Origin of the sequence: Cellvibrio fibrivorans (assembly GCF_031457055.1) — a bacterium.
Taxonomy (GTDB): domain Bacteria; phylum Pseudomonadota; class Gammaproteobacteria; order Pseudomonadales; family Cellvibrionaceae; genus Cellvibrio; species Cellvibrio fibrivorans.
In genome coordinates this window covers 288357-403699 of the sequence record NZ_JAVDVX010000004.1, presented here as the reverse complement: position 1 = coordinate 403699, position 115343 = coordinate 288357, and the positions used below count along the sequence as shown (strand labels likewise).

General features: G+C 47.9%; 92 protein-coding genes and 1 tRNA gene (2 of these 93 cut by a window edge). 52 read left to right on the top strand and 41 right to left on the bottom strand.

Annotated features, from left to right (window positions below):
* On the bottom strand, positions 1–475 hold the 5' portion of the coding sequence (locus J2X05_RS13000) for a TetR/AcrR family transcriptional regulator (protein ID WP_310073102.1). The gene continues 176 nt to the left of window position 1, outside the view; only the first 475 of its 651 coding nucleotides appear in the window; the start codon lies at positions 473–475; its stop codon lies beyond the left edge, outside the window.
* Positions 476–793: 318 nt separating this feature from the next.
* Between J2X05_RS13000 and J2X05_RS12995 the strand changes: the two genes are divergently transcribed.
* The 4 genes from J2X05_RS12995 (at position 794) to trxC (ending at position 7439) form a co-directional block, all read left to right on the top strand.
* Positions 794–1972: an efflux RND transporter periplasmic adaptor subunit gene (locus J2X05_RS12995; RefSeq protein ID WP_310073099.1), complete on the top strand. Its 1179-nt coding sequence runs from the start codon at positions 794–796 to the stop codon at positions 1970–1972.
* A 165-nt stretch (positions 1973–2137) separates the two neighbouring features.
* Complete coding sequence (locus J2X05_RS12990) at positions 2138–5392, top strand: efflux RND transporter permease subunit (RefSeq protein ID WP_310073097.1); 3255 nt, start codon at positions 2138–2140, stop codon at positions 5390–5392.
* Positions 5389–6834 (top strand): efflux transporter outer membrane subunit, encoded by a 1446-nt coding sequence (locus J2X05_RS12985; RefSeq protein WP_310073095.1) that lies wholly within the window; start codon positions 5389–5391, stop codon positions 6832–6834. The genes J2X05_RS12990 and J2X05_RS12985 overlap by 4 nt, the downstream gene beginning before the upstream one ends.
* Before the next feature lie 164 nt (positions 6835–6998).
* Complete coding sequence (trxC, locus tag J2X05_RS12980; RefSeq protein WP_310073093.1) at positions 6999–7439, top strand: thioredoxin TrxC; 441 nt, start codon at positions 6999–7001, stop codon at positions 7437–7439.
* Positions 7440–7606: 167 nt separating this feature from the next.
* On the opposite strand, the gene J2X05_RS12975 is transcribed toward trxC, so the two are convergent.
* Positions 7607–8245 (bottom strand): Crp/Fnr family transcriptional regulator, encoded by a 639-nt coding sequence (locus J2X05_RS12975; RefSeq protein ID WP_310073091.1) that lies wholly within the window; start codon positions 8243–8245, stop codon positions 7607–7609.
* 251 nt (positions 8246–8496) lie between these two features.
* Between J2X05_RS12975 and J2X05_RS12970 the strand changes: the two genes are divergently transcribed.
* The 7 genes from J2X05_RS12970 to J2X05_RS12940 all read left to right on the top strand — a co-directional run bounded on the left by J2X05_RS12970 (position 8497) and on the right by J2X05_RS12940 (position 22243).
* Entirely contained in the window at positions 8497–10707 is a 2211-nt protein-coding gene (locus J2X05_RS12970) for a tetratricopeptide repeat protein (protein WP_310073089.1), read from the top strand.
* A gap of 30 nt (positions 10708–10737) precedes the next feature.
* A complete protein-coding gene (locus J2X05_RS12965; RefSeq protein WP_310073087.1) occupies positions 10738–11169 on the top strand; it encodes a hypothetical protein in 432 nt (143 codons plus the stop codon).
* 1244 nt (positions 11170–12413) lie between these two features.
* Complete coding sequence (locus J2X05_RS12960) at positions 12414–13553, top strand: HlyD family secretion protein (RefSeq protein WP_310073085.1); 1140 nt, start codon at positions 12414–12416, stop codon at positions 13551–13553.
* 18 nt (positions 13554–13571) lie between these two features.
* A complete protein-coding gene (locus tag J2X05_RS12955; protein WP_310073083.1) occupies positions 13572–16298 on the top strand; it encodes an ATP-binding cassette domain-containing protein in 2727 nt (908 codons plus the stop codon).
* Positions 16291–18366, top strand: a complete 2076-nt coding sequence (locus tag J2X05_RS12950; RefSeq protein ID WP_310073081.1) for an ATP-binding cassette domain-containing protein — start codon at positions 16291–16293, stop codon at positions 18364–18366. The genes J2X05_RS12955 and J2X05_RS12950 overlap by 8 nt, the downstream gene beginning before the upstream one ends.
* A gap of 1066 nt (positions 18367–19432) precedes the next feature.
* The gene (locus tag J2X05_RS12945) at positions 19433–19780 is read left to right on the top strand and encodes a hypothetical protein (protein WP_310073079.1); all 348 of its coding nucleotides are present in this window, start codon (positions 19433–19435) and stop codon (positions 19778–19780) included.
* Between the two features lie 210 nt (positions 19781–19990).
* Positions 19991–22243 carry a S8 family serine peptidase gene (locus J2X05_RS12940; protein WP_310073077.1) on the top strand — a complete coding sequence of 751 codons (2253 nt, stop codon included), beginning with the start codon at positions 19991–19993 and terminating at the stop codon, positions 22241–22243.
* 88 nt (positions 22244–22331) lie between these two features.
* On the opposite strand, the gene J2X05_RS12935 is transcribed toward J2X05_RS12940, so the two are convergent.
* Positions 22332–23036: a FadR/GntR family transcriptional regulator gene (locus tag J2X05_RS12935; protein ID WP_310073075.1), complete on the bottom strand. Its 705-nt coding sequence runs from the start codon at positions 23034–23036 to the stop codon at positions 22332–22334.
* A gap of 334 nt (positions 23037–23370) precedes the next feature.
* Here J2X05_RS12935 and J2X05_RS12930 point away from each other — a divergent pair, with 334 nt between their 5' ends.
* The 3 genes from J2X05_RS12930 to J2X05_RS12920 all read left to right on the top strand — a co-directional run bounded on the left by J2X05_RS12930 (position 23371) and on the right by J2X05_RS12920 (position 29563).
* The gene (locus J2X05_RS12930) at positions 23371–25194 is read left to right on the top strand and encodes a glycoside hydrolase family 2 protein (protein WP_310073074.1); all 1824 of its coding nucleotides are present in this window, start codon (positions 23371–23373) and stop codon (positions 25192–25194) included.
* Between the two features lie 500 nt (positions 25195–25694).
* Positions 25695–28727, top strand: coding sequence for a TonB-dependent receptor (locus J2X05_RS12925; protein ID WP_310073072.1), 3033 nt, complete (start codon positions 25695–25697; stop codon positions 28725–28727).
* An 86-nt stretch (positions 28728–28813) separates the two neighbouring features.
* The gene (locus tag J2X05_RS12920) at positions 28814–29563 is read left to right on the top strand and encodes a SapC family protein (RefSeq protein WP_310073071.1); all 750 of its coding nucleotides are present in this window, start codon (positions 28814–28816) and stop codon (positions 29561–29563) included.
* Positions 29564–29639: 76 nt separating this feature from the next.
* Here the strand turns inward: J2X05_RS12920 and J2X05_RS12915 are convergent, their stop codons facing one another.
* Positions 29640–32021 carry a cellulose binding domain-containing protein gene (locus J2X05_RS12915; RefSeq protein WP_310073070.1) on the bottom strand — a complete coding sequence of 794 codons (2382 nt, stop codon included), beginning with the start codon at positions 32019–32021 and terminating at the stop codon, positions 29640–29642.
* 535 nt (positions 32022–32556) lie between these two features.
* Between J2X05_RS12915 and J2X05_RS12910 the strand changes: the two genes are divergently transcribed.
* Positions 32557–33903, top strand: coding sequence for a hypothetical protein (locus J2X05_RS12910; RefSeq protein WP_310073069.1), 1347 nt, complete (start codon positions 32557–32559; stop codon positions 33901–33903).
* Between the two features lie 88 nt (positions 33904–33991).
* On the top strand, positions 33992–36355 hold the full coding sequence (locus tag J2X05_RS12905; protein ID WP_310073067.1) for a carbohydrate-binding protein: 2364 nt from the start codon (positions 33992–33994) through the stop codon (positions 36353–36355).
* Positions 36356–36463: 108 nt separating this feature from the next.
* Here J2X05_RS12905 and J2X05_RS12900 read toward each other — a convergent pair whose 3' ends face one another.
* Together J2X05_RS12900 and uxuA are read right to left on the bottom strand one after the other, a co-directional pair.
* Positions 36464–37360, bottom strand: coding sequence for a LysR family transcriptional regulator (locus J2X05_RS12900; protein ID WP_310073066.1), 897 nt, complete (start codon positions 37358–37360; stop codon positions 36464–36466).
* Positions 37361–37410: 50 nt separating this feature from the next.
* Positions 37411–38598: a mannonate dehydratase gene (gene uxuA, locus J2X05_RS12895; protein WP_310073065.1), complete on the bottom strand. Its 1188-nt coding sequence runs from the start codon at positions 38596–38598 to the stop codon at positions 37411–37413.
* Between the two features lie 235 nt (positions 38599–38833).
* Between uxuA and J2X05_RS12890 the strand changes: the two genes are divergently transcribed.
* Complete coding sequence (locus tag J2X05_RS12890; protein ID WP_310073063.1) at positions 38834–39427, top strand: PIN domain-containing protein; 594 nt, start codon at positions 38834–38836, stop codon at positions 39425–39427.
* A 48-nt stretch (positions 39428–39475) separates the two neighbouring features.
* On the opposite strand, the gene J2X05_RS12885 is transcribed toward J2X05_RS12890, so the two are convergent.
* Complete coding sequence (locus tag J2X05_RS12885; RefSeq protein ID WP_310073060.1) at positions 39476–40084, bottom strand: hypothetical protein; 609 nt, start codon at positions 40082–40084, stop codon at positions 39476–39478.
* Positions 40085–40513, bottom strand: coding sequence for a group II truncated hemoglobin (locus J2X05_RS12880; RefSeq protein WP_310073059.1), 429 nt, complete (start codon positions 40511–40513; stop codon positions 40085–40087). It abuts the gene before it with no gap.
* 186 nt (positions 40514–40699) lie between these two features.
* Between J2X05_RS12880 and J2X05_RS12875 the strand changes: the two genes are divergently transcribed.
* Positions 40700–42736 carry a putative bifunctional diguanylate cyclase/phosphodiesterase gene (locus J2X05_RS12875; RefSeq protein WP_310073057.1) on the top strand — a complete coding sequence of 679 codons (2037 nt, stop codon included), beginning with the start codon at positions 40700–40702 and terminating at the stop codon, positions 42734–42736.
* 65 nt (positions 42737–42801) lie between these two features.
* On the opposite strand, the gene J2X05_RS12870 is transcribed toward J2X05_RS12875, so the two are convergent.
* Both J2X05_RS12870 and J2X05_RS12865 read right to left on the bottom strand, forming a co-directional pair.
* Complete coding sequence (locus J2X05_RS12870) at positions 42802–43470, bottom strand: cupin domain-containing protein (protein WP_310073055.1); 669 nt, start codon at positions 43468–43470, stop codon at positions 42802–42804.
* Positions 43471–43473: 3 nt separating this feature from the next.
* Positions 43474–44127 (bottom strand): DsbA family oxidoreductase, encoded by a 654-nt coding sequence (locus J2X05_RS12865; protein ID WP_310073052.1) that lies wholly within the window; start codon positions 44125–44127, stop codon positions 43474–43476.
* Between the two features lie 166 nt (positions 44128–44293).
* Between J2X05_RS12865 and J2X05_RS12860 the strand changes: the two genes are divergently transcribed.
* The gene (locus tag J2X05_RS12860) at positions 44294–45118 is read left to right on the top strand and encodes a hypothetical protein (RefSeq protein ID WP_310073050.1); all 825 of its coding nucleotides are present in this window, start codon (positions 44294–44296) and stop codon (positions 45116–45118) included.
* A gap of 136 nt (positions 45119–45254) precedes the next feature.
* Here J2X05_RS12860 and J2X05_RS12855 read toward each other — a convergent pair whose 3' ends face one another.
* The 6 genes from J2X05_RS12855 to J2X05_RS12830 form a co-directional block, all read right to left on the bottom strand.
* The gene (locus tag J2X05_RS12855; RefSeq protein ID WP_310073046.1) at positions 45255–46637 is read right to left on the bottom strand and encodes an 8-oxoguanine deaminase; all 1383 of its coding nucleotides are present in this window, start codon (positions 46635–46637) and stop codon (positions 45255–45257) included.
* Between the two features lie 29 nt (positions 46638–46666).
* Positions 46667–47491, bottom strand: a complete 825-nt coding sequence (locus J2X05_RS12850; protein WP_310073044.1) for a TetR/AcrR family transcriptional regulator — start codon at positions 47489–47491, stop codon at positions 46667–46669.
* 90 nt (positions 47492–47581) lie between these two features.
* Positions 47582–48664 carry a BMP family ABC transporter substrate-binding protein gene (locus J2X05_RS12845; protein WP_310073042.1) on the bottom strand — a complete coding sequence of 361 codons (1083 nt, stop codon included), beginning with the start codon at positions 48662–48664 and terminating at the stop codon, positions 47582–47584.
* Positions 48665–48737: 73 nt separating this feature from the next.
* A complete protein-coding gene (locus tag J2X05_RS12840) occupies positions 48738–49664 on the bottom strand; it encodes an ABC transporter permease (RefSeq protein ID WP_310073040.1) in 927 nt (308 codons plus the stop codon).
* A gap of 34 nt (positions 49665–49698) precedes the next feature.
* Entirely contained in the window at positions 49699–50781 is a 1083-nt protein-coding gene (locus tag J2X05_RS12835; protein WP_310073038.1) for an ABC transporter permease, read from the bottom strand.
* Positions 50771–52342: an ABC transporter ATP-binding protein gene (locus J2X05_RS12830; RefSeq protein WP_310073035.1), complete on the bottom strand. Its 1572-nt coding sequence runs from the start codon at positions 52340–52342 to the stop codon at positions 50771–50773. Before J2X05_RS12830 ends, J2X05_RS12835 begins: the two co-directional genes overlap by 11 nt.
* 244 nt (positions 52343–52586) lie before the next feature.
* Here J2X05_RS12830 and xdhA point away from each other — a divergent pair, with 244 nt between their 5' ends.
* The 9 genes from xdhA (at position 52587) to J2X05_RS12785 (ending at position 62608) form a co-directional block, all read left to right on the top strand.
* Entirely contained in the window at positions 52587–54089 is a 1503-nt protein-coding gene (gene xdhA / locus J2X05_RS12825; RefSeq protein ID WP_310073034.1) for a xanthine dehydrogenase small subunit, read from the top strand.
* Positions 54082–56466 (top strand): xanthine dehydrogenase molybdopterin binding subunit, encoded by a 2385-nt coding sequence (xdhB, locus tag J2X05_RS12820; RefSeq protein ID WP_310073032.1) that lies wholly within the window; start codon positions 54082–54084, stop codon positions 56464–56466. Before xdhA ends, xdhB begins: the two co-directional genes overlap by 8 nt.
* Positions 56466–57326 carry a xanthine dehydrogenase accessory protein XdhC gene (xdhC, locus tag J2X05_RS12815; RefSeq protein ID WP_310073030.1) on the top strand — a complete coding sequence of 287 codons (861 nt, stop codon included), beginning with the start codon at positions 56466–56468 and terminating at the stop codon, positions 57324–57326. The genes xdhB and xdhC overlap by 1 nt, the downstream gene beginning before the upstream one ends.
* Before the next feature lie 23 nt (positions 57327–57349).
* A complete protein-coding gene (uraD, locus tag J2X05_RS12810) occupies positions 57350–57850 on the top strand; it encodes a 2-oxo-4-hydroxy-4-carboxy-5-ureidoimidazoline decarboxylase (protein WP_310073028.1) in 501 nt (166 codons plus the stop codon).
* A 23-nt stretch (positions 57851–57873) separates the two neighbouring features.
* The gene (gene uraH, locus J2X05_RS12805; protein ID WP_310073025.1) at positions 57874–58212 is read left to right on the top strand and encodes a hydroxyisourate hydrolase; all 339 of its coding nucleotides are present in this window, start codon (positions 57874–57876) and stop codon (positions 58210–58212) included.
* A gap of 114 nt (positions 58213–58326) precedes the next feature.
* Positions 58327–59667, top strand: coding sequence for a guanine deaminase (guaD, locus tag J2X05_RS12800; RefSeq protein ID WP_310073023.1), 1341 nt, complete (start codon positions 58327–58329; stop codon positions 59665–59667).
* Complete coding sequence (locus tag J2X05_RS12795) at positions 59655–60878, top strand: urate hydroxylase PuuD (protein ID WP_310073020.1); 1224 nt, start codon at positions 59655–59657, stop codon at positions 60876–60878. The genes guaD and J2X05_RS12795 overlap by 13 nt, the downstream gene beginning before the upstream one ends.
* 18 nt (positions 60879–60896) lie before the next feature.
* On the top strand, positions 60897–61205 hold the full coding sequence (locus J2X05_RS12790; protein ID WP_310073019.1) for a DUF1330 domain-containing protein: 309 nt from the start codon (positions 60897–60899) through the stop codon (positions 61203–61205).
* 71 nt (positions 61206–61276) lie between these two features.
* On the top strand, positions 61277–62608 hold the full coding sequence (locus tag J2X05_RS12785; protein WP_310073018.1) for a CAP domain-containing protein: 1332 nt from the start codon (positions 61277–61279) through the stop codon (positions 62606–62608).
* A gap of 12 nt (positions 62609–62620) precedes the next feature.
* Here the strand turns inward: J2X05_RS12785 and J2X05_RS12780 are convergent, their stop codons facing one another.
* The 5 genes from J2X05_RS12780 to J2X05_RS12760 form a co-directional block, all read right to left on the bottom strand.
* Complete coding sequence (locus tag J2X05_RS12780) at positions 62621–63130, bottom strand: cupin domain-containing protein (protein WP_310073016.1); 510 nt, start codon at positions 63128–63130, stop codon at positions 62621–62623.
* A gap of 294 nt (positions 63131–63424) precedes the next feature.
* Positions 63425–64192, bottom strand: coding sequence for a DNA/RNA non-specific endonuclease (locus J2X05_RS12775; protein WP_310073014.1), 768 nt, complete (start codon positions 64190–64192; stop codon positions 63425–63427).
* Between the two features lie 164 nt (positions 64193–64356).
* Positions 64357–67500, bottom strand: coding sequence for a TonB-dependent receptor (locus tag J2X05_RS12770; protein WP_310073013.1), 3144 nt, complete (start codon positions 67498–67500; stop codon positions 64357–64359).
* A gap of 79 nt (positions 67501–67579) precedes the next feature.
* A complete protein-coding gene (locus tag J2X05_RS12765; protein WP_310073011.1) occupies positions 67580–68434 on the bottom strand; it encodes a S1/P1 nuclease in 855 nt (284 codons plus the stop codon).
* A 153-nt stretch (positions 68435–68587) separates the two neighbouring features.
* Positions 68588–69013 (bottom strand): hypothetical protein, encoded by a 426-nt coding sequence (locus tag J2X05_RS12760; protein ID WP_310073009.1) that lies wholly within the window; start codon positions 69011–69013, stop codon positions 68588–68590.
* A gap of 27 nt (positions 69014–69040) precedes the next feature.
* Here J2X05_RS12760 and J2X05_RS12755 point away from each other — a divergent pair, with 27 nt between their 5' ends.
* Together J2X05_RS12755 and J2X05_RS12750 are read left to right on the top strand one after the other, a co-directional pair.
* Positions 69041–69919, top strand: a complete 879-nt coding sequence (locus J2X05_RS12755; RefSeq protein WP_310073007.1) for a PhnD/SsuA/transferrin family substrate-binding protein — start codon at positions 69041–69043, stop codon at positions 69917–69919.
* Positions 69919–70947 carry a hypothetical protein gene (locus J2X05_RS12750; protein WP_310073005.1) on the top strand — a complete coding sequence of 343 codons (1029 nt, stop codon included), beginning with the start codon at positions 69919–69921 and terminating at the stop codon, positions 70945–70947. The genes J2X05_RS12755 and J2X05_RS12750 overlap by 1 nt, the downstream gene beginning before the upstream one ends.
* A 180-nt stretch (positions 70948–71127) precedes the next feature.
* Here the strand turns inward: J2X05_RS12750 and J2X05_RS12745 are convergent, their stop codons facing one another.
* Both J2X05_RS12745 and puuE read right to left on the bottom strand, forming a co-directional pair.
* Positions 71128–71991 (bottom strand): 5'-nucleotidase, lipoprotein e(P4) family, encoded by an 864-nt coding sequence (locus tag J2X05_RS12745; protein WP_310073003.1) that lies wholly within the window; start codon positions 71989–71991, stop codon positions 71128–71130.
* Positions 71992–72121: 130 nt separating this feature from the next.
* Positions 72122–73057, bottom strand: coding sequence for an allantoinase PuuE (puuE, locus tag J2X05_RS12740; RefSeq protein ID WP_310073001.1), 936 nt, complete (start codon positions 73055–73057; stop codon positions 72122–72124).
* Between the two features lie 315 nt (positions 73058–73372).
* Here puuE and J2X05_RS12735 point away from each other — a divergent pair, with 315 nt between their 5' ends.
* The 11 genes from J2X05_RS12735 to J2X05_RS12685 all read left to right on the top strand — a co-directional run bounded on the left by J2X05_RS12735 (position 73373) and on the right by J2X05_RS12685 (position 88149).
* Positions 73373–74872 carry an adenosine deaminase family protein gene (locus J2X05_RS12735; RefSeq protein WP_310072999.1) on the top strand — a complete coding sequence of 500 codons (1500 nt, stop codon included), beginning with the start codon at positions 73373–73375 and terminating at the stop codon, positions 74870–74872.
* Positions 74873–75158: 286 nt separating this feature from the next.
* Positions 75159–77624, top strand: a complete 2466-nt coding sequence (locus J2X05_RS12730) for a TonB-dependent siderophore receptor (RefSeq protein WP_310072997.1) — start codon at positions 75159–75161, stop codon at positions 77622–77624.
* Between the two features lie 87 nt (positions 77625–77711).
* Complete coding sequence (locus J2X05_RS12725; RefSeq protein ID WP_310072995.1) at positions 77712–78638, top strand: phosphorylase family protein; 927 nt, start codon at positions 77712–77714, stop codon at positions 78636–78638.
* 226 nt (positions 78639–78864) lie between these two features.
* Positions 78865–79923 (top strand): purine nucleoside permease, encoded by a 1059-nt coding sequence (locus J2X05_RS12720; RefSeq protein ID WP_374725275.1) that lies wholly within the window; start codon positions 78865–78867, stop codon positions 79921–79923.
* 166 nt (positions 79924–80089) lie between these two features.
* The gene (locus J2X05_RS12715; RefSeq protein ID WP_310072991.1) at positions 80090–81268 is read left to right on the top strand and encodes an amidase; all 1179 of its coding nucleotides are present in this window, start codon (positions 80090–80092) and stop codon (positions 81266–81268) included.
* The gene (locus tag J2X05_RS12710; protein ID WP_310072990.1) at positions 81250–82857 is read left to right on the top strand and encodes a gamma-glutamyltransferase family protein; all 1608 of its coding nucleotides are present in this window, start codon (positions 81250–81252) and stop codon (positions 82855–82857) included. Before J2X05_RS12715 ends, J2X05_RS12710 begins: the two co-directional genes overlap by 19 nt.
* The gene (locus J2X05_RS12705; RefSeq protein WP_310072988.1) at positions 82857–83678 is read left to right on the top strand and encodes a sulfite exporter TauE/SafE family protein; all 822 of its coding nucleotides are present in this window, start codon (positions 82857–82859) and stop codon (positions 83676–83678) included. Before J2X05_RS12710 ends, J2X05_RS12705 begins: the two co-directional genes overlap by 1 nt.
* A 68-nt stretch (positions 83679–83746) precedes the next feature.
* A complete protein-coding gene (gene pucG, locus J2X05_RS12700; protein WP_310072986.1) occupies positions 83747–85003 on the top strand; it encodes a (S)-ureidoglycine--glyoxylate transaminase in 1257 nt (418 codons plus the stop codon).
* Between the two features lie 28 nt (positions 85004–85031).
* Positions 85032–86099, top strand: a complete 1068-nt coding sequence (locus J2X05_RS12695) for an adenosine deaminase (protein ID WP_310072984.1) — start codon at positions 85032–85034, stop codon at positions 86097–86099.
* Between the two features lie 171 nt (positions 86100–86270).
* The gene (locus J2X05_RS12690) at positions 86271–87506 is read left to right on the top strand and encodes an allantoate amidohydrolase (protein ID WP_310072981.1); all 1236 of its coding nucleotides are present in this window, start codon (positions 86271–86273) and stop codon (positions 87504–87506) included.
* A 61-nt stretch (positions 87507–87567) separates the two neighbouring features.
* A complete protein-coding gene (locus J2X05_RS12685; RefSeq protein WP_310072979.1) occupies positions 87568–88149 on the top strand; it encodes a phosphoribosyltransferase in 582 nt (193 codons plus the stop codon).
* Positions 88150–88214: 65 nt separating this feature from the next.
* On the opposite strand, the gene J2X05_RS12680 is transcribed toward J2X05_RS12685, so the two are convergent.
* The 5 genes from J2X05_RS12680 to add form a co-directional block, all read right to left on the bottom strand.
* On the bottom strand, positions 88215–89297 hold the full coding sequence (locus J2X05_RS12680) for a nucleoside hydrolase (RefSeq protein ID WP_310072977.1): 1083 nt from the start codon (positions 89295–89297) through the stop codon (positions 88215–88217).
* A 54-nt stretch (positions 89298–89351) separates the two neighbouring features.
* Positions 89352–90404, bottom strand: a complete 1053-nt coding sequence (locus J2X05_RS12675; RefSeq protein ID WP_310072975.1) for a purine nucleoside permease — start codon at positions 90402–90404, stop codon at positions 89352–89354.
* 139 nt (positions 90405–90543) lie between these two features.
* Positions 90544–91569: a hypothetical protein gene (locus J2X05_RS12670; RefSeq protein ID WP_310072973.1), complete on the bottom strand. Its 1026-nt coding sequence runs from the start codon at positions 91567–91569 to the stop codon at positions 90544–90546.
* A gap of 124 nt (positions 91570–91693) precedes the next feature.
* Complete coding sequence (gene mtnN, locus J2X05_RS12665) at positions 91694–92539, bottom strand: 5'-methylthioadenosine/S-adenosylhomocysteine nucleosidase (protein ID WP_310072971.1); 846 nt, start codon at positions 92537–92539, stop codon at positions 91694–91696.
* A 19-nt stretch (positions 92540–92558) separates the two neighbouring features.
* Complete coding sequence (gene add, locus J2X05_RS12660; protein WP_310072970.1) at positions 92559–93572, bottom strand: adenosine deaminase; 1014 nt, start codon at positions 93570–93572, stop codon at positions 92559–92561.
* Between the two features lie 350 nt (positions 93573–93922).
* Here add and J2X05_RS12655 point away from each other — a divergent pair, with 350 nt between their 5' ends.
* From J2X05_RS12655 to J2X05_RS12645, 3 genes are all read left to right on the top strand, one after another.
* Complete coding sequence (locus tag J2X05_RS12655) at positions 93923–95353, top strand: exonuclease domain-containing protein (RefSeq protein WP_310072968.1); 1431 nt, start codon at positions 93923–93925, stop codon at positions 95351–95353.
* 482 nt (positions 95354–95835) lie between these two features.
* On the top strand, positions 95836–96309 hold the full coding sequence (locus tag J2X05_RS12650; RefSeq protein WP_310072966.1) for a hypothetical protein: 474 nt from the start codon (positions 95836–95838) through the stop codon (positions 96307–96309).
* Positions 96278–96652 (top strand): M23 family metallopeptidase, encoded by a 375-nt coding sequence (locus J2X05_RS12645; RefSeq protein ID WP_310072965.1) that lies wholly within the window; start codon positions 96278–96280, stop codon positions 96650–96652. Before J2X05_RS12650 ends, J2X05_RS12645 begins: the two co-directional genes overlap by 32 nt.
* 270 nt (positions 96653–96922) lie before the next feature.
* On the opposite strand, the gene J2X05_RS12640 is transcribed toward J2X05_RS12645, so the two are convergent.
* Positions 96923–96999: transfer RNA gene (locus J2X05_RS12640), tRNA-Met, on the bottom strand.
* Positions 97000–97159: 160 nt separating this feature from the next.
* Here J2X05_RS12640 and aroA point away from each other — a divergent pair.
* On the top strand, positions 97160–98446 hold the full coding sequence (gene aroA / locus J2X05_RS12635) for a 3-phosphoshikimate 1-carboxyvinyltransferase (protein WP_310072964.1): 1287 nt from the start codon (positions 97160–97162) through the stop codon (positions 98444–98446).
* Between the two features lie 240 nt (positions 98447–98686).
* On the opposite strand, the gene J2X05_RS12630 is transcribed toward aroA, so the two are convergent.
* Genes J2X05_RS12630 through J2X05_RS12615 form a run of 4 tightly spaced genes read right to left on the bottom strand, consistent with a single transcriptional unit; the run spans position 98687 to position 101044 of the window.
* A complete protein-coding gene (locus J2X05_RS12630; protein WP_310072963.1) occupies positions 98687–99157 on the bottom strand; it encodes a nuclear transport factor 2 family protein in 471 nt (156 codons plus the stop codon).
* A 32-nt stretch (positions 99158–99189) separates the two neighbouring features.
* Positions 99190–99801, bottom strand: a complete 612-nt coding sequence (locus tag J2X05_RS12625; RefSeq protein ID WP_310072962.1) for a glutathione S-transferase family protein — start codon at positions 99799–99801, stop codon at positions 99190–99192.
* 29 nt (positions 99802–99830) lie between these two features.
* Positions 99831–100454 (bottom strand): pyridoxamine 5'-phosphate oxidase family protein, encoded by a 624-nt coding sequence (locus J2X05_RS12620; protein ID WP_310072960.1) that lies wholly within the window; start codon positions 100452–100454, stop codon positions 99831–99833.
* Positions 100455–100504: 50 nt separating this feature from the next.
* On the bottom strand, positions 100505–101044 hold the full coding sequence (locus J2X05_RS12615) for a carboxymuconolactone decarboxylase family protein (RefSeq protein WP_310072958.1): 540 nt from the start codon (positions 101042–101044) through the stop codon (positions 100505–100507).
* 114 nt (positions 101045–101158) lie between these two features.
* On the opposite strand from J2X05_RS12615, the gene J2X05_RS12610 reads away from it, so the two are divergent.
* The 3 genes from J2X05_RS12610 (at position 101159) to yegD (ending at position 105030) form a co-directional block, all read left to right on the top strand.
* Complete coding sequence (locus tag J2X05_RS12610) at positions 101159–102058, top strand: LysR family transcriptional regulator (protein WP_310072956.1); 900 nt, start codon at positions 101159–101161, stop codon at positions 102056–102058.
* A gap of 66 nt (positions 102059–102124) precedes the next feature.
* On the top strand, positions 102125–103615 hold the full coding sequence (locus J2X05_RS12605; protein WP_310072954.1) for a carboxypeptidase M32: 1491 nt from the start codon (positions 102125–102127) through the stop codon (positions 103613–103615).
* 47 nt (positions 103616–103662) lie between these two features.
* Entirely contained in the window at positions 103663–105030 is a 1368-nt protein-coding gene (gene yegD / locus J2X05_RS12600) for a molecular chaperone (RefSeq protein ID WP_310072952.1), read from the top strand.
* Here the strand turns inward: yegD and J2X05_RS12595 are convergent, their stop codons facing one another.
* From J2X05_RS12595 to J2X05_RS12580, 4 genes are all read right to left on the bottom strand, one after another.
* Complete coding sequence (locus J2X05_RS12595) at positions 105031–105774, bottom strand: RES family NAD+ phosphorylase (protein WP_310072950.1); 744 nt, start codon at positions 105772–105774, stop codon at positions 105031–105033.
* A gap of 20 nt (positions 105775–105794) precedes the next feature.
* Complete coding sequence (locus tag J2X05_RS12590) at positions 105795–106166, bottom strand: antitoxin Xre/MbcA/ParS toxin-binding domain-containing protein (protein ID WP_310072948.1); 372 nt, start codon at positions 106164–106166, stop codon at positions 105795–105797.
* A 165-nt stretch (positions 106167–106331) separates the two neighbouring features.
* On the bottom strand, positions 106332–106892 hold the full coding sequence (locus J2X05_RS12585; protein WP_310072947.1) for a glutathione S-transferase family protein: 561 nt from the start codon (positions 106890–106892) through the stop codon (positions 106332–106334).
* Between the two features lie 19 nt (positions 106893–106911).
* Positions 106912–107394, bottom strand: a complete 483-nt coding sequence (locus tag J2X05_RS12580) for a nuclear transport factor 2 family protein (RefSeq protein WP_310072946.1) — start codon at positions 107392–107394, stop codon at positions 106912–106914.
* 246 nt (positions 107395–107640) lie between these two features.
* On the opposite strand from J2X05_RS12580, the gene J2X05_RS12575 reads away from it, so the two are divergent.
* From J2X05_RS12575 to J2X05_RS12560, 4 genes are all read left to right on the top strand, one after another.
* On the top strand, positions 107641–107946 hold the full coding sequence (locus J2X05_RS12575) for a hypothetical protein (RefSeq protein WP_310072944.1): 306 nt from the start codon (positions 107641–107643) through the stop codon (positions 107944–107946).
* A gap of 82 nt (positions 107947–108028) precedes the next feature.
* Complete coding sequence (locus tag J2X05_RS12570; protein ID WP_310072941.1) at positions 108029–108550, top strand: hypothetical protein; 522 nt, start codon at positions 108029–108031, stop codon at positions 108548–108550.
* Between the two features lie 121 nt (positions 108551–108671).
* Positions 108672–109436 carry a sulfite exporter TauE/SafE family protein gene (locus J2X05_RS12565; RefSeq protein WP_310072940.1) on the top strand — a complete coding sequence of 255 codons (765 nt, stop codon included), beginning with the start codon at positions 108672–108674 and terminating at the stop codon, positions 109434–109436.
* A gap of 100 nt (positions 109437–109536) precedes the next feature.
* Positions 109537–110655, top strand: coding sequence for an outer membrane beta-barrel protein (locus tag J2X05_RS12560; protein ID WP_310072938.1), 1119 nt, complete (start codon positions 109537–109539; stop codon positions 110653–110655).
* Positions 110656–110698: 43 nt separating this feature from the next.
* On the opposite strand, the gene J2X05_RS12555 is transcribed toward J2X05_RS12560, so the two are convergent.
* The 4 genes from J2X05_RS12555 to J2X05_RS12540 all read right to left on the bottom strand — a co-directional run.
* On the bottom strand, positions 110699–111154 hold the full coding sequence (locus J2X05_RS12555; RefSeq protein WP_310072936.1) for a hypothetical protein: 456 nt from the start codon (positions 111152–111154) through the stop codon (positions 110699–110701).
* A 166-nt stretch (positions 111155–111320) separates the two neighbouring features.
* Positions 111321–114269 carry a DUF748 domain-containing protein gene (locus tag J2X05_RS12550; protein WP_310072934.1) on the bottom strand — a complete coding sequence of 983 codons (2949 nt, stop codon included), beginning with the start codon at positions 114267–114269 and terminating at the stop codon, positions 111321–111323.
* Between the two features lie 230 nt (positions 114270–114499).
* Entirely contained in the window at positions 114500–114841 is a 342-nt protein-coding gene (locus tag J2X05_RS12545) for a zinc ribbon domain-containing protein YjdM (RefSeq protein WP_310072932.1), read from the bottom strand.
* A gap of 66 nt (positions 114842–114907) precedes the next feature.
* A protein-coding gene (locus J2X05_RS12540) for a Tex family protein (protein ID WP_310072930.1) crosses the window boundary here: on the bottom strand, positions 114908–115343 show its final stretch. 1895 nt of this gene lie beyond the right edge of the window; only the last 436 of its 2331 coding nucleotides appear in the window; the start codon falls outside the window, past its right edge — the gene reads right to left on this strand; its stop codon occupies positions 114908–114910.

The window sequence follows — 115343 nt, the reverse complement described above, 5'->3', positions numbered from 1 at the left end:
TCTGTTCTATATCCTTTTCCTGTGCCCCATTTAAATAATTGCCATTCAACAAACTGCGCACTAAAGCCTGATTATATTTAGCGCCGCGCTCAGTCATCAGTTGCAGTGTTTCGGTGATGCGTGTTTCACCGCAGCCAATTTGCATTCCTGCACTAAACAACGCGCAGCCGGGTACATTATCTTTGTCTTCACCCACTTTGTTGATGTAAATAAATTGGATCCAATTTTCCAATTGTTCGAGAGGGGTGTTGATCGGCGAGAGTATGCAATCCAGATCCTGGCGGATGTGATCCCAGTGGTGGGACGTCGCTTCGCAAAACAATTCTGCCTTGGATTCAAAGTGGTGATAGAAGCTGCCTTTGGTGACGCCCGCTTGCTTGCAGATTTCGTTAACGCCCACGGAATTGTAATTGCTGTTCCAGATCAGGTTCAGCGCGGTTTCCAGTAGCAGTGTGCGGGTATCAGTGGGGCTCATGACGCGGGTTCTCGTACAAAGGTTATGGTTATTATGATACCGGCCGGTATGTTTTTCAATCGGCGATTTGCCGGTTTGTACCTGTATTAGGTGCAAAATACCCAATAGTGCAAAAACCTGCAACCTGCAAAACCTATTGATTTTGCGGGGTTTTATAGCTTTTAAGGCCAGCCTCAAAATGCTTTTGCGAAAAGACCGTAAAAATTTCTGTTGACCTACATACCAACCGGTATGTATGATTTTCACAAATGCCGATTTAGACCCCTCCAAGGAGTTTCAAATAGTCATTTATTTGCTAACGAATACCAGGAGATTCCCATGAATAGCGCCAATCCATCTGCTTTTCCCCACAAGGCTTACCAATACACCGCTGCAGCCATACTGGCAGGTATTGTGGGTTTTTATTATGTGTCAGGTGTTGATGCTGCAACACCTGCTGCCGTACCGCCCGCCCCGGCGGTGGATGTAGTGGTACTGGAGCCACAAGAGATCCGCACCTGGGCCAGTTTTTCCGGACGTTTGGCACCGGTTGAGAGTGCAGCCATCAAACCGCTGGTGAGCGGTACCATCCAGCAAGTACTGTTTACGGAAGGCCAGCAAGTGAAAAAAGGCCAGCCGTTGTTTGTGATTGACCCACGCCCGCACCAGGCGTCTGTGCAACGCGCCCAGGCGCAGTTGGCGACCGCGCAATCCCGCGCAAAGCTAGCGCAAGATGAATTGAATCGCGCGCAGCAATTGATCGCTGCCAAACTGGTGTCGCAAAGTATTTATGATTCCGCGTTGAGTACCCATCAAGTTGCGCAAGCTGATGTAAAACAAGCGGAAGCGGCACTGAGCCAAGCAAAACTTGATTTGGAATATGCACATATCAGTGCGCCGATTAGCGGCCGTGTTGGTCGTGCAGAGTTAACGACTGGCAACGTAGTGGAGGCGGGTGCAAATGCACCACTGCTGACACAAATAGTTGCTAACGACAAACTCTATGCGGAATTTAATGTGGATGAAGCCACTTACATCCAGTTCGTGCGCAACACCAAAAATACGCAAGATATGCCAGTGGAATTAATTCTCGCGAGCGACAGTAGTGTGACCTACAACGGCAATATTTCTGCTTTCGATAACCGCTTGGATACCAATAGCGGCACCATCCGTGCCCGCGCCATTTTTGATAACAAGGACGGTGCTTTGACGGCGGGAATGTTTGCCAATGTGCGTTTGGGTTCGGCGGAAAAAATCCAGGCGCTGTTAGTTCCCGAGCGTGCAATTGGTACCAACCAAAGCAAAAAATTTGTGTTGGTTGTCGATGAAAAAAATACCGCGACCTATCACGAGATTACCCTGGGTGAACATTACCAAGGGCAGCGTGTGATACTGGCGGGCGTCAATGCCGGCGATAAAATTATCGTCAATGGTTTGTCTCATGTGCGACCGAATAGCACGGTCAACCCCAGTGTAACCCAAGCGATTAGTGCAACAGCGGTTGCATCCAATCACTAAGTACACCTCCGTATACCCCGGTACAGTTCGGTACCTCAACCGATAGTGTTTGTATAACGAGTATTGCTGGTGCCATGCACCAGCAGTCTCCAAACACGTCTGTTACTTTTGATCTAGTGCTTATTTTTATTTCTACTTTTTTGCAGCCATGCAAGCAGGCTTATCATGAACATATCCAAATTTTTTGTGGATCGTCCCATTTTTGCCGGCGTAATTTCGCTACTGATTTTTATCGCCGGTTTACTCGCAATGTTTCAATTGCCCATCTCGGAATATCCGGATGTGTCACCGCCTTCGGTAGTGGTCAATGCGTCATACCCTGGCGCCAACCCGAAAGTGATTGCAGAGACTGTTGCAACACCGTTGGAAGAGCAATTGGCCGGCACGGAAAATATGCTGTACATGTTTTCGCAAGCGACCACCGATGGCCGTTTAACGCTGACAGTCACCTTTAAAATCGGTACGGATGTCGATCTTGCACAACAAATGGTGCAAAACCGTGTATCGCAAGCGCTGCCGCGGTTGCCTGATGTCACCCGTCAACGCGGCGTGACTGTGGTAAAAAGTTCACCTGATTTAACCATGGTGGTGCATTTGATTTCGCCGGACAAAAGTTACGACGAACTTTATTTGCGCAACTATGCCTTGATGAATATTAAAGATGAGCTTGCCAAAGTTGCCGGTGTCGGCCAGGTGCGTTTATTTGGCTCGGGCGATTACGCGATGCGCATCTGGTTGAATCCGGAAAAAATTGCCGAGAAAAATCTCACTGCCAATGATGTAGTCAATGCAATCCGCGAGCAAAACGTGCAAGTGGCTGCGGGAATGATTGGTGGTGCACCTGTAACGGATTTGGTTGATGTGCAATTGCCAATTAATGCCAAAGGCCGTTTGGATAATCCGGAGGAATTTTCCGAAATTATTATTCGCGCAGGTTCCACCGGTGAAATTACCCGTTTAAAAGATGTGGCGCGTGTGGAGATGGGTCCATCGGAATACAGTTTGAATGCGATGCTCGATAGTCGCCCTGCAGTGGCTATCCCTATTTTCCAATCACCCGGTGCCAATGCGATCCAGATTTCCGATGCAGTGCGTTCTACCATGGCGGAATTGTCTGAGCGTTTTCCCCAGGGTGTTGAATATGAAGTGGTGTACGATCCGACGATTTTCGTAAAGAGTTCGATCAAAGCCGTAATTATAACCCTGCTTGAAGCCTTGGCGTTGGTCGTTGTGGTCGTAGTGTTGTTTTTGCAAACCTGGCGCGCGTCAATTATTCCCTTGCTCGCTGTTCCGGTATCGATCATTGGTACTTTCTCGCTGATGTGGGCATTTGGATTCTCCATTAATACCTTGTCATTATTTGGTTTGGTATTGGCGATTGGTATTGTGGTGGATGATGCGATTGTTGTAGTGGAAAACGTTGAGCGTAATATTGAAGAAGGTTTAACGCCGCTTGCTGCAACTTATAAAGCCATGCAAGAAGTCAGTGGGCCGATTATTGCGATATCACTGACGCTGGTGGCGGTGTTTGTTCCCATTGCATTTGTGAGCGGCTTGACTGGTCAATTCTATCAGCAGTTTGCGTTGACGATTGCAATATCAACGGTGATATCCGCAATCAACTCATTGACCTTAAGCCCTGCTCTGGCCGCACTCTTACTAAAAAGTCACGACGCACCGAAAGACCGTTTAACGCGCATTATGGATAAGTTGTTCGGCCGCTTTTTTGCCTGGTTCAATCGTAGCTTCAATCGTGCATCCGGTAATTATTCTGGCAAAGTGGGTAAATTATTGGGTCGCAAAACTTTGGCGATTGGCGTTTACGCCTTGCTGCTCGGCATTACCGCGGTAGGTTTCAATATTATCCCCAAAGGGTTTGTTCCCGCGCAGGATAAACAATACTTGATTGCCTTTGCACAACTACCTGATGGTGCAACCTTGTCTCGTACTGAGCAGGTTATCCGCGAAATGGGTGAAATCGGTTTGGCAGAAGCCGGTGTTGAAAGTGCAGTGCAATTTCCTGGCTTAAGCATCAATGGTTTCACTAACAGCTCAAGCGCCGGTATTGTGTTCTTAACCTTAAAACCGTTTGAAGAGCGCAAAGGCAAAGAATTGTCTGCAGCGGCTATTTCACAAAAACTGCAAATGAAATTTGCCGGTGTTGAGGAAGCCTTTATTGCGGTGTTCCCACCACCACCCGTACGCGGTTTGGGCACTACTGGTGGATTTAAATTGCAGATCGAAGATCGCGCTGGTTTGGGTTATGAAAAATTAGCGGAAGTGGTTGCGCAGGTGCAACAAAAAGCCATGCAGCGCCCTGAGTTGGCGAGTGTATTTTCCAACTACAAAATTAATGTGCCGCAATTGTATGCCGATGTGGACCGCACCAAAGCCAAACAACTTGGCCTGAATGTAAAAGAAATTTTTGACACCATGCAAATCTATTTGGGTTCGCTTTATGTCAATGATTTCAACCAATTCGGCCGCACCTATCAAGTTATCGCCCAGGCAGATGCAGAATATCGCAACACGCCAGCAGACGCGCTTAACTTAAAAGTGCGCAATGCACAGGGCGATATGGTGCCGCTGGGTTCAGTACTGACTATGGAAGAAAGTTACGGTCCAGAAAGTGCGGCTCACTACAACGGTTATCTTGCGGCAGATATTAACGGCAATGCAGCTCCCGGCTATTCCAGCGGCCAAGCGCAGGATGCGATCGATGAAATTTTGGATGAAGTGTTGCCCTCAGGCATTGTGTATGAATGGACGGATTTGACTTATCAGGAAGTGCTTGCAGGCAACACCGCGATTTATATTTTGCCGCTGTGTTTGTTATTGGTGTTTTTAGTGCTCGCTGCGCAGTATGAAAGTTTGGCGTTGCCAATGGTAGTGGTATCAATTGTGCCACTTTCTATTTTGGCTGCACTCTTTGGTGTATGGATTACCAATGGCGACAACAATATCTTCACGCAAATCAGTTTGTTTGTGCTGGCAGGGCTCGCGAGTAAAAATGCGATCCTGATTGTTGAATTCGCGCGCGAATTGGAAATGCGTGGCATGGCAACTTATCAAGCAGCGATTACTGCCAGTCGTATGCGTTTGCGTCCGATCTTGATGACATCCTTCGCGTTCATTATGGGTGTATTGCCGATGGTGTTCTCCACGGGTGCAGGCTCGGAAATGCGCAGCGTTATGGGGATTGCGGTTTTCTCCGGCATGCTGGGTGTGACTTTCTTTGGTTTGTTCTTCACGCCTATGTTCTATGTATTGCTGCGCAAATTGGAAGGCAAGCGCAATTACTTAGTTAACAACGGGGCCGTTGCAGAAAAAGTAGCTGCAGAAAAATTAGAGAACCAATTGCATTCAAATGAGCCGCATTCACATCAATCAGCTCTTGATCACAAAGAGGTGCAAGTATGAAACAGCAACAATTAATCAAACTGTTTAGCCTGGCATTGTTGCCCTTGGTTATCAGTGCTTGTAGCGGATTTAAATCGGTAGAAGATTCGCGCGCGCTGGCCAATGTGCCAGCTGCACCGGCGGCATTTGAATTGCAACAGGGCATGGATCAGCAACAACCGGTGGCGGCCTGGTGGTCGCAATTAAATGATGAACAACTCAATCAATTAATTACAGATTCATTGCAGCAAAACCATTCCGTGCGTATCGCACAGGCATCGCTCGCAGAATCGCGCGCGCTCTTACACAATAGCAAATTGGATCGCTACCCTACTGTGGAAGCCGGTGCGAGTGGTACGCGGCAGAAACAAAGTGCTGATGTGGTGGGTGATGTTGACTCGCGTATCAGTGAATCTTATCAAGCCGGTTTTGATGCAAGTTGGGAATTGGATTTTTTTGGCCGGGTGCGCAACGGGGTGAAATTATCCAAGGCACAACTCGCTGCGCGCGAAGCTGATTTACAAGCTGCACAAGTGAGTATTGCTGCGGAAGTGGCTAGTGCCTACATTAGTTTGCGCGGCAACCAATATTTGTTGGATGTCGCACTGCGCAATGTACTTAACCAGCAGGAAACCTTGCAGCTCACCCAGCGTTTTCTTGAAGTAGGGCGGGGCGACCAATTGGATGTAGCGCGCGCTGAATCGCAGTTGGAATTAACGCGCTCCAGTATTCCCACATTGCATGCGCAAGTGAATGTTGCCTTGAATCGCATCGGTGTATTAACCGGTAAACCCACCGCGGAATTAAAAACTGCGTTGACGCAGGTGAAATCCCTGCCGGAAATTCCCGCTTCTTTTGCAGTGGGCAATCCGGCGGATTTATTAAAGCGTCGCCCTGATGTTCGCCGTGCAGAGCAAGCCCTCGCCGGTGCAGTAGCGGAATATAATATCCGCGTTGCCGATATGTATCCCAGTGTCACTTTCTCTGGGGGTTTGGGATACCTATCAACGGATTGGACTCGCCTTGGCAATAGCGGTACCGATACCTTTTCATTTTCACCGCGTATCCAATGGGCAGCGTTTAATCTCGGACGGGTAGATGCACAAATCGACGCGGCTGACGCACGCACACAAGCGCGCATTGCCGAGTTTGAACAGCAAGTGCTGGTCGCTTTGGAAGAAGCCGACAATGCCCTACAAAATTTTTCGCGCGAAGAAGAGCGGCGCATTGATTTGCAGCGCGCATTGAATGCGAGTAATCAGGCAGCGTTTTTTGCGCGCAAGCGTTTTGAAGTGGGCAGTAGCGATTTTTTAACCGTGTTGGATGCCGAGCGTTCGCAATTGAATGTGAGTGCGCAATTGGCGCAGAGCGATATGCAAGTGTTGTTGAATTTGGTTGCTGTGTATAAATCCCTCGGCGGTGGTTGGGAGTTTGCACAAGAATCTGTTGCCAACCGTCAGTAGAAATCATTGTTTTCGGAAACCCTTTTGCCTGCCGGTGCCCCCTTTGCATCGGCGGGCTTTTTTATATGTATGTTTTTTTTTGCAGCGCCGAAACAATATGGCTTGAAAATTTCACTGCAAGCGACCATCTTAAGGCCATTGTTTATTGATAATTTGGAATCAATATGAGCGTTACCCAAATCAGTTGCCCCCACTGCTTTGCCACTAATCGCCTGCCGGGCGAGCGCTTGGCCGATAATCCCACCTGCGGCAAATGCAAACGTCCACTGTTTGTAGGCAAGCCGCTGGAGTTAAACCCCGGCAATGTCGCCAACACGATTGAGAAAAATGATATTCCGGTATTGGTGGATTGCTGGGCGCCCTGGTGCGGCCCTTGTCAAAGTTTCGCCCCCGTATTTGAACAATTAGCGGCGCAATCCGAACCATACTTGCGCTGCGCCAAACTCAATACCGAAGCGGTTCCGTCCATCGCTCAGAGTTGGGGGATTCGCAGTATTCCGACGTTGATTTTATTTAAAGGGGGTAAGGAAGTGCAGCGCGTTTCTGGTGCTATGCCTATGCAGCAATTGAAGGCTTGGTTGGTGCAGGCGGGTGCGTTTAATTGATTTAACAAAGCGGGGATTCTGCAATAGAAACAGCTGAAGTTCTGCTAAATGCGGGTTGTTTATTCTGGTTGGTCGTCATCCTCGCGAACGCGGGGATCTATAGGTTGTGTGTCTTTCGCGAAAATGGACTCCCGCGTTCGCGGGAGTGACGATAGGAAAATAAAAAGTTACCAATAACGTGGCAGTTGTTTTTTGATTTCAATATAGCCGGGGCATTGCTCGATATATTCGCCAATCAATAATTGTTTCATAATTCGGCTAACCATTTCGCGCGATGAGCCGACCATATTGGCGATATCCTGATGCGTCACTTTCGGGTTGTGGATGCGCTTATTGTCATCGCTGAGTTTTTCCAGCGCGTTGCTTACGCGGCCGTACACATCCAGCAGTGCCATGTCTTTTACGCTGTCAGTTAAATCGCGCACGCGGCGGGTAAGTTCCGTTATCAATACCATCGCAAATACCGGATGTTTATTTAACAGCTCCAGTACACCCGCGCGTGGCACCAATACCATTTCACAATCGGTCACAGTCACCACAGACGCCGAGCGCGGTTGGCCATCCAGCAGCGACAACTCACCAAAATATTCACCCTCTTGCATGTAATTCAGGTTCACCTGGCGGCCATCTTCATTGGTCAGAAATGCGCTCGCGGTTCCCTTGCGAATAATATACAAATGCGACGATTCATCGCCTTCGGTGACCAGCACCGTGTTTTTCGGGAAGCGGCGCGGAATACTGAGTTTTTCCAATTGTTGGAGATATTCGGGTGGCACATCGGCAAAGAGGCGTACGTTCTCTAACATGGCGGTGGCTTCTGTTGTTATGGATGTTGGCGTGATGCTCATCATAACTCTTGAGGTGTGACAGGGCTAATGTTGGCGCCAAAATTTGCATAATTTTGTGCGTTTTTTCACTGCGTGGAATCTCTTTTGCTGATTTGTTGTTATTGTCACTAAAACACACAATAATCGCCGCCACTTATGCCCTATTTTGAGCGGCAAGGATTATCATTTTTTCACCACCAAACGCTATCGCACGGAGAGCCGACTGCATCATGGTCGCCGAACACAATCAACATTGTGAACAGACACTTATGTTCACCGACATAGTCGGCTACTCGCGCCTTATGGGGCGCAATGAGGCTATGGCGATAGAAATGTTGGGCGACTACCGCAAAATTCTGCTTTCCCATATTGAGCAACAAAACGGACAGTTGGTTGAATTTATCGGCGATGCGATTTTCGCGCGCTTTGATTCCGCCGCCAGTGCAACTGCAGCCGCCATCGCCATCCAGCAACACCTGCAAGCGTTTAATGAAGTGCGCGATAAAAAATTACCGCCACTACAAACGCGCATCGGCCTGCACAAAGGCGAAGTTATGCTCCGCGATGGTGCAGTCTTTGGCGATAGCGTAAATATTGCTGCGCGCCTTGAACCTCTCGCCGTAGCCGATGGCATTTGTATATCGCAAACCGTGTACGACGAAATCCGCTTCACTCTCTCATCACCTGCAAAACGTTTGGGTGTGCAAGCGTTAAAAAATATCGAACAAAAAATTCGCGTCTACTTAATCAAACCCTCCGGTATCGGCTGGCGCGATCACCTGTTCTATTTCCTGCGCGGCCTCAATAAAAAAATCGTCGCCTACCGCTACCCATTAACGGTGTGTTTACTCGCTTTCATCGTCGCCGGTTTTTATTTTATCCCCCGCTGGTTAGTTCCGGGCTACGCGGCCAATTATGTAGAAATCGCCGATTTCCAAAATCTGATGAATGAAAAAGGCGATGCCGATTATTTCTCCGCTGGTATAACCGAAGCTGTGCGCTCCCAATTAGCGGATATGCGCGATGTGTATATCGTGGATGCAAAAGAAGGTATTCATGCACCTATCCGATTGGAAGGTAGCGTGCAGCGTTTGGGCGATAATTTACGCATCGCCTACCGCTTATTCCGTCGCAAAGATAATGTGCAAATTGCTGGCGGAAAGTTGGATGGTACTTATCAAGATATTTTTATTTTGCAAGATAGGTTGGTGGGGGAGATTGCGCGGTATTTAGCGGATGAATTTGAGTTGCAGAATTTTCGGCCTGCGCCGTTGAGGTTGACAGGGGATGTTACGGCTTATGATTATTATTTGAGGGGGTTGGATTTTTTAGGTAAGCCTTTATCAAATGAAAATGTAGATGCAGCAATTCAAAATTTCAATCAATCATTGATTTATGATGATACTTTTTCTTCGGCAAATTTTGGTTTATGTGAGGCTTATCGATTAAAAAATGAGATTGTCAAGTACACAGGTTTTAGTCAAGATGCAGAGAAGTTTTGTTTAAAAGCTCTTGAGCAAGGAGGTGATTTTTCAGCAATTTATGCATCTCTAGGTGCTTTATATAGGGATTCTGGTAGATATGATAAGGCAATAGAATATTTGCAGGGTGCGTTGCAGAAAGAGCCGGATAATTTAGCGGCAATAATAGCCTTGGCTGGCACGTATGCTTTAATTCAAGACAATTCTACAGCTGAAAGTCTATATGTTTCTGCAAAAAAAAATGCTCCAAAAAATTGGATTGTTTATCAGGAATATGGCTATTTTTTGATTCGTAATGGTCGATACGAGGATGCACTTGAGAATTATAATAAGGTAATTAAGTTAACTTCAGACAATGTTAGAACGCTCAACAATATTGGTGCTGCTTACTTGTACATGGGGAATTTTGATAAGTCTGCCGCCGCTTTTGAGCGGGCGCTTGAACTAGAGCCCAGTGATGTTGCTTATTCTAATTTGGGGGTTATGTATTACTATTTGGGTGATTTTGAGCGTGCTGTGAATTTATATAAAAATGCGCTAAGGTTAAGTCCTGATAATATCGAATACTTGAGTAATATTGCTGATGGATATTTTTTTATGGAGGGTGGAAGTGGGTTGTCTGATGAGTATTTCATAAAAACAAGAGTGGCTGCAGAAAAAAATATTATTGCTAATTCTGCCGATATTTTACCTTATCTATATATAGCTTTATCTTATATTCATTTTGAGGATTTTGAGAAAGCAAAAGAAATGCTAAATCGCGCTGAAAAAATTTCCCCTGATTACGTTTTTTTATCTTATGTATGGTTGAGGCTTTCTGTTTTAGAGAGAAATGATGAAAATATTATATTTTTTTATAAAAAGGCTGTTGAAAGTGGGTATTCAAATAAAACGATACTTTCAGATCCTTATTTTTCTATACTAAAAAGTGATAAGTTTTTAGCGTTTTCAAAAAAGTGATTTTTTATTAATTAAATAGGAGATTTTTGTATGCGTAATTTTTATGGTTTTGTAGTTGTGTTAAGTTTTCTGCTCTTGAATGGGTGCAGTAATTTTGATTCTAAAGTAGGTGAGTTAGCTGCACTGCCGGGAACTGATACCGTATTGGTTGGGTTATATTTGGATAAAAATTCTTACCCTCAATCTACTGTTGAAACGGTAAAGGTTTTTCCTGGACAAAAAATAATTTTTGCGGGTCCTAATGAGTTCGATATTTTGTTTAAGGATGGAAAAAGTCCAATTAGGGAGCTTCAACTTAAATCATCTAAAGGGGTGGTCACTGTTGAAATTCCAAAAGATATTTTTGAACGAGAACAGCGTGCAACTAAAAAATCAGTTTCTATAGAAAGACTTCTATATCGTTATGGTATTCGAGTGGACGGAAAAGTCACAGATCCAAATATTGTGGTTGTTCGGCGCTAGATTCTTTTGGCGGTTTGATGGCGTTATTATTTTTAATCTACTAATAAGGAGTTTTTATGAAAGTACAAAAATTAACGTTAGTTGTTAAAAGTGATATTAAAGTTGGCCTTACCATCCATGTTATGCCCCGTTAGAGCTACTTTTATTTCATGCAAGAACATCTCTTTTATGAAGATGCAATTTCGACGTTTTCGGTCAATTACAAATCCATTAACAAGGAGTTTTTATGAAGGCACCAAAAGTAACATTAGTTGTTAAAAGTGATATTAAGGCTGGTCCTCCAATGATTGTAAAAAGGGAGCACTAACGAAAATGTTCATAAAAAACCAGCGCCTGGCCCCGCTGATTTTTTTAGGGTGTCAATTCAGCTTCTTGCGCCCTCACTTTCTAAATGGGTTGCAGGTGTAATAATCCATCCATCGATTCATTAATAAGGAGTTTTAATGAAAGTACAAAAAGTAATGTTAGTTGTTAAAAGTAATGTTAGATCCGGTCCTCCACTGATCATTAGAAGGGGCGATTTGTAGTCTTTAGAAAAACCGGCGGCTAACCTCGCTGGTTTTTGTTTTCGGGTCTTAATGCAGCTTTTTGTGCCAACCGCTAGTAAATTAGATATCTCTTATGTTTGCTATTCATTTAATCTTGTCGCATCAGTGATTGACATTCAATTGATGTCGCCTTAGCGTAATGGCGCACCTAACTTTAGATAAGTTGAAGGTGCTATTAGTCAATCCATCGGTCCATTAACAAGGAGTTTTTATGAAAGCACAAAAAATAACATTGGTTGTTAAAAGCCATATCAAATCTGGTCCTGAAATTAAAGTACGCCCTCGCTAGTTTTGCCATTGTTTTAATCGAGTAATTAATTGGTCCTTAACAAGGAGTTTATATGAAAGCACAAAAAGTAACGTTAGTTATTAAAAGTGATATTAAATCCGGTCCGCCTATTATTGTAAAAAGAGATCATTGATAGAAATTAATGTTGGTAAGTTATTAAAAGTGATATTAAATCCGGCTCTGGAGTTATAGCAATGTCTCGTTAATTTTGTCATTACTCTAATTGGGTGGTTAATTAATCTTTAACAAGGAATTTTTATGAAAGCACAAAAAGTAACGTTAGTTGTTAAAAGTGATGTTAAATCTGGTCCTCCTTTGATCATCAGAAGAGAAGGTTTGTAGTCTTTAGAAAAACCAGCGGCTAACCCGCTGGTTTTCTTTTTCTGTACTTGGATGTGCGACCTAATATGGCAATTAACTTCTCCGATACCCTCGCCTCAATCAACGCTGACCTTAATCGCCGCACTATTGTTTTTGCAGCCGTGCTCGGTGTTTTATTGTTGTTGTGGTTTGGTTGGTTATTTTTGGTTCCGCTGAGTATTACCAAGCAAGCAACCGGTAGCTTTGATACCGGACAACCGGCTATTGCAATTACCACTTCAGTTAATGGGCGCATTGAACAGATTCAATTAGCTGCGGGCGATTTTGTTAATGAGGGTGATTCGCTTCTCGTCATTAATACTGACGATGAACAAAAGCAAATCATCACATTACAAAAATCCCTGAATGAGCAGAAGACTGCCTTGGCAGCGATGGCCAATACCCACACCAGCGAATTACAAGCATTGACGATTCTGCGCAACTCTCTTGCAATCAAAATAGAATCCGCTCGCGCGCAACTGGCTAATGCCCAGACCCAATACGACCAACAAAAAACCATGGTGGAATTGTTGCAAGGCGCGACCAGCGCTGTTTCAAAAATTGAAATTCAAAAAGAACAATTACAGCTGCAACAAATTCATGAGCATTTATTAGTAACCCGCCAGTTGGTAAAAACTACGCAAACAGAAAGCGATCAAGCAGCTGAACAGGAAAGTTTATTGCGTGCGCATTTTGCGCAAGACATTGCCCATCAGCAAAGCCGGATTGCTGCGTTAGAAGCGCAATTAACCGGACAGCAACAAGCGGCAGAGCATAAAATTTTACGTGCACCCAAAGCAGCGCGTGTGGCTGAGGTTATGCCTTTGCAGCAAGGGCAATGGATTGCGGCAGGTACAACTCTGGCGACGCTGGTGCCAGAGGGAGAATTGCGTGTGGTTGCACAATTTTCTCCGATAGATGCCCAAGGCTATTTGCAAGTGGGGCAAACCGCAAAAGTACAGGTGGATAGTTTCCCCTGGTTGCAATATGGCGCGCTCAATGCACAGGTGTTGCAGGTGAATGAAGCCGAACGCGATGGCACTATTCGTGTGCTCCTGGGGTTAGCGGGTAATAACCATTTGGCGATTCAACAGGGCATGACCGCAAAGATTATTGTGAATGTCGCCGCTGCTACGCCGTGGGAATTGTTATTGCAAAGCCTTGGTCGCAGCCAATCACAACAATAAATAAAAAGGATTTTCACAATGAAAACTGCATGGTTGGCGCCCGAGGTAATGCAAGTCTCGCAAATGGATTGCGGCCCCAGTTGTTTAAAAAGTGTATTGGAAGGTTGCGGAATTCCGGTTCACTTCGGGCGCTTGCGCGAGGCCTGCCAAACCGATGTGGATGGTACCTCGGTTAATACCATTGAAGAGTTGGCCTGTGAGTTAGGGTTGGACGCCCAACAAGTATTGGTGCCGCTCAATCAATTTGAATTGCCGGAAGCGGCAGTTGCGCCCTCTATTTTAATTACCAGCTTACCCAATGGCTTAACCCATTTTATTGTGCTCTGGCGCAGCTGGGGGCCTTGGGTGCAGATTATGGACCCATCATCTGGCCGCCACTGGATCAGTTGGAAGAAATTAAAAGAGCGCGTCTATCTTCATCGCATGTCCCTCGACAAAACAATGTGGTTGGGCTGGGCAATGAGTGAGGATTTTTTGCAGGCGAGTCAACGCCGTTTGCAGAAGCTGGGTATTAGCGGTGCAGATGCACAATCCTTAATTCAAAGTCTTACTCTGCATCCCGATGCTACTGCAGAAGATGAAAATAACCATTGGCTAACCATTGCCAGTTTTGATGCAACGCTCACCTGGGCTGAAGCTTTGTACCAATGCAAGGCATTGAATAAGGGTGCTGAACTACTGACTTTCTTGCAGCGGCAATATACACGTGCATTGCAATCATCCGAACCCTGGGTTGATGTTGTACCCCGTCAATATTGGTGGGCGATTCAGGATAAAAAAGAAGATAGTTCCTTGCGTGTTGAAGCGGCAGTCCTGGTGCGTATTCAGGGAGTACATACCGCACAAGCGAATGCAGAATCAGATTTGCCATTGTCGCTAGATCCGCGCGTTAAAGAGTCTGAGCCGAATCCATGGCAAGTGTTGCGCGATATGTTGTTGCCTGAACAGAAAAAATGGTTTTTGTGGTTGCTGCCTATTATTGGTTTAGCGGCAGCGACGGTCACTACTCAGGCGCTGCTATTCCAGGGGCTGCTGGGTGCAAGCGATCTTCTTGGCCAACAAACATTTAATACCTTTATCCCTTTAGTGTTTTTATTTATTGTGCTCAGCACACTCATTGAATTTCCCATTGCGGCGATCAGCTTGTCCCTCGGGCGACAACTTGAACACCAATTCCGTATCGCCCTGTTTGAAAAAATCCCCAAGATTCACGACCCCTATTTTCGTACACGGTTATTGACCGATATGGCGCGGCGCAGCCACCGGCTTTATCGATTGCGCAATTTGCCGGTATTTTTTGTGTCCATCCTGCAACAGATTGCCTTGGTATTGTTTACCTTGCTGGGAATTTTCTGGCTGGATACAACGGCAGGTGTAGTGGCTTCAGGCTTGGTAATGATTATGTTGTTGTGCAGCGGTTTGCTACAAAAAGTGCTGCAAGAATTTGCCAGCCGTGCAGACATTCAATCGGGTTTGCTGGGTATGTTTTATTTTGATTCGCTCAGGGGTTTGCGTGTTATTCGCAGCCATGCCGCACAACAGACATTTGAGGCAGAAACAGAAATACAGTTGCGCCGTTGGGGCGAGACCAATTATCAAAGGCAAAGCCAGCAATCACTTGCCTTGCTGGCAATGGATCTGGTTTCGCTCTTGTGTATCGCCGGGCTGATGTTTTCAAAAGCTGTTTCCGCCGATGCAATCGCCCCTAGCTTATTATGGTTTTACTGGTTATTGCGTTTACCATTTATGGTTAAACACCTCAGCAGTTTGTTACTGCAAATTCCTGATTATCGTTTGGTGTTGTCATTGTTTGTGGAGTTATTGCAAGCCACCGAAGTGGAAGGTCTATCTGCAAAAGCCCAATCAGGTAACAGTGTTTTATCTACGCAAGAAAACACAGCAACTGGCGTGGCGATTGACTTGGTTGATGTCGCGTTGAATGTATCGGGCCATAGTGTTTTGCAGCCAATCAATTTGACGATTGCTGCAGGCGAGCATATTGCCATTGTGGGTGAATCCGGTGCGGGCAAATCCAGTTTGTGTGAATTGCTATTGGGTTGGCATTCACCTTCAAGCGGTGAGTTATTGGTAGATGGCAAGGGATTGGATGCACAAGCACTGCATCAATTGCGCGCGCAAACGGCCTGGGTGGATGCCAATGTGCAATTGTGGGACAGAAGCCTGCTGGACAATATTAATTATGATCACGGCAAAGGTAAGTTGAGCGAGTCAGGGCTTGGCAAAGTATTGGCAGGTTTGGCGCAGGGTTTACAAACGCCATTAGGTGAAGACGGTAAGCGCCTTTCCGGTGGAGAGGGGCAGCGTGTGCGTATTGCTCGTGCATTAGGTGTGGACGCTGCGCGTTTGGTTATTTTAGATGAGCCCTGTCGTGGTTTGGATCGCGCGGCGCGCGAACAATTACTCCAGCAACTGCGCAGCCAGCATGCCGGAGCAACGTTAATTTGCGTCACCCACGATATTAGCGAAGCGATTAAATTTCCGCGTGTATTGGTGATGAGCGGCGGGCAATTAATCGAGCAGGGTAAACCACAAGAGTTATTGGCAAGCACCGGTAGTGCGCTCAGCCATTTACGTGAGTGTGAGCAGCAAGTGCTGAACACGCTTTTGCATGAACAGGGCTGGCAATCATTGCGCATGCAAAATGGGCATTTGCATTACGGTGGGCTAGAGGCATCGGCATCGCTGCAACAGGCTACACCAGCGAGTGAGGTAGCCCATGTTTGATCAATGTATTTGGCCTGAATCCCTGCGTTTACAGGCGGTTAATCGTTTGGTGCAGGGGTTGGATCGTCCTGTTTCCGCAGCAGTCGCGCCAGTCAATAACGAACAAATCAGTATTGTGCATTACGCGGAGGCGGTAGGTATTGAGGCCTTGCCAATCAAAACCAACTACCGCGACTTACCGCAAACCCTGGCAGGTTTTTGCCCTGGCATTATTCAAGTACATCATCAGGATCAAGCGGGTTATTTGTTGGTAGCGCAGCGCAAAGGCCGCCAACTGAAACTATTAATGCCCGATGGGAATAGTCACTGGTGTGACCAAACGGCAGTGGTGGAATTTATTTATCAGGATCGCGGCTACGCGGCTGACCCCACCAATGTGCAGGTGCTTGATGAGTTGGGTTTACGCGGCAATCGTCTGCAAAAGGCGCGGGCCCTATTACTGCATCAACAATTTGCACAACAACCGATTGAGGCCATGTGGTTTTTGCGCGCACCTTGCGCAGCCGACCTGAAAACGGCAATTGGCCGTGAACGATTAGGCAGGTTCGCCACCGGTTTTATGCTGGCTCATATAGCCGGGCGCATTGCGTTACTCGGTGGTGTGAGTCTACTAGGCTATGCAATTGCACAAAGTTTATGGACGCCCAGTATTGTGCTCAGTTGGCTGTTGGCCATGTTGAGTTACTGGGCATTCAATGCGTTAGGGCAAATGTGTCAGGTGCATCTGGATGTTCGCCTCGGCCTGATAATTAAACGGCAATTGCAAGCAAGCGCACTGCGTCTGTCGCCCGAAGCACAAGCAACCAAAGGCCCCGCCAAATTACTCGGGCAAGCAATGGAGGCAGACGGGCTGCAACACAATGCGTTGCCCGGCGCCTTTGCCGCACTCAATGCGATTATCGATATTGCGATTGGGCTGACCATTGCCATAGTGATTCAACAATGGGCACTGGTGTTATTCATTATTATTTTTTTAATGGCCAATAGTGTGTTGACGGTGAAATTCGCGCGCGCTTATCGCGAGTGGACCAAACAGCGCAAACAACTGAGCCAGCTAACGATTGAGCACATCCAGGGCAATCGCACGCGGTTGATGCAATCATCGCCACAGCGACGACACAAAATAGAAGAGCATCTTCTGCAGGCCTATTGGTCTACATCATTGCAATTTGGTCAATGGGCATTGCGCCTACAAACGCTGGTTCCGGGATTATGGTTAATCAGTGCCAGCGGAATTTTGTGCATTGCGATATTTTTATCGTTGTTATCCATGATGCAGTTAGTGGCATTGCTCGGCGCGATATTATTGGTTTGGCAGGCATGGCATGTGTTTGCCGACAGCGCACAGCAACTCGTGCGCACCTGGAGTGCATGGCAGGATGTCCAGGATCTTTTGCAGCCCGAGAAAAACACTGCCGTTCAAGCCCATGCACTCAGTGATATTCCTGCAAGCAATTCGAGTTCTGTACTGAACGTAAATCAAATCAGTTTTGGTTACAGCAACACACAGCCAACGCTTCACAACCTGAGCCTGCATTTACAGCAGGGGCAGCAGTATTTATTGCAGGGTGAGTCGGGCAGCGGTAAATCTACGTTGCTTGCGCTGCTCGCCGGGCAGGCCAGTCCGCAACAAGGCTGGTTACTCTGCAACGACCGTGATCTGCCCAGTATGGGGTACCGGCATTGGCGCAAAACCATTTGCTGGGTTCCGCAATATCACGACAATTATATGTTCAGCGCCACACTGCTGTTTAATTTACTGCTAGGTAGAAGCTGGCCACCAACGCAACAAGATGTAGACGATGCCGAAATGGCCTGTGAAAAATTAGGCCTCACCCCCTTACTGAAAAAAATGCCCGCCGGTATTTTGCAATCGGTCGGCGAGATGGGTTGGCAATTATCCCAAGGCGAGCGCAGCCGCGTTTTTTTAGCGCGGGCGTTATTACAAAACCCGGATTTTTTATTGTTGGATGAAAGCCTCGGCGCGCTGGATTCGGCGACGAGTTTGCAAATTCTGGGTAATTTAAAAAATGAGCCTTCGGCAACCTTGTTATGTATGCATCCTTAGCTGCTGGTTGACAAATAGGCACTGCAAGAATAGCGTAGGCTCGTACTCAAATTGACCAATCGTCATTGAATACAAAATTATCCATCCATCAAATCGATTTAATTTAAGGGAATTTTATGAAGGCTAAAGCAGTGAGTAAGTCTGTGGTAAAAAATCAGAAACCAGTTTTAGCTGTGAAGAGTGATATTAAGGCTGGGCCTCCAATGGTTATTAGGCCCCGTTAGTTGATGACGATTCATTGATAGTTGTAATAAGGAGATGTTATGAACACGAAAGAGTCAAAAGCGACGAGTTCTTCGCTGGTTGTTAAAAGTAACGTTAGATCAGGGCCGCCTATGGTTGTTCATCCAAGGTAGTCTAGTTGTAATTTCTATTTAATAAGGAGTTTTTATGAAAGCTAAATTCGTAAGTAAGCCTGAGGTAAAAAATAAATCAATTTTGGTCACTAGGAGTGATGTGAAGGCTGGGCCTCCATTGGTAGTAAAACGACACGATTAATCTTACCAAGAAGTAAATTTCTATTGATCAACAAGGGGATTTTTATGAAAGCTAAATTAGACGTTAAAAGTAAATTAAATCAGAAGCAGACAGCGTTGACTATTAAGAGCAATGTCAAAGCTGGTCCACCTTTAATTGTTAGAAGAAAAGATTGATTTTTTTAAAACCAGCGGCTAACCCCGCTGGTTTTTTCTTTCCGTCCCACCGCATCCCCCCAACCGTGAATAAATCACAAATCCCCCCTGTATTAGCTCACAGATCCCCCCATCAAAATCCAGTAACTTAACCACTGTAGCAGGGCGTCAGCAAGGATAAGCGAGCGGGACGAGGAGTTTCGCAAGCCAGGGATAAGACTGCGCTCAGTGGCACGAGCTTAGGGTTGCAAGGATGCGCTATAGGCATAATGCCTCCCCCAATTGCTTTAAGCCCCGTGTCACCGCGTTACGCCATTTATGGCATGGCGCCCGGCTACTGTTGAATCGCTTCACCTTTGTAACAAGGACCACAACCAGCGTTTACGCAAAGTGCAAAAACACGTTTGCGCGATCTGAAAAAAGGAGTTACGCGAATGCTCAACCACTCACTCATGTTCCTCGCGTTAATTTCTTTTTCCATAGTATCCAGTGCTGCGGCGATCCCTATGGATGCGGATCTGGCAGCAGTCGATGCTACCCCCAACGCGGTTTTGCACAAGGACTATGTGATTCTGCAAGGAGGAGATGTCGACAAGGATGTCGCTGAAGCTCTCGCTGATGTTGATGTGGACGCAGCACCTGCTAAATCCGACTTGCCCGCCGTTAGCGATTGGTTTGCCGTGCGGGATGATGAAGGTGGTTTGCAGTCTCTGGCGCTGCTGATGCTACTCATTGGATTGGGTGTGTTTTTTCTCTCGCGTAAATCTTCCTCGACTAAATAATCAGGCGTCCCCCTTAATTTCGCACAAGCCCTGCCGCGTTGCGGTGGGGCTTTTGTTTTTTCCGCATTTTTCGCATGTGAATTTTTCACAAATGCCCCGGTGTTTTGTCACGGTGATGTCGCCATTGGTGCAGCACAATAGCCTTATCCAGTGACAGGGACTGAACTGTACCGGATGGACTAATCACTTTTTCTCAGGAAGGATCTTATTATGAAAACTGCAAATAATTCCTCTATTCAACACGCCCTTGTTAAACCTCTCACCCGCGCTGTGCTCATCGCTATAGCGGCTACAGCTGGCGTCAGTTATGCCGATGACGACAGAAAAACCGAAACTACCAAGCCTGATGCCGTAGTGCGTATCGACCCAACGTTGGAGCGTTTGGCTGCGCAGCAAACTACCTTGCCGGTAGTGATTGTGTTCGGTGAGCAGCCGCAGCGCAAAATCGCCCGTGAATTAAATGCAAAATATGAAGGTGAAATTGATGCCCTCGCTGCGCGTGTGCGCGGTATTTACGACAAATATCTGCCTAAAGATACAATTGAAGGCCAGGACAAAGAAGCTGAACAAAGTAAATTGTTGAGCCAGTACGTAACCGATGCAGATAAAAAAGAAATCCGCGCGCTGAATGAATCCCGTGAAAAATTAATGCGCGAATTGCGCCAGCAAATTGGTCGCCAATCAGGTGGGGCGGTTGCAGAAGTGCAAAAGGTCTATGTAGATCGCATCAAAAGTCTCGGTGCAAGAATCCATGAAAATTACGCGACTATCAATGCAATTAGCGCAGAAATTCCGGTCGCTGCATTAAAAGAAATTGCCGCACTCAATGGCGTCGCAGAAATTGTGTATAACAATCCTGGCAAGGCCGAGTTGAGCAATCAGGTGCAATCATTGGGTGCCGATACCTGGTGGGCATCGGGTTTTGATGGCGGTGTGTGGGATGTGGGCGTGCTGGATTCCGGCGTGTTAGATACCCACGATGCACTTAAAAGCCATACTTTTTACGAAAACTATGCCACCAACGGCAATCACGGGACGGGCGTTGCTTGTATGTATGCCAGCACTAACGCAACCCACAAAGGTCTCGCCTTTGGCTTGAACGCGATATTAGTCGATAACGCAGGTGATGATGCCACCACTATGGCGGGCGCCGATTGGATGTTGCGCACGGCGGGCGATGATCCGGAAGTCATCAACTATTCCTGGGGTAACGGCAATGCCACGGGGAATGATTGGCATCCGCTCTCACGCTTTGTTGATGGCGTGGTATTTGACTACGCTACTACCTGGGCGAAATCAGCCGGTAATCAGGGCGTTGGCACTAACACCATGACCGTGCCGGGCAATAATTACAACGGCCTCACCGTCGCCAATATGTTCGACAACAACACAGTTAGCCGTAGCGACGACGTGATCTGGTTTGAAAGCAGCCGTGGCCCAACCGTCGATGGCCGCAAAAAGCCCGACCTTGCAGCGCCCGGTGAGCAGACCATGACCTGCAACAGCTCAGGTGGTTACTCCAACCTTGGTGGCACCAGCTCGGCGGCACCTAAAGTCGGTGCAGCATCTTTATTGTTGATGGATGGCGGTAACTGGGACCCACGCGCAATCAAAGCAGTGTTGATCAATACGGCGGATTCCTGGGAAGACAACAACACCGATACCGCTGCCGATGACACGGCTAAAACCGGCAAGGAGTGGAACAAAACCTACGGTTGGGGCTATCTGGATTTGTGGCACGCCCACTTCCATCGCAACGATTATTTCTCCAGCAGTGTAAAACCCAAAAACCAAACTGGCAGCTACAAGCTTTACAAAGGCCATATGTTTAATGGCGATAAAGCAACGCTGGTGTGGGAGCGCGATGTGGATTACAACAATGCCGCAACACCAACCACTTACCGCAACTTGTCGGACCTGGACTTAAAACTCTATGCCGAAACGACTAACGTGCAGTTGGATTCTGACACCACCGTGAAGGACAATGTGCATCAAGTCGCGGCGAGTGCAAGCCAGAAAGCGGTTGTAAAAGTTTACGCCTACAGCTCATCGTTTGATGGTGCCAGCAGCGAGCCATACACCTTAGCGACCGAAGAGAATTTTGCGCTTGCCAGCGGCCCTGCTTTCACCAATACGATTACTGCACCCGCGAGTGTGATTCGCAATTTTAATTTCACTTACTCGGTTGCAGTAAAAAATACCGGTGATCTGGATGCGCACAATGTCAACGTAAAAATCAATTTGCCCGCAGGCTTTACGCTGGTATCCGGTGCGGTAACCCAAAACACCGGCACTATCGCGGATGGTGCAACCAAAACGGTGAGCTGGACAGTGAAGGCTCCCAATCTGGTGACTACGGCTAGTATCGGCGTGACCACTACCAGTATTTCCTACGGTGAAACCTTTACTGCTTCGGCAGCGAAATCGATCAGCGTAAAAAATCTGGTGCTGACCTTGCCGTAAGTATTAATGTGTACCTGGGTTGTTACTGGAAAATAAAAACGCCCACCCTGTAATAGGGTGGGCGTTTTTATGTTTGGGGAAAAGGTTTTTATTTTTTTGCTTCGTTACTATTAAAGTAAGTCGCCGCATCCTGTGTAGCATTTTTAATGTGTCTTTTCATCGCGGCGCGCGCTTCAGTGGGGTTGCCATTTTCAAGTGCGGCCACTATGTCTTTATGGTCTTTGATAGAAGGATGAACGCCTCGCTCGCGCAGACGTGCAGCAAAAGCGGCGCTTAGGTCAGATTGGCTACGCAGTTCCCAAAGCCAATTTACTACTGTGGAGATAGCGCTGTTTTGCGTAGCCGCTGCAATAATATTGTGGAACTTCCAGTCAGCCTTCTCCGAGCTATCGGGGCGCAGTTCCTCTTCTTCCATCTCAATAATGGCTTTCTTCAGTTCACTGATTTGCTGCTTGGTAATTTTCTTTGCGGCCAACGCACAGGCCTCTGCTTCCAGAATATGGCGAATTTCCAGAATCTCAAACGGCCCTATGCCTTTATCATCAATGGTGAGGCGCGGCTTTTTCTGGGTGACAAAAATGCCAGCGCCAGTGCGAATTTCAATAATGCCCGATAGTTCCAGTGCAATCATCGCCTCGCGGATAGTGGGGCGGCTGACATTGAGTTTCTCTGCCAAGTCCCGCTCTGAAGGGAGGCGTTCGCCCGCTTTTATAGTGCCGTCACTAACCAGCTTTGACAGCTGTTCTGCAACCTGTACGTAAAGGCGAGATGTTTTTATTGCCTGTAATTCCATCGTTTTGCTGCCTCAAACTGAATGTTTTGGTACCAGTAAAATATTTATCTTATGAATGAAAACCGGTTGCGTCATTCTAACCAAGTTTTTTTGGATGAAAACATAAAAATGTGTAAATACGGGAAATATTTGTTGCTTGCCAAGGTGTGGCACTGCTAGCATCCATGAATGGTAAAGTGGTAAGGCCAGATTGCTGCTTTGCTGCCTGTTGGTCTTGATGTCAGGTGTTGTACATCTTTATTGATACCTGGGTGGGAAAATAATTATGGCGGCTCTGGGTGGCTAATGGCCAACCCTATCGCCATTCTTAACGATAATAGAAAAGGTGTTAGTTATGAATTATAAGAACCTATGGGTGGCATTTCTGATATTGCCGTTACTTGTTTTTGTAGGCAAAGCCAATGCGCAGGATGTATATGTACAAAACGCCTACGCGCGGGATTTAATTAGTCTTGACGGGCACTGGAATCGCATTATTGACCCCTACGAAAATGGTTATTACAACCACCGTTATTTGCCCCATGAAGATGGCTATTTTAAAAATGCTCAAGTAAAAAATAAATCAGAATTACTTGAATATAATTTTTCTACTAGCGACAAATTACACGTACCTGGTGATTGGAATACCCAAGAGAGTCAACTATTTCTCTATGAGGGCACGGTGTGGTATCACAAAGATTTTTCACTCAATAAAAAAGTCGGTTACCGCTACCTGGTGCATTTTGGCGCGGTGAATTATCAGGCAATTGTCTATGTTAACGGTGTAAAAGTGGGGGACCATGAAGGCGGATTTACTTCATTTCAATTTGATATTTCCGACAAGCTTGTTAATGGGAAAAACTTTGTTGTCGTAAAAGTTGATAACCGTCGCGAGCGCAATCAAGTGCCCACGGTAAACACGGACTGGTGGAACTATGGCGGTATAACGCGTCCGGTAGCGATTTTGGAATTGCCAGGAACTTATGTGGCCGATTACTCGGTGCAGCTCGACAATGCCAATTCCAAAATGATCAATGCAAGTGTAACGCTCGCGGGCAATCTCAAGGCGAAACACGGTGATCTGTTGTTATCGATTCCTGAATTAAATATCAAACAGAAAATGCAGATTAGCGCTGATGGCCAAGCGAAGTTAACCCTGGCTGCCAGTCCGCAATTGTGGAGCCCCGAGCACCCAAAACTCTACGATGTTGAAATCAATTTTAATGGTGAGGTGGTTCGCGATCGCATTGGTTTTAGAACTGTTGCGGTTAAAGGCGAGAATATCGAATTAAATGGAAAATCTGTTTTCTTGCGCGGCATCAGTATCCATGAGGAAGCTCCCTTTAATGGCGGCGGTCGCGCCTGGAGTGAAGATGATGCGCGTACCTTATTGCGCTGGGCAAAAGACTTGGGTTGTAACTTTGTACGTCTCGCACACTATCCCCATAACGAAACCATGCTGAAAATAGCAGATGAAATGGGTTTGCTGGTGTGGTCTGAAATTCCGGTTTATTGGACGGTGATGTTTGAGGACAAAGCGGTTTACGCCAAGGCAGAAAAACAACTAACAGAAATGATTACGCGTGATAAAAACCGCGCATCTATTATTCTTTGGTCGGTTGCCAATGAAACGCCAGTAAAGCAGGAGCGGCTGAACTTTCTCTCGGGCTTGATTAATAAAACACGCGAACTCGATGGCACACGTTTAGTCACTGCAGCTATGGACACCCAAACCACAACGAAGGATGGCAAGGTTATTGATGATCCTCTGGCAAGTGTTGTGGATGTGATTGGTATCAATAGCTATTGTGGTTGGTATTACGAAGTCCCAGAAAATTGTGCAAGTCAAAAGTGGGCGTCAAAATACAACAAGCCGCTAATTATGAGCGAGGTCGGTGCAGATGCACTACAAGGTAAATTGGGTGATAAAACTGAACGTTGGACTGAGGAGTATCAAGCGGAAGTATTCAGACAAAATATCGCTATGATGGAAAATATTTCGGCGTTGCGCGGTGTAAGCCCCTGGATCCTGAAAGATTTCCGGTCGCCGCGTCGTTCATTGCCCGACATTCAGGATTTTTATAATCGTAAAGGTCTGGTATCTGAGGCTGGTGTTCGTAAGCAGGCCTGGTATGTATTGCGCGATTATTATAAGAAGAAAGAGTCTAGCGCTGAATAATTCATGGTCGCCGCACTTGGTGCTACAAGTGCGGCAACTCTGAGTGATGTGCATGTTTGACCTTATGTTCTGGTGTTCTCCAGACTATTCCGAGGGTATGCTCACTGATACCCGCTTTGCGAATCAGTTGTAAAACTGATTCGCCTTTTTATTTCTCATCCTATCTTATTGTCGATTCGACTTCATTTCCCAGTTGATTTTTTTCAGCCCATTTCTGCAATTGCAGAAATTTTTCTGCTTTAGGTCGTCGCTGTCTTGTAGCAGCTTTAGATTGATCCTTGACGGATGCTGCCCTATTGCTGGATTAAATATTTTCTCTGCTAAGTCCAAAAACTTCTATTTAGCCGCCAGTCATCGCTTGCAGTTCGTTAGGTAATGTGGTTTAGTGGGTAAGTGGCCTTACCACTTGTCCATAATGCGGCTTGGTGGGTTTGCCAAAGATAATCAATAGAAAGACACAGCAGATATTAATGATAAAAATCAATATAAAAGAGGATGCTATGAACTCATTCAAACACAACAATAAAAGTCGGGTATTTGCCCGTTCCCTGCTGGCGCTCAGCATTTCATCCAGTCTTTATGGGGGAGTCGCGATTGCCGCCGAAGAGCAAATGGTTGAAGAGGTTGTCGTCACTGGAATTCGCGCCTCGGTGCAGCGCGCGATGGATGTAAAGCGCAACGCGGCGGGTGTGGTGGATGCCATATCTGCTGAGGACATGGGTAAGTTTCCTGATACCAATCTTGCCGAATCCTTGCAGCGCATCACTGGCGTTTCCATTAGCCGCAGTAACGGTGAAGGCTCGCAAATTACTGTGCGGGGTTTTGGTGGCTCCAACAATATGGTGACCCTCAATGGCCGCACCTTGCCGTCGGGTGGATCTACGGCAGCCTACGGTGGTGGCACCATTGGTCGCGCGTTTGATTTTGGTAATCTCGCATCGGAAAGTGTAAAAGCGGTAGAAGTGTATAAAACGGGTAAGGCAAGTGTGGCCACTGGCGGCATTGGTGCAACCGTTAATATTATTACTAACAAACCTATTGAGACTGATGGTTTGGTGGGAACTGTTGGCGGCAAGCTCGTGAATGACTCCACGAATGAAAGAGGCGATGATATTACCCCGGAATTATCTGGCCTGGTGAGTTTCGCTAATGATGATCAGACTCTGGGTGTATCGCTCTCGGCAAGTCATCAAGTACGCGACAGCGGACAGTCTGGGCTCACGGAAAACAATTGGAATATTCGTCAGTGGGTTACTCCGGGGCAGCCAGGTTCGTTAAGCACATTAAACAGCGCGGAAATTATTAACCCACCGGAAGTGGGACAGTTATATGCATTGCCCAACGATTTGCGTTACCACTTTGTTGATAATCATCGCGAGCGCAACAATGCACAGCTTACGCTGCAATTTAAGCCGACAGAAAAATTATTGGGCACGCTTGATTACACTTATGCTGAGAACCAGATTGAAGAGGCGCGTGGTGATAAAACAGTATGGCTGCAGGGCAATATTACCAAAATTGTTTTTGATAAAAACCCCGATGTTGCCGGTCCACTATCACTTGAGCAGGCGTGGAATTTCCCTAAGGATAACAGCTACGCCCAAACCAGCGGCAACGTAACCAACACCTTAAAATCGCTCGGTGTCAATTTGGAATTTGAAGCTACCGACCGTTTGACACTGATGGTTGATGCGCACGACTCAGAGTTGGAAGGTGGTCCGGAAGAAGCTTACGGCAGTGCGGTTCGCTCTGGTATGGCAGTCGCTATTGGTTCTTATACAACTTTCGATTTCAGTAAAAAATTGCCGCAAGTTACCAACCTGATTAATGATTCAGTTAAGGGTAATAACAATGGTATTGCAGATATTGGCGATGTCAGTTCAACTGTTTTTGATTTTACCTACGCGCGCCAAAAAATGGATGTCAGTCAAGTTAAATTCGACGCTAAATATGAATTTGACAGTTTCATCCTGGAGGGTGGGGTGGAAACACGCAATATGCAAAGCGCGCAGCAACAATCCAGTTGGCAAAAGCAGGGTGGTGGTAATAGCGTTGCATTTCCCATGGATATTCCGGATGAGTTAATCGAAAACTATAACTATGTCGGTGGATTTGATGATTTTAATACGGCGGGGTACCAAACAGATGGCTTCCGGGCTGATGCAGTCAAATTAGCCGAGTGGGGTGCGGCAACCTACGGTGCTAAAGCTGCGGTACCTTGGGGGGTTGCGTATAATCCTAATTTTTCTACCAATACCATTATCGAGGAAGAAACTGCAGCCGCTTATGTGCAGTTTGGTTTTGAATCAGAATTATTTAGCAGACCTGTTAATTTGCTTGCCGGTGTACGCTATGAAACTACCGATGTGGCGTCATCAAATTCAATGTTGGTTCCAACAGAAGTTACCTGGACGGACAATAATGATTTCCTGTTGGTTCGCTCAACGACACCTACTATGTATGCACAAAAAAGTGACTACGATAACCTGTTACCGAGTGTTGATTTTGATATTGCATTGACCAGTGAAATTAAAGCGCGCGCATCTTATAGCACCACCATTTCGCGTGCGGGTTACGGTAATTTGACCTCTGGCGCTACTATCAGTGCTACCGGTGGTTTGAACCAGCCAACAGGATTGGGCGGCCAGCCAGTTGCCAGTTCGCAGAATCCGGCGCTCCTGCCTTTGGAGTCAGATAACTTCGACGTTTCAGTTGAATATTATTTTGATGATGCCAGTTATGTGTCGATCGGTTTTTTTGAAAAACATGTTGAGAATTTTATTGGTTCCGAGCAAGTTTATGAAAACCATTTTGGTTTGTTAGATGCGACTGCTGGCCCCCGTGCGCAACAAGCCGCCGCCGCGTTACAAGCAATTAATCAGCCTGTGACTGAGGACAGCTTGTTTGTGATGACTGCAATTTTGGATAACCCACAAGATTTCCCGAATGGCGCAGCGGATTTTAAAACGCCAGCACAAGATCCAACCTTTTGGGGCAGCGTGGCGACTAAATATGATATCTCGCCGGAGGCAGGTGATCCTGAGTTGTTGTATTTGACTACCAAACCTATTAATAACAAAGAAGCAAAAATTAATGGCGTTGAACTTGCTGCGCAACACTTCTTTGGTGAAAGCGGTTTTGGTATTCAGGGTAACTACACCATCGTAAATGGTGATATTGGTTACAACAATGCATCGCCCACTAATATTACCCAGTTTGCATTAACGGGGTTGAGCGATACCGCGAACCTCGTGCTCATGTATGAGAATGAAGTATTGCAGGCACGTGTTGCTTATAACTGGCGCGACGCGTATCTAGCTGGATATACCAGTTCTAACCCGACCTATGTTGAGGATTATGCGCAAATCGATATGAACGTGAGTTACGAGGTGACGGATAACATCACGCTATCATTCGAAGGTTTGAATCTCACTGGTGAAGATAGTCGCGCCCATGGCCGTACAGAATTGTTAGTGTGGAATATATATGACCTTGGTCCGCGCTACCAACTTGGCGCGCGGTATGATTTTTAATTGAGTGGTGTGTTCACTGGGTTAAAAACGATAAGGCCGCTCTTACCAGCGGCTTTATTTTTATACATACACTGGGGGTTTTTAACATGGGAAGGCATGTCGTATTAAATAATATCGAGCATAAAGATTTAAAGGTGATTACCCGCTATTCCGCCGCTTTTGGTTATGACGTTTCTAATGTCCTGACTTTTGTAACGGAGTTTTCTGCCGTGCACAAAGAGTATCCGATTTTCTTTCACGCAGATCCCAAGACACACAAGTTGCGCCCGGTGGCAATGTTGGGCTTTGATGATAATGAAAATCTATTTTTGGATGAGCATGGGGCACCCAACGGTTGGCGCGCACGTTATATTCCCGCTTTCAGTGCGCGCGGTCCCTTTTTAATTGGTTTCCAGAATCAGCTAAAAGATGGTGGAGATGAACATACTCCCGTGATACACCTGGATATAGATGATCAACGCTTGAGCGAGCATGAAGGTGAGGCGATTTTTTTACCGTTGGGTGGTAACAGTGAATATTTAAATGCAGTGAATCATCGGTTGCAATTAATTCTTCAGGGGCTTTCTTTAAATGACGCAATGATTGCAGCATTTTCTGAATTGGATTTAATTGAACCTGTGAATCTGCAAGTGCAATTCGATAATCACCATGAATATCGTATCCATGGTTATCACACTGTGGATAAACAAAAGCTGGCGGCTCTGGCGTCTATCCCTTTAGCTAGATTGAACGCGGCAGGCTTTTTGGAGGCGGCCCACTATATGATATCGTCGCTGGAAAATATTCCTGTGTTAGTTGAGTTGAAAAATAAAAAGTGCATTCACAGCATGCTATAACTCTTGTGGAATAAGCAAAAAAAGAGCAAAAAAAATCCGGCAGTTGCCGGATTTTTTTTGCCTACAGGAATGCCGGCTATTGGCAAACGCCACCCGCTACCTGCGGTATCACTGCCGCACCAGTACCTTTAGTGCCCTGGAATCCAAAAATAACGGTTTGTCCTGGTTGAATAGTAGAGTTCCAACTTAAATTGCTCGCGCTATAAGGGTTGTTACCCGCTGTATTGGCATTCCAACTGTTGGTCATGCGTGAATTGTCGCTATAGCTCCAGCTGACGTTCCAGCCATTAATTGCAGTCGTACGATTGTTGGTGATGCGAATATCGGCGGTAAAACCGTTGTTCCACTGATTGGTAACAACATATTGGCAATTACTCGTTGCAGTACTAGAAGCCAGGCTTGATGCGGCAAGTGAAGACGCTGCACTTGATGTTGACGAAGCTGGCATTGACGATGCAGGAACAGAGGATGCTGCAATCGACGAGGCCGGTCTGGATGATGCGGGTATAGATGATTCTGGTGTTGAAGATGCCAGTACGGACGAAGCGGCAACACTGGATCTGGATGAAGCTGGTGCTGATGACATTGATCTCGATGATGCCATCGACGACGATGCGGCAGTCATAGTGAGCGCACAATTATCAACAGTGAAATCCCAGCCGGGGTTATCTGCAGTATTCGCGAGGCGTACACCAAATTTGCTATCGTAGTTATCGCCTCCCACGGGTATTTTTGCGGAAGTGGTACAGCGGGTGCTGCCATCGCCAGCCACATCGCAAGTACTGGTGACGATATTAGTCAGGTCAACATCTTCTTCAATAAATAATTGCACCTTGGTGGCATTTGTTCCCGTAGTCGCGACATCGCATGCAAAGCTATAAGTATTCCCCGCAACTGTATCGACTTTTTGGTAGAGCTGGCCGTGCCAATTTAATTCAGTGCTGTCGGTATAAAAACGCACACTATTATTTTCGTAGCGCACATCGCGCAGATCACCGGTTGGCTCAAAGGAGTAAATACTCCATCCGTTGGCACTGCCGGTAAATTCACCATTAATAAGTACAGTAGAGCCATTACTGCCGCCACCGGAGGTATCAATGATTTCTTCAACGGGCGACATGCCGCTGGCGAAATGCGTTTTACTGTAAGTGAATTTACGCAGACTTTCACCGCTAAACACTAACAGCAATGTGGTATTCGCACCGATGTTGGCAGTGTATTGCTGCGTGCTGTTTGCATTGATATTAATTTTTACACCGGTTGATGCAATTGCATCGTTATTGAGGCGCAGTGTGAAATTTTGCGCACTGGTGCCGCGGTTCATTACCATCACTGATCGCTGTGTACCATTCACGGTACCATAGGCCACCACATTGGTATTGCTCGATACTCCATCCGCATAAGTTCCGCTCATGAATTTGCTAACAAATGCCATGTGATGATAGGAGGAGCGCGGTGTGCCGTTACCATCAATCATGCTGAAATCTGACCCGGAGCGTTTTCCGTCATTTTCAAACATCGACCAGGTTGCTGCATAAGTGGCTTGGTATTTCATAGCGTACCCGAGAACCTGACCAAACATTTGGCCGTTTTCATAGGTGTGTACCACTGTGCCGTCTTTGGAATTATATTCACCAATCCCCCATTGCAGTGCATTGGCACCGGAGCGGTTGTGGCGAATATTGGCTGCATCAACCAATGCTTTGCTATTTTTGATGCTGTTTAAAAAGCTTGCTGCACCTTGAATGGCAGGATCTATACCGGCGTCCTGCGGGTATGAATGCCAAGAAATGCCATCGATATAGTAATAATCTTTGCCGGGAATCTTTCCGCCGATATCGTTGGCGCTGCCGCTGTTAAACATTTCACCTAAATAATTCATAAAGTAGGCTTCATCCGGGCCAAAAATTTTAATGCTCGGGTCTACCGCTTTCATTGCAATAGAAAGGGGTTTGATATAACCGCTGACAACTGCCGCCAGGGCGGCGTTGTCTGCTGGTTTGCCCGCCTGCAGCCAAGGTTCGTTGCCAATGTTCCAATATTTAATATTCAGCTTCTTGGTCACGTTGAGGTACTGCACCATGCTGACAGCAGCGGCGACACGGTCATTTAATGGTGTGGCATAGTTGTATTGTGAAACCTGAACAAGCGGCTCTGCACCGGCTGCTCTGATTTTGAGAATCCACTGTTCCATAATTTCATTGCTGGGCATGTCTTCATCAAATTGGTGGCCACCAATGCGAATCAGCTTGGTGTTCATATCTTTGGTTTGCTGCCATACCGTTTCGCTGGGAGTAGCACCGGTATCTTCGTTTGCATACCATAAATTATTGCCTACCAATATCGGGCTAACTTGTTGTGCAAGTAACGCTGATGACATGGTGCTAGCAATCAGCAGCCCGAGTGTAGTGCCAATGGATTTTATAGAGCGCCCATTGTTGTGTTGGTAATTTTTCATAATTATTTTTCTCTAAGTAAGCTGTGCGCGACAATTGCTGGGTGATGTCAATCGGCAGCGCTAGTGGGTGGTGTGAAGGATTTTTTTCCGCCCGAAAAATTGGCGTCAGGTAACGTAATTATTGTTGTTTTAGCCAGCCTAAGCACAAATAGGAATGCATTCAATGCACCTTAAAAAATTGACTGTTTGCTAAAGAAAATAATGGTTTTTTTATTAATCATATTCTCATGGCGCAAAATTTAAGAGCGTAAATTTGCATTTACTTATAGTCAATAAGTGTATAACGGTGGGTTTTATGGCAACTATTTTTAGTTGGGTATTTCAATGATAAGAATTGCTAATTATTGTTTTTTTATCCCAATAAAACGAGTTCGTATTCAAATACTATCGGATTGTAATTTATAGCGATCAGTCAATTTTTCTGCGGTGCATTTTCATTGATGGGTGTAGGGAAAATAATGCGTGTAGACCAAAAATTACGGTGATTACAAACAGGATCATTAGAAATAATTTATCTACTCGCAGAGGCTGCAGCATGACGGTAATTAGTAATAAATGGTGTGCACGCACATTTTTCATCGTGTCTGCATTTTTATTCGCAGGGGCAGGGGTGCAAGCGCAACCAATCAGCGCTTATTTGTATGGCCAAAACCATTGGCTGGCCGATGGCGACGAAGGACGTGTGGGTTATATCCATAATCTCTGGCCGCAGGTGAAAGCCAGCGGCGTAAAAACGGTGCGTATTGGCGGTAACGGCTATGAGCGCAATTTTCCCAGCCGCAATCAACTCAATAAAATGGTCGATAATATAAAAAGCATAGGTGCTGAACCTCTGCTGCAGATTCCGCGCCATTTTTCTGACGAGGCGACTAAAGAGCTGGTGGCCTACTACACGCGTAAAGGCAATCGCCAGATAAAATTCTGGTCGATCGGCAATGAACCTATGTTGCATGAAGAGTACATCATTGAAGAGATTCACCAATATCTGGTGCGGATTGCCAAAGCCATGCGTCGTGCCGGACCAGATATAAAAATATTTATGTTTGATGAAGCATGGCTGCGTATTCCGGAGTACAGCGCTCTGGTCGGCGGAAGGTTGGATGTAGTGGGTCTTAAAGAAAATGGACGTTGGTTAATTGATGGGGTTAATTTTCACAGCTATCCCAATGGCCCCAAATTTGTGCGAGATGATGTCGTGTTTACTGGCCCCAAGAAAATATTGGATCAGGTCCTTGAATTACAAACGCTGATTAAAAACGCCAATGCAAAATATCAGCGTAAGGGTGATGCGGCATTGCTGTGGGGGCTGACTGAATTTAATGTGACCTATCACAATCCTGATCGTGAAGTGTCCGGGTATGGCAACACCTCATTTTTGGCTGGTCAATTCACTGCAGAAATTTTTGGCTATGGCATGCAGTACAGCGCTTATATGTTAAATCCATGGTGCATCAACGAGTCTGATGCGGTGGCTACCGATTTTGGCTACCTGGGTTTACCGCGTGAATTTTATCCCCGCTCTTCCTATTACCACATGCAATTACTGAGTACCTACTTGCTGGGTGAGTTTATTGCCAGCAGCGATAACCAGGCGTACGTAAAAACTATCGCTACACGGGACGCCGGCACTATCGCCATCATGATAATGAATCAGCATCAAACTGACACCTTTGAGTTTGGCCTCTCCTTTAGCAAGTCATCGGCTAGTGTAAAAAGTCCATTGCAGATTAATGTCGCTGCAAATTTAGATAAGACTTTCAGCTCACATATCGCTGCCCAAAGTACGCGGGTATATGTGTTCGATAAAAATGCTAGCTTGCAAAAAACCATTAGCTACAGCCTGCAAGACAATATGGTCTTTAAAGCTCCTCAGGTTGAATAGGCCATCAAATAGAAAGCAAAAGTGTTAAATAGATAATTAATCCAATAAAAAATTACAACTTCGTATTCCTAACAGGAGAAACACTCTAATGATAAAACTTATAACGACAGGATCCTGGCTTGCAAAAGCGGCTCACACAACTACCGGGCTGTTTATTGTTGGCTGTTTATCTAGCGCCGTTGCGCAAGAGATCAGCCCGCTGTTGGTCGGCAATAATCTCTGGTATGCAAACCAAACTACCGGAGTAGGCCCCAGCAATAAGGTTTGGCAGCAGACTAAAGAGATGGGCACGCAGGTTATTCGCATTGGTGGCAATGCGTACAACGATAATATGCCGTCCAATGCCATTGTCGAGCAATGGGTGAATCTCATTCGCACCAACGGTGCGGAACCGATTATCCAGGTATCACAGTACGACAATGCGACGCCGCTGAATGATCGCGTTGCTGCCGCAAAAAATTTGGTCGAATACCTTAATGTGACCAAAAAACTTAACGTTAAATATTGGAATATCGGTAATGAGCCTTGGCTTGAAGCGGAGCGTCCCGCAACTTCGACAATGCCGGCGCTTGTAGCAGCCTACATAAAACCGATTGCAGCAGCGATGAAAGAGGCTGACCCCAGCATTAAAATTTTTGGTCCGGATGAAGCGGAATTTTTTGATGATTATTACACCGAGTTGTTTAACAGCGGCAGTGCGAATGATATTGGCGGATTGGTTCCCGGAAAAAATTACTATTATGTAGATGGTATTTCATGGCATCGCTATCCACAGGAAGATAATGTTGATCCAGCGGTGGCCGGAGCGGCGGATATAGTTTCTCGTGTAGTAAAAGCAAAAGCCCTGGTTGATGCCGCTAATGCTCGCCACAACCGCACCGGTGCCAATGCGTTGCAGTGGAGTATCGGTGAGTACAACGGTAAAGGCGGATCGGTTGTGCATACATTTGAAAATGGTCAGATGTTTGCGCAGGTGTTAGGCGCGGCAATGAAATACCAGGCAACCTATGTAGCGACCTGGTCGATGTTTGAAAATGGTGGTTCACGTTCGGGCACCGACTTCAGCATGATTGATGGCAACGGTACTCCGCGCTCGTCATATCGCCACATGGAATTTATTGCAAAACACATGAAGGGTAATTATGCCGAAGGCATTTCCAGCAATGCCAATGTGGTTGCCTTTGGAGCGGTGAATGGCAGTCAGCGTGCGGTCATGATTATGAATCGCAGTACCAGCGCTGCGTACAATTACACGCTTCGTTTGAATAATGATGCTATTGGCGGTGCAAGTGATTTAAAAATCAATATCGATGCGGGTAGCGTGCAGGAATACAGCGATACTATTGCCCCCAATACATCTATTTTCCTGGTATTTGGTGAGCAAAACGTCACCCTATCCACCTACAGCAAAACACATTTCCTTGCTGATTTGGCACCCACTGAAGAGTTGGTTTCCCTCTGTGGCAATAATCGTCCCACAATTGATACGGTTGCTCCGGTATTCCTTGAGGCGAACGGTGGAGCAAAAGTTGTCAATTTAACCGGTATCAGTGATGGTAATGAGTGCACCCAAACGCTCACGCTCACAGCAACTAGCACTAATCCAGCAGCAGTATTGGCGGATAATATTATTCACTCAGGTTGCGCGGCTACGGCAAGTGTAAGTTTGTCACCGGTCGCAGTAGGTAATTCCACCATCAATATTACAGTGCAAGACTCGGGTATTCCTGCAAACAATTGCGCGGGCGTAAGCAAAACAATTTCGTTTAATGCTTTAGTCGCCAACAGTGTTAATGTACCGGCAAAAATCCAGGTTGAAGATTATAACGAAGCTTCAGGTTTGGTATTGGGCAATAGTGACACCGATGAAGGCGGACATTTAGGTTATGCCGACAATAATGATTTCGCCGATTACTATATTAATGTCCCAAGCGCGGGTAATTATGCAATCCAATTCAGAATTGCGAGTGCAGCGGCAACAGTGCCAACGTTTGAGCTGCGCAATGATGCCGGTACAGTGTTAGGTAAAATCACCGTCGCTAATACAGGTGGTTGGCAAACCTATCAAACTATTACGTTGTTAACGAATTTGCCGCAAGGGCAGCAGAAGCTGCGTATTTACTACACTGGCTCGGGTACCAATATCGATTGGTTTGAAGTAAAACAAGACGACGGCTCTTTTGTGCAGTGTACCTGTGTTAGTGGCTCAGTACAGGCGAGTAGCTCATCAACCGCAAGTTCAATTGCTGTGGGCTCGATAGCGGCAAGCTCTATAGCAGCAAGCTCAGTTGCCTCTAGCTCGGCAGTTATCAGTTCTGCCGCCGCAAGCTCTGCAGCTGGTGGTGGTTCGTCTGGCGGCGGTGGTAGTTTGTCGCTGTTAAATATACTGGCATTGATGGCGATGTTAATGCTGGGGCGCCACCTGCGGGCAACCAAACAACATTACGATTAATGTCTCAAGCTTGTGTGGGCTTATCCCACACAAGCGAGCATCCAAAAAAAAGGGAACCATCTGGTTCCCTTTTTTTTGTGCGGCCAATAATGATTAACAATAATTATATTAGTTAATGCGTGGGCGCACCTGCGCAAAATACTGACGGCAAAATTGAATAAATGCCGATAAACGTTTCGATTGATGAATCAATTGCGGATAAATAATGTGCATAGTATTGCTGGTTGTCAGGGCTTCATCTTGTAGAAACTCCAGGCGACCTTCGGCGATATCAATTTCCACCATATAATCTGGTGCGCGAATAATTCCCACCCCTTTTAACGCCTGATGTTTTAACAGGTGGCTATTATTAATTTGCAGCCAACCCTTACACTCTATTTCTTTGCCCGCAAAAGTCCAATCGGGTTGATCATGGCTGCGCAGACACTGGTGGCGGGAAAAGTCCGCCGCGGTTTGTGGTTTGCCGTGCTGGATAAAATATTCCGGCGCGGCGCAGCAATAGTATTGATAAGTAAATAGTGGCACTGCGATCATATTCTGTGGGGGTTCATTAGTGCCACGAAAGGCGATATTAAAATCGCTGCGGTTCAAATCCTGATAGGGATAACTGCAATCAATCGAAAACTCGATATTCGGGTGAAACGCTTTGAACTGCGCACATATATCCAGTAAATAACGCTCGCTAAATTGTAATGGTGCAGCAATTTTTAATAAACCTTCAATAGCTTGCCCTTCATTTTCAACATTGCGTTCAAGTTCTTGCAAGTCATTAAATATTTTTTCCATTCCGGTCATGACCCATTGCCCCTCATTGGTGAGACGCACACTGCGGGTGGAACGAATTAATAATGTCATGCCCATGTCTTTTTCGAGACGGCGCACTTGCGACGAAAGATGGCCGCGAGAAATACCAAGCCGCTCAGCGGCTACGGTATAACTGAGGTGCTGGGCTACTTCACTGAACAACATCAAACGTTCTAACTTTTTATGTTCTTTGTTTATCATTTTGTCTGACCCGTCGATGTTTTTTTGTTATTAAAATATTTAGTCTTTACTTAACTCCTGGCGCGCACCTGGGTGAGTGCGTGGATAACACCACGTAACTCTGCCAACCCTTTCATTCTGCCCAGATACGAGTAACCGGGTTTAACGTTAGGTTGATCTGCTTCTTCTAATAACAAGTGGCCATGATCAGGGCGCATAGGAATTTCATAATTGGCAACACCATTGAGTTTGCGGCGTTGTTCTTCTGCCAGTAATGCATCGATCAAACCGACCATATCGTTATCGCCGCCCAAATGTTCCGCTTCATAAAAGGAACCATTTTCCTCACGAGTGACGTTACGGAGATGGGTGAAATAAATGCGTGGTCCAAATTCTTTTACCATGCCGACTAAATCATTATCAGCGCGCGCGCCAAAAGAACCTGCGCACAGCGTCAGGCCGTTGGCCGGGCTGGGTACGCCATCTAAAATCAATTTCACATCATGACGGGTTGATACCACGCGCGGTAAACCAAACAGCGAGAATGGTGGGTCATCCGGGTGAATACACATATTTACCCCGGCAGCTTCGGCCGAGGGGATTACCTCTTTCAGAAATTGCCACAAATTATTGCGTAGGCCGTCTTCGCCCAGCGCGATAAATTCACTGATAGCGGCACGGATTGAGGCGCGCGTGTAACTGCCTTCGCCGCCGGGTAACCCTGCGATAATATTTTTTTCCAGCAAGGCGACTTGGGCATTGCTCATGCTTTTGAAATAGGCTTCTGCTTCGGCCACTAATTCGGGACTGTAGTTCTGCGCGGCATTATTACGCTGCAAAATAAACACGTCGTAGGCAACAAAATCCACCATATCAAAACGCAGTGCCGAGCCGGTATTTTCCAAATGGTAATCAAGGTTAGTCCGCGTCCAGTCAATGACTGGCATAAAGTTGTAACACACGACTTTCACGCCGGCTTTACCGGCATTGACGAGGGATTTTTTATAGTTCTCTATATAGTGCGCATAGTTACCGGTGCGTGTTTTGATATCGTTGTGTACAGGAATGCTTTCAATTACCGCCCACTTCAGGCCAAAGCTTTCGATGATATTTTTGCGCGCTAGGATTTTATCCAGCGGCCATTCGTCCCCGGTCGCCACCTCAATCAAGGAACTCACAATGCCGGTAGCGCCAGCCTGCGCCACCTTGGGAAGTGTTACCGGGTCTTTCAGGTCAAACCACCGCCAGGTTTCTATCATCTCTGCTCTCTCGCTCCGGGAATTGGATATTTTGGTGATACGGCCAATAAGGTGGTAAGGCCACTATGCCATTTAACCAGAGTGGGTTGTTTATCGCAAGCTGCGCAGCGTTCGTGAACCAGGGGAAAGTGATGTTGTCGGATGAGGGTGGGGTTGGTGCAATCTAACGACCATTTGAGCTGGAACCCCGGATTGATGCTATACATAGGTTTAAGGCAGATAAAGGAGGCTCGATGTGCGTAAAAACTATCTTTTTATTGACTACGAAAATGTTCAGCCTGAATCCATTGCCGGTCTGGAAAAAGGCAATTTTTATATCCTCATATTCCTCGGCGCCAACCAATCCAAACTCAACACTCAGCTCGTCCGCTCGCTACAGCCTCTGGGAACCCGCGTTGAATACATCATTCTCTCCGGCAACGGCAAAAACGCACTCGATTTTCACATCGCGTATTACATCGGGGAGCGCGCTGCGATCGAGCCAGATGCTTACTTTCACATAGTCTCCAAAGACGCAGGTTTTGACCCGCTGATCCAACATCTGAAAGACCGCAACATCCTTGCTTCTCGCTCCAGCAGCATTGGCGAAATTTCCATCTTGCAAACGTCCAGCTTAAAAACCTTGCCCGAACGAACCAGCGTTGTAAAAGCCCGTCTCGCCCAAATGGAAGGCAAGCCCAACACCGTAAAAACCCTCTCCAGCACCATCAATGCACTTTTTCAAAAAACCTTGAGTGAAGATGAAGTGGAAATGGTGGTGAAGGATTTGTGCGGTAAGGGTGTGATAGCGATTATTAACAAAACGCGTGTGACCTATTTGCAGAAGTAGCAAAGAGGGAAATTATTTGTAAGTTCTCGTCGTCGTGACAGCAGCGGATTAATTTTTAGTGGCATTCCAATCCGGTTCTTTCAAACCCTGCATGCAGGCTTTCACTTCATGATCAATAATATTGTTGGGTTTAATGCAATCTTTGATGCTGCGCTTTATTTTGATTTCAGATGTGTGTTTCGGGTTTTTAAGTAGGGCTTCCTTATTGGTGGCGGCCCTGCAAGCTGTGTCTCGCGTAGATTGATTTTCAAACGTAGCATTGTTGTTGGAAATATCGATCCAGCGATTACAGGTGGCAATCAGCTGTTGCAGCTCGGCATCTTTATTGTCACTTCTTAAATGGTTTATCGGGGTATAGCTAGTGGTGTTACTCGGCTGCCCTCGTGCGACAGATATAGGTCCCGGGGTAGTCCCTTGGCATTTCGCGAGTTGACTTTGCAGATAGCTTTTCTGTTTTTGCAGCCTTCGTTGTTGATCGGCATTACCGCCATTGTTGCTCCATCGGCTGACTTGATTTATCTGTTGTCTCCAGTAAGTGCAGTCATTTGCAGTTGCAATCGATGGCATAACACTGCCAATAAAAAGTATTGTGATAATGACTCTATTCAATTTTTTCTCCATTGATACGCGATCTTTTGTGAGTTTGTAAGTGGCCACCTATTCACCTTTTATTTCCGGTTTTTTACTCGTAGCAAAAATCCGCTCGGCAGGGATGCGCAGTTGTTGCAGTAGATACGTTGAAAATTCCGGCGAATAACCTTGTTTTTCAATTGAACGCTCCATGCACAGCAACCACGCATCGCGTTCCGCTTCACCTATCGGTAAGTGAGCGTGATCACGGGGAATATTAATACTGCCGTATTTTTCATGATAAAGACTCGGCCCGCCCATCCATCCGCACAAAAACAGTGTTAGCTTATCGCGTGATTCAGCGAGATCCGTTTTGTGCATCTTGCGGATAGTCGCTGCTTCCGGTAGTGCATCCATTTCCTGATAAAAATCATCAACCAATTGGCGTATACCGTCGATGCCCCCGGCTGCTTGGAAGGATGTATCGGAAAAACCGTAGAGTGGGGTGGTAGTCAATTTATATGCCTATTTACTGTAAAGAGTGCACAAATATAACGCATTTGTTTGAGTTGATTCGCGACTATTAAGGCTTTTTAGATAATCAATATGTCGGTGTTGAGGTGGAAATAGGCTAGGCTTAGATAGTCGAAACGGTCGAAAAACCTACTCATTAATCTCAAATATCATGTAACTAACCCTATCATGCCCACTAATAGATTTTCTGGTTTCCCTCGGCGGCGAGCATCAGATCAGGATACGTTGATCGATGCCCAGCTAGTTGAGTTGGCTTATCAAAATCTTCCTGCGATGGTGGCTGTAAATATAGCTGCAACACTGGGTGTTGTGTTTTTATTGCATGCAGCGGGTGCGAGTGGTATCCGGCTTTGGTTTGGATTGGTCCTTCTGCTGAGTATGTTGCGTTTAATTTCCTGGGTGCTGTTTAAAAAGTATGGTTCGGTCGCCAATGGTTTAACTGCGAGTGAGTTAACCGCAAATGGCTCGCGTCAATATTCAGCTACATGGATGTTGCTTTATACACTAGGGCTCCTGTCGGCTGCACTTATTTGGGTCTGGCTGCTGTATATCACATTCCAGTCGACCGCCTCAGAAGTGAAATTCATTGTTATAGTGACTATCTCGTCGCTTGCCGGTGGCGCCACAGGTATTACTGCGCCGCTAAAATATGCAGGCCGAATCTATATAACAATTTTATTGGTTCCTTCCTCAATAATTATTTATTCGGCGTCGAATGAATACTGGGTTCTCTCCGCTTTGGCCATCGTCTTTTGGGGAGCGATGATTGTTAATCATCGCAATAACCACCGCGTGCTGTTGAAAAGTTTGACCTTGCAACTGGAAAATAAACAACTCATCAATAATTTACAAACTCTTAATGCAGACCTCGAGCAGCGAGTTCACCAGAGAACTGAAGCGCTTAAACAGATCGCGCATCATGACGCGCTTACCGGGTTGCTAAATCGGCCGGGATTAATTGATTGGATGGAGAAAAATCTCAGTGCTGAAAATCCACATGAGGCAGCGGTTCTGTTTCTTGATCTGGATAGATTCAAACAAATTAATGATGCACTTGGTCATGAAATTGGTGATCAAGTGTTGCGTATGATTGCGCATCGTTTTAACGATGTGTGCCCAAGTGATGCGATTGTTGCCCGCTGGGGCGGCGATGAGTTTCTATTGATTACAGAGCAGTCTACTAATGCGCGTGAGCGTGCTGATCTGATCGCGCATCAACTCATTGAGGTCGCCACTGCACAATTTAAAATATGCGATGAATCCTTAGGCGTTGGCTTAAGTGTAGGAATGGCTTATTTTCCAACAGATGCCGCTGATTTTCAGGATGTTATTCACGCTGCAGATTTGACGGTTGCGGAAGTCAAACGAAGTGGGCGCGGGCGTAGTCTTATCTATGACGATATATATGCGCAAACCCAGAAGCGTCGATTTGATTTGGGTAGAGCCTTATCAGAGGCGCTCAAGCAAAATGAATTAACACTTGCCTATCAGCCGGTGGTGAATGTGTTAACCGGTGATGTTGAAGCCTTAGAGGTTTTGTCTCGTTGGCATCATAAAACTCTTGGTGTAATCGACCCTTGCGAATTTATTAATTTGGCTGAAGAGACCGATAGAATCAACGCATTAGGTGATTGGGTCTTGTATGAGTCGTGTCTTAAGTTCAGCGAGTGGGTCCCGCAAGGTTCTGCAATTAAACTGGCGGTCAATGTTTCAATAAAACAGTTGCTCACTCCCGGCTTTTCGGCGCGCGTCAATAGCATATTAATAGAAACGGATTTTTCTGCTAAATCACTTATTTTGGAAGTGACGGAAAGTCTATTTGGTGAGGAGCATCTGGATGCAACCTTGAAAACAGTAGTGACGCTACGTGAGATGGGAATAGACGTATATATCGATGATTTTGGAACGGGGTATTCTTCACTTTCTCGCCTGCATGAATTCCCTGTTACCGGCATTAAGATTGATCGATCATTTACCGCGCAGGTGGATAGTCAGGGTGTTGTTATTATCGAGAGCGCAATGTTAATTGCACAGCGCATGAATTTGAAAGTCATTGTCGAGGGCGTTGAATCAATTAGTCAGTTGAAAAAACTGTCTAGCTTGGGAGTGGTGGCTATGCAAGGTTATTATTTTGGTCGTCCTTCACCCATACCGCATATTGAGTCCATTAAACCTATTTGGTGTGATGTCTTCTTGAAAGAATAATGTTTTTTCAAGTTCTGAGTTTCGCTATCGATTTTGCAAAAAAGCGTTCTATTGCGTAAAGAAAGTTATAAAAACAAATGCCCCGTCTTCACATAAATCAATGCTCCATCGTCTTTTGTGAAGGGGTGATGTTGGCTTAGGTGTGGGCTGCGGAGCCATGAGCCTTTCGGGTATAGGCCGTGTTCGTCATGAAATGTCCCTTCCACTACAAATATTTCTTCTCCGCCCCAATGCCGGTGGCTGCTGAATTGTGTATTCGGTGCCCATTTTACTAGGGCGACGTGTTCACCTTCGAAGTCATGCAAGGGCATTACGCTTAATCCATCTACTAGCCCTTGGCGCCATGGGGTTGTATGGGTGTCGATGACGGTTTGTGTGGTATCGGCTGCGTTGAATTGTTGCAATTTGACAAAAATAATCGCGCCTTCTTTACCAATTTTCGGTGTGTGCGTTGTCCCTATCGGGTTTCTCACATAACTGCCTTTTTCGTAGCTGCCATTCTCGTCAGAAAAAACGCCATCGAGAACAAAAAATTCTTCTCCACCTGAATGCGTGTGCGCTGAAAACTCACTAAAAGGCGCATAGCGAACAATCGATGTCGCGCGCGCAACTTCATCGCCAATCCGGTCGAGCATCATGCGCTCAACACCGGCCATGGGCGATGCAACCCAGCGATAATCTTCAGGCCGAATCACGATGCGTTGTGAAAAATCTGCATTGAGTCGATTGGTCATTACTTAAGTAGTCTCTTGCATTAATTGCGTCAGAATCTGTTTGTAATTCTCAGTACCTTGCGCACCCGTCACCAGGTGGCGGCGATTAAATACGATTGCCGGTACACCACGGATGCCAGCATCTATCCAAAACTTTTCGGCAGCGCGCACGTCATTGGCAAAGCGTTGATCTCGCAATACGGCCACAGCTTCGTCTCGCGCCAAGCCAATTTCTGCTGTTATATCCGCCAACACTTGATCGTCAGACAAATTTCGGCGATGGGTAAAATGTGCTGCAAAAAATGCTTGCTTCAAATCCTGCTTGCGCCCTTGTTGATCTGCCCAATGCAGTAGTTGATGCACATTAAATGTGTTGTGCATGCGCATATCGTCGGTAAAACAAAACTCAAATCCCAACTCGGCGCCAACCACCGTTATATGGTTTCGGTTAGCGTCCGATTGCTCTTTGGTCGAGCCATATTTCTCTGCCAAATGTTCACGCAAATTTTGGCCTTCTGCAGGCATATCGGGGTTCAGCTCGAAAGGCTGCCAGTGAAGTTCATAGGGTATTGCAGTTTCCGCCAGAGCGCGTTCCAGCTGCCGGTAGCCAATAATGCACCAGGGGCAGACAACATCGGACACTATGTCTATACGGAGTTTGTTTGGGGTGGTGGTCATGGGGTAGGCCTGTATTGCGTAGCATATTGGGGTATTATTGTTGCAGTGTTTGCGCCGTGAATACAGCAGAAATATAAAACATCATCTCATGTAGCTGTATCCAAATGCGGTCACCACTGGCCAGGATTTTAGATTTTATACATTAACTAATAAGAGATATCAAAAAATGGAATTATTAAAAATTGAAGAGATTATCAATTTATATCTATATCGTAGCAAATCTGTTTCAGTTGATTTACCTAGTGGCTCTATTAGGCGACTTAAACACTGCCGTTTATCACGACTCTACGAATGGAAAATCATGAAAAAAACTCTCGCTCTATTCTTGTTTGCACTTATTTCCTTTCAAGTTGGTGCGATTGAGCTTAGCGACCCTTCAAATAGAGTTTCGTGCCCAGAGCTAGATAATAGTTTTATGTGTGCACAAAGGATCGAAAAAAGTATTATTGAATTGAACAAAGAAATAGTATCGAGAACAGATGGTGTTCTCGAAATACGTTCCTTGTCAGGTCAACTCTATAAAGTAAAGGAGAATAGCGGAGAAGACGATGTAGATTACATGGAGCATTACTTGGCCGTCGGAATATCCGACGATAAGAGATTTGTGTCGCTATTTGTTCAATATTCTGAAGGTAATTCATGGGCAATTTTTGATAGAAATACGAGTATTTTAACTAATGTTTGCGGTTACCCTATTTTCTCACCAAAAAAGGGTTATATCGCGTTTTCTGAAATGAATCCATATTCGGAAATGACTCCCACATGTCTTCAGATTTATGAAATTGGGGAGGTTGCAATAAAAGAAGTTTTTGATGCAAAAATGGGGAATGAGTGGTGGTCTGATAAAGTAAAATGGGAAGGAGAAAAAAAGTTCATCTTTGAAAGAGTCAAATGGAACCCTTTGTGGGCTGAAGAAGGTCAACCCGATTTTCAGTCAGAAAGTTATAGCCTTAAGCTTGATGATGGAAAGTGGCTAATGGTTCCGAATTAAATTGCAACAAGCAATTAAATGTGAATGTAATTTTCATTCTGGATTTTTGCAAAAAAAAGTGTTTTATAAGGGGGGGTAGGCTGCGGACATGTGTCATGTTGGGCATTGCTGCCTTCGCGGCCCGACCCAACCTACGTTAGATCATCGTTTGTAAACGTTTCGCCGCAACCCCATGCCTCGCCATTACATCATTAATATCAACATCCACCATTTCGCCATTTTTTACTTTCCACTCTCCAGCAACCATTACGTAATCCGCTTTGTGGGCGCCGCATAGAATTAATGCGGCGAGTGGGTCGCCGTGGCCGGAGAAGCGGGGTTGGTTTAGGGAAAATAGGGCGAGGTCGGCTTTTTTGCCGACGGCGAGTTCGCCGAGTTCGGGGCGGTGTAATAATTTTGCGCTACCAGAGGTTGCGAGTTTTAGAGCATCGATATGCGTGAAATTCGCGGAGCCGTAGCGGAGTTTTTGGAGCAGCATGGCTTGGCGAACTTCTTGAATCATATTGGAGCCGTCGTTGGATGCAGAGCCATCGACACCCAAACCGACCGGTGCGCCTGCGCGTTGTAAATCGCGAGTGTGGCACATGCCGGAGGCGAGGAGCATGTTGGAGGTGGGGCAGTGGCAGACGCCGACGTAGGCGTGGCCCAAGCGTGCAATTTCTTCTTCATTAAAATGAATGCCGTGGGCAAGCCAGACGCGGTTGTTTAACCAGCCTACATCATCCAGATAATCCACCGGGCGCATACCAAATTGTTTCAGGCAGAAATTATTTTCATCTTCGGTTTCACCTAGATGGGTGTGCAGCAACACATCTTTTTGTTGCGCGAGCACAGCGGTTGCACGCATTAAATCTGGCGTTACAGAAAAAGGTGAGCAAGGAGCGAGGGCGATTTTGCAAAAGGAATCTTCGCTGGTGTCGTGATAGCTATTAATTAAACGCTCGCTTTCGCTGAGGATTTTTTCATCGCTCTCCACCACCGAATCCGGTGGCAAACCCCCTTTGGATTGGCCGAGGCTCATGGAGCCGCGTGTTAAGGTTACGCGGTTGCCGATGGTTTTGGCGGCGGCAACTTGCGCATCAATCGCGTGCGGCATAATGCTGCTGAATACATAGTGATGATCGGCGGCTGTGGTACAACCTGACAGCAATAATTCGCTTAACGCTAATTGCGTAGATGCAAAAATTGCCTCGTCATTTAAATTTGACCAGACCGGATAGAGCGCTTGTAGCCAGGGAAATAATTCTTTGTTGAGTGCGCCGGGCAGTGCGCGGGTGAGCGTTTGGTAAAAGTGGTGATGGCAATTAATCAGACCCGGCAAAACCACATGGTCAGAGGCATCGAAACTGTAATCGTAAACGCTATCGGGTGATTTCCCTGCGGCAACCAATTCAATAATGTTATTGCCTTGAATCACCAAGCCATTGCTGGCGTCTTGTGAATTACCTGTCCAACAGGCGCGCGGATGTTTAATCCAGATGGCAGCACTGTGTGTGCTGCCGTAAGCAGAAGATGTCATTGGGGTTTACTACTGGTTGCAGTGAAAAATTAGGCGGCAGGTGGTTCTGTCGCGGGTGGTTTGAGGCCGCAGCCTTTTAAAATCATATGGCTTAAAAAATCGGAAATATCTTTGATCATATCCGGCTCATATTCTGCCCGGTTCATCACCGTGAGAATTTTCACATCGAAATCCGCGTAGTGTTGCGTCGATGACCAGATTAAAAAAATCAAATGCATAGGATCGACCTTGTCCATGCGCCCGAGTTCAATCCACTGCTCGATTATCTGCACCTTGCGGCGTACGAACTGGCGCATCTCGGTGCGGATATAACCTTTCAAATGTGGCGCGCCCTGAATCATTTCCATCGCATAAAGTTTTGATGCGCGTGGATGGGTATAAGACAGCTCGACTTTTTTGCGAATAAAACGATCCAATACTTCAGCGGGATCATCATCTACCGTGATTTCACCGAGCAGGTCGTTCCACAAATTAATAATGTTATCGAGCACCGCGACGTACAAATTCGTTTTACTTTTAAAGTAATAATGCACATTGGCTTTGGGGATGCCCGCGCGGTCGGCGATGTTCTGGATACTCGCGCCGCGAAAGCCATTGTGTACAAATTCTTCCTCTGCCGCGTTAATAATATTGGTGAGATTGCGATCGCGGATTTTGCCCGGTTTGTATTTTCCGGTGGGCGTTTCAGTGGGATTAAAATCCAGCGATGTTTCTGCCTTTTTAGTCACCATAGTTTTTACCGTCGCACTCTTACTGGTAGGGATGGCTTTGCCGGTCGTTGTCTTTTTGTTGCTGGGTGCCGCTACTGCATTGTTTGCGCTTGGTGTTTTTACCGCTGTGGTCTTGGTTGCCATTGTTATTGTTTCTCGCGTTAAAGTGCGGCTGTGTGCGACTAACTAATTAAGCTTATTAATAGCTAGGTCGATACAGCCGCGTCGTTAGTGTTACTGCGGAATTTTCCCTTCAATACCTTTTACATACCAATTTTGCTGATGCAATTCTTCATCGCTCAGGGATTTCCCTTCTGCGACTTTCAGCGTGCCTGCCTGATCATAAATAGGGCCTTGATAGACAGCGCGTTTGCCCGCGATCATTTCCATTTTATACGCATCTACTTTGGCGACAACCTCTTTCGGCACTACCGGATTCATCGGCGAGAGTGCGACTACATTTTCTTTCAAGCCATGCCAAATTGCCTCTGGCTTCCAGGTGCCATCCAATACCGCTTTGATTTTTGCGCTGTAAATACTCTCCCAGTGTTGGGTAGATGAGGTCAAATGGGTTTTGGGGCCATAAGCGCTCATATCGGAATTGAATCCAACCGAGTAAATGCCTTTGGCTTCTGCAGCTTGAATGGTGGCCGCAGAGTCAGTGTGCATGGTGAGTACATCGGCACCTTGCAATATCAAACTTTCCGCCGCTTCGCGCTCTTTGGCTGGGTCGTGCCAGGTGTTGACCCAGACCACTTTCATTTTGACATTCGGATTCACCGCTTGCGCGCCGAGCATAAAGGAGTTGATGCCGCGAATCACTTCGGGAATCGGAAATGCGCCTACGTAACCGATCACTTCTTTTTTACTCATAGCGCCAGCGACCATACCGGCGAGGTAGCGGCCTTCGTAATCGCGCGCTTGATAATTACCGACGTTGGCGGCAGTTTTATAACCGGTGGCGTGTTCGAATTTTACTTTGGGAAACATTTTGGCCACTTTAATAGTGGGGTTCATGTAACCAAATGAGGTGGTGAAAATTAAATCGTAACCGCGTGAGGCCATATTGCGAATCACACGCTCGGCGTCTGCACCTTCGGCCACGCTTTCAACAAAAGTGGTTTCGATTTTATCGCCAAATTCTTTTTGCACAATTTTGCGCGCTTCATCGTGTTGGTAAGTCCAACCGGCATCGCCAATCGGGCTGACGTAAACAAAACCGACTTTTAACGGCGCAGCGAAGACGCTGGCGCTAAGAGTGAGCAGCGAGGCTGCACCCAGCAACCGGAGAAATGTTTTTCGTGTTAACAGGGTCATGATGGTTCCTCTTGTGATGTTTTGGTTTTTTTAAAAATTTAGCTGTTACAAATTTATTTGAGTGGATGCCAATTTATTTCAACGGATGATAGGGTTGCCCGAGCGAGCGCGGCGCAAATAAGCCCTGATTTTTTTGGCGATACATCATCATCACCAACACAATAATCGTGATTACATAGGGCAACATGGCGAGCAGGTTGGGCGAAATTTCATAACCGTAACCCTGCAATAACAAATGCAGGATACTCGCAAAACCAAATAGCCAGGCGCCGAATAAAATGCGCTCGGTGCGCCAGCTGGCAAATACCACTAACGCCAGTGCAATCCAACCGCGCCCGGCCGCAATCCCCTCTGACCACATGGGCGTGTAAGCGAGAGATAAATAAGCACCCGCTAATCCCGCCATGGCTCCACCAAACATGACTGCGCAGTAGCGCACCACCATTACTTTGTAGCCCAGTGCGTGGGCAACTTCTGGGTTCTCGCCGACGGCGCGGATAATTAATCCCAAACGTGTGTAACGCATCACCACAAATACAGCGGCAAATAAAATAAACGAGAGATACACCAATAAATCCTGCGCAAATAATGCCTGGCCGATAAGTGGGATATCGCTTAAAAACGGAATCGCAATTGGCGCAAAACCAGTAACGGTTTGGCCTACATAAGCGGCGCCAAGAAAAGCGCTTAAGCCTGTGCCGAAAATGGTGAGTGCAAGGCCGGTGGCGACTTGATTGGAAATTAAAGTGAGTGCGATAAACGCAAAAATTAATGAGACAAAAATACCTGCTGCAACGGCAGCGAGCACTCCCAAACCCAAACTACCACCCGCATAAGCGGCGATAAATCCGCAGGCGGCACCCACTAAAATCATGCCCTCTTGCCCGAGGTTTAATACGCCTGAACGCTCCGACATCATCGCGCCCAGCGCCACTAACAGCAGCGGCGTGCCGGTGCGCACCATTGCGAAGAGAATATTTTCGATCAAACCTATATCCATAAAATCTTACCTGTGTTCTTAATTTTATTGCGAGTTATTGAGTGATAGCTGAAGGTTTAACGCTGCGCGAATTCGGTACCACGCGATAGCTAATCAACAAGTCACAGGCAAGCAGATAGAACAGCAACATGCCCTGGAATAATCCGGTGATGGATTTTGGTAAACCCTGATCGATTTGCGCCATCTCGCCGCCGAGATAAGTCAGCCCTAGTAAACAACTGGCGAGCAAAATGCCGAGCGGATGCATGCGCCCCATAAACACCACAATAATGGCGGCGTAACCATAACCAAGTGAAAGCGTGGGGATCAGTTGCCCTACCGGACCATTGGTTTCAGAAATCGCTGCTACCCCGGCCATGGCGCCACTGAAACACAGCAGCAACCAGATTAATTTTTTGCTATTAAATCCCGCAAAGCGCGCAGCGTTGTGGTTCTCGCCCATCACACGCAATTGAAAGCCGAGTAGCGTGCGCGTGAGCACCACCCAAATCACCACCAACATAAACAGCGCAATAAAAATGGCGATGCTCACGCGATAATCCTCAAATAACACCGGTAATAATGTCTGGCTCGCAAACAGTGCTGACTCGGGAAAATTAAGCCCGTCTGGATCTTTCAGAGGGCCATGCACTGCCCAGAGCAATAAATTTACCGCTATATAATTGAGCATAATCGTGGTGAGAATTTCATTGGCGTTGAATCGTGTCAGTAGAAGCGCCGCAATTGCCGCCCAAGCCATACCGGCGAGTGCACCGCTGGCGATAATCACCGGCAGTACCCAAAAGCCTTCGCTCTCCGCCAGTTGTAATGTCACCGCTCCACCAATTAATGCACCAAAAACAAATTGGCCTTCAGCGCCGATATTCCAGATTTTTGCTTTAAAGCAGAGTGTTAAACCAATTGCACAGAGCAACAGCGGTGTGACTTTTACCGCAAGCTCAGAAAGACCATAGAGGTCGCTGATCGGTGCAATAAAAAACGTGTAGAGGCTGCCGAGCGGTGGGCGGCCGAGCAATGCAAATAATAAGGCGCCGGAAATTAGCGTTAATAAGAGCGCGAGCAGCGGCGACAAATACACCATCAGCTGCGAATCGTGCAGGCGTTTTTCAATGCGCATGGGCCACCTCCGCCGCAGCAGTGTCTGTAGAGATGCCTGTAGATAGAGTGCCAAAATTCCCGGTCATCCACTGGCCGAGTTGCGCGAGTGGGACAGCAGATTTTGGTGCGAGCGGTGATAAGCGCCCGCCGCACAATGCGCCGAGTCGATCAGCCAATAAATAGAGTTCGTCGAGGTCTTCGCTGATCACCAAAATCGCGGCGCCTTTGTCGCGCAATTTAATCAACTCCTGGTGGATTAAATTCGCAGCGCCTACATCAACGCCCCAGGTAGGATGAAAACACACCAACACGTTTGGATTCTGCAAAATCTCGCGGCCGATAATAAATTTTTGCAAGTTACCACCGGAGAGACTTTTGGCGCTGGCCTCGGCGCCTGTTGCTTTGACTTTGTAAGTTGAGATGATCTCGGCAGCGCGCGCTTTTATTGCGGGCCAATTCAGCCAGCCGAATTTTCCGGTTTGGTTGATATAACTGGTTAACAAATTATTTTCGGTCAGACTCATATTGCCGAGAGCGCCGCGCCCGATACGGTCAGCGGGGACAACGCCTAGCCCCATATTGCGCCGCTCCTGCACACTGGTATTGCCAATATCTTTTCCGTGAAAAATTAAACTGCCGCTATCGCTGCCCAGCTCGCCATTAATTAAATCCACCAATTCATCTTGCCCGTTACCGGCAACCCCAGCGAGGCCGAGAATTTCGCCCGCATGTAATTGCAATTCAATATCCTGCAAGTGAATAGCAAAGGCATCGCGCGGTTTTACTTCAATCTTATCGAGTGCGAGCAGGCATTCACCGGCGTTGCCAGCGGGCATGGTGTCTTGTAATTCCAATTCATCGCCGAGCATCAAGCGCGCCATTTCGCCAGGGCTGGTTTCGCGGGGAATACAGGTGCCCGTCACCTTGCCGCCGCGCAGTATGGTGGCCTTGTCGCAGAGTGCATTTACTTCGTGCAATTTGTGCGAGATAAATAAAATGCTGCACCCTTTGTGCGCGAGTTTTTTTAATACCTCGATCAGCTGCGCTACCTCGGGGGGAGTGAGTACGGCGGTGGGCTCATCGAGAATTAAAAGTTGGATGTCTTGCAACAGGCAGCGAATAATTTCTACGCGCTGCTGTTCACCGACCGACAGGCTGTGTACGAGGCGGTCAGGATTTATCGCGAGGCCGTATTCATCGCCCACCGCAAGAATGCGTGCGCGCAGTAAATCGAGCGTGCCGTATTCTGCAGGCGTTAAATAGAGCGCGATATTTTCGGTCACTGTTAATGTTTCAAATAACGAGAAGTGCTGGAACACCATGCCCATGCCGAGTTGGCGAGCGTGAGCCGGGCCGGTGATGTTGACCTCGCGATCATTCCAGGTCATTTGCCCGGAATCGGGTTTTACTACACCGTAGATCATTTTCATCAGCGTACTTTTACCCGCGCCGTTTTCCCCCAGCAGCGCATGAATTTCCCCTGGCGCCACTTGCAGGCTCACCGCGTCATTCGCGATGCAGCCCGGATAGGCTTTGGTGAGGGAAAGCAATTCAAGGCGCATGGCCTTTTTTTCAGACATAAACCAACTCGCTCATAAACCTGACTATCTGGACAAAAAGATAGACTGGTTTGAGCAAATTGCATGCCAGCGCCTGCGAAATACCTGCCTCTGTAAAAAACTCATAAAAAATTGTCTATCTGGCCAGACTTTTGCTTTGGGTGATAAAGCGAGGATGGAGAGAAAGCGGTTTGGCTGAAATCGGCTATAACCATTTAAAGGTTCTTCGCCCTGAATCATGGGTCGATCTGTTGGAGGAAAGTCTGTGCGGTTTGTGGTGAACAATGTTCCAGTTGAGTTGGCGGAGGCAGCGGCAGATCTGACGCTGTTGCAGTACCTGCGTAGCCAGCAGCATCTGATGGGCACCAAAGAGGGTTGCGCCTCGGGTGATTGCGGCGCCTGCACTGTGTTGGTTGGCCGCAAAGGCGTGGATGTTATGGCTTACAGCACAGTCAACGCCTGTATTTGCCCGCTCGGCAGTCTGCAGGATTGCCATATTGTGACGGTAGAAGGTTTGGCGGCAGCGCCGCAAGAAATGCATCCTGTGCAGACGGCGATGGTGGAATGCCACGGTTCCCAGTGCGGTTTTTGTACGGCCGGTTTTGTTGTGTCGCTCGCGGGACTGCAATTGGCGGGCGGCGCGGATTTGGCCGAGGCTGATATTGCGGTGCAACGTGCAGCGGTGATTGATGCAATCTCGGGCAATTTGTGTCGCTGTACGGGTTATCGCCCGATTATCGATGCCGGCCTGTCCGCCCTTAAAAAACCTGCCCAAGTGGCCAGTTTTGTGCAAAATTGGGTGCCATATGCACCTTTAGCGGGCATAGATGGCGAGCCTGCGCGCGCTTACGGCAGAAACTTGTCCGATGGCGTCAGCGATTATTGGCAGCCACATACCGAAGCGGCACTACAGCATTTGCTGGTTGAATATCCGCAGGCGCGCCTTGTTGCCGGTGGAACCGATTTGATGCTGGAAGTTACCCAGCAATACAAGTCACTTCCGCAACTGATTGACCTTAATCGCATCGACAGCCTCTGCGCAATCCACATCAGTGACGATGAGGTTGTATTAGGTGCAGCGGCAAATTACAGCACTATCGAAAAAGCGCTAGCGAATCTCTCGCCGGAATTTGTTGCATTGCTCGCACGTTTGGGCTCGCGCCAAATTCGCAATCGCGGAACGCTAGGAGGCAATATTTGTAATGCCTCGCCGATTGCCGATGCTCCGCCGTATCTATTGGTGATGGATGCCGAGCTGGAAATAGTTGATAGCAGTGGTAATGCTCGTCGTGAATTGCTGACGAATTTTTATCGCGACTACAAAAAAACAACGCTGGGCGTTGGTGAATATCTCGCGCGTATTCGCATTGCACGTGCGCAACTCGCACAGCCACTCAAATTATTCAAAATCACCAAACGCTATGAAGACGATATTTCGGCAGTGATGGGGGCATTCTGTTGGGGTGGACAAACGTCTAACGAATTTAAAATTGCCTTTGGTGGAATGGCCGCGATTCCCAAGCGTGCCAGCATGACCGAACAATTTTTATCTAATACGGAATGGTGTGTGGCGGGTGATGTCGATGAAGAGATTCTTGCGCAAGCCTGTGATTTGTTGCACAGCGAATTTTCGCCCTTGAGCGATGTGCGCGCCAGCGCTGCTTACCGCATGGCCATGGCCTGCAATCTGCTCAAAAAAGCCTGTTATGAATTTGCGGCTGAAGCCTCGGGCAAAGCGCTTGAAACGAGGTTGTTTAGCCATGCGTAGAATCGTTGTTAATGCCGAATTATCGCCCGCTACTCATACGGGCAGTGCCGCCGGTGGAGTAGGCCATTCCATCGCGCATGAATCCGCACACAAACATGTGCAAGGTACGGCGGAGTATGTGGATGATTTACCGCTTATGCCCGGCACTTTATTTGTCGCCACCGGCCAATCCAGTAAACCCCATGCGCGTATTCGTGCGCTGGATTTGTCTGCGGTTAAATCCGCTCCCGGTGTTATTGATGTCATTGTGCAAGGCGATATTCCCGGCAAAGTGGATGTCGCACCTGTGTATGCGGGTGACCCCTTGCTTGCCGGTGATGTGGTGGAATTTATTGGGCAACCGATTTTTGCGGTGGCTGCGACCAGTTTTGTGGAAGCGCAACGCGCCGCACTCCTGGCAAAGATTGATTATGAAGAGTTGCCAGCGCAATTAACGGTGGAAGATTCACTCGCCGCACAAAGTTTTGTTTTGCCGCAGCACCAATTGCTGCTTGGCGACCCGGAGGCGAATATCGAATCCGCACCACATCAACTAAGCGGTGAGATTTATGTGCGTGGGCAGGAACATTTTTATCTGGAAGGACAAATCAGCGAAGCGAGACTGACGGAAGATGGCGGCATTCATGTTATCAGCTCATCGCAACATCCCACGGAACTGCAAAAATTAGTCGCTGAAGTATTGGCGATTCCATTTCATTTGGTGGTCGCTGAAGTTCGCCGAATGGGCGGGGGATTTGGTGGCAAAGAAAGTCAGGCCGCACCGCTCGCATGTATCGCCGCATTATTTGCACAGCGCAATCGCCGCCCGGTGCGCTACCGCATGCCGCGCCGCGATGACATGATCCAAACTGGCAAGCGTCACGATTTTTTAAATCGCTGGAAAGCAGGTTTCGACAGCGACGGAAAATTACTCGGTGTGGATATGTTGCTTGCGGGCAAGTGCGGGTTCTCACCGGATTTGTCGGAAGGCATTGTCGATCGCGCCATGTTCCATGCAGACAACGCCTACTTTTTAAATAACGCGCGCATTCTCGGCCTGCGCTGCAAAACTCACACAGTGTCCAATACCGCCTTTCGCGGTTTTGGTGGCCCAAAAGGGATGATGGCGATTGAAACCCTGCTAGAGGATATAGCGCGCGCACTTGGCAAAGACCCGCTTGATGTACGCAAAGCTAACCTCTATCAACCGGGTACGGATGAAACGCCTTATGGACAAAAAATCGAGCAACATGTATTGCCAGAATTAATTGAGCGCTTGGAAAAAAGTTCTGATTATCGCGCGCGCCGCGTCGCCATCACCGAATTTAATAACACCCATCGCACGCTTAAAAAAGGTATTGCCTTAACGCCGGTAAAATTTGGTATTTCCTTTACTGCCAAGCATCTCAACCAAGCTGGTGCACTTCTGCAAATTTATACCGACGGCAGTTTGCTGATTAACCACGGCGGTACCGAAATGGGGCAGGGGCTCTACACCAAAATCCAGCAAATTGTTGCCAGTGCATTTGGAGTGAGCGTGCATCGCGTCATGGTGTCATCGACACGTACGGATAAAGTGCCCAATACTTCACCCACGGCGGCGTCATCCGGTACTGATTTAAATGGGATGGCCGCCAAAGATGCCTGCGATAAAATCAAAGCCGATTTAATAGTGTTTGCGTGCGAGCATTTTAAAATCACGGCGGAACAAATCCAATTTAACAATGATGTGGTTGTGCTCGGTGAACAGGAGTTGGCTTTTCCTGCGTTTATCAAACTTGCTTACCTCAATCGCGTTGCGCTGTCGGCAACGGGGCACTATCGCACGCCCAAAATTTTCTATGATCGCGCTACCGCTAAAGGTCAGCCGTTTTTATATTTCGCCAATGGTGCAGCTGTGTCTGAAGTGACGCTCGATTGTTTGACGGGTGAATATAAAGTTGAACGTGTGGATATTTTGCATGACGTTGGTAAATCATTAAATCCTGCCATTGATATAGGCCAGATTGAAGGTGGTTTTATCCAGGGTATGGGTTGGCTGACCACAGAAGAATTATTGTGGGATGAAAAGGGCCGCATTATTTCCAATAGCCCTGCAAATTATAAAATTCCCACGGCGTTTGACGTGCCGGACATTTTTAATGTGGAATTATTTGATGAGCCAAATTTGGAAAATACCATACATTTATCCAAAGCGGTGGGTGAACCGCCGTTGATGTTGGCGATCTCGGTGTGGGCAGCGCTGCGCGATGCCTGCAGCAGTACGACTAATTATCAATTCAGCCCGCGTCTGGATACACCCGCAACACCCGAGCGAGTTTATTGGGCACTGCAAGAGTGCATTGCGTTTAATCAACCTGGTGAATCAAAAGCGTTAGTAACAAGAGGTGCAATCTAATGGCAATCCTCAACTGGTCAGCGGCAATCCAACACTGCCAACAACGTGGCAGTGGTTATGTGATCGCCACCATTATTAACACTCAGGGTTCAACACCGCGCGATGGCGGCAGCAAAATGGTGATCACCACCGATGCTACTTACGACACTATCGGCGGTGGCCAGTTGGAATTTTTATTGGTGCAGCAGGCGCGTGAACTGCTCGCGCAAAATAAAACCTGTCAGATATTAAAACCCATCCCGCTTGCAGCCGAAGCGGCGCAATGTTGTGGTGGCAATGTGACGGTAATGCTTGAAGCCTTTGCGGCCTGCAGTTGGCAGATTGCACTCTTCGGTGCAGGGCATGTATGCCAATCACTGGTGACTATTCTTGCGGGGCTGCCGTGTCAGGTTCGGGTTATCGATAATCGCCCGGAATTAATGACCAATAGTTTGCCAGCGAATTGCCGCTACGAATTTTATGCCGATCCCACTGAAACAATTGCGCACTTACCGGATGATGCCTGGGTGATTATTTTTACCCACGATCACGCCTTGGATTATGCACTGTGCAAAACATTGTTATCCGATCAGCGCTGGGCCTACGCAGGCATGATTGGTTCGCAAACCAAAGCGCTGCGTTTTCGCAAACGTTTGGTGGATGCCGGATTTGCAGCCCAAGCAATCGAAAAAATCTACAGCCCGATTGGTCTGCCTGAAGTAAAAGGAAAATTGCCGATGGAAGTGGCGGTATCCATAGCGGCGCAATTGCAAAGCTTGTATTACCAGCGTGTGACAGTGCAGTCAGGGCTCTCAACTTCATGGCGCGACATTAAAACGATTATGCAAGTGCAAAAGACAACGGGAATCTTGTGTGAATAGAGTGCGATTTTTAAAAGGATTGAATGATGACGCTAACTGAATTTAACGCCTTACCAAAAGAAGACGCTATGGCGGCGCTCTACGGTTGTTGCCATTGCCAATCCTGGGCAAAACATGTGGCTGAACGGCGCCCCTTTGCTAATTTGGAAAAACTATTGACCACTGCCAATTGTTTTTGGACGGGTGTGGAGGAAAAGGAAATTCTTGAGGCTTTTTCCGGCCATGCGCGCATTGGCGATATCGAGTTACTCCGCTCCCGTTATGCGGGGCGTGCCACGCAAGAGCAGGGTCAGGTGTTGCAGGCGAGTGAAGCGGTTATTCAGGCGCTGTATCAGCTCAATAAGGAATATGAAGCAAAAAACGGTTTTATTTTTATTGTTTGCGCGAGCGGTAAATCGGCAGAAGAAATGTTGCGTTTACTTCAGGACAGAATTGATAACCCGCGTGAAGTGGAATTACAAAATGGCGCCTGTGAGCAGGGGGAGATTACACGTTTGCGCATCGCCAAATTAATTGATGGTTAATAAATGATTGACGGAAAAAGATTATGAAAAAAGCAGCTATCACCACCCACATTTTAAATTTGGACGCAGGCAAGCCTGCTGCCGATGTGCGGGTTACTTTGCATCGTCTGGACACCAATCTGCCCATTGCCAGCGCCACAACCGATGCTGATGGTCGCATCATGCACTGGGAAAATGATTTCACATTACAAGCTGGTTCCTATCTGTTGTATTTCGCCATCGGCGATTGGTACCTGCAACAGGGGAAAAACAGCTTTTATCCGGAAATTCAAATCAGTTTTCAGGTGGTTAATGTGCACGAGCATTATCACGTACCGCTACTGCTGAATGCTTATGGCTATTCAACCTATCGCGGCAGCTAGATTGATGATGGGAATCGTCACTCCTGCGAAAACAGGAGTCCAAGTTGTTGACAGTTATGGATACCCGCGTTCGCGGGTATGACGAAGTAAATATTTTAAGTTCTAAGGCTGGTTATGACTGCTTCTGATGTAAGTGCATTTCGCACGCGAATTTTACATTTTACTGATGTGCCTGATCCGCTTACGGGTGCGGGGATGGAATACTTTGACGATGGCGTGTTGCTGGTGGAAAACGGACGCATCAAAGCGCTGGGTAGTGCCGAGGATATGGCGCGGCAGGGGCTGGATTTGCAGCAGTGCCGCCATACGCCCGAGTACTTATTGATGCCGGGGTTTATCGACAGCCATATTCACTATCCGCAAACCAGCGTGATTGCCTCTTACGGCGAACAGTTATTGGATTGGCTGAATAACTACACCTTTCCGACGGAATTGCAATTTTCTGATCCTGATTTTGCTGCTGTTGCTGCCGATGCCTTCTTAAAATTCCTGTTACAAAATGGCACCACTACGGCGATGGTGTATACCACAGTGTTCGCCCAATCAACGCATGCATTTTTTTCAGCCGCCGAAAAAATGAATATGCGGATGATTGCCGGCAAAGTGATGATGGATCGCCATGCGCCTGCAGAATTATTGGATACCCCGGCAAGCAGTAATGCCGATTGCCGTGAATTAATTGAGCTATGGCATAACAACGGGCGTTTGCAGTACGCATTGACACCGCGTTTTGCACCCACTAGTTCACCTGAACAATTAGCAGTAACGGGACAGTTGTATCGCGATTATCCCGGCATTTATTTGCAAACCCATCTCTCGGAAAACCAACAGGAAATCGCCTGGATAAAATCACTTTATCCGGGCGCGCGCGATTACCTGGATGTCTATGACTATTACGGTTTGCTGGGGCCGCGCAGTGTATTTGGCCACGGTATCCATTTAAGTGATGCAGAAGTTGTGCGCATGGTGCAGACACAATCCGGTGTTGCATTTTGCCCTACATCCAATTTATTTCTCGGCAGTGGCCTGCTGAATATGGCGCGCTTGGAGGCCGCAGGAATTCCCGTAAGCCTGGCTACCGATATTGGTGGTGGCACCAGTTTTTCGCAATTGCGCACCCTTGCCGAAGCCTACAAGGTATTGCAACTGCAAGGGCAATGTTTGCATCCGTTAAAAGGGTTTTATATGGCTACATTGGGTAATGCACGCGCCCTGCAATTGGATCATTGCATCGGCAATTTTGAAAAGGGAAAGGAAGCAGATTTTATTCTTATCAATTTGGGTGCAACACCTTTACAAGCGCTGCGGCAATCAACCGCGCAGAGCTTATCGGAAAAACTCTTTGCATTAATGACTTTGGGCGATGAGCACAATATCGCGCGCGCTTATATCATGGGTAAGCTGGCGTTTCGCCGCACCGATAGCACACAGGGAGCATTAGTATGGATGGATTAATTAACCCGCTGGTGCTGGAGTGGTTGAACCTCGCCTTTCGCTGGTTTCATGTGGTCGCTGGCATTGCCTGGATAGGTGCATCATTTTATTTTATCTGGTTGGATTTAAGTTTGCGCACACCGCCGCAATGGAAAACGGATCAAGGGGTGAAAGGGGATTTGTGGGCAATTCACGGCGGTGGAATTTATGAGGTCGCCAAATACCAATTGCGTCCGCCCGAAATGCCGGTGAAATTGCATTGGTTCAAGTGGGAGGCTTACAGCACCTGGCTGAGCGGTACAGGTTTATTAATTTTAATGTACTACCTGCAAGCGCAAACCTATTTGGTGGGTCACAACACGCTGATTCAATCGTCGGGGTTGGCGGTGGTCGCCAGCATAGCGTTTATTCTCGGTGGGCAATTGGTTTATGAATTACTATTGCGCACACCTTTAGTAAAACGTGGTTTGGTTATCGCCGTCGCACTGCTGGTTATTATTAGCTTGGCGAGTTATATCGCACATCAATTATTTTCAGCGCGTGCAGCGTATTTACATGTGGGGGCGATGATTGCGACCTGGATGGCCGGTAATGTGTTTTGGGGGATTATGCCGGCACAGCGTAAATTTGTTGCCGCCGTCAGTAATAATGAAGCGCCGGATACTTGCGCCATGGCATTTGCAAAGTTGCGCTCTACGCACAATAACTATTTAACCTTGCCGGTTATTTTTTGCATGCTCAGCAACCACTATTCATTTCTCTATAGTCACGCTTATTCGTGGTTGGTGTTGGTGGGAATTGGTGTATGTTTGGCGTGGGGGCGACACTTTTTTAACCTTAAACATTTGGGTTATGTGAAGCCAATCATTTTAGTGACCAGTTTACTTGGGATTATTGTAATAGCTGTGTTGATGTCGATCACATCGACAAACACCAGTGCAGTTGGTGGTGGCAGTGCTATTCAAAAAACCGCAGAAACCGCTTCAATAGAGACTGCAAAAATCACCCAGCTCATTCAGGTGCACTGTACTAATTGCCATGCAGCTACACCATCGCAACCCGGTTTCGCAGCAGCACCAGCCGGTTTGATTATTGATTCTGCAACTGGCCTTGCGGTACAAAAAATTCGCGCCTTGCCCGCATTACAATCTGGTTATATGCCGCTTGGCAATTTTCACCAGATGACTGAGCTTGAACGCAAAACATTAATTGACTGGCTCAGTGCGCAATAATATTTTTGTAAGGAAAAAATGATGGCTGCCTATGTGATTGTCGATATAGAAGTGCACAATCCGGAAAACTATAAAGAGTATCTCGCTAAAATAACGCCCACTGTTGCTGCCTGTAACGGCCGCTATCTAGTGCGCGGTGCACAGACACAAGTGGTCAGTGGTAATTGGCAACCTAAACGCTTGGTGGTGATGGAATTTCCCGATCTTGCTATCGCCAACCACTGGGCGACTTGTGCTGAATATGCGCCCATCCATGCGCTGCGCAATGCCAATGCCAGTGCGAATATGATTATTGTGGAGGGGAGTGTGGATTTCACTGCAAGCTGAGTAACCCTTCTCATTTAGATCTCACCGCACTTGTTACCATCTTGGCACTGAATAGATTCCAAGGTGTCGCAATGAATTTCTCATCACTAATAGTGCGGTTGTTTTCTTTTTTTATATTATTAACGCTTATATCTTGCGGTGGTTCGGGGGGCGGTTCCAATACTCCCGCATCATCGAGGCCAGCGTCATCCGCCGCGAGTATTGTGCCTTCCAGTGCAACCCTGTCGAGTCAGCCACCTGGCAGTATGAGTTCAGCTAGTAGCATCCCGTCTTCATCTTCAGCATCATCAATTATTTCTCTTACAGCGCCGCAAAACATTTCAGCTGTTCCCGCAAATGGCTCGGTGACGCTCACCTGGAATCCAGTGGTTGGTGCAACTGGTTACAATATTTACTACGCATCTGAAGCGAATATTTTAATTGCTAATATCGCCAGTTTTGATGATGGCACCCGTCTGCAAAATGTTACATCACCGCGTGTGATTAGTTCATTGCGCAACGATGAGACTTATTATTTCGTGGTCACAGCGGTAAGTGCGGGCGCAGAAAGTGTGGCGAGCAGTGAAGTCAGTGCAACACCGTCACTCATTGATTTAGCTAAACAGCCGACAGCGCAAGAAGTGTTGGTAGTTGAGTTGGTAAACCGTGCGCGCGCCAATCCGGAGGCCGAAGCTACACGTTTGGGGATTGGTTTAAATGATGGCATTACCGGAACGCCCATTACCGCTGCTGCCAAACAGCCACTCGCACACAATTTATTGTTAATTGATTCGGCGCGCATCCATTCGCAGTGGATGTTGGATGCGGATATTTTTTCGCACACAGGTAACAATAATAGTAGCGCTACTGAGCGGATGATTGCTGCGGGTTATGTTTTTTCGGGTAGTTGGACAAGCGGCGAAAATATCGCCTGGGGTGGTACTACCGGTGCGAGTATTAATTTAACCAGTTATGCCGTTTCGCAACACGAAGGTTTATTTAAATCGCCGGGCCATAGAGTCAATATCCTGAATGGCAATTTTCGCGAATTGGGAGTTGGGCAGAAACAGGGATATTTTTTATCGAATGGCACTAATTATTTATCCTCCATGTTAACGCAGAACTTTGCCCGCTCCGGTTCCAGTTATTATTTAACTGGCGTTGTGTATAGCGATAACAATAACAATGATTTTTACGATGTGGGTGAAGGTATGAGTGGTGTCACCATTAGTTTCAATGGCAAATCTTATCCGGTTTACGCGACCGGTGCCTATACGATTCCGGTCAGCAATGGTACTTACAATCTGACGATCACCGGTGATTCATTGGGCGCTGCGGTTTATCATACATTGCAGGTCAACAGCGCCAATGAAAAGGTTGATGTTATAAAAAGCGGTAATGCAATTGATGTGGTTAATTGGTAAGGATCGGTTGCTTTATTGTTTAATCAACCGTTCAATCAATTCCCAATGCTGCGGGAATTTTTCCTTCAGCAATTCGTATGTCCCCAACGTCATATCCGCATAATCAAATCCTGGTGACACCGCTTCGCTGATCAAACCGTAGCCGTGTTCGCCTGCTAATAATTCCGATGATTTCCAAATGCCGCCTTTCACTGTGAGTTGTAACAATTCCCCTTTGGTGACATCGCTGCCCATAATCACTTGTTCGAGTTTGCCGTCGGGATAAATCAGTGTGTAACGGATCGGATCGCCCATGTGGTAGTAGTGGACTATGTCGGATTTGTTGAGATGAAAATGGCCGATAGGCGATTGACTGGTCAGCATATAAAAAATCGAGGTGAGGATAAAACGCTCGCCCTTGTCGGTAGACAGTTTTGCGTAGTCATTGGCTTGATAGGTGCGACGGAAAAATCCACCTTCAAGATGGCCGGAGAGATTTAATGCTTTGGCAACCTCTTCTGCACTGGGTTTGGTGGTGTTCATAGTGTTGTTAGTGCTCGCGTTTTGCAGTGTTGTACTGGTGGAACTGCAGGCTAACAAAAAGCAGAATGATGCTGTAATAAAAAGGTGCGGAAAATGGTTAATTCTCATTGTGATTGCTCATCTCTGTGCAGTGTATTGAATGACATTGGGCGCGTGTCAGTGTTGGCGATGTTAAAAAAGCTGACCACAGAATCACATCAAATTTAGTGCCATTAATTTCAATAAAACCTGCGCAAAAAAAGGAGCGGGCGAACCCGCTCAAGTGGGGCACTCATGAGAACAACACGAACCCGGTTAACAACCTAATTGGCTTTTCAGGCCGCCATAACTCCGTTCAACCGGAGCTTGAATTGTTGTGGATAAAGTGGGCATCACGTTGATGCCTGCACGCAGTTCAACTTCATCGATAGTCACTTCTTTGCTGCAGAAATTATCGGCGCGCGCAGAGTCTTGTTCCATGATGAAGGCCGACGCTTTTACTGTGCCGCTGATAACGGCGATGACCACTTTGTAATAGCCGGACGGAATGATGTGCGATTCATCGGCACCCGGCAGTGAGCCGAAATACCATTCATACAGTGGGCCGGTGACGACAAAAACGGGTTGGCCGCTGCGCGCAATAACACGCTCGGCATTTTCCAATCGCTCCCAAGGGCCTTGATTCAATTCAGCGGCTTGTGGGGTGATGTTGGATAAATAATTGGTGGTCGCCCAATCGGCGGTATTGCTAAAGGCTGCGAGAGGAACTTGATGGCCGCGGTCGGTACCCAGTTGTGCGGCGGCGTTGGTGTAATCAGCGGGTTCAAGGGTATTGGCGGCGGTGATGCTCGGGTCGGCTTTCCAGGTGCGGGTGCGCGAGGGGCCATCAATGGTAGCTGATGTCACTTGATATGCAGCCCAATCGGCGAACTTGGTGGTGGCGTTATTGCTGATGGTGTAGATCGAACGGGTGACGACTTGACCGGATTTTCCGGTGGGGCAGCCGTAAACGCAGTTGGCGGCTTGGGTGGTGGCAGAGCAGAGTGCGGCGAACGCGATTAAACCAAGGGCGAGCTTTTTCATAACACGTAACTCCTTATATCAGCGGATTAATAAAGGTTGCATTGGTGGGTTAATAACGGTGGAACAGGTGAAAAGCCCGGAATTGAGCGCGAGCTTGCCCAAACCCTTTTGCCAGGAGGCAAAAGGGCGGGAGCTGCGTTCGTTAACGGGAAAGCGAGGTAGGGTTAGAAGCTGTAGCTGACGCCCAACTTCAAGCGCCACACCGATTCTTCTGGCACGTACTCAGTCCAGTTTTTGGTGTTGGTGCCGTTGAAGCGCACGTCGTATTGGTATTGGCCGGTGATGGCGTTTACGTCGTAATCCCACAATGTTTGCTGTGGGAACTCCATGCGGCGTACCTGGCCTTTGCTGCTGTCGAGCAGGTTGAGCAAGTTGTCGATGGTGAAGTAGATGGTGCCCTTATGGCCGTCCGCAAAACCGGGGATATCTTGCTGGATGCTTAAATCCAGGTCGGTCACCCAGGGTTGGGTAGCGATGTTTTTAGGTACATATCCGCCTGCGTAACCCTCAACACCCGCGCCTTTGATAACGTCCAACATGGCGGCGTATTTTTGTTCGGGGGTTGTTGCACCCGGCCAGTCACTGCCCGCCCAATCGATATTAGGGTCGTTGGGGCCGGTGGGAATGTAGGGCAGGTAGGCATCGCTGCTTTGGAATTCGCGCTGATCGCCCAGGTCGTTGTCGTTAAACGAATCCAGCGCCCAGCTCAACGGGCGACCGGAACGGCGTTCAAAGGCGAGGTTGATGCGTGTTTCATTGTCGCCAAACCAGTTGGCGGTATAACCCAGGTTGAGCACAACACGGTGTTCAATTTCGTAGTTACTGGTGCCCACCAATTCTTCGTTGCGGTTGATGGTCATGTTGAAGTTGTAGTTGGAGGCGGCGGTGGAGTTGGTGCCCGGGTTGACCTCGGTTACGTCTTGATGGGTGTAGGCCGCGAACATATTTACGCCGTTGTCCCAATCCTTACTGATGTTGGTGGTCCAGATGATGCTGCGGCCATCTTTGTCGGCATTGGTGAGCATGATGTCGGAAATTTCCGCCAGGTTGCCTGTGTATCTACTGCGATAAATGATGCGTTTACCGTCGGCAGTGCGCCGTGCTTCCTCGCGCGAGGTGTCCACCCAGAAGGAGGAGTTCTCCTTGTCGATATAGTTGAGCTCGGTGCTCCACAGGTAGCCATCACCCAGGTAGGGAATGTTCAGCTCCTGATCCCAGCCCAATTGGTAGCGCCAATCCGATTCCAGCTCATAGTCCGGATCGACATAGGCGGTGCTGCCAGCGCCTCTGACCAGTGAGGCTTCGACCGAGTCGGGTACTTGAGTGAAATCGACATTAGCGGGAATAGCTATCGCAGCGTTGGTGGCACTGTTAGGTGCAGCCACAGCGGTCATGCCATCGGCAGTGAAGGAGTTGGCGACCCAGACGTTGGGTTTGCCACCGCTAAAACGGCCGATACCACCGCGCAGGGTCATGGTCTCGTTCAAGTCCCAGTTAAAGTTGATCCTTGGCAGGATGATGTCCAGTCCGTCCAGGTTTTCGGTATTGGTGTAACCGTAGCTGGTCATAAAGCGTGGGTTTTCGGCGGGTACATCATCGGATGCGATCTGCTCATAGCGCAGGCCGAAGGTGAGTAACAAATCCGGTGTGACTGTCCAGCTATCTTCCCCATAAAGCGCGTGGGTAGTGCGTTCCGCTTCATAGGCCAGATCTTCGGCATTATTGGTATAGGCGTTGCGGTAGGTGAGCTGGGAAGGTTTTTTGGCCGCAAAATCGGCGAGGCTTCTGAACACCCAGGTGCCTGAGGTGTGTTGGCCAAACAGGTTGTAGTAGGTCACGCTCTGGCCCTGATAGCCAAAACGCAGTTCGTGGTCACCCATCAAATAGGTGCCATCCAGATGCAATTGCAAGGTTTGGGTGTCGGCGACATTGGCGTGGCGCGCGGCATCGGTACCAAACACTATGGCGTTGCTGCCGATATTGACCGTTACCTGACCCAGGTCAGTTTTCTTCTGTGAATCCGTTGTCAGGTCTTTGTAGGACAAGCCAATCGCGGTGCTAAATGCATCAGTCCAGTCAGAGAAAACATGGGTACTGTAGGTGTCCGATACTGTCTTGATGGTGAAAAAGTTGGAGTCCATGCGCAACTGGAAGGCTTGGTCCGGGCTGTTGCGATCCAGTTCGTTATCCTGCCGCTGGTAGCTGAAATCCATGCGGTGTGCATCGCTCAGGTTTACATCAAACTTGACCAGCAGTTTTTCGTCGCGCTCACCCACGCCACCAGCGACCGAATCGGTCAGGCCGTAGACGTCGTTCAGTGTCTGCAAAAACTGCGCATAGTCAGCCGGTGTGACATTGCTGGTGTTGGCGCCCGAGCCATTTACACCAAAGAGTGCGGAGTTGTCCTGCTCCAGACTTTCGTAAGAGACAAAATAAAACGCTTTGTCCTGCAGAATCGGGCCGCCGAGTGTAAGCCCCATAGAGTTTTCTTCGCCCAGATCCAGATCACCGGTTTCAGGGTCGCCTGAAAGGCTGTCGTTAGTGCCGTCAGCACGTATCGAGCCATGTAAATCATTGGTGCCGGACTTGGTTACCACATTCACCAAACCGCCAGAGAAACCACCCACTTTTGCGGTAAAGGGCGCGGTGTTGACGCTGATTTGGCTTACCGCATCGAGTGATACGGGTGGGCGCGAGCTTGGGTAGCCGCCAAGGTTGAGGCCAAAGTCATCGTTCTGGCCCATACCGTCCACGGTGATGTTGTTAAAGCGCGGGTTGCTACCGGCGATGCTCAGCTGGCCATCCTGGATAACGACCAGCGGGTTGCTGCGGATAATGTCTTTAATATCGCGCCCGAATGCCGGGGTATTGTTGATGTCATCCTCACTGAATACCGAGCTGGCGCCCTTGGTGCTGGAGGGGATGACGGTGCCGATCACGACCACTTCTTCCAGATCGCTGGCATCAAGGGTTTCGAGGGTTTGGTCGAGGCGCAGGGTCTTGCCCAATTGCAGAAACAAATCGCGCATTTCCGCGTCGCGGTAGCTATCGGAATCGATGGTGATTTTGTAAGGGCCGCCGATGCGCAGGCCTTTCATGGAATAGCTACCGGCGCTGTTGGTTTTCACTTCGCTGACAGTGCCGGACGGCTCGTGCAAAACGATGATGCGAGTGTCAGCAGCGGGTGAACCATCTGGTGCGGTGATCTTGCCCAGGATCGCCGAGCTGGTGTCCTGGCCATGGGCGTAACCGGAAATACCGGCGGCAATCGCCAGGCAGAGTGTGCTTCTTTTCATGAGCGGTTTCATAGTGTGTTCCCTAAGCAATGGTAATGATGTGGTGAATAACGGTGCTCGCTACCGAGCTATGGTTGTGCGGCCAAAGGCCTTATGGTTTTGTCGCCAAGGCCGTCAGACCCGGCTTGGCTCTGGGGTCATAAATACTGTTGAGCAAACCGGCGAGGCGAATGCCCGCTTGCAACAAACGCTGTTGGGCGATGGGGAGCTGCTGGTAGATGTAGCTGTAACTCAGGTCAGGGCTGGCGTTGTTGATGGGTGCGGCGCCCTGGTAAAGCCCCTCGCTCAGCGCCATGGATTCTTTCAACCAATCGGCGGGGGTACTGGTCAGGTAGGTTTTGATGAGCTGTTTATCCTGCGTATCAATAAACGCGGCGTACTCGGTAAAACTCAGGTTTTGCGATTCGAGCAAATCCGTATCCCAGAGCGAATGCAGGTTGGTCGGCTTGCCAAAAAATTTCACTTCAACCAAATTGCCGCCGCGATCTTCCGCATGGCCTGCATGCATCGGCTGGTGAATATCGCCGACCAGATGCACCAGAAAACGCAAGTAAAACTGGCGCTCGGCGAGCGGGGTATTTTTATCTTTTAAAGCGGCGATGCAGCGCAGAATGCCGCCGTAAATATCTTTCACGTCGTCTTTTGATTGCGGCGTGTGGTAGTGCTCTGCATCAAATTTGTCTGGCTCAGCCACATTGATGTAGTGCCAGCGCGAGGAGTGTTTTTGCCAGAACTCAGCCGGGTCAGAGCGCATCTCATCTGCCCAGGTGCCAACTTCAGGCAGCAGGTCGCCAGCTAGCAAGGGCAGCAGTGCCTTTTGGGTTTTTTTGGTCAGGTGCTCATTGGCTATCTGGCCAACTATTCGGTGGCCGTTCTGGCCCCAGGCCAACACCTGCACACTGGTGGTGATTAACAACAGGCCGCAGACAAATTGCGCAATCTTCATAACAAACTCCGGAAATCCAAAACGGTTCAACACCACTTGTGTTGGGCTTATCTTCAAACTTGCGTCACGTGCTAGAAAGCATTTATCCAAATTCAAAGTTACTGGTTAATAAATCTTTAACATCAATTGGTTACCGTTAATAAGTAAGCTTATTCAAGGCGATAAATCCGGTTTGTGGGGGTGTGGAACGGCAGCAGGAGCTATGCCACAGCCTGATAAATCTAAAAAATCACAGGGAATTAGTGCAGGACTCGGCGTTTTTTCGCCAATCTGGCGCGTGCTTGATCTGCTTTGGTGCGCTGGGCGGCCAGACAGAACATTAAGTGGTGAGAAATTAATATTTGTCCGGTTGGACAGGGATTTATTGCGGCGGGATTTACCCCGAGATATCAGAAAAAATGCATTCTTGTGAATGAATTCAGGGAGTTTGTGAAGCAAATAAGGGATTAACAGCAAAATCAGACAAGTGGTTGCGATTTGCTGCGCCAAAGGTACGGATATTGCAAAAATACTGCTGCCGAAAATATCAAAAAACTCAGCAGATATTCTCTTAAAGTAAGCTGGTAAAGGTTGCGGCATACCAGATATGGGCACTCTGAAAACATCATGAACGACTTAAAACTATTTGCACCTATCAGCTTTCCCTTCACGCTATTTTTTTTGGCGGTGTTAGCTATGTGGTTTGTGGGCAAAAATAGCCAGGCAAAGCTCGACTACCATTTGCCATCATTAATTGAAGACAGCTACACCTGCACGGCGGGGAGTAACTCGTCCGCTGAAAAATTAACGGTCTATATGAACACGCAAGTGGTTGCGCGCAACCTCGCCAATTTATTGTGTGGCGATCCGGTTGTGCAGCGGCAGTATCATCAAGTGCAAGCTTATTGGGGCACCGGCGATGTTTCCGATATTACCTTTATCGGCAAAGGCATCGGCGATTTGGTCAACACCAAAGATAATATTGTGCAAGCCTTCGATGCAGAAAATACTCACGGCTACAAACGCCTCGCGAGTTATTCGCAGTATCAAGCCTATTTAATCGGGCGCGATGAAAAACCAATTTTAACGCGTGAATATTTACTCGGCCGCCGCATTGGTTTACTCGATTATCCCTCAAGCCGTTCCGGCCACATTATTCCCATGCATTTATTACGCGAATTGGGTTTGCGCGAAGAACATGTGTCCATTGTTTACAGCCACAACCACACGGGCCTGCGCGAATTACTCGCGAGCGGCAAAGTAGATATGATCGCCAGTTACTGGGCGGCGGAAGACGCTGAGCGTTTTTCCGAAAATTATATTCAAGCCATCGGCAATAGCGATATTCGCGGCAGCAGTTGGTATTTGAAAATGAATGGGCGCAACACGGATTTGTTCTGTGCCTTGCAAGCTACTCTGGGTCACCTTGCGCAACAGCAACAGTCCACCTATTTTGGTGAACTCAGTTTTGCTGAAGGTTGCCCGCAACCCATAGTGGAACGTTAATGCATACGCTGCCTATCAATCACCTGGGCATGAAATTGCCAGGGTTTAAACAACTGCGTCTGTCTTCGCTTAAAAAGACGCTCAATTATTATCATCTCTTATTATTTGTCGGCGCATTTTGTGCGCTGCAACTGGCGTATTTTTTTGGTATGTCGCTGCAGCGCGATTTTAATATAGAGCGCAGTATTCTCGCCGTTGAAAATCGCGTATCACTGGATCTGCCGCGCCTGTCGCTGCCTAATCCTAGTTTGAATATCGCAGGTAATCCGGCGCAGGTGCGCGAATACCTGCAAAAACTGAATGCATTGTTGATTGAACAAAATTTGTCGGTACGCGTAAGCAGCTTGCAGCAGTTTGATGCTCAGTCACAGTTGGATTCTGCCAGTGAAAACTCACACGCGCACAGGTTTATTGAGCGCCAGCTGCAATTGCCAGGGCAAATTATCAGTTTGAAATTAGCGATATGCCAGCCGACATTGTGGCAGAGTGCATCGATCTATCCGTTACTGTCGTCGCTATTACTGGTGTTTTTATTATCGCCTTATTTGCAACGAAAACCCGCCCCCGTTGTAACGAATGTTGCGGCCAGCCAAACCCGTCAAGTTGGATTGGTGTTGGATTTGGAAAATAAATGCATTGCAGTGCGCGGCACCGATTATAAAGTTGAACTCGCCAATAAACCGTTGTGCTTCTATGCTGCATTGTTGAATTATTGCCAGCAGCATCCGGGCGTACGTTTATGTCAGCACGCTATCTTGCCGGATGAATTACTAACACTGGCCAATCAATATTTTATGCGTCTCGTCGTGCTCGGCCACACCATCCGCAAGCGCCCGGATTTTGATGCGAACCTTGAGAAAATGCTAAGCGAAATTCGCGCAGCATTGGATGAATTATTTATCGACCATCCGGAAAGTAAAACGCTGTTTTATCCACCCAAAGCGCTCGGCGAAGGCTCCCGCTCAAAAATGCATAATTTTGCTTTGAGTCGTTTAGGTGAAGCGGAGTGGGAAATTAAGGGTAGATAAAAATACCTCATAGACATAAGTGTGTGTATTAATAATGGATCTGCATGCCTGAGAATGTATATATCAACAACATTCGCTGGTCTGGCCGGGTTTGCCTATGGATTCCTGCGTTCGCAGGAATGACAAATTACCCCACATAGTACTTATTCGTCATACCCGCGAACGCGGGTATCCATAAAACTAAAACCCCTTCAGCTGTTTTAATTTCAATTTAGTCACTTCACTCGCCGGTTTGGCGTAATCGTGATTAAACAGCGCCGCTTCCCATGAACCATAAACTGGGTTGGGAATTAAAAACCATTTTGTACCCCACGCGCTCTGGCCGTTTTTAGCCAGTTCGACACGTGTTTCCGGCGAGCTTTTTGCACCCGAGACAAAATCGCCAAAGTCATCGCCGATCAGCGCGATAATACGAAAATCTTTACTTACGAAAGTGCGCCTTGCGCCTTTATCGGAAGAACTCCAGCGGTTTTCGTTTTTGGTCAGCACTACATCTATATCATCGCGCAGTGGCAAATTTTGCTGTAGCAAATTTTTGCGCGTGTCCTGCTCCTGGCTTGCTTCGCGGTTGGTGACATAAAAAATGGTCACGCCCTGTGAATCGGCAAAATCCAAAAAGGCTTTCGCGCCTGGCAGCGGTTGGGCGGTGGCAAGCTGCGTCCATTTGTCCCAGGCTTCTTGGGTGAAAATGGCATTGTCTTTAATTAATTGCGCTTGGAACGGCGAGTTATCCAGCACAGTTTCATCAATATCCAAAATAATCGCTGGAGGTAAATTTTGGTAATCGCCCGTTTGTTCTTGCGCAGCAGTCCAATTTTTATCGGCCAAACCTTTGCCTAACATGCTGGTGGCTTGGGCGTAAGCACTTTGGGTGAGGGCGTAATATTCAGCCGAGGTTTGCATCCACAATACTGCGTTAAGTCGCTCGTAAGTGGGTTGTGCCTGCGCGTTGTTTTTTGTGTCGATGGAACCGCAGGCGCTAATGCAACAGGCACCGGCCAACAGGCTGATTTGGCATAGATTTTTTAACGAAGTAGTCGGCATAATTTTCTCATTGTCAGGTTGCTTACAAGGGTTTGTGTTCGTAATTGTTTGTCTTTGTTAAGCGTTGAGTGCCCTTGTGTACCATTTTTATATAAAGATAATTAATCAGTAAGCAGAATTATTTTCTGCATCAAGAGGGTGAATGGTGCTCGTGCCAATGCTGCGCAATTGCATCGCGGCGGCATACCCATACATCATTGTGCCGCAAAATATATTGGATAAATCGTTCCAGCGCTTGAATGCGCCCCGGTCTGCCGATAATGCGGCAGTGCAAACCTATGTTCAGCATCTTGGGCGCAAATTCACCTTCGGCATAGAGCGTATCAAAACTGTCTTTGAGATAGGTAAAAAATTGGTCGCCACAATTAAATCCCTGCGCCGCCGCAAAACGCATATCGTTGCTGTCGAGCGTGTAGGGAATAATTAAATGTGGTTTGCCGTTATTGATATGCGTATATTCCTGCGTCCAGTAAGGTAAATCGTCGGCGTAAGAATCCGAGTCATATAAAAAACCGCCTTGTTCGATGACCAATTTGCGCGTGTTAGGGCTGTCGCGGCCGGTGTACCAACCGAGAGGGTGCGATCCGGTAACGCGCGTGTGTATCTCAATCGCCGTGCGAATATGTTCGCGCTCGATGTCTTCTGGCATAAATTGGTGATCAATCCAGCGGTAGCCATGGCTGGCAATTTCCCAGCCGGATTCAAGCATTGCTTCGACTGCATCCGGATTGCGCTCCAAGGCCATAGCGACACCGTAAATTGTTACCGGCAATTGGTATTTATTGAATAATCGGTGCAGCCGCCAAAAGCCCGCGCGGCTGCCGTATTCATAGAGCGATTCCATACTCATATGGCGCGCTTCAAAGGCGCGTGCGCCGATAATTTCAGACAAAAAAGTTTCCGATGCAGCATCGCCATGCAGCACGCAATTTTCTGCACCCTCTTCGTAATTAATCACAAACTGCACGGCAATTCGCGCGCTGCCCGGCCAATTGGCTTTGGGGGGATTCCTGCCGTAGCCGAGCAGGTCGCGTGGATAGGGTGCTGGGTTGTTGTTATCGCTCATGTGCTTTACCGCTAATAAAAGTGTGCTTAACAAAACTTTAATAAATACCGGGGTTTTGTCAAAGCATCATCAAATTCTGTGCCATCGTTCAAGGTTAGTGTTTTCCGCAATATCGCCCTGCAAGCCGCAATATTACTGGGCAAAAAAGCCTGGCTTGCACCAGATTAAAACAAATCCCGTCCATTTGGACAGGATATTGCCAAGGCTAATCCGCTATTGGCGCGGAATCGCACCCACTGGTATCACAATTGCATTAGCCCCTCTGTCTTACTCCTCCCTCGTAAACAACTTCCTGGATTTTCAGAGACTCTGCTTATGTTATTGCCCAGTATTCAGACCCTTTTCCGCGCAGGGTGCCGCGCCGCACTTGTTGTAATTGTTATCGCTGGTTATTTGATGGCTGCCTGGAGTGTAGCTGCTCCTGCAGCAAGCCCCGCAATCGGTTCTGCGACCAGCAGCGATTGGTTCGAAAAATTCAAAGCCACTGCCAGCGATGAAGATTTGTACCGCTTTTTATATGCGATGCCTAAAGGCGGTGATTTGCACAACCATATCAGCGGCTCGGTGATGTCCGGTTGGTGGTATGAGGTTGCACTCGCGCAAAAAGAATATGGCTATCGGTTTTACACCAAAGTGCGCATTAATAATTGCCGCGATTTCGCCGACAACAATTTCGGTTATCGCCCTTATTTGATGTTGTTCAACAATGTTATGGAATCTACCTATAACCAATTGCCCGAGTGTGAAAAAGCAGAATACAAACGCTTGGAAGACCTGGACGAAAAAGAAAAAGCGGGTTGGGTCAATAGCGTAACCCTGAGCCATGACCATGAAGGACGCGATGAATTTTTTCAAACCCATTGGCAGCGTTTGGATCAATTGCTTTACAGTCCGTACCTGATTGCAGAAATTCTCTATAAAAATATGGAGGCCTTTGGCGAGGAAGGTTTGATTTATTTGGAGACCATGCTGGAGGCGGGCGGTTATCTTAAACCTGACGGCAGCCCGGTCAGTGAGGACGAAGCAGTCGCTATATTTCGCAAACGGCTTGCACAGGCTGATGCAAAAAAAACCGGCGTTACTGTGCGCTTTCAGGATTCCATCTTGCGTTTTGTTCCCAGCGCTGAAGCACAGTTGCGCGCATCTTACGACATAGTCTCGCGCCATCGCGATTTGTATGTGGCGGTGAATATGGTAGGGCGTGAGGATAACGATAAAGGTTATCCGCTGCGTTTTACCCAAACCCTGCGCGAGCTGCGCCACAAATATAACAACGTGCGACTGTCGGTGCATGCTGGCGAAGTAGACGAACCCAATTCCCATATCCGCGATACTTTAATGCTCGGTGCAGATCGCATTGGCCACGGTGTGAATTTAATTAGCGATCCGGAATTGCTGCGCGAAATGCGCCACGGCCCCTATCTGGTGGAAATCAATTTAATTTCCAATTTGTTGCTCGAATATGTCAGCGATTATGCGCAGCATCCCTTCCCGGAATATTTACGTTTGGGAATCCCAGTTGCGCTCTCAACTGATGATCGCGGCATGTGGGATTCCAATATCACTGACGAATTTTTTGTTGCAGTAAAAGAATTTAATTTGTCTTGGGATGAATTGTTGCTGCTCAGTCGCAACTCGCTGCAATACAGTTTTGTGGAGGAGGATGTAAAAGCGCAGCTGTTAAAAACCTATAACGCGCGCGTTGATGCTTTTCAAAAGTCGTTTGCGAAAAATGGTGTTGGCAGTTTGAAAAATACCAAGCCTATTTCTTATGGCTTTACCTGCAAGCGTTATTCCCTCTGTAATTTCCACTAAGCAAGCGGGGGTGCAACATATTGGTTCAAGTGTGCGTGCATGGCGCATTATTTTGCATCAATACCCCTGTGCCCCGATCTACTCCAAGCGCCTTTTTGAGAGTGTAATTTTTCAATATATAAACGATTGAACTGTATTTTGTATTAGTTAAATAATTGAAAAATAAGGAAATTAATATGTATTTTTTAAAGAGTTAACCATTTAGACAGGAAATGGCACAGCGCTTGCAATTTCTCGCACAGCTTTCCTGATACATATTATTAGACACCCTTGGAGTGCACTTGCTATGACCATACACAAACGTTTTATTCGCAATAAACTCGCGTTACTGATCAGCATGGGTTGTGTCGTTGCAGCGCCAGCGTGGTCAGCTGAAGAGGTGGCGGCGCAAGCTGTTGCACCCATAGCTGCAGCAGGTGCGGTGGAAGAAACCCTGGTGATCGGTGACACCATGGGCTTGATGACCAAACAAGGTAAATCTGCTTTTGGTTTTAACAAGACCATTGTAGAAACCCCGCGTAGTTTGACTACAGTGAGCGCCGACATGATGGAGGCCTACAACATCAGCGATATTGATGATCTGGTGTTGGTTTCTCCTGGTGCTTTCACTCAATCGTTTTTTGGTGTTGCTGGTTCTTTAGATGTGCGCGGAACTCCGGGCGAAGTGTATTTTCGCGGTATGCGCCGCGTAAACAACCCTGGCAACTATCCAACGCCTATTGGTGCGTCTGATCGTATTGATATCGTACGCGGCCCTGCATCTCCCATATTCGGTCCATCAAAAATCGGTGGTTACCTCAACTTTGAACCCAAGTCTGCTCGCGCTGAATCAGGTCAATATCTCGATAAGCCAGAAGGTCAATTCTCGGTAACGCGCGGTAGTTGGGATAAGAATATTGTGACTGCAGAAGTTGGTGGCCCAGCATCTGTAGGAGAAAAAGATTTGGGCTATTACGTTTACGCTGAAACGGAAAACTCCGGCAGTTATTACGAAAATTCAGGTACTGACCAGAATGTTTTGCAGGCTGCGTTTAATATGGAGCTGTCTCCTTCTACCCGTATTGAATTCGGTGGGATGTATCACGAATTTGATGGCAATCAGGTGGCGGGTTGGAACCGCGTAACTCAAGATCTGATTGACCATGGTACTTACATTACAGGGTCACCTACCTCAGTTGATACCGACGGCGATGGTTTTAATTCACCGGATGAATACACGGCTTGGAAAGGTACTTTTGTCAAAGGCAATTTCTTTATGCCTGGAGTCCCTTTTACTGTGGCGCTAGACGAGGCTACCGATGCCCAGATGGATCCTGCTTGGGCGCTGCAAAATGTTGGTACGGCGAAATTGGATGGCAGTCAAACATTAGTAGCACCGGATGACAAGCTTGTGACCACTGTGGGCACGCTTTTCTTCGATACAATTCACGAAGCCTCAGACGCTCTCACCATCACCAATAAATTCTTCTATGAAGAATTAGAGAATATTAACGAAAATGCCTACGGCTTTTCGCAATTTGTTGATACCTATGTGGTTGAAGATCAAGTGGTGTTTGCATTCGATATGGATCATACGGATTGGCTAAAAGCCAGCTACCAAGTATCGCCCAGTATTCGCTACACCGATTTCAAACAAGGCGATGATTTTGATTTCGAATACTTTGATCGTCGCGATTTAACGGGTACATCAACTGGTCTGGATCGCAAACTGTTAGCAACTCGCACTGATTCGGATTATGCCAATTATGTAGTGGGTGATTTTACTGATTACGGTTTTGCGATTTTGGCGGATTACACTATTGCCGAAAATCTGGGCGTCTTGCTGGGTGGACGCTATGATCTGATCGATATGACGTCAACACGTGTTGGTTCAAAGTTGTATGTACCCACTGCTGACTTTACTGCGGAAGACTCTGTTGATGGTGGTTCATGGACAATGAGCGTGTCCTACCAGCTACCCTATGGTTTTATTCCTTACGCCACTCGTTCAACGCAATCCACAATCGTAATGGGGCAGGGTTCAGAAATTTCTCCCGGTTTGATCGAAAATGCTGACGGTACTAAGGCGGGTAATGCGCTTGCGGATTCGACGCTGAAAGAGGTTGGTGTAAAGGGTAATTTCTTCGATGATCGCTTGTATGCTTCTGCAGCTTACTTTGATCAAACCCGTACCAATTTTAGTGCGCAGGATTTGGTGAGTAACAATACAACACAGAGTGAGGGTTATGAGCTGGAAGCACGCTTGTTAATCACCGAAGATTTCACCATCACTACAGCCTTAACGCATTTGGAAATTACTAACCTGACAGCGTTGGATGGTGGCAGCCAATTTGGTTTTGCAGGTGCTGGTGATTTGGTCAATGTTACTGACCCGTCATTGTTTTACGGCTATGTCATGCAGGGTTTAACACCCGTTAGCAGCGAAGAAGATGCTAAAAAATCGGGTATTCCAGAAAACATGATGAGTGTGACTGGTGCTTACAATTTTGGCGATGGTTACAGCTTTACCGCTAGTGCGGTGCACGCTGATTCAACTTACTCTGGTTTCTCCCGTGCCATTAAATTGCCGTCTTACACCTTATTTAACGCTGGCATTTCCTACAGCACCGATGCCTGGTCTGTTAGTTTGCAAGGCAAAAACCTGACGAACGAACGCTACTTCCGTGCAAACTTCCCGGATCTTTTTGGTAGCACCATTGTGTTGCCAGAATTGCCGCGCAGCTTTGTCGGTAAGGTGACCTTCAAGTTCTAGGTTGATATTTGATTTATCACCTAAATGTTGCGCGCAGGCCATTGTCGATTCAATGGCCTGCGCCTACTAAAACGACAGGGTCATCCAATGTTTATTCGCACACTAAAAAATATCACTGCAATAGTTTTATTTTTCTCATGGTTTTCATCTGTTGCTGCCGGGGCAGCGCAAATTCCTGAAGGAACGCCCAAGGCGCGTATTGCCGTATTGGGTGGGACTTTTTTAAATGACATTATTTTTTCCAGCAAACTGATCAAAAAAGAGTTCACCATCGAAACCAAATTAGGCACTTCACCTAAAATTTATTACGCCGAATATGAAGGTATCCCGTTTTATTACGTGCATGCCCACGGCGAGGGTAAGTGGTTGGAGACTTGGGTAGCGCTCTATGATTTAGGTGTGGAAGAAGCGATCGGCGGTGCGACTGCCGGTGGCATCAATCCCAAGATGGGCGTTTATGATTACGTGATCCCCGATGATTTTATCGATATGAATGTGGATCGTGCGCTCGGATTTCCGCCAGAAATTTATCGCGACCCCAACGCCATTCCGCTGCCGCGTTTTACGCCGGCGATGGACACGGATATTCGCAACATCCTGCTTGCTGAAACCAAAAAAGCATTTAGCAGTAATAGCGATTTTAAAAAGCACAAGGTGCACGACGGTGGTGTGATTGTGCAGGCACGCGGTGGTCGGTTTGAATCAGTGGCAGAAATTAAAGCCTTTGCCCAGTGGGGCGGCGATGTGGTGACCATGAATGTGCCGAGCGAAATTGTTTATGCGCGTCAGCTGGGAATCAATTACGCAGCGATTATTGTGATTTCCAATCCGGCTGAAGGCGTAGGTAAGTGGGATTTTTCGCTGATGGAAGAATTGTATCCACGCATAAATCCACTCAGTTTGAAAATTGTTCTGGCATCGCTTAAACCAATTGCGGCGCTGCAAGGTAAGCCGCGCGTGTCAGATGGATTGATTAACCATCCCGAGATGACCTCCAAAAAGAAAGAGAAATAATTGCCACGCGCAAGGGAATCTCTGAAAGATACACTTTTCGTCATACCCGCGAACGCGGGTATCCATAGCAATCAAAATAGTGGACTCCTGCGTTCGCAGGAGTGACGAATAATTCAGAGCTTTTCTCGTTATTGTTAACTGAATTTATGACAGGATTTTTCCAATGCAAAAATGTAAACCGGGTTTATTGTCTGTTGCGCTGCTCTCGTTAATGTCGGCAGGTTTAATGACGGGTTGTGAAAAGCCTGCGACTGAAGTGGCTGCTACGCCAGCAGCGAGTGTGCAAGCACCGGCGCCAATTAAAGTGAAATTTGTTGTTGTTACCATGTTTGAAATTGGTGAAGACTCGGGAGATAAAGCCGGTGAATTCCAACTGTGGAAAGAGCGGCAAAAACTCGATACTAAATTTGAATTTCCCAATTCTTATCACGATATCTACATGAATATGGAAACTGGTGTGATGGGGATTGTGACCGGTATAGGCACTGCACATTCTACGGCGGCGACTATGGCGTTAGGTATGGACCCGCGTTTTGATTTTTCTGATGCCTATTGGTTGGTGGCAGGTATTGCGGGTATCGACCCGGAAGATGCGTCCATCGGCTCGGCCGCATGGGCAGAATATTTGGTTGACGGCGACCTCGCGCATGAAATTGATGCGCGTGAAATTCCCGCGGATTGGGAGACAGGTTATTTTGCGCGTTATACATCCAAGCCCTACGACCCGAAAAAACCGGCTCCCACCGGTGAAATGTTGCGTGTGAATCCTGATTTGACCGAGTGGGCATTTCAATTAACGAAAGATATTCAACTGCCCGATATTGAAAGCCTTGAAGCTACGCGCAAACTTTATGTAAATCACCCGAATGCGCAACGCAAACCTTTTGTGTTGAAAGGTGACCAGCTCGCGGCCATGACGTTTTGGCATGGCGAAATTATGAATACCTGGGCGAACAAATGGACGGATTACTGGACTGAAGGCAAAGGTGAGTTCGTGACTTCAGCGATGGAAGATACAGGTACTTATTTGTCGCTTACTTATTTGCACAATATCGGCAAAGTGGATAAAAACCGCGTGCTGGTGTTGCGCACTGGCAGCAATTACACCATGCCACCACCGGGTGTTACCGCAGCAGAAAACCTCCTCGCTGAAAATGAAGGCTATGCTGGATTAGATGCTTCGTTAGAATCGGCTTACATTGTCGGTACGGCGGTGATGGATAAAATTCTCGGCAATTGGGACGTTTACAAAGATAAGGTTCCGGTGCCGGCGGATTTGAAATAGTTGGTTTATTCAGTGCGCGGTCTTGGAGGGATTTCGGTGTTCTCTCTGAGACCGTCTGAGACATGGATGTCGAAGATGAGCCTACATGGATGTATTCACGGCGAGTCTCAGAGAGAATGCCGGAAGCCCTGACGCTCAGGTGATTTGCTTTCTTAAGGTTTTACACATGTCGCTCGATCAACGCGTCTTCGCATGGCGCGGTCACTATCCTAATCCCCGCGCAGGCTCTGGCAGCCTTGCAGGCTTGCGGCTGGGAGTTAAGGATTTGTTCCATATCGCCGGATTACCCACAGCCGCAGGAAATCCTGACTGGCTGGCCAGTCACGCAATACCGGAACACACATCGCCGGTAGTAACGCAATTGCTCAGCGCCGGTGCTGAACTGATCGGCAAAACCCAAACCGATGAACTCGCCTACAGTCTTAATGGATTGAATATCCACTACGGCGCGCCGATTAATCCGCGTAGCCCCGAGCGTTTGCCCGGTGGTTCATCAAGTGGTTCCGCCGTTGCGGTTGCGGCGGGCGATATCGATATAGGTTTAGGTACCGATACCGGCGGCTCCATCCGTGTGCCCGCCAGCTACAACGGTTTGTTCGGGATTCGCACCAGTCACGGCTTGATTAGTAGCGAACACATGGTGCCGCTCGCACCGCTGTTCGATACCGTCGGCTGGCTCACGCGCGATGCCAGGACACTCGCGCAAGTCGGCGAGGTATTGCTGCCCGATAATCTGCCGCGCCAGTTTGAACGCAGCTCATTGCGCATCGCCGTATTGTTGCCATTACAAAACGGTGCGCTTTGGACCCCCTCTCATCAAACCTGGCTTAAAGGTCAGTCAATACTGCAAGGCTTTAAACCAATAGTGATTAATAGCGACTGGCTTATCCGTGCCAGCCAATGCTTCCGTATGCTACAAGGCCGGGCGATTTGGCAAACCCATGGTGAGTGGATCAGTCAAAACCAGCCGACATTTGCACCGGATATCCACGCCCGTTTCCAATGGTGCGCGACGCTCACAGACGCCGATCAAATTGCCGCTGAAAAAGAGCGTGCAAGTTTGCGGGCCGATATCGACAACTGGTTTACCGATGTCGATTTAATCCTGCTGCCTACCACACCGGGCGCAGCACCTTTGTTGGGTGCTGATGCCAGTTGGATGGATACTTATCGCAGCCAGTTAATGGGGCTGACTGCACCTGCGGGGCTAGCGGGATTACCGCAAGTGCATCTACCGGTGCTGAATGATCAAGGAGCACCTTGTGGTGTCTCGCTGCTCGGCAAACGCGGCAGTGATAAAGCACTACTGCAACTGGCAATCGATTTATGTGGTACTCACTCATGACGCAACATGCCATCGCCTTCAGTGCTCCGCACGCCCAAGCCGCTGAAATCGGGCTGGATGTGTTGCGTGAAGGTGGCAGTGCGGTAGATGCAATGATCGCCGCTGCTGCTGCGATTACGGTGCTCTATCCGCATATGAATAGTCTGGCGGGCGATGGTTTCTGGTTGATCCATAAACCCGGTGAAGCGCCGCGTGCGATAGATGCCTGCGGCTGCGCGGCAGAATTGGCGTGTATCGATTGGTATGTCGACAAAGGCTTGCAGCAAATCCCCAGTCGTGGCGCACTCGCGACTGTCACTATGGGCGGCACGCTCGCCGGTTGGCAAAAGGCGCGCGCTATAGCCGCCGAATCATCTGCCCAATTTTCTTTAAGCCGTTTGTTAGCGCCCGCGATTGCGCTTGCTAGCCAAGGCATTAAAGTCACTCACAGCCTTGCAGCAGCGAGCCGCAAAGTGCAGGTGGAGTTGGCCGAGCAGGCGGAATACCAGCGCGTATTTATGCCCAATGGCCGCCCGCTGATCGAAGGCGAAATGCTCACCAATCACGATTTGGCGACCACGCTCACCTGGTTGGTGAATCACGGATTGGAATCGGCTTACAGCGGCGAATTTGCAGAATACATCGCCACACAAATTGAACAACTCGGCAGTCCGTTGCGGCTATCGGATTTGCAAAATTACCGTGCACAAGAGGTAAAACCGCTCTCGGTGCAAACCCGTTTTGGCCAATGTTTTAACTTGCCTGCGCCGACGCAAGGCGTTGCCTCGCTACTGATTTTGGCGATTTATGATCGTCTGTTTAAACCCGAATGGGATGAGGCCGCGCGCGCTCACGGTTTGATTGAAGCTACCAAGCTCGCGTTTATTGTGCGCGACCGCGAAGTTGCCGACCCTCGCAGGTTGAGCGAGCGCTGGGATGATTTGTTGAATGATGAACATATCGACCAACTCGCCGCCGTCATCAACGAGCGAGCCTTGCCCTGGCCGCAAATCGCTGAACCGGGCGATACCGTGTGGATGGGCTGCGTGGATAACACTGGCACTATGGTCAGTTTTATCCAAAGTATTTATTGGGAATTTGGTTCGGGCGTAGTGATCCCTGGCACCGGATTGGTGTGGAATAATCGCGGCGTGGGTTTTAGTTTGGAGCGCAATCATCGCAATGCGCTAGCGCCCGGCTATAAACCTTTTCACACCCTCAACCCCGCCTTTGCACTCTTGAATGATGGCCGCCGTATCAGTTACGGCACCATGGGCGGTGAAGGCCAACCGCAAACACAAGCAGCATTATTGAGCCGCTATCTGTACGATGCGCGCTCGCTCGATGAGGCGATCAGTCGCGGCCGCTGGCTGCTCGGTCGCACCTGGGGCGATAACAATCACGATTTAAAAATGGAGCAGGATTTGGTTGATCTACTTGGAAATAATTTGCGCGCGCGCGATCACGCAATTAAAGCGGTTCCAGCACGCAGCGAAATCATGGGCCATGCCGGAGCAGTTGTGAGTTTTGGCGATGGCAGTGCCATTGCCGCGAGCGATCCGCGCAGCGACGGAGCAGGCATCGCATCCGTAATGACGGAGCGCGCGTAATGAGTGATTTTTTAAGCCAGTGGTTGCCTACCATGATCGCGATGGTGCTGACCGGCGCCTTCGCAGGAATCCTTGCCGGTTTGCTCGGCGTGGGCGGCGGCATTGTAATCGTGCCGGTATTATTTTTTGTGCTGCAACATTTTGGTATCAGCGCAGCGACGGCGATGTTAGTCGCCACCGCGACGTCTTTGTTGGTCATTGTGCCCACCAGCATTTCTTCTGTGCGCGCACATCACAAACGCGGCAATGTCGATTGGGCACTGCTCAAACGCTGGTGGCCTTTTATGGTGGTGGGCGTAATTGCAGGCAGTGCTTTAGCGTTGAAAGTAAAAGGCGAAGTGACCAGCGCCGTGTTTGGTGTAGTCGCATTACTCGTTGCCGCCAATATGTTATTCCGCGCAAAAGCCGCGCCCATAGCGCAACAATTACCGGGCATGGCGGGGCAGGGGCTAATGGCGGGCACCATCGGATTTTTTTCAGTGATGATGGGCGTTGGTGGTGGCACTATCGGCGTACCTTTACTCAACGCATGCAATTATCCGCCGCATCGCGCAGTGGGCACCGCATCCTGTTTTGGTTTATTAATTTCCATTCCCGGCGCGGCCGCGATGTTGCTAGCCGAGACTCCTGCAGATGCACCACAAGGCATGATCGGCATGGTGAATTTGCCCGGATTTTTATTGATTGTGCCGCTCACCGTGTTGCTTGCACCTGTGGGTGCCTGGATAGGATCTAAACTTGAACCAGTGATGCTGAAACGCGTGTTCGCGATTTTTTTATGTATCAGCGGTGGGCGTATGTTGATGCAGGTATTTGCGTAGCAATAAAAATTCTGCATGAGTTATGCGTGTTTTGTTTGCCGTTATTAGTAGTTGTTAGGAGCCGTTAAATGACAGATCAGTACAGCGTCAATCCAGCGCTATTGCGCCCCTTCTCACCACCGCCGCGTTTATTAATGGGGCCGGGGCCGATTACGGTTGATCCGCGCGTATTGCGCGCAATGTCTGCACAACTTGTCGGCCAATATGATCCGGCCATGACGCAGTGCATGAATGAAACCATGGCCTTGTATCGTGGCGTATTCAAAACCAAAAACCAATGGACGTTATTGGTCGATGGCACTTCGCGCGCGGGTATCGAAGCCGTATTAATATCGCTGATCGAACCGGGCGATAAAATTTTAGTTCCGGTATTTGGTCGCTTTGGTCATCTGCTGTGTGAAATCGCTGAACGTTGCGGCGCCGAGGTACACAAAATTCACAAAGAGTGGGGCGAAGTATTTACGCCTGACGAAATCGAAACCGCGATTAAACAAGTGCAGCCCAAAGTGCTCGCGATAGTGCAGGGCGATACTTCTACCACTATGCTGCAACCGCTCGATCACCTCGGTGAAATTTGCGCGCGCCACGGCGTTTTATTTTATTCCGACGGAACCGCCTCCATCGGTGGCAATCCGTTTGAAACTGACAAATGGCAATTGGATGCCGTCTCTGTTGGTTTGCAAAAATGTTTATGCGGCCCTTCAGGGAGTGCGCCAATTACACTTAGCGAAAAAGCGGTTGCTACTATTCGCAAGCGCCGCCATATCGAAGCCGGCATTCGCACCGACAATCATATCGCCGGTAGCGGCCGTCGCATTGCCTCCAATTATTTTGATTTAGGCATGATCATGGATTACTGGGGCGAAGAGCGCCTTAACCACCACACCGAAGCCACTACCATGCTCTACGGCGCCCGTGAATGTGCGCGTATTTTATTGGAAGAGGGTGTTGAAAACGCCATAGAGCGCCATCGCATTCATGGCAAAGCAATGGCACAGGGTTTGGCGGCGATGAATCTGAAATTATTCGGCGATCAATCCAACAAAATGCACAACGTCGTCGGTGTATATATTCCTGAGGGTGTTGCCGGTGAAGCAGTGCGCAGCAGTATGCTCAACGATTTTGGAATTGAAATCGGCACCTCTTTTGGTCCTTTGCACGGCAAAATTTGGCGCATCGGCACTATGGGCTACAACGCACGCAAAGATGCAGTCTTGCAAACACTCACTGCATTAGAAGCGGTATTGCGCCGCGCCGGACATTCGCAAACGGCGAACGCGGGTGTAGATACGGCGATGACCATCTACACTCAAGAAGGTTATTAATATTCATGAAGGTAAAGGAGCAGCGCTTATGATCCCTTCTGTAATTCCCGCCGATTTTTCCGGCGTGCCGAAATTAACTGAACTCGCCTCGCGCGAATTTCTAGCGGGTTTACCCAAAGCGGAATTGCATATGCATCTCGATGGCGCCTTATCGCCCGCGATGATGTTTGCCCTCGGTCAGCGCAATCAGGTAAGTCTGCCCTACAGCAGCGTGGAAGAAATAGAAGCCGCGTATCAATTTACCAACCTGCAAAGTTTTTTGGACTTGTTGTACCAAGGCGCATCGGTACTAAAGCGCGAGCAGGATTTTTACGACCTTACGCGCGATTATTTTCTTAAATGCAAAGCCGATAATGTGTTACACACCGAATTATCCTTTGATCCGCAGAGCCACACCGAACGCGGCATTCCTTTCGCAACAGTCATCAATGGCATTTTGCGTGCGATGGACGATGCGAAAAAAGATTGGGGTATCAGCTCAAAGTTAGTGATGGATTTCCTGCGCCACTTGAGCGCCGATAGCGCGATGAAAACGCTGGAAGAATCTTTACCTTGGAAAGATAAAATTATCGCCGTAGGTTTGGACAGCTCTGAACTCGGCCATCCTCCGAGCAAATTCACTGAAGTCTTCGCCCGCGCCCGCGCTGAAGGCTATCGCATAGTCGCCCATGCCGGTGAGGAAGGCCCGCCGAGTTACATTTGGGAAGCGATTGATTTATTAAAAGTCGAACGCATCGACCACGGTGTTCGCTCCGATGAAGATCCCAAACTAATGGAGTATCTGCGCGAAACCCAAATTCCACTCACGGTATGCCCTCTGTCCAACGTGCGCCTATGTGTGTTCGACAAAATGGCCGATCACAATTTATTTGCGTTAATGGATGCGGGTTTGCGGGTAATGATCAACTCAGATGACCCTACGTATTTTGGTGGTTATCTCAATGACAATTATTTTGCATTGGCCGATGCGTTTCCGTTAACGCGCGAACAGGCATTGTTATTGGCGCACAATAGTTTTACATCAAGTTTTATTAGTGACGCTGAAAAGCAAGAATTTATCGATCAGCTAAAAAATTATGCCAAAAACTTTCACTAAGGAATCTCTGAAAAAAATACATTCGTCATACCCGCGAAGGCGGGTATCCAGTTTTAGAGTAAGACCTATGGATACCCGCGTTCGCGGGTATGACGAAAAAATATTTACCGGCGAGTCTCAGAGTACATAACGCCAGCCGCAGCGCCACCCATTCAGGCCGAGAGAAAAAACTTGAACGCAATCACCACCGAAGCACTAGCAAAAAAAGTTATGGATTGGTGCGATCAACTCGCCGCCATCAGCTCGAATCCTGAAAACATCAGCCGCTTTTACTTAACACCCGAACATAAACGCTGCAACACATTAGTCGCCCAATGGATGCGAGAAGCGGGAATGGAAACCTGGGTGGATGCAGCGGGCAATCTCTGCGGTCGTTACGGAGCCCAAGAAGCCTGCGCCAAAACATTAATACTCGCCTCGCATCTTGATTCCATCCCCAATGCCGGCGCTTACGACGGCATTCTCGGCGTACTAATTGCGATTGCCGTAGTTGAACAACTTTATCAAAACAATATTACATTGCCCTACGCGATAGACATTATCGGCTTCGGCGATGAAGAAGGCACACGTTTTGGTAGCACACTCTTAGGCAGCCGCGCCGTCGCCGGAACCTGGAATCCCGCTTGGTGGAAATTAAAAGATCGCGCCGGAATCAGTTTGCAAAAAGCCTTTATCGATTTCGGTTTGCAGCCGGAAAATATTCACAGCGCTGCACGCAATCCCGACGATCTGCTTGCCTACCTTGAAGTCCATATCGAACAAGGCCCGGTATTAGAGGATGAAAATCTCGCACTCGGCATCGTCACCGCTATCGCCGGTGCGCGCCGCTTCGCTATCGAAATCCAAGGCTATGCCGGACACGCTGGCACAGTACCCATGCCCATGCGCAAAGACGCACTCGTCGGCGCCGCACTCGGTATTGTGCTCGTAGAAGATGTTGCCAAAGAATTCAATGTTGTCGCCACCGTCGGAAAAATTGAATGCGGCCCTGGTGCTGTTAATGTTATTCCCGGCCACGCAAAGTTCACTATCGATATTCGCTCAGGCGACGATCAACTGCGCGACCAGGCGCTCGCAAAAATTCAGCACGAATTGGATTTAATTTGTATCGAAAGAAATCTCACCGCTAGCTGGAATGAGATTCACAACGCGCCTGCCGTCGTCTGCGCTGATTGGATGCAATCACTGCAAGCATCAGTCTTGTGCGATATGAATTTAAATCCCTATAAGTTAATGAGCGGCGCCGGTCACGATGCCATGGCGATGGCCGATATTTGCGATGTCGCTATGTATTTTGTGCGCTGCAAAGGCGGTGTGAGTCACCATCCCGATGAGTTGGTGACGGTGGAAGATGTCGCCTTGGCAATTGAAGCGCTCGGTAATACCTTAAAAAAACTGGCTCAATAATTGTTGTTCGATGTAAAAACACACCATAAAAAATGTTGGATAACCGCTACAGGTAAACGCGATGGATAAACATTTTATTACCGCCAATGAACTCTTGCTCGATTCATTTAAACTGGGCGAGCAAATTTATCAGCGCGGCTTTCGCCCGCACTTTATTGTCGGCGTCTGGCGAGGCGGCTCACCAGTGGGTATTGCTGTTCAGGAATATCTGGAATACATGGGAATTTCCACTGATCATATTGCGATCCGCACCTCGTCCTACTACGGCATAGACAAGCAAAGCAAAGACATCCGCGTACACGGTCTGGATTACATTATTAAAAATGTCGACGCCGATCAGGAGCTGTTGATTGTCGATGACGTGTTTGATTCTGGCCGCTCTATTCAAGCGATTATTGACGAGATCAAACGTAAATCGCGCCGCAACACTCCCAATGTCATTAAGGTTGCATGCCCTTGGTATAAACCAACACGCAACGTCACTGATTTAAAACCGGATTTTTACGTGCACGCCACTGACCGCTGGTTGGTGTTTCCGCATGAATTGTGTGGGTTGACACCACAGGAAATTTTGCAGGGTAAAGGCAGTGAAATTGCCGATACGCTGGCGCGGGCTAGCGATGCGAGTAAATTTACTGAGTAGTTATTTTATTTCGATGTTGGACCTTGCCCAGTGCTTCGATGATGAAGCACTGGTTCGCAAAAAATCTATCTATTCAAAATTTCTCTAAACTCTTTAAAAATTCTCTCGGGATTGGTTTTCCTACACACTGTTATTTCCGGATAGCTTTCATCCTTCACTAAAGTCCCCGCTGTTTTTGCATCCAAATGCGATCGTGCTTTTCCATCCCAGCGTTTGTTGGGCATGCTGTTGTCGGTGGTTTGTTGCCAGGGAGTCGATGTGATTTGATAATCCACCCGCAGTGATTGCCTATCACCCTCGCATAACTCCGGTTCAGCGGCGATCATCACCGCCAAAGTATCCCAAAAATAATATTCATTGCTCGCGATAAACCAATCATTTTTATCCAGCACTTCATCCCAAAATTTGGCGGAATCGGTTTTCACTGCCTGTTTAAAATCGGCTGCGACTTTAGTGGTGACGCGTACAGAATTGGTGATATCCAAGCCGACTAACACAATCGGTAAACCTGCCGCAAATACTTTGTCAGCTGCTAGTGGATCAACAAAAATATTCCATTCAGCTGTTGTATTTGGATGCCCCTTGGTAAATAACGGCACAATAATATTGCCCGGTGCATCGACCGTGCCGCCCATAATTACGAGCTGATCAATTTTGTTTTTGTCATTCGGGTAGCGCTCCAGCCATTGTGCAATATTGGTTAGCGGGCCAGTGGCGATCAGCGTGACGGGTTCGTTTGCGGTGGCGAGTGCTGTGTGAATAATATCGGCGGCGTGTTTATCGCTTGCAATGCGCGAACTGGTTTTGATCGGTACTCCCGAAAGTGTATCCGAATCCTTCCGCCAGGCTTCCGGAAAAACAAAATAGCCATCGAGTGGGTAAGCATCACCACAGGCAACGGGGATATCTTTTTTAATGTCGCCGGGCAAATCCAGCAGTGAATTGGTATTAGCGAGGCCGGGTTTGCAGCGCGATTCGCCGCTCGCTGAAATGGTCACAGCAATCACATCGGCTTTGGGGTGATGCAACAAATACAGCAGCGCCGCCCAGTCATCTATCGCCATATCATTATCGAAAATAACGGGTTTGGCTTGAGCAAAAATACTTGTGCTTAATAACAGGGTAAACAATAAAATTTTATTCATCATGATGTTCACGCGAGTTAGCCGGTGCACTCGTTATTAACAAGTGCAGCGGAAAAATTATTTTGCGGGAGTTGTTGATGGAATAGACGTTTGGTATTTATCCCAACCGCTCAGCAATTCCTGCACCACGCGATTACCTAAACCATAGGCTGCTTCAATCGCAGGCAAGCCATCGTCAGGGTAGGGCGCAGTTGTACTCCAAGCTGCAGTTTTTCCTGGCGGTGGAAAACTGTAATTGCTCACGGTGCGCAACACCAATACGCGCTTGGTATCTACCAATTTTGCTTTGGCTAAACGGTGCAGCGCGGTGAGGCTGCCGTTATCTTCCATATTGGTCGTCATGAAATTACTTTTTTTACCCGCATGCAAATGCATCCAATCATTCGCCCAGGTATTTAATAATTCACCGTGCCAATAGGTGCTGGAGCCGAGGGTGTCGCCGATGGTGACAAAGGGCTCGTGCAGCGCTTGCGGAAAACCTTTGTATTGCGCGCGAAACGATTTCATTGCGGGTGTATCGGCAACGGGAAAATCTTTGGTGAGTTGATAAGCCCAATCAACGAGGGTTGGGTTCAGGTTGTACACAATGGTATCGACAGTCCAGCCTGTTGCTTCCTGATTCGGTTCTTTGGCGCCGAGTGGAATCAAACCGTATTTCCATTCTTTGGGAATTTCACGGCCATCAATTTCATAAAGCAAATCGCCATCGACAACACGTTTGGCCCAGACACCGGTGCCGAGTGAAACGTCGAGTGGATCGCCACCGCCAATGCCCGCAATTACCCAATAGGCTTTGGATAAATCAAAACGAGGGTCCATGCCCAGCGCCATAATTGATGAAGTTGCATTGGTAACGCCTCCGCCGGTGCAAATGGCGAGCACGCCTGCATCATTCATGTGCAAGTCGTAAGCGCCGAGTGGAAAAGCGAATTTTTTATCGAGCTTTTGGCGTTCAATCCAGAGTTGGTATTCACCGGCTTTATCACCAGTGACTTCACCGTTTTCAAACATGCTTACCACTACCACTTTCACCGGAATAGCAGCGCTGGCGCTGAGTGCCAGCAGTAAGCTGGCGAATATTGCAAAAGCACTGCGAACGAAATTCAACATAGCTACCTCAATTAATTGCATTCAATGTTCATCACTGCATCTTTGAATCGATTAGCGATAAAGTGCAGATGCTTTTGCTATGCAAATAATTGACCATTTGGACAGTAAACTGCGCAAAGTTATGTTTAGTGATGGTTGCCTATTTGTAACCGCCTTGCAGATAGCGATGAAACGCAAGATTGACCCAAATTGCCTCAGGCGAAACTGACCAGGTAGGATTTAATTGTTGAATCGCTTTTACCAATGCGGGCGCTTGATTGGGCAACGCCAGAAGAAGTGCAGTTTCTTTGCCATTACTCACGGCAATTTGTGTTGCGCTGGCAAAACCCTCAGCGGCATTTTTGCTGCGATAAAATGGTTGCCACCAGGCACTGCGAATTAAACCGGTTTGATTAGCTGTATCTTTTTTAGCGTAGCGATCAATCGTGGCGACAAATTTTGTTTTATCGGCCGCCGTAGGAAATTCAAAATGCAGATCGTATTCGCTCGCTTCAACCAAGCGGCGACCATTGCCCAAGTCAATCAGCGATTGGCTCAGTGTGCCCCAATCATCGCGATATAAAAATGCTGAGGTTTTGCGCGAGAAACCCACGCGCGCTTGCAGGCCTTCACTCGCAAGGAGTGCAAGCAGTTGTTGCGCGTGATCAATATCGCTATGGCCATAAATAATATGCCGATCCGCCTCAAACAGCGGCCAAGATGTGGTGACCAGGTTGTAGCCGGTTGCAATGCCCTGACCGATTAACTGCCGCAACTCCAACGCAAATGCTGAAGGCTTGACTGCACTTTGTGTTTTCCATTGGGTTTCGATGCGCTGATAAAGTGAGCTCTCATTAAGTTGTCCGAGATAGGCGGTATCTGGCTGATTGTAATTGGCGATAAATTCAGCAAGTGTTTTTGAGTTGGCGATTGAGCCAATTATCGGCGCGCCTATAAGTTGCAATGTCGCTGCAGCTTTTAATTCCGGGAGGGATAATTTTTCTTCATCGGGCAGGGTGCTGATAGCGAGGGCTTTGTCGCGGCTAAAAGTCGCTGCCAACTCGCTATAGCCGAGTTGTGCTACGGCATCTTGATAGTTTGTTGCATAGGTTGTGGTGGCGAGCGATACGCAGGCAATAGCTAACGCGATACGAATTAGTTTGGTGTTGAGGATTTGATTGGGCATGGGGGAATCCTGCGGCTGAAAAAAAAGCCCGCAAAGCGGGCAAAACTACTACGGAGGAGAACTACAGAACACAACAACAAGAACAACAACTACAAGAACAACGAAAAAACGGGGGAATGAAAATTTACAAAAATTTCACTAAGTGGAGCGAAAATTTTGCCGCTTCGCGCGCAGCAATCGGGCCGAGGCGCAGATAGTCATCGTTGGGCGCTTCTTGTGCAACGTTGCTGCCTGAGCGAACAATCAAATAAGGAACACCCAGTGCTTCGCACACATGGCCGAGTGGCGCAGATTCCATTTCCATAATGTCAGTTTTGAATTTATTGCGCAGCGAATCAATCCGCACTTGTGGCACGCCAAATAAATCCGATGATGAAACTACGCCGTAGCGCACAGAATTTTTGTAGGTGCTGCCGTTGGCAGTAATGGTTTGTGGCTCATAAGTTTCCATTGCCTTTTGCGCAATCACTAAAAGCGACGCTGTAGGTTTGAACTCATTTTCCACTTCCTTGCCATCGTCCGGGCTATTCATAGGACGATACACCATATCGTTTTTGGTCAGGCTGCCGTAATCGTGCTCGTAGGTATGAGTGGCGACAATCACATCGCCCGTACGTAATTGCTGATTGATACGTGCGCCCGTTCCTGTCATCAACACCAGCCGAGGTTTAAATTCTTTGATAAATAACGTAGTGGTCATGCCAGTAAAGGTTTTGCCTATACCGGTAATGGCGATAATTACCGGTTTGCCGTGAAGTTTTCCTTGCCAATAGGGAATACCCCAAAGAGATTTTTTCTCGGGGTTTTCCAATGCTTCGGTCAATACCGGAATTTCTTGTGGTACAGCGCCGAGAATAACAATGGTATCGGTAGCTTCATAATATTTGGGTGTGTCATTCGCATAACTGATAGTCGCTACAGCGACCGAGAGCGTGATAGATACCAATAGCCGCAAAAAAATAGTCATCATGTTTCTCTTGCATAAAACATTATTGAATGGACGCATTCTGTATATAAGCGCCCAGCTTTTGTAGGTAAGTCATTTTTTCCTCATCCGGTAACCAGGCTACGCGGAATGCGTTGCCAACCAAAATGGCAATCTCCTCGGCAGTAAAATTACCTTCGCGCTGAAGCTCGACTAAATTTTCATTGAGGTAGGCGCGGAAGTAAGCCGGGTCATCGGAATTAATGGTGGCGAGCATACCTTTCTCGAGCATGCGGCGAATTTCATTTGATGTGAGCGACTGGACTACAAAACGGTTGGATACCGGACACACAGTCAAGCCCAAGCCTTTGGTTTTAATCGCTTCGCAGAGCGCGTCACTTTCCAGCGAGTTAACACCGTGATCAATACGGTCTACCACAATTTCATCCAAACATTGGCCAATATGCAGTAAGGTATTTTGTTGGTTAACATCGCAGTGCATGGTGAGTTTCAAACCCATCTCCCGCGCTTTCTTAAATACTTCAGCGAATTTAGCCGGAGGGTTATTTTTTTCATCGGAATCCAGCCCTACACCCACTAACCATGCGAGATAAGGTTCAGCCATTAATAAATGTTCCAAGGCCGACTCAGCGCTCATATCGCGCAGGAAACACATAATCAATTGGCCCTTGATGCCGAGTTTTGCCTCAGCATCTTCCTGTGCGGCGCGAATGCCGTGCATGATCACACCAAATTCCACACCGCGACTTGTATGCGCCTGAGGATCAAAAAATAATTCGGCGTAAAGTGTATTTTGGCTATAGGCCTTGCTCAGGTAATTCCAGGTCAGCTGATAAAAATCCGCTTCATCGCGCAACACTTTCATCGCACCGTAATAAATTGTCAGGAACGATGGCAGATCATAAAAATCGTAAGCGGCAATTAATTCTTCCGGTGTCTCATAACCCAGCTCGATATTGTTTTTGCGTGCAAGGGCAAAACTGAGTTCCGGCTCAAGGGTGCCTTCCAGATGCACATGTAATTCGGCTTTCGGCATATTCTCGATAAACGCTTGCATACGCAGCTCCGCAGCAAAAGGCTGATTAATTCATCACTGCTGGCTCTACAGCAAATTCCGTTCCCGATTTATCAGATTTGGAAAATTAGCTGACCATATGGGCAGGAAATTAAAATCCTGACCGAATTAAGGGTAAGTGGTGCACTGAATTGTTTCGCGCACGGCCTATTTTGCGCGAATAGCGGTCATTTCTCTTCTGCCAGCGTGGGCTTGCGAATCCGTAAGCCGAAAGTTTGTTGGCTATCTAATTGCCTTGTGGATAATTCTGAGCAGGTATACCCATCTAACGGTGTATGTTGTTACGTACAGGTAATTAATCGTTGTCTCAATACTTCCTTGCTGTGTGTTTTATGCTCAAATATATTCCAGTGCCTTGCGTCATTGTTGATGTCGAAACCACCGGCGGTAACGTTACCTATGACCGCATTACCGAAATCGGTATTGTGGAGGTCAGCGAAAACGGCATCACTGAATGGTCAACATTTATCAATCCGCGCGTTCCGATCCCCAAGGGAATTCAGCAGATCACTGGCATCACTAATGAGATGGTCGCCCTTGCTCCCTATTTTGAGCAGGTGGCAAAAGAGATTTTGTTACGCCTGCAAGGCAAACTATTTATCGCCCATAATGCGCGGTTTGATTACGGTTTTATTCGCAATGAATTTGCACGGCTGGCATACAGTTTTAAAGCAAAGCTGATGTGTACGCTCAGGTTATCGCGCCATTTGTATGCGGGTCACTCTGGGCACAGTTTGGAAAAAATAATTGCAAGGCACCAAATTGCTGTAACACATCGCCATCGCTCATTGGATGATGCAAAAACAACTTACCGTTTTCTGACAATAGCTGAAGAAGAAAAAGGCGAAGAGTTGATCCGTGCAGCCGTCAAACATCAATACCGCAAAGAAAGTATACCCGCCGGTTTTGATGCCTCTATTATTGATGGTCTACCTAACTCGCCCGGTGTGTATTATTTTTGGGGTGAAAACAAAGAGCTTCTCTATGTTGGAAAAAGTATCAATATTCGCAAGCGAGTACTTTCCCATTTCACTGCGGATCATAAATCCTCGAGGGAAATGAAAATATGTCAGCAAGCCCGCAATATCACATTCGACAAAACCTCGGGTGAGCTGTCTGCACTGATTCTCGAATCAAAAAAAGTGAAGGAACTGCAACCGTTATACAACCGCAGGCTGCGTCGGGTTAGTAATTTTTACAGTATTGGTTTGGAAGAAACTAAAGATGGATTGTTAACGCCAAAAATATTTTCCGTGTCTGAAATGCCCCGCAGCACAAAAAAACTCTATGGTTTGTTCCCGTCAGTTAAAAAAGCGAAAGAGGCGATTCAATCCATTAGCGACGAACATAGCCTGTGCTATCAAGTATGCGGATTAGAAAAACCTACCAACCGTGCGTGCACAAGTCATCAGTTAAAAAAATGCAACGGCTACTGCGTAGGTAAGCAACCTGCATTGGTTCACAATGTAAACCTGCTCCAAGGTTTTTCTGCTTTATCACTAAAGACGTGGCCTTATGAAGGGCCGGTTGCGCTAGTGGAAAAGACCCAAGAGGGAGAGAGTGAACATCACCTAATTGTCGATAACTGGTGCATTCTGGGGGTTGCAGAATCAGCGGCGGATTATGAGAATATACTGAAGGGCAACCCGGTACCGCAGATCGATAAAGATATTTATCGATATCTTGTGGCTACCGTTTTTGCTAAAAGTTCGGCGGTGACGCTTGTTGTTTTATCTTTAGATCCTCATGCGTCATACGGTTGAACTGGTCTGTATTGTTAGGATACAAAAAAGTAGTTGTCCAATAATGTGTGGAATTTAATGTGAATTAGGAGGGGTGGTGATACCGCTGTGTAGAAACGATACGGGTAAATAAATTGTTGTCGCTTCAATGTTGATTTGTACCTGAATTTGACCTACTTTTGTTTCGAATTTTGATCTACCTGGATTAATAAAATATACAGTTACGATAGTGGCTTATGGCTATTATCTAGGGGCACTATTTAACGCAAAACTAGGTCAAATTCAGGTGCAAATCAACAAACTGCAGAAAAAGTGAGTTTTTTATTAAAGAATCCGGTGCAGAGGCAACGACTAGGTGAAATGGCGAGAGGGTTTACTGTGCGGCAGTATGATTTAAAAAACGATATGCTTGCCAAAGCAGGAGTTATGGGTGCGCGAGTTGATTGATTGAATTGGTTTTAATAGAGGTTTGAAATTTAACTAAATGTTTAATTGGAGGTTTTATGTCTAAAGTGGTTGTTGTTTTTATATTTTTGATTTTCTCTGCATTTACTTTTTCTGAGGTAGATTCAAAAGATTCTGCGACTCCAAAGAATAATGAATTGTCAGAATTCGAGGTTATGTTGGAGGGTATGAAAACATGCTCTGGGTTTGATCTCTATTATGATAAAAATTTGAAAAGATCTATCCATCCATTTTTTATAGGAAAAACCCCGTCATACATTGATGATGACTATGTCGTATATGATGTTGAAGAGTATTACTACGGAATGAAGGTAATAAAAATTACTATTCCAAATCATTTTCCTGTCGTTGATATTGAAATTGATGAAGACGTAGAGAGCGTAAAGATTAAAGTTGGCAACTTATTTGTTAATGGTTTTTATTCAGCTTACCCACCTGATGAAGATTTAGATAAGCCAGTAGTAGAAAAATCTAGATCAGATGAAAACAGAACAAACATTACCTGTGATTAAATTAATTATTAAAAGGAGTTGTCGAATGCCTGGTACATTCAATCCAGGACCTGCATTTACACGGAAAAGCCCATGGAATCCAAATAGGTTTCATCCAATTGATAAAGTTTATAAGCTGCATAGGGGTGATGATTGGTCTGCACCTACAGGTACGCCGATTCCCGCAGCTGCGACAGGTAAAGTGGTGAAAAATCAGGTGCTTGGCGGATATGGAAATTTAGCAATTTTAGAGCACTTAATTGATAGGCAATTAGTTCATACATGGTATGCGCACTTGAATGTACCCTCTCCTCTAGCTATTGGTGTTTCTGTTGAGGCGGGTGAGACGGTGGGAACTGTATGAAATATAGGGAAAAGCATTGGGCCGCATTTGCATTTTGAAGTGGCAATAGGGGGTAAAGCTGGCGCGCCTAATACGCATAACACGCATCCAACAGTTAACCGCAGCACAATTGTGGTTTTACCCACACCGCCTTTAGTACATATTATTCCGTAAATTTTAGACTTTGCTGGCATCTTCGATGTCCTCATTAACAGTTAGTTAACGAAACGCATCTTCAGACACAAGTCTCTTGAAAAGACCACCCCGCAGTGCGGGATGGGTTCTCTTATATGGTAGCTAGAGGCGGACTTGAACCGCCGACCCCAGCATTATGAGTGCTGTGCTCTAACCGGCTGAGCTATCTAGCCATAAATGAGGCGCGCATTTTGGCGATAGAGGGGCGGGCTGTCAACCCCAAATTCGTGGTTGGCGAGAACTTCAGGGGTGCGGGCGAGGACTGATGCGGGTATGATGCGCACTTTCTTTTTTTGGCCTCCCTCGGCCTTCCACTTTTTAAACAGGTCCACGATGGAATTTCTCGATCTCGCTCCCGTTACCCGCGCCCAGGGCACTGTGCAATTGCCCGGTTCCAAGAGTATCTCCAACCGCACCTTGTTGCTGGCGGCGCTGGCCTCAGGGGAGACGGATATCCGCGATCTGCTGAAATCTGACGATACCGACCGCATGCTGGAAGCCTTGGCGGCTTTGGGCGTGAGTGTGACTAAAACGGGAGAGAACGATTATCGCGTGGTAGGCACCGGCGGTAGCTTTCCTAATAAAGAGGCGGATCTGTTTCTTGGCAACGCCGGTACTGCGTTTCGCCCGCTGACGGCAGCGCTGGCGCTGAGTGGCGGGACTTACAAATTGCACGGCGTTGCGCGTATGCACGAGCGCCCGATTGGCGATCTGGTGGATGCATTGCGTCAAATCGGCGCGGACATTACTTATCTCGGGCAGGAAGGCTTTCCGCCGTTGCTGATCAAGCCCGCGCAAATCGCCGCAAATGGCAGCATCAAAATTCGTGGCGATGTATCCAGCCAGTTCCTTACCGCACTGCTCATGGCATTGCCGATGACCGGCAAGGAAACACAAATCGAATTGGTGAGTGAGCTTATTTCCAAACCCTACATTGAAATCACCCTCAAGTTGATGGCCCAGTTCGGTGTAAACGTAGTGCGCGATGGCTGGGAGCGTTTCACTGTTCCAGCGGCGACCGGTTATGCCAGCCCCGCGACTGTGTATGTAGAAGGCGATGCGTCTTCTGCGTCTTATTTCCTCGCTGCGGGCGCTCTGGGTGCTGGCCCGCTGCGTGTGCAGGGTGTGGGCGCAAAGAGTATCCAGGGCGATGTGGCCTTTGCTGATGCGCTCGCAGAAATTGGTGTGACCATTACCAAGGGCGAAAACTGGATTGAAGCTTCAGCGCCATCGCTGCCACTCAAAGCTTTTGATCGCGATTTCAACCACATCCCCGATGCAGCCATGACGCTCGCCGTAGTTGCGCTCTTTTGCGATGGCCCCTCGCGTTTGACCAATATCGCTAGCTGGCGCGTGAAAGAGACGGATCGTATTTCGGCGATGGCGACTGAGTTGCGCAAACTGGGTGCGATAGTGGAAGAGGGTGAAGATTGGTTGCGCATTACGCCGGTGAAAAATTTAATTCCGAATGCGGCGATTGATACTTATGACGATCACCGTATGGCGATGTGTTTTTCGCTCGCGACTTTTGGCGGCGTACCTGTGCGTATTAATGATCCGAAATGTACAGCCAAAACTTTCCCGACCTACTTTGACGTGTTTGGCTCAGTCGTTAAATAAACAATTTGTTGATTGCTAATTGTTTAGTGCAAAAAAAATGCCGCACATGTTGCGTAATGCTGTTCACTTAAGGATTTGTCGTCACTCTCGCGAACGCGGGAGTCCAGCTTTACGATAACAATCGCGGTTTATGGATCCCCGCTTTCGCGAGGATGACGACTAAACAAAGCTGAAAATAATCTTAAGTAAACAGCATTGCGCATATGTTGCGGCATTTTTCATGGTTTAATTTAAAGAATATTACAACCCTAAATCACTCAAGCCTGGGTGATCATCGGGGCGGCGGCCTTGCGGCCAATGAAATTTCCGCTCGCTTTCTGCAATAGGTAAATCGTTAATGCTTGCGTAACGTTTTTGCATCAAGCCGTTTTCATCAAATTCCCAATTTTCATTTCCGTAGGAGCGAAACCACTGGCCTGCATCGTCGTGCCATTCGTAGGCAAAGCGCACGGCAATGCGGTTACCTTCGTAAGCCCACAGCTCTTTAATTAATCGATATTCTTTTTCTTTCGTCCATTTGCGCGTTAAAAATTCCACAATCTCCGCACGGCCTTTAGGGAATTCATGGCGATTGCGCCATTGGCTGTCAACTGTGTAAGCGAGTGATACTTTGTGCGGATCGCGATTGTTCCAGCCATCTTCGGCGGCGCGCACTTTCTGGATGGCAGTGGCGCGGGTGAAGGGTGGTAATGGTGGGCGTGATTCAGTCATGCGTAATTACCTCTACAAGAAAATTAAAACGACTATTCTGCAAAATGTTGGATGCCGGGCATGCTGACATATCCGGCCAACTGTTCTATTCGCTTCATCCAGCTTTGCACATACACATAAGGTGCAATATCAAACTTGCCTTCATTGACCAATGCGATATAGGGATAGACCGCAATATCGGCAATCGTCAGTGTGTTATTGGCGAGCCACTGATGTGAGCGTAAATGCAAATTTAATACCGATAATAGTTGAGCGGTAATTTGCGTGGCTTCGTCCATATTTATGGCGCGGCCAAATTTGTGATGCAGGCGCATTGCATTGGGGCCGCGCGCTACTTCATTGGCAGCGGTTGAAAGCCAGCTCATCACTTCGGCTGCCTTCGCTGGATCTTGTGGAAACCAGTCATCAGCACCATAAGTGCGCGCGAGGTACGCTAAAATTGCTTGGCTATCGCGCACAACCGTATCGCCATCGGTTAAAACTGGCGTTTGTCCAAAAGGATTCAAACGTAAAAAATCGTCACGTTTGTGTTCGCGTGCAGCACTGTTCAGCAACTTGCTTTGGTATTGCAAACCCAATAGCGATAGCAACAGGCGAACCTTGTGGCAGTTGCCGGATAGGCCAAATTCATAAAGTGTCAGCATGGGTTGTCTTTCCTTTTTTCAGTGACTGATTAATCGGTTGGTTGGTTTTTTAGCAATATTTGCAATTGTGCTTTTAAATTTTCATTCTCGGCAATGATGGGTTCCACATACGCGCGTATTTCATCTTCGCTAAAACGCGGCGTAATGTGCTGTGGACAATTCCAATCAAACGCTTCGATGGTGATTACAATCGCCCGCTCGATGCGAGCGCGATAAGTGGGATCTTCCAGCGCAGCAATAATCTCCGGTTGTTCGCTCTCATGTACAATACGCGCGCGGCCCCAAAGCTTTAACCGGCGGCGCCGTGGATAATCCATAAGTATCATACTGATGCGATCATCTGCATTAATATTGCCCACGCTCAGGTATTGGCGATTGCCGCGAAAATCGGCAAAACCAATGGTGCGCGCATCCAGCACTTTTAAAAAGCCAATCGGGCCACCGCGATGTTGCACATACGGCCAGCCATTTTCCGCTACTGTCGCCTGATAAAAACTGTCGCGCGCCTGAATAAATTGAATTTCAGTTTCTGTTAATTCATTGCGTGGATCATCCGCCAATTCAAAATTGCGATTGCCTTCGCGGGTGCCGTATTGTTCCTGTGTGGCTTTAACGCTTGGTGTGAAGGTGATATCAGAAAATGCGCGCGACATAATTAGCTCCTCCGTTGATAACTCGGATGTTCAACAGCATCGATTTGCGTTTAGTCATTCAGTGCAATTTTGGGGAAGTCAATTTCCACACGGCTGGCTTTGCCCAAAATATTGGTCAGTAAATTCATGCCAACTTGGGTAATTATTTCTACTATCTCTGCATCGGAATAGCCTGCATTGCGCGCTTCAATTATTTCAGCGGTGGTGATGTCGCCCTTGTGCTCGACCAGCGAGCGCGCCAGTTTTACGGCTACGGCTGCTTTGGCATCCTGACTGGTGCCGTTGCGATTAGCTTCAATCTCGGCGCCGTTTAATCCTGCATTTTTACCAATCGCGGTGTGCGCCGATAAACAATATTCGCAGGCGTTTTGTTGCGCTAATGCGAGTGCGATTCGCTCGCGGGTTTGTGCATTCAAACTGCCTTCATTGGCAATTCCGTACAGGCCAAGAAAGGCGCGCAAGGCAGCAGGAGAGTTGGCAAATACGCGCAGGAAATTGGGCACTCTGCCGATTTGCTGCTCGACAGCGCCAAACAGCGCGGCCTGTTCGGCAGAGGCGGTTTGGTTGGTAACGGTGTTGATACGGCTCATGGTGCGTTCCTCGTAAAGTGACTAATAAATCTGTGGAACCCATATTGCCAATTGCCATCAATGTGAAGAATACTCACGTTTATTAATTGATTGTTTTCAAAACTGGAATAATCCATGGATAGACTCACCGAAATGCAGATTTATGTTGCGGTCGCTGAATCCGAAGGATTTGCAGCGGCGGCGCGGCGTTTGGGCATATCGCCGCCAGTTGCCACGCGCGCGGTGGCCGATCTGGAGGCGCGCCTCGGGGTTAGGCTACTGAATCGCACCACGCGTTATGTGCGCGTCACCGACGCCGGGCAGCGCTACCTGGAAGACGCGCGGCGCGTGCTTGTGGCGGCGGATGAAGCAGATGAGGCTGCCATCGGTATCAACACTGAGCCGCGCGGGCATTTGACGGTGACCGCACCGGTGCTGTTCGGGCGCATCTATGTGATGCCGGGCATAGTGGATTATTTGCAGCGTTTTCCGGCGACTGAAGTGTCGGCACTATTTGTGGATCGCGTGGTGAATTTATTGGAAGAGGGCGTGGATGTTGCGCTGCGCATTGGCGAGCTGGGCGATTCCAGTTTTAAAGCGCTGCGTGTCGGCAGTGTGCGCCGGGTGCTCTGTGCCTCACCGGATTACCTTGCCCGCAATGGTTTGCCCGCCAATCCGGAGGCGCTAACCAATCACCCCATTATCGTGGCGACCAATCTGGGTACAAATATCGAGTGGCGTTTTATGCAGGATGACAAGCCATTCACTGTGCGGATCAAGCCGCGTTTAAGTGTGACCAGCAATGATTCTGCGATTGAAGCGGCGGCGCGCGGTTTGGGTATTACCCGCGTAATGTCATATCAGGTTGCACCTGAGTTGGAATCCGGCAAGTTGAAAATTGTGTTGAGTGAATTTGAGCCAGCACCGGTGCCGATTCATATTTTGCATCGCGAAGGCCGTTATGCCGCGACAAAAATTCGCAGCTTTATTGATTTGATGGCCGAACGATTGCGTGCAAATAAATCGCTGAATTGATCTAATGGCGATTAAATTGCAGTGTGTATTTTGCACTTGCACATTATTATCTGGATGAGAGTTTCTATGTCATACCAACAGTTACACCAACATTTTTTAAAAATTTCGCACTTCAATCATTTGGATGCAATTTGCTCCTGGGATCAGGCCGCGGTGATGCCCGACGGCGGCAATGACGCACGCGGTGCGGCTATGGCGGAATTGTCGGTATTAATTCATCAGCTCACCACTGCACCGCAATTGGTGGACTGGATTGCGGCTGCAGAAACGGAAACGCTGGATGCACAACAAACAGTGAGCCTCACTGCGATCAAACGCCGCTGGCAACAGGCAAATCAATTGCCGGAAGACTTGGTGATGGCGCAATCGCTCGCTAATTCGACTTGCGAACATGCATGGCGCGAACAGCGCAAAAATAATGATTGGCAAGGTTTTAAAACCAATTTGGCCAAAGTAGTGGAATTAGCGCGTGAAGAGGCGAAAATTCGTGCGGCGGGCACATCGCTGAGCCGCTACGATGCGATGCTGGATCTTTATGAGCCGGGCATGAACTGTGAAAAATTGGATGTATTGTTCGGTGAGGTCAAAACCTGGCTGCCGGAATTTATCCAGCGCGCAGCGGATATTCAAGCGCGCAAAACGTTCATAATGCCGCAGGGGCCTTTTGCGATTGCGCAGCAAAAAGAATTGGGTATGGCGGTCATGCAATTGCTTGGTTTTGATTTTACCCACGGCCGTTTGGATGTGAGCGCGCATCCATTTTGCGGCGGTGTGCCTACCGATGTGCGTATTACCACGCGCTACGATGAAAGCGATTTTATGAAAGCGCTGTTTGGTGTGATCCACGAAACCGGTCACGCGCGTTACGAACAAAATTTGCCAACGCAGTGGGCGGGTTTACCGGTGGGTGAGGCGCGCTCAATGGGTGTGCATGAATCGCAAAGTTTATTTTTTGAAATGCAATTGGCGCGCTCGCCAGAATTCACCAAATTGTTAGTGCCCATGGCTGCAAAACTGCTCGGGCGCGAGCAGGACGTCGCGTTTACTGAAGCTAATCTCTATGCGGTCAATACACGAATGAAACGCGATTTTATCCGGGTGGATGCCGACGAGCTGACGTATCCTGCGCATGTTATTTTGCGCTACGAAATTGAGCGTGCATTGATTGAAGGCGATATTGAAATTGATGATATTCCAGCACTCTGGAATGAAAAAATGCAGGCTTATTTGGGGTTATCAACTGAAGGCAATTATCGCAACGGTTGTATGCAGGATATCCATTGGGCAGGTGGCTCTTTCGGTTATTTTCCATCCTACACATTGGGCGCAATGTATGCTGCGCAAGAATTTGCTGCGGCAGATCGCGCTATTCCGCAGCTGCGGGAAAAAATCGCTGCGGGTAATTTGAGTGAATTGTTCCAGTGGCTCAAGGATAATATTTGGGCCAAGGGAAGTTTGTTATCGACTGATGAGTTGATGACTGCCGCTACCGGTGAACCACTGAATGCACGTTATTTTAAAGCCCATCTTGAACGCCGTTATTTATCGGCAGAATAGGTTGTGCTGAATATTATTTTTATCTCTGCAGTTGTTGGAATTGATTTATGTTTGTTGGCTTTGATTACGGTACATCCAATTGTGCTATGTCATTTATTGAGAATGGCACGGCGCAATTAATTCCACTCTATGGTGGCGATGCATTTGTGCCTTCGACACTTTATGCGCTGGAGCGCTCATTTATCGCAGAGCTTATTGCAGCGCAGTTGACGGATGAGAGCGACAAGCGCAGCTATGCCCAGAAGCGTGCGGCACTGTTGAGTCAGGCGCGTGCGGGGAAAATCGAACATGATCTCGATCAGGTAGACGAGGGTATTTTTTTTGGTAGTGAGGCAATCGCGCATTACATCAGCGCACCCGGGGAAGGCTATTTTATTAAATCGCCAAAATCTTTTTTAGGCGCAAGCGGCTTGCGCCAGCAGTCGGTCGATTTTTTTGAAGATGTTGTTGCGGCTATGATGCTCAATATTAAAAATCGTGCTGAACAGCATTTGCAAGCAGATATCACCCAGGTGGTAATTGGACGCCCAGTAAATTTCCAAGGTATTAATGCACTAGAGAGCAACCAGCAGGCGCAAACTATTTTGGCAGCGGCGGGCAAGCGTGTCGGCTTCACCGATATCGAATTTTTGTTTGAACCGCTCGCGGCCGGCTTTGATTTTGAAACGCGTCTGACTGAAAACAAAACCGTGTTAGTAGTGGATGTAGGCGGTGGTACTACCGACTGCTCCATGGTGTTGATGGGGCCGCAACATATTCAGCAATTGGATCGTGCGCAGGATTTTTTAGGTCATACTGGTGAGCGTATCGGTGGCAATGATTTTGATATCCAGCTCGCACAAAAAATACTGATGCCGCATTTCGGTATGTTATCGCCATTAAAAACCGGCTTGCCTATGCCCTTGATGCCCTTTGTCAATGCGATGGCAATTAATGATATAGGTGCACAAACCGAATTTTACGATGCCAAAACTGGTTTTTTGCTAGAGCGATTAACGCGTGAAACCAATGAGCTGGAATTGCTGGAGCGCTTTATAAAAATGCGCGAAGGCAGACATAATTTTGCTGTAGTGCGTGAAGCGGAACTGGGGAAAATCGCGCTCTCATCACAAGCACGGCATCGTTTCCCATTGGATTTTATTGAACCAACTTTAGCGCCTGAATGCAGTGCAGGCGATTACGCTGAAGCCAGTGCACAACTCCTGCAAAAAATTGCCGCGTTAATCAGTGAGGCAACCCTACAGGCGGGTATAAAACCGCATGTCGTCTACATCACCGGCGGCAGCGCTAAATCGCCGTTAATCCGCAACCTGATCCGCGAATTATTCGGCGATGAAATCGCGATTGTCGATGGCGATCACTTTGGCAGTGTGGCGGCGGGTTTGGGGGTTTGGGCGAAGCGGGTGTTTGGATAACTAACCCAATAGTGATGGATGCGGAATTTTGCCATCCACTGAAAAATCCTGGCGATAAAATTCAAATCCATCGCTAATGCCCGCGCGCACAAATACACAGGAATCCGTAGTGAAGCGCACGTGCCACAGCTGTTGTTGCGCGGGTTCTTTTTCGGCAAAGGCGAGCGGGGAAAATATCGCGATATTTTTTCCACCTGCAAGCCGCGCTGAAGGATAAATAATAAATTCAGTGCCCTGTTCGCGCAGTTGTTTACCGAGTTGTTGGGTGAACTCCCAGGAGTCGGGGCGGTTAATGTTAGCGCGTGACAATGCGAATGCATCGCTGTGTAAATCCAGTGCCTTTTGGCTAATTAACTTGACTGAAAAAGCGGTGCGCTGATCGCGGATTTGTGCGAGCGGGCCAAGCGTTTTGGGGCCTTGCTGGAATAGCCAAAAATAAACAGCAGTTTCCGCAAAGGCGGTTTTTAATTCGCACGACCCGTAAAAAATGCCGCGCTCCCAAGTGGTGCCAAAACGTGAGCCGTAGCGCAGTGGCGGATAGCGGAAAGGGGTCATCAACAGATAGGAAAGACCTGTGCAATCGGCCGGGATTTTGGGTTTGGATGAATCCAATAATTCTTCCAGGCGGCTCTGCTCGGCAGCGGAGTGGGTGATCGCCATGGTCGCCGCTGTCTCCTGCGTTTCAACCACGCGCCAGCAGCTGCCGATAACATGTGGCGCGAGCAATCCAGCCAGATCCTTCATTGCAATCCTTAGCTTGGGGTTTAAATGCGCCCGCGCATGGCATCGAGATACCAAAGCACACGTGTCAGCCCATCGGCTTTACGGATAAGTTCAGCGGGTGCTTCTTCACCTAAATGATGATTGGGAGTGCTCATCCAATGCTTCATTGCCTCGCTATTGCCACCGAGGATCGAAAACAGTGAGCGATAGACGCGAATTAGCAGCAGCGCCATTTCAAACGGCTTCTGCTCCGGTACGGGTGATGAGCCATTTTTCATACGTGCAACTGTGGACACTGAGACCCCAATCGCCTCGGCTAGCTGCTCGCGGGCAAGTCCCAAGGCGTCAGCGGCGCTAATGACGCTGTCGCCAACAAGGTTGAGGTCTGAGATGGAAACCGCTTTGCTGTGCATGGAATGCGCTCGTATCAAGTGACACTATTGATTATATTGAGTGTCATGTGAAATGCAAGGGTGTTTTTTGAACAGCTAAGAAAAGGGGTATCACGGTTGGTGTTTTAGTACTATGCATACCCGCGCTCGCGGGTATGACATACAAGTGAAGATGTCAGGGTTGTCTTAACCTTGCGGCGGTTGTGTTGCTATAAAGTGAGGATAGTTAAGGGCGCCCGAATAAAATTTTTCCAAATTGTTATAGCTGGAGAAATCAATTTGGTTGCGAAATTTCGCCCAGCCGATAAAGCAGGCGAGTCGTATTTGGGCATCGTTGTAAGGTGCACTGGCCGGCCATTGTTGCTGGTTTAATTCTGCAAGTGTTGACTGGATGCGTGCTGCCTGGCGTTGCAGGTAAGGTACGGCAGTTACATCCACGCCGTCGCGTTTGATAAAAAATAAATTTACCGTTGCATCCATAAGTGTATTGACCAAACACACATCATCCAACTCTTTTGCGCTTTTACAATAATCTTGCCCGGCTTTTTCGCGCAGGTATTTGGTGATCGATGCAGAGTCAGTTAAAAACACATCGCCATCCTCAAGAAAAGGAACCCGTTGCGTGGGTGACTTTGCCGTGCTGCCTGCTTGGTCGGTCTCGATAAATTCACAAGGCTGCGCTGTTTCCAATAACACCACTCGCACATGGCGAACAAAAGGCGATGTGTAGCTGCCGTAAAGTTTCATAGCATTTTCTCTGGATTATTTATTGGGCTTTAGGTGGATATTTAAATGCTTGGCGCGCGAGTAGTTTCCAATCGCCTGCTTGTTTTTGCCACACCAGTAATACACCCAAATGAATGGTGTTGGGTACACCACCATCTTTAATATCCGCATTCAGGTTGTGGCGCACCAGCGCAACATCACCTGAAATGCTGATGGTTTGGTCCGTCAATTCCATGGTGACGAAATCGGATTTGCCGCTGGCAATTTTTTCAACAAATGCTGCTTGGTCTTCTATATTGCCGCTTGAGTGACCATAGCTGAGTTGTGGTGCAGACAATGCGCGCAGGGCTTTACCGTCACCGTCAACCATGGCCAGACGTAACTGCTCGACTTTGTTTGTAAGTAGTTCCGTTTCGGAGCTATCTGCCATCGCGCTGTTGGTTATTGCTGTGGTGCTTATGCAAAGGCTGGTGATGAATATAAGTTTTTTGATAACCGGGTGGTTTAAGTAAGCGTGGATCATGGAGTAAACCCTGTTCTGGTGTGAGTGAAGCGACCGAGTTAACGTTCTTATAATGGGGCTGATTCTAGCGGTTAGCGGGGTGATTTGTGCATATCAATTATGTAAAAGCATGCTGATAGCCCATCTGGATATTCCAACACGGTTTTTGACAATATTGATTATTCTCGCGACACTTAGTGTGAATCCTATCACGCGTCACTATGAAAATTGCTACAGGGTTAGTTAATTGGTTAAGGGAGTTGCAACATGCCGGAACCTGGAACATCAAAATCACCCTTCAAATCCACTCTCGCCGAGCGTTTACAGCACGTTGTTGACAATCGGCGTGGTGTCCAGAAAGCAGTCCCTATCGATCTCGGACGCTATCTTAATGAATCCCAGTTGCTCGCTTTACATAGCCTGGAGAGTTTTGGCTGGCATCTGTGGTTTGTGCGTCGGCCATTGTTTATGCAGCCGATAGTGATGGTCGCTAATTCGGAATCAACCCAGCATGCACAGCTGGAGGAAGATGGCTCGGTAAATCTAAAACCACAACTGCACTTACGGCATTAATTTTTTGTGGCCTAAATTGTTCAGGCGGGATTCAGTGGTTCAGCTCTAGCATTAACATCGTATACTTCTACGGAGCTGTGCCATGATAAAAATCCTGCCCGCTGCAATTTTATTTTCCTTTTCTGTTTTCTTGTCCGGCTGTGGCAGTGACACTGTTGCGGTTGATGATCCCCATGAAGACTATGTTCCTGAATTGTATGCTTACGATATTGTCGATAGCTACAACACAGACACGGCTACTCCTCAGCATCCGGCGCTCGCATTTAATCCTTTCATTAATGATGGACGCTACAAAATTTTTTGGGATGTGAATAGCTTGGAAGACTATCAGGTATCTTTAAGAATTAACGATAGGGCGTCTATTAATGGCAGTTTGTTAATTCATTCGCAGCGGTGCGGAGCGGGGCGCGCTTGCGATCAATCGGGCAATTGGGTATGTGAATATGCAAATGATTTTTATATGTCCTGCGATGGATTTGTGCATGAGACAGATATTTATCCGCTGATTGATCAAATTCCGCAAAAAGTGTACATGTTTATCGAAGTCTGCGATTCCAATTCCGGCTATTGCGAATTTGACTACTATCCCGTCACTCTCGAATAGAATGAAGAGATAATTGTGTGCCAATAAATTTTTGTTCAGACGCAGGGAAGCGCTGGATAAATCTGCTTAATTTCATCATGCTGCCAAGGTCTTTAGTCAATCAGCTTGCGCAGCCCTTCCTATGATCAGTGATCTCTCGTTTTACCTGCTCGCCATTCCCGTAGTGGTTTTAGTCGGCATGTCCAAAGGTGGTTTTGGCGGCGGCTTTGGCACGCTCGCCGTACCGCTGCTATCGCTGATGATCGATCCCCGTCTTGCTGCTGCGATTTTATTGCCGATTTTGTGCAGTATGGATGCGTTCAGCCTGTGGAGCTTTCGCGGCACCTGGGACAAGCTCAACCTAAAAATTTTATTACCCGGTGCATTGCTGGGTACTATTGCAGGGGCGTTGACATTTGAAATGACCAATGCTGATTGGGTGCGCGTGATAATAGGTCTTTTATCGATTTATTTTGTTGCGCATTATTTATGGGGTAAACATTTTTTAGAACGGTTGGAGCAGCGGCGGCCCAACAAAATCGCAGGCAGTTTTTGGGGCAGCATTGCCGGTTATGTCAGTTACATTGCACATGCGGGCGGACCGCCAATTGCGATCTATTTATTGCCGCAACATTTATCCAAATCCGTATTGGCGGGCACTACGATTTTATTTTTTGCCATCATCAATTTTATAAAACTGATTCCTTATGTCTGGCTCGGTCAGATCAGTGGAGGGTCATTTTTCACATCGCTTGCGTTGTTACCACTTGCTCCTTTTGGTGTCTGGCTCGGTGTTTATTTACATCATCGCGTATCTGACCGTATTTTTTATTGGATCAGTTATGGGTTTTTATTGTTGGCGGGGATCAAGTTGACCTACGAGGGCGCATGGGGATTATGGGGATAAATTGCTCTGGCTGGTATTTATTGATGAATTGGGTATGATTCGCCCGCGAGTGAGTGTGGTTAGAGCAAAAAAACAACTGAATTAAGAAGGAAAATGGAATATGCGAGTGATAATAACGGCCGGGTTGCTAACCTTACCTGTTACTGCTTTAGCGGTTAATACTGAGCCTGCCGGCTTTTATGCGGGTATTGGTGTAAGCCAAATTGATTATTCAGGCAAGGCACATGCATCTATAAGTGAAAAGCCGGACTGGACTGCATTGGAACTTTCTGGTGGTTACAAACACAACCCTTTTGTTGGGGTCGAGTCTCGAATTGGTGTGGGCGGTTCGCCCGAGCTTTTATACGGTGGGCTTTACTATCGTACTGAAAGTGCAAATGACACCGCCAAAACCTATCTGTTATTAGGCTTCGCCGGGGCAAATATTAAAGCCAAAACGGGCAGTGATCTGTCTTTGGCTGGGCCTTCTTATGGCGCAGGTGTTGGTTTTCCTGTGAGCAGAAACTTCAATTTTAATCTTGAGTACCGTGTGGTCGTGGATGATAGCGATGAGCATGTAAACCTTAATGCTTTCACTGCCAGCTTGGATTATCGTTTCTCTGGATTCTCTGGTGGAAGATCCTCAAGCTCTGACTCTGGTTCCAGCTCCCAATATATCAACCCACAAGACCGCGGTTTTTATGCGGGACTCGGAATTGCCAAAATCGATTTGAAAGTCGATGAGCCTGGTTATGAAGGTGATGACGAAGAAATGGAGGAGGATGAGGGAGGGGGTGAACCTTCCTGGAATGCCGTTGAATTAATTGGTGGTTATAGCCACAGTCCATGGGCCACCGTTGAGATGCGATTGGGGACCACCGACAACGCCGGTGAAGAGGGTGTTGACCTGACATTAAATTATGCGTCGCTCTACTATCGCCCTAGCATCAGTTTCAGCCAGATAGAGTTGTATGGACTGGTTGGCTTTTCATCTGTACGCCTCAAATTTGAGGAAGACGCGTATTACGATGATGAGGAATTGATTGAGGGCGAAACAGAAAGCTTCAGTTTTTCAGGCGCGTCTGTGGGTGCAGGTGTGAGCGCATCGATTACCGAGCAGCTGAGTGCTGGGCTTGAATACCGTTTGCTGGTGCGCGATGACTTGAAAGGCGAAGTTGACGAAGAGGACGAGACATGGGATTTCACTGCCGTGTCAGCTAACGTTAATTACCGCTTTTAATCTGTGTTACCGGCACAGGGATGTGTGCCGGTGTGGATTTCCGTTAAGCGCCTGCACTTGCAGTTGTTGATTCAGGAGTGCTGCTGGGCGTGCTGCTATCACTCGATGTGCTACTGCTGGTTTGCAGTGTGCAGTACTGAATAATTTTCTCTTCTATTTTTGCTGCAGCACTGGATGTTTTTTGCTGTTGCTTCCAAAACTTACACTCCACGCTGCGCTCTTTAATTGCCGTTAATTTGGCGAGCCTATCGGCTTCAGCTTTATCTGCAAGTTGCTGTTCGCGGCGTGCTTCAGCCTCCTCGTAAAAAGATTCGGCATTGGCAATGCTGGTTTCTGCATCGGCGCTGGATGGGGCGGGAGATTCTACCTCCGCAACAGGTGTAGCTTGAGCGGGTTGTGTGTAAGTGGGTGGGATTGCAGCGTCAGGCCGGCTGGTGAGGAGGTAAACTGAAATACCTCCCAGTACAAATAAGGCCGCACCGCCAATCATCATTTTCACATGTTGCTCCATTGCCTTTTTCTCCTATGGGCACGAACCAATCTATCTATTCACAAAACATTCCGGCGGCGATACTACCGACTTGCGTCACAAATTACAAAAATATGCGCCAAACTTGAGTCTTGCTGCTCTGGCTCTATCCGATCAGATTTGCGGTTATTAATACTCAGCGGTCAGTAGCTGTTGATAGCGTCTGGTTCAAATCAGACAGGTCCAGCTTCACTATGCGGCGGCCACAGGCGTCGGCCTGGCTGCAATCCAGATTGGAATTGATCAATACGCGGCTGTTGTCAACTTTCAGCTGTTGCACCAAAAATTGTTTGGCGTTGATGCTGCGCTGCGCTGCCAATTGGATCAGTGCTTCCGGCGCGATTACGACGGTTTGCAGCCATTGCTCATGCACCTGTACCGGGTTTAGTCCTGTATCACTTTTCAAACCCAGTTTGCGATACTCCGCCAGCACCGCTTTTTGCCAGCGCTCGTTTTGGGCCTTGATGTCTTTATTTTCCAAACCATGCTCTTCCAGTAAAACCTGCTTGACCTGTGCCAGGCGCAAACCGCGCAGATCGGTATTTTGGTCATAGCTTCCACGCAGTTCGATGCGCAGCTCCGGGCGTTTTTTCAGCGCTTGTTGCAGCGCGTTGAGTTTGCGTGTGGCAGTGGTGAGCAATTGCGATGAGCCGGAATTAAACGGCAGGTAGCCGAGATCCTCTTTACTGCCAACCAATTTGGCGAGCAAGGTAAACGGGGATTTCACAATTTTGACCAGTGAATTGCGCACCGCTTGGCGGATGACTTTGCCGATATCAAACCCCGGGTCATTCTGGTTGCCGCGCACACCTATATCCAAAGTGGCGAGACCGTTTTCATCGGTTAATAGCGCCAGCGCCAAACGCAGGGGGACGTCCATCGCTTTTGCGTCGTCTACCCGTTCACCCAATTGCAGTTGGTCCATCTCGATATGGTTGTCGCCCTGGATCAGGCCTTTGTTCAGACGGTAGTGCAAGTTGGCAGTGAGCAGGCCGCGCTCAATGCGCCAGCCAGCGTAGGTACTGGAATAACCGCTAAAGCCGCCAAGGTCGAGGTTTTCAAAATCGAGCCGTGCATCCAGCAAAGGTTGGGTGAGGAAGGGTTGGGTTTTGCCCTGCAAGTTGACCGGTGCGTAGCCGTCCACATCGCCGTGGAATTTGAACAGCGCGGGTTTGCTGGTATCCGATGAGAGGCCGGTCATCGTACCGCTAAAGTTTTGCACGGCTGCCGTAAAGTTAGGCGTGAGGGTTTCATCGTTGAAGCGGAACGAGGCTTTATCCAGCACAAATTTGTGCAGGTTGAAATGCCAGGGCGCAGCGGGTTCACGGGCACGGGTTAGTGAATCGATTGATGAATGGATTGATCCATTTTGCGCAGCGACATCGGGCGTTGCGGTAGTGTTGGGCGGTTCGGGAAAGAGCGCCTGCAAATTGGTTTTACCTTCTTTGGTGATCACAAAACGGCTGTCGAATCCGCTTAATTCCAGCAATGGGACTTCCACTTGCTGAGTGGTTAAATCCAACTGGGCGTCGCTCCATTTCAAACTGCTCCAGGTCAGCAGCTCCTGTGCCGCAGCGGTTGGTCGCAGCTTGATATCGGTAATGGAGCCGCTGCTCTTAATTTGGGTGGGGGTCGCATCGCGTACCTGCACATCGGCCTTGGTATGCAATTGCCCGTTAACGATATCGACGCGCACATAGGGGGTGAGTAATGGCTGGGCAATGGCGGCGGGCAGGGCAGTCAGTTCGGTTGCAAATTGGCCGTCTCGGCTGGCGAGGTTGAATTCTCCTGCGAGGTCGAGCTGGGCGCTCTCGTCGATACTGGTAGCGAGCTGGATGGTCATTGCGCTGGCGCCGCTCGTATCGATATTGGCAGCGGTCAGGTTTAACTGGCGCGCCTTGAACAGGTGCTGATCCAGATCGCCAGCGCGCCAATCGACGGCCGCATCATTGAGTGCGAATTTGTTAACCATAACTACCCAAGGTGTGTTGCTGGCATCAACCGCCGGTGCATCGCCCGCCATACTTTTGAGGATAAAGGCGCGCGCCAAGCCGGTGTTCCCTCCTTGGCTCCAGCTGGATAGCTGCAATCCGTTGACCTGCACATCGGCTACGGCCAGTTGTTGGGTTTGGCTGGCGGCGCTAATCCCGCTCAGTTTCAATTCGCCTAGGCTCATTTCAACATCGCGTGCGCTAGCTTTACCGCTGCGCAATTTGCTATTTGCCATAACCAGTTGACCTTGTTCCAGCGACCAGATGAGGTCTTTTTTCCAGCGCAATTGATACTGGCCTTCGAGGTTGAGATGCGCCTTTTGCAGGGTGAAATTGAGCTGCGATTTAAAATATTTCCACACCGGTTGCAGGTTGATATTGTTGAGCGCCAATTCACCCTGGCTGCGTGCGCCCTTGATCGATAAATTACCCTTCCAGATCAGTTCACCGCCATCTCCCATTGCCGCCTGCAATTGATACGGCTGGTTCTCGTCAGCGAGCGTGGAAAAGTTTTGCAATTCAAACTGGATATTATCGAGGCTGGTGTGAAACGGCTCCGCGCTAGTGCTATCGGTAAATTGCAGTGACTCTATCGTCACCCGGGTGTGGTTGATGATCAGCGCCGGCAGCTCACTCTCATCGGTAACGGGCGCAGGTGTTGGATTTGCAGCTGCTTGGGCGGCGCGATATTGGCGGATATCATCAAAGTTCCAGGTGTGGTTGGCCAGCTTTTGCGGATGCAGCCAAAGCCCATCCAGCTCCACTTCATCCAGCGTGGGTGCGAAATGAATCATCGTTTGAAGCAGCGACAGGTCGATATGGATGCGGCGCGCTGACCAGAGCGGGTTGCCATCGGAGTTATTGTCTTGGATGTTGCGCGCAGTTATCGCAAGGGTAAACGGATTAAAATGGATCAGGTCGTAATGCAGTATGCGCCCGATCTGTTGTTGGTAAATAGCACCCGCGCCCCAATTAAGCAGTGGCAACACCACCAGTATGCAAACGACGAGATAAATTGCGTAGACGCGAAATAGTAATGTTACCGCGCGCTGCTGCCAAAGTTGCATCAGCAATGCCCCAACGGACGCTTTCATTGTGTCTCCTTGTTGTGACTCAAGTGCGGTAACTCAAATACAGTAACTCAAATGTTTACCATGATGGATAGGGTGCGAGGGCTGTGATTAAAGGTAGCACAAGGTGTAGTTGTTATGACCTCGGCTAGTTGGCGGAGTTGCCAGTTTGTGTGCTGTAGCTATACAAAATAAGCCAAAAAAAAGCAGCAAGTTAAACTGCTCGCTGCTTTTTTATCCGGAACCTGGATTCTTCACACCTTTTTTACAAATTCCGATTTCAGCATCATCGCGCCTATGCCGTCGATTTTGCAGTCGATATCGTGATCACCATCCACCAGACGATTGATCTTTACTTTGGTGCCGACTTTTAAGGTCGAAGATGAGCCTTTTACTTTTAAGTCTTTAATCAGCGTAACAAAATCGCCATCGGCTAATAAATTGCCATTGGCATCGCGCACGATTAATACATCGTCGCCCGCCGCCTCTGCTGCAGCTTTTGGCCATTCGTGTGCGCACTCGGGGCAGATAAATAATTCGCCATCTTCATAGGTGTATTCGGAATTGCATTTGGGGCAAGTGGGAAGTGTGCTCATATAATTTTCTTCAAATTGGTGTGGTCCTCCCAAGCAGGGCTTGGGAGGGGCGTATTGGTGGGAGAGCTATTTCTTTTTCAATGCTTGCTGTAGCAGCGCACCCATGCTACCCATTGCCGCTGGAGCAGGATTATTTTTCTGCGCCGCGCGCTGTTGGTTTTGCGATTGCGGACGCTCTCCGCCCTTCTTGCCTTCCACTTTTTCACCAGGTGTATCATCCAGACGCAATGACAGGGCGATGCGTTTGCGCGGTACATCCACTTCCATCACTTTGGCTTTGACTATGTCGCCAGCTTTTACCGCTTCGCGCGGATCTTTAATGAAATTGTGTGAGAGTGCAGAGATATGTACCAAGCCATCCTGATGCACGCCTATATCCACAAACGCGCCGAAGTTGGTAACGTTAGTGACAGTACCTTCCAAAATCATTCCCGGCACCAAATCGGTAATTTCCTCTACGCCCTCCTGAAATTGGGCGGTTTTAAATTCCGGGCGCGGGTCG

Bases quoted from the DNA above. Each gene is read 5' to 3' on its own strand.
- J2X05_RS12970 (WP_310073089.1), top strand. From the start codon at position 8,497: ATGGTCGCCGAACACAATCAACATTGTGAACAGACACTTATGTTCACC.
- pucG (WP_310072986.1), top strand. From the start codon at position 83,747: ATGACAGATCAGTACAGCGTCAATCCAGCGCTATTGCGCCCCTTCTCA.
- J2X05_RS12560 (WP_310072938.1), top strand. From the start codon at position 109,537: ATGCGAGTGATAATAACGGCCGGGTTGCTAACCTTACCTGTTACTGCT.
- J2X05_RS12675 (WP_310072975.1), bottom strand. From the start codon at position 90,404: ATGTTGAATTTCGTTCGCAGTGCTTTTGCAATATTCGCCAGCTTACTG.
- yegD (WP_310072952.1), top strand. From the start codon at position 103,663: ATGTTTGTTGGCTTTGATTACGGTACATCCAATTGTGCTATGTCATTT.
- uraH (WP_310073025.1), top strand. From the start codon at position 57,874: ATGAAAAAAGCAGCTATCACCACCCACATTTTAAATTTGGACGCAGGC.
- trxC (WP_310073093.1), top strand. From the start codon at position 6,999: ATGAGCGTTACCCAAATCAGTTGCCCCCACTGCTTTGCCACTAATCGC.
- J2X05_RS12990 (WP_310073097.1), top strand. From the start codon at position 2,138: ATGAACATATCCAAATTTTTTGTGGATCGTCCCATTTTTGCCGGCGTA.
- guaD (WP_310073023.1), top strand. From the start codon at position 58,327: ATGACTGCTTCTGATGTAAGTGCATTTCGCACGCGAATTTTACATTTT.
- J2X05_RS12685 (WP_310072979.1), top strand. From the start codon at position 87,568: ATGGATAAACATTTTATTACCGCCAATGAACTCTTGCTCGATTCATTT.
- xdhB (WP_310073032.1), top strand. From the start codon at position 54,082: ATGCGTAGAATCGTTGTTAATGCCGAATTATCGCCCGCTACTCATACG.
- J2X05_RS12925 (WP_310073072.1), top strand. From the start codon at position 25,695: ATGAACTCATTCAAACACAACAATAAAAGTCGGGTATTTGCCCGTTCC.
- J2X05_RS12975 (WP_310073091.1), bottom strand. From the start codon at position 8,245: ATGTTAGAGAACGTACGCCTCTTTGCCGATGTGCCACCCGAATATCTC.
- J2X05_RS12995 (WP_310073099.1), top strand. From the start codon at position 794: ATGAATAGCGCCAATCCATCTGCTTTTCCCCACAAGGCTTACCAATAC.
- J2X05_RS12985 (WP_310073095.1), top strand. From the start codon at position 5,389: ATGAAACAGCAACAATTAATCAAACTGTTTAGCCTGGCATTGTTGCCC.
- xdhC (WP_310073030.1), top strand. From the start codon at position 56,466: ATGGCAATCCTCAACTGGTCAGCGGCAATCCAACACTGCCAACAACGT.
- aroA (WP_310072964.1), top strand. From the start codon at position 97,160: ATGGAATTTCTCGATCTCGCTCCCGTTACCCGCGCCCAGGGCACTGTG.
- J2X05_RS12915 (WP_310073070.1), bottom strand. From the start codon at position 32,021: ATGAAAAATTACCAACACAACAATGGGCGCTCTATAAAATCCATTGGC.
- J2X05_RS12785 (WP_310073018.1), top strand. From the start codon at position 61,277: ATGAATTTCTCATCACTAATAGTGCGGTTGTTTTCTTTTTTTATATTA.
- J2X05_RS12735 (WP_310072999.1), top strand. From the start codon at position 73,373: ATGTTATTGCCCAGTATTCAGACCCTTTTCCGCGCAGGGTGCCGCGCC.
- J2X05_RS12855 (WP_310073046.1), bottom strand. From the start codon at position 46,637: ATGACATCTTCTGCTTACGGCAGCACACACAGTGCTGCCATCTGGATT.
- uxuA (WP_310073065.1), bottom strand. From the start codon at position 38,598: ATGATAGAAACCTGGCGGTGGTTTGACCTGAAAGACCCGGTAACACTT.
- J2X05_RS12870 (WP_310073055.1), bottom strand. From the start codon at position 43,470: ATGACCAATCGACTCAATGCAGATTTTTCACAACGCATCGTGATTCGG.
- J2X05_RS12775 (WP_310073014.1), bottom strand. From the start codon at position 64,192: ATGAAAAAGCTCGCCCTTGGTTTAATCGCGTTCGCCGCACTCTGCTCT.
- J2X05_RS12950 (WP_310073081.1), top strand. From the start codon at position 16,291: ATGTTTGATCAATGTATTTGGCCTGAATCCCTGCGTTTACAGGCGGTT.
- J2X05_RS12760 (WP_310073009.1), bottom strand. From the start codon at position 69,013: ATGCCGCAACCTTTACCAGCTTACTTTAAGAGAATATCTGCTGAGTTT.
- J2X05_RS12955 (WP_310073083.1), top strand. From the start codon at position 13,572: ATGAAAACTGCATGGTTGGCGCCCGAGGTAATGCAAGTCTCGCAAATG.
- J2X05_RS12850 (WP_310073044.1), bottom strand. From the start codon at position 47,491: ATGGCAACCAAGACCACAGCGGTAAAAACACCAAGCGCAAACAATGCA.
- J2X05_RS12705 (WP_310072988.1), top strand. From the start codon at position 82,857: ATGAGTGATTTTTTAAGCCAGTGGTTGCCTACCATGATCGCGATGGTG.
- J2X05_RS12745 (WP_310073003.1), bottom strand. From the start codon at position 71,991: ATGCCGACTACTTCGTTAAAAAATCTATGCCAAATCAGCCTGTTGGCC.
- J2X05_RS12765 (WP_310073011.1), bottom strand. From the start codon at position 68,434: ATGAAGATTGCGCAATTTGTCTGCGGCCTGTTGTTAATCACCACCAGT.
- J2X05_RS12835 (WP_310073038.1), bottom strand. From the start codon at position 50,781: ATGCGCATTGAAAAACGCCTGCACGATTCGCAGCTGATGGTGTATTTG.
- J2X05_RS12840 (WP_310073040.1), bottom strand. From the start codon at position 49,664: ATGGATATAGGTTTGATCGAAAATATTCTCTTCGCAATGGTGCGCACC.
- J2X05_RS12715 (WP_310072991.1), top strand. From the start codon at position 80,090: ATGTCGCTCGATCAACGCGTCTTCGCATGGCGCGGTCACTATCCTAAT.
- J2X05_RS12945 (WP_310073079.1), top strand. From the start codon at position 19,433: ATGCTCAACCACTCACTCATGTTCCTCGCGTTAATTTCTTTTTCCATA.
- J2X05_RS12780 (WP_310073016.1), bottom strand. From the start codon at position 63,130: ATGAACACCACCAAACCCAGTGCAGAAGAGGTTGCCAAAGCATTAAAT.
- J2X05_RS12630 (WP_310072963.1), bottom strand. From the start codon at position 99,157: ATGACTGAATCACGCCCACCATTACCACCCTTCACCCGCGCCACTGCC.
- J2X05_RS12680 (WP_310072977.1), bottom strand. From the start codon at position 89,297: ATGATGAATAAAATTTTATTGTTTACCCTGTTATTAAGCACAAGTATT.
- J2X05_RS12910 (WP_310073069.1), top strand. From the start codon at position 32,557: ATGACGGTAATTAGTAATAAATGGTGTGCACGCACATTTTTCATCGTG.
- J2X05_RS12650 (WP_310072966.1), top strand. From the start codon at position 95,836: ATGTCTAAAGTGGTTGTTGTTTTTATATTTTTGATTTTCTCTGCATTT.
- J2X05_RS12935 (WP_310073075.1), bottom strand. From the start codon at position 23,036: ATGGAATTACAGGCAATAAAAACATCTCGCCTTTACGTACAGGTTGCA.
- J2X05_RS12570 (WP_310072941.1), top strand. From the start codon at position 108,029: ATGATAAAAATCCTGCCCGCTGCAATTTTATTTTCCTTTTCTGTTTTC.
- J2X05_RS12655 (WP_310072968.1), top strand. From the start codon at position 93,923: ATGCTCAAATATATTCCAGTGCCTTGCGTCATTGTTGATGTCGAAACC.
- J2X05_RS12710 (WP_310072990.1), top strand. From the start codon at position 81,250: ATGTGGTACTCACTCATGACGCAACATGCCATCGCCTTCAGTGCTCCG.
- J2X05_RS12590 (WP_310072948.1), bottom strand. From the start codon at position 106,166: ATGCACAGCAAAGCGGTTTCCATCTCAGACCTCAACCTTGTTGGCGAC.
- J2X05_RS12960 (WP_310073085.1), top strand. From the start codon at position 12,414: ATGGCAATTAACTTCTCCGATACCCTCGCCTCAATCAACGCTGACCTT.
- J2X05_RS12755 (WP_310073007.1), top strand. From the start codon at position 69,041: ATGAACGACTTAAAACTATTTGCACCTATCAGCTTTCCCTTCACGCTA.
- J2X05_RS12585 (WP_310072947.1), bottom strand. From the start codon at position 106,892: ATGAAACTTTACGGCAGCTACACATCGCCTTTTGTTCGCCATGTGCGA.
- J2X05_RS12670 (WP_310072973.1), bottom strand. From the start codon at position 91,569: ATGCCCAATCAAATCCTCAACACCAAACTAATTCGTATCGCGTTAGCT.
- J2X05_RS12965 (WP_310073087.1), top strand. From the start codon at position 10,738: ATGCGTAATTTTTATGGTTTTGTAGTTGTGTTAAGTTTTCTGCTCTTG.
- J2X05_RS12905 (WP_310073067.1), top strand. From the start codon at position 33,992: ATGATAAAACTTATAACGACAGGATCCTGGCTTGCAAAAGCGGCTCAC.
- J2X05_RS12845 (WP_310073042.1), bottom strand. From the start codon at position 48,664: ATGACCCTGTTAACACGAAAAACATTTCTCCGGTTGCTGGGTGCAGCC.
- J2X05_RS12575 (WP_310072944.1), top strand. From the start codon at position 107,641: ATGCCGGAACCTGGAACATCAAAATCACCCTTCAAATCCACTCTCGCC.
- J2X05_RS12615 (WP_310072958.1), bottom strand. From the start codon at position 101,044: ATGAGCCGTATCAACACCGTTACCAACCAAACCGCCTCTGCCGAACAG.
- J2X05_RS12550 (WP_310072934.1), bottom strand. From the start codon at position 114,269: ATGAAAGCGTCCGTTGGGGCATTGCTGATGCAACTTTGGCAGCAGCGC.
- J2X05_RS12865 (WP_310073052.1), bottom strand. From the start codon at position 44,127: ATGACCACCACCCCAAACAAACTCCGTATAGACATAGTGTCCGATGTT.
- J2X05_RS12625 (WP_310072962.1), bottom strand. From the start codon at position 99,801: ATGCTGACACTTTATGAATTTGGCCTATCCGGCAACTGCCACAAGGTT.
- J2X05_RS12920 (WP_310073071.1), top strand. From the start codon at position 28,814: ATGGGAAGGCATGTCGTATTAAATAATATCGAGCATAAAGATTTAAAG.
- mtnN (WP_310072971.1), bottom strand. From the start codon at position 92,539: ATGATGACTATTTTTTTGCGGCTATTGGTATCTATCACGCTCTCGGTC.
- uraD (WP_310073028.1), top strand. From the start codon at position 57,350: ATGATGACGCTAACTGAATTTAACGCCTTACCAAAAGAAGACGCTATG.
- J2X05_RS12730 (WP_310072997.1), top strand. From the start codon at position 75,159: ATGACCATACACAAACGTTTTATTCGCAATAAACTCGCGTTACTGATC.
- J2X05_RS12620 (WP_310072960.1), bottom strand. From the start codon at position 100,454: ATGTCGCGCGCATTTTCTGATATCACCTTCACACCAAGCGTTAAAGCC.
- J2X05_RS12565 (WP_310072940.1), top strand. From the start codon at position 108,672: ATGATCAGTGATCTCTCGTTTTACCTGCTCGCCATTCCCGTAGTGGTT.
- J2X05_RS12720 (WP_374725275.1), top strand. From the start codon at position 78,865: ATGACGGGTTGTGAAAAGCCTGCGACTGAAGTGGCTGCTACGCCAGCA.
- puuE (WP_310073001.1), bottom strand. From the start codon at position 73,057: ATGAGCGATAACAACAACCCAGCACCCTATCCACGCGACCTGCTCGGC.
- J2X05_RS12580 (WP_310072946.1), bottom strand. From the start codon at position 107,394: ATGATCCACGCTTACTTAAACCACCCGGTTATCAAAAAACTTATATTC.
- J2X05_RS12860 (WP_310073050.1), top strand. From the start codon at position 44,294: ATGGAATTATTAAAAATTGAAGAGATTATCAATTTATATCTATATCGT.
- J2X05_RS12940 (WP_310073077.1), top strand. From the start codon at position 19,991: ATGAAAACTGCAAATAATTCCTCTATTCAACACGCCCTTGTTAAACCT.
- J2X05_RS12725 (WP_310072995.1), top strand. From the start codon at position 77,712: ATGTTTATTCGCACACTAAAAAATATCACTGCAATAGTTTTATTTTTC.
- J2X05_RS12770 (WP_310073013.1), bottom strand. From the start codon at position 67,500: ATGAAACCGCTCATGAAAAGAAGCACACTCTGCCTGGCGATTGCCGCC.
- J2X05_RS12610 (WP_310072956.1), top strand. From the start codon at position 101,159: ATGGATAGACTCACCGAAATGCAGATTTATGTTGCGGTCGCTGAATCC.
- J2X05_RS12605 (WP_310072954.1), top strand. From the start codon at position 102,125: ATGTCATACCAACAGTTACACCAACATTTTTTAAAAATTTCGCACTTC.
- J2X05_RS12795 (WP_310073020.1), top strand. From the start codon at position 59,655: ATGGATGGATTAATTAACCCGCTGGTGCTGGAGTGGTTGAACCTCGCC.
- J2X05_RS12900 (WP_310073066.1), bottom strand. From the start codon at position 37,360: ATGATAAACAAAGAACATAAAAAGTTAGAACGTTTGATGTTGTTCAGT.
- J2X05_RS12875 (WP_310073057.1), top strand. From the start codon at position 40,700: ATGCCCACTAATAGATTTTCTGGTTTCCCTCGGCGGCGAGCATCAGAT.
- J2X05_RS12930 (WP_310073074.1), top strand. From the start codon at position 23,371: ATGAATTATAAGAACCTATGGGTGGCATTTCTGATATTGCCGTTACTT.
- J2X05_RS12830 (WP_310073035.1), bottom strand. From the start codon at position 52,342: ATGTCTGAAAAAAAGGCCATGCGCCTTGAATTGCTTTCCCTCACCAAA.
- add (WP_310072970.1), bottom strand. From the start codon at position 93,572: ATGCAAGCGTTTATCGAGAATATGCCGAAAGCCGAATTACATGTGCAT.
- J2X05_RS12645 (WP_310072965.1), top strand. From the start codon at position 96,278: ATGAAAACAGAACAAACATTACCTGTGATTAAATTAATTATTAAAAGG.
- J2X05_RS12595 (WP_310072950.1), bottom strand. From the start codon at position 105,774: ATGAAGGATCTGGCTGGATTGCTCGCGCCACATGTTATCGGCAGCTGC.
- J2X05_RS12790 (WP_310073019.1), top strand. From the start codon at position 60,897: ATGATGGCTGCCTATGTGATTGTCGATATAGAAGTGCACAATCCGGAA.
- J2X05_RS12695 (WP_310072984.1), top strand. From the start codon at position 85,032: ATGATCCCTTCTGTAATTCCCGCCGATTTTTCCGGCGTGCCGAAATTA.
- J2X05_RS12750 (WP_310073005.1), top strand. From the start codon at position 69,919: ATGCATACGCTGCCTATCAATCACCTGGGCATGAAATTGCCAGGGTTT.
- J2X05_RS12545 (WP_310072932.1), bottom strand. From the start codon at position 114,841: ATGAGCACACTTCCCACTTGCCCCAAATGCAATTCCGAATACACCTAT.